Below are 115,343 nucleotides of genomic sequence, written 5' to 3'. Positions count from 1 at the left end.
GTTACTTTGTATTGCAAAGTATATAGGATCGCAAAGTAATGGCAAGCCGAAAGTCGCCCCGGCGGGATTCGATCCGTGCGAACAACTGCCGGTTGCGCAGCACCCATCCCCGCAGATAAGATGCGCGCAAAAGCGTTCCGGGGGCTGGCATGTGGCTTAAGTCGTTAATCGTTGCGTCAGTGTTGCAGGTGAGTGTCGTCGCGGCGAACGCGGCGGGACCGTTCGGCTCCATCAATGTCGGCAACTGGATCGGCGGCGCCTTCAGCAATGACGAGACGGGAGCGTTCTCGCATTGTGCGGCCACTGCGCCTTACGCCAACGGGGTGAGTCTCGTCGTCGCGCAGAATGCGGCCGGCTCCTGGCTGCTGAGCCTCGCCAGTCCTGGCTTTCGCTTCAACAAGGGCGATACCGCACCCGTCGACTTCATCTTCGACGGCCAGGAGCAGGCCAGGTTGTTTGCGACCGCCGGCGCCCCCAACATGGTGACGACCATCCTGCCCCTCAACGTCGCTCGCACCTTCCAGAAGGCAAGCCTGATGGTGGTGACGACCAACGGCAGCAAGCCGCTCCAATTCGTGTTGACGTCGACGGCGCCCATGATCGCGGCACTGGCGAACTGCGTCACGCGGGTGAAGGCAGACGGGCTCGGCAAGGCTGGGGATTTCACCAAGGGTACCGCGAAGCCGGCGGCCACGGCGGACAAGCCGGCGTCGCCGTCGGCCGGCAAGTCCGCCAAGTCAAAGAGCGGCACCGGCTTCGTGGTCAGCGCCAATGGACACATCGTCACGAACAACCATGTGATCGACGGCTGCAGCGACCTCAAGGGCAATCTCACGGGCGAAGCCGCAATGGTGTTGCGCGTCGTATCGAGCGATGCAAACAACGATCTCGCCCTTTTGCAGGCGCCGTCGACAGTGACGTTCAAGGAGTTTGCCCGGATCCGCGACCGCTCGATCCGCTCCGGCGATTCCGTCGTCGCGATCGGCTTTCCCTACCACGGGCTACTGAGCTCGGACTTCACCGTGACCACCGGCATCGTGAGCTCGCTCAGTGGCATGCGCAACGATTCGCGTTTCCTTCAGATCAGTGCGCCCGTGCAGCCCGGCAACAGCGGAGGCCCGCTGTTCGACACCACCGGGCAGATCGTGGGCGTGGTCACGGGAAAGCTCGACAATCTGCGGATCGCGGTCGCGACCGGCAACATCCCCGAAAACATCAACTTCGCCATCAAGACCGGCGCGTTGCGCGACTTCCTCGACAACTCCGTGGTGCCCTATCAGACCGCCGAGCCGAAGGGCGAACTCAAGACCACCGACATCGCCGGCAACGCCCGGCCTTATACGATGCTGATCTCGTGCAACGCGACGGAGCAGGCCGACGCGAAGCGGTGAGGCCTGTCCGCGCCTTGCCTCGGATGTCGTCCTGGCGAAAGCCAGGACCCATTACCCCAAGAAGTAGTTGGGCGAAAGATTGGTCGTTCGGTACGACTACCGAGCGCCATCGATAGATTCCGCGCTATGGGTCCTGGCTTTCGCCAGGACGACATCGAGGAACGGACCGCTCCCCTCACCCGTGGCAGCACGCCGCCTTCGCTGCCTGGGGCTCGTACTGGTCGCGGAGGCGAACCCAGTCCATCGGATAGGGCAGACCTTCCTCGTGACGGCCGAGCGGGGTGAGATCGAGATATTGATAGGCGGCGTTCATCATGTCGAGGCCGCGGGCGAAGCAGGAATAGGTGTGGAATATCTCGCCGGCCTCGTTGCGGTAGAACACGCTGATGCCGGGCAGCTCGGGGCCATAGATCGGCGTAGTGCCAAAATTGTACATCGGCTTGCCGGTCGCGATCTCGTCCGGCGAGAACGTCACGCCGTAATCGCGGTTGAAATCGTTGTCGCCTGAGGAGACCCAGTCGAAGGTCCAGCCCATCCGGTTCTTGAAGGCCTCGAGCTTTGCGACAGGTGCCAGCGAGACCGCGGCCATGGACGTGTCGCGCGCGGCCAGATGCGGCACCATGCGCTCGAACCCGTCGGCCCAGAACGAGCAGCTCTTGCAGGCCGCATCCCAGTCGGGCGCGAACATCACGTGCTGGACGACGAGCTGCGGACGCCCCTTGAAGAGATCGGAGAGCGTGACCTTGCCGTTCGGCCCCGCGAAGACGTAGGTCTTGTCCACCTTCACCCAGGGAAGCTGGCGGCGCTCGTCGGCAAGCCGTTCGCGGGCCTGCGTCAACTCTTTCTCATGGGCCAGAAGGGTCTTGCGCGCCGCAATCCACTGCTCGCGCGAGACGATCTGATGTTGCTGCATGGCATTCTCCTTTGGAGTTCAGGCAACGAAGGCATCGAGCTTGTCGAAGAACGAGGTCCAGCCGCGCTGATGGTTGTCGCGTGCGGTTTCGTCGGCGAACTGGGCGTGATGGAACACCATCAGGGTGCCTGTACTGTCCGGCTTGAACGAGATCGTGACCAGCGATTCGCGCTCCGGCGTCGAGTGCCAGGCCCAGGTGAAGACCAGAAGCTCGTTCGGCACGACCTCGCGATAGATGCCGCCGGCCTCGAAATATTCACCGTCGTCGCGGACGAAGCTGATGCGGTAGCTGCCGCCGGTGCGGACGTCGAGCTCGGCTTGCAGGGTCGCCGGCTTCATGTTCGGCGGCCCGAACCACTGCGCTAGCTGCTCGGCTTGCGTCCAGGCGGCGAAGACTTTTTCCGGCCGCGCGCGAAGCCGGCGCGTGAGCGTGAGGCTTGGACGTTCCGCTGGTCGTTCGGCGGCGTTGACGGCTGTGTTGGCCATGTCTCTTCCTCCACGAAGGCGGCAAGACGATCGAACTTGTCGGACCAGAACTGGGCATAGCGATTGAGCCAGTTCATCGCCTGCTCCATCGGCTGCGCGGTGAGCCGGCAGGAGACCGTGCGTCCGGTCTTCTCGCGCACGATCAGGCCTGCATCCGTGAGCACGTCGAGATGCTTCATGATCGCCGGAAGCGAGACCGGAAACGGCGCAGCCAGCTCGCTCACCGACAAGGCCTCCCGCTCGCCGAGGCGCGCGAGCAATGCCCGCCGCGTCGGGTCGGACAGCGCAGCAAAGGTCCGGTCCAGTGCCTCGTCCTTATACTTAACCATGTGGTTTAGTATAAGCGCGCACGAAAATGCGTCAAGCCGGAACCTGCCCGCGCGGGTCCGCACGACTGCGTGATTGGCCAGCGCTCGTGCGAAACGCGATCAGTACGGCGCGACGGGCCGCGTGCGCCGGGGCGGGCGAGGCGGCGGCACCTGCTGCTGGCCGTAGGCAAATCGGGGATTGCGGTCGCAATACAGCAAGCGGCCGGAGACGCTGGCCTGGCACTGCTCATAGGTGCTGTAGGCGCATTCGCCGGGATAATCATATTCACCGCCCTGGGCGCACCAGGGATAATCGCGTGCCGCCGCCGGCGTGATGGTGACGAAGCCGGCAAGGACCGTCGCGCACAGCGTCAGCAATGCCAATTGCGTCTTGCGCATGATCCCAACTCCTTTGCTCACGGCGCGAGATACGCGCCATCTATCATCAGGTTTCGCCGCAGCGTTTTATTCCGGATCAACGACACAACGCACGCAAGAAAAAAGCCCTGCCGAACGGCAGGGCTCCCTTCCCAGTCATCACAAGACCGCTACTCGACCTTCAGGCCGGCGAACTCGACCACCTTCTTCCACTTCTCGGTCTCGGCCTTGATCTCCTCGCCGAACGCCTCGGGCGTCTGCACCCGCGGTTCGCCGCCGAGCTCGACCAAGCGCTTGGTCATGTCGGGCTCCTTCATCAGCGTGTTGATCTCGCTGTTGAGCTTGGCGATGATCTCCTTCGGCGTGTTCTTCGGCGCGCCTATGCCGAACAGCGCGCTGGCCTCATAGCCCTTGACGGTGTCGGCGATCGGCTGCACGTCGGGCAATTGCGGCGACCGTTCCGTGGTGGTGACGCCGATCGCGCGCAGCGAGCCGGAGCGGATGTGCTGGATGATCGAGGGCATGTTGTCGAAAATCACCTGCACCTGGCCGCCGAGCATGTCGGTGATCGCGGGCGCCGCGCCGCGATAGGGCACGTGCTGCATCTTGCAGCCGGTCATCGCCATGAACATCTCGCCGGAGAGGTGCACCGAGGTGCCGTTGCCGGACGAGGCCATGTTCACCTTGCCGGGATTGGCCTTCACATATTCGATGAACTCGGCGACGTTCTTGGCCGGCACGTCCTTGTTGACGGTCATCACGTTCGGCACGCGCTGGAACGAGGCGATCGGCGCGATGTCGCGCACGAAGTTGAACTTGAGGTTGCTGTACAGCGAGGCGTTGATGTAGTTGGCCGGATTGACCATTTGCAGCGTGTAGCCGTCGGGCTCGGCGTTGATGACCGATTCGGTGGCGATGTTGTTGCCGGCGCCCGGCTTGTTCTCGATCACGAATTGCTGGCCGAGCTTTTCCGACAGCCGCTGTCCGATCAACCGGGCCAGGATGTCGGTGGCACCGCCCGGCGGATAGCCGACCACCCATTTCACCGGGCGGGCCGGATAATCGGCGGCAAGCGCCTTCGACAGCGGGGTGGCTGCAAGCGGACTGGCGGCGAGCAGGCCCAGCGCGGTACGGCGAGTGATCATCTCAAGGGTTCTCCCAGTGTTGTTCTTGAAGGGCCGTTGTTCTTGAAAGCCGGATAGCTTGAAAGTGGCGTCGGCGCGGTTGTAACAAAGCTTGCTGCGGGCGGAAAGTGCGCGGGGCGCATCACGACGAAAGGATAAGGCATGCCGGTCAAGGTCGAAGCCCTGGATCATCTCGTGATCAACGTCGCCGATGTCGCGGTGACCGCCGAGTGGTACCGCAAGGTTCTCGGCATGGAAGTCAAGATGTTCGACCCCGGCGGCGGCAAAGCGCCGCGGACTTCCCTTCAATTCGGTAACCAGAAGATCAACGTCCGTCCCCGCGATGCCGACAAGGTCGAGTGGTTCACCGCCGACCACCAGACCGCCGGCAGCGACGATCTGTGCTTCCTCACCTCCTCCGCTCCGGACGAGGTGGTGGCGCATTTGAAGGCACATGGCGTCGCGATCGAGGAAGGCCCGGGCCCCAGGCAGGGCGCCCGCGGCACGCTGCGCTCGGTCTATTGCCGGGATCCCGATGGCAGCCTGATCGAGATCTCGTCGTACGAAAGCTAGACTCGTCATTCCGGGGCGGTGCGCAGCACCGAACTATGGTGCGCAGTTGCGCACCTGAGAATCTCGAGATTCCGGGTCTGGTCCTTCGGACCATCCCGGAATGACGAAGGAGAGAACGAACAGCAACGCGCGAAAGCTTCGACGCGCACGGCTTCTTTCTTACCGGCGACCGCGTCGAGCGATTGGAAAACGGCTTCATCAAGTTCGGCGACCGCGCCAAGGACATGCTGAAGGTCGGCGGCGAGAACGTCGCGGCCTCCGAGATCGAGCAGGTCATCGCGCTCGTCCCCGGCGTGCACGAGGCCGCGGTGGTGGCGAAGAAACACCCGATGCTGGACGAGGTGCCGGTCGTCTTCATCATCCCGCATGGCGGCGTCGCGGGTGCTCCGCCCGACCTGCACGACACGGTGATGGCCGCCTGCCGCAACGGCCTCGCCGACTTCAAGCTGCCGCGCGAGATCAGGCTGGTCGACGACATGCCGCGCTCGACGCTGGAGAAGGTGGCGAAGGCGGAGCTGAGGAAGATGGTGGGGTAGCGGCGTCGCCAAACGGCAAACTGCCGTAGGGTGGGCAAAGGCGCGCCAGCGCCGTGCCCACGTTCTTGGAAGTGGTGGGCACGCTTCGCTTTGCCCACCCTACGGCAGCGGAGAACGCCGCGTCAAAACGACCCCAGCGCCACCGGGCGGAACGCCTGGAGCAGCTGCTGGTCGAGCTTGCCGCCCATGCCTTCCATCATGGTGAAGGCGCGGGAGTGGGTGAAGGGCATGCGGTAGGCGCGTTTCTCCACCAGGGCGGCGTAGATGTCGACGATCGTCGTCAGGCGCACGATGTCGCTGATCTGATTCGACGACAGGCCGTTCGGATAGCCCGAGCCGTCGAGGAATTCGTGGTGATGCAGCACGACGTCCAGCATCTCCGGCGGGAAGCCGCCTTGGGCCGCGAGCGCGTCATAGCCGCGGCGCGGATGCTGACGGACCTCGGCCATCTCCTCGTCGGTGAGCTTGCCCGGCTTGTCGAGCAGCACGGACGGAACGAAGGCCTTGCCGACGTCGTGCAGCAGCGCGGCACGGGTCAGGCGGCGCTGGTCGTCCTCGCGCATGCCGAGATGCTGCGCGAAGGCGACCGCAAAGCCGGTGACGAACAGGCAGTGGCGATAGCTGCCGACGTGATGGCAGCCGACCGTGGTGAGCCATTCGCGCAGCGAGGAGTGCTTGATCGCCTTCAGGATCTTGCTCTCGGCGGCGATGACGTCGTCGAAGGTCAGCGGCACGCCGAGCGGCAGCTTCTCGAACATTTTTGCGAGCACCGCATGCGCCGCCTCGACGCCGCGGTTGAGGGTCTTGCCGCGATCGGTCGCGTCATAGGTGGCCGTGTCGGGAAACGCGGCGCGGATGCGCTGCAGGATCGCATCGGGCTGCAGCGGGCGCGAGATCGTGTCGGTGGCGCCGAGCGCCCAGGCCTGCATGGTGCCGTGATGCAAGGCGTCCGCAAGCACGAACAATCGCGGCATCGAGCGATAGGCATCGCCGCGCAGCTTGTTGCGCACCCGCTGCACGCTCTCGGGCGAGCGCAAATTGATGTCGACCACGAGGCCGGAGAGATCGCGCGAGGGCTGCTCGGGGATGTCCTGCGTGGTCACCGTCGAAACCTCGCCGACCGCCTTCAGGATGCTGGCGAGCTCGGTGCTCTCGTCGCTCCGGTCGGAGGCGAGCAGAAGCCGGCGTTTGGCGGTGGTTTTGGCTGGCGCGTTCATGGCTTCCCCAAAGGCACGGGTCGGGATTTGGCGTCAGCCTAAGCCGGATCAGGTTCTCTGGCCCTTAAGAGGCGTGCTCAATGGAACCCTTCGGAATTGCGTGCAATTTTACGGAATTCGGGTTCCGGGAGCGGAACAACAAAACAGCGAAAACAACCCCATGCACAGTAGAACGACCATTGAAAATGCTGGGGTTTTTCGAGCGCCGGAGGGAAGGCTCCTGAGACACATCGGGTTCATGCACAAGGGCATGTCGCGCGATCGAAATCATCCCGGCTAGACTGAACGAGAAACAAGAAGGGGCGGGAAACCATGCCTGTGATCGATCGGGACGGCGTCGGGATCTACTATGAGGTTCACGGCGATGGGCCGCCGCTGCTGCTCACCCACGGCTACTCCTCGACCTCGGCGATGTGGCATGGGCAGATCGATGCGCTTGCGAGGGATCACAAGCTGATCTTGTGGGACATGCGCGGCCACGGCCGGTCCGATTATCCTGACGATCCCAAGGCCTACAGCGAAGCGCTCACCGTCGGCGACATGGCGGCGATCCTCGACGCCGTCGGCACGGAGCGCGCCATCATCGGCGGCCTCTCGCTCGGCGGCTACATGTCGCTCGCCTTCTATCGCGCTTATCCGGAACGTGCTCGCGCGCTCTTGATCATCGACACCGGTCCCGGCTTCAAGAAGGACGATGCGCGCGAGGCCTGGAACGCGCGGGCACTGGCGACCGCCGACCGGCTCGACCGCGAAGGCCTCGACGTGCTGAAGCAGGCGACGCGCGAACGCGCCACCGCCAACCATCGCAACGCCAAGGGACTCGCTCTGGCCGCGCGCGGCATGCTGACCCAGCGCGATGCGCGCGTGATGGAGCTATTGCCCGACATCAAGGTGCCGTCGCTCATCGTGGTCGGCGCCGACGACACGCCGTTCCTCGCCGCGTCCGACTACATGGCGGCCAAGATCCCAGGCGCACAAAAGGTCGTGATCCCCGCCGCCGGACACGCCGTCAACATCGACCAGCCCCAGGCTTTTGTTGACGCGGTCGCGCCTTTCCTGAAGAACTTGCCGGGATAGGCCGAACAGGGACGTAAGCAATGAAGCGAGCGATGTTGGCGGCGAGCGCCGTGTTGCTGTCGATGTCTGCGCAGGCCGAGCCGTTCGGCACCGTGCCGCCGCGCCGGCCTTTCGTCACCACCTTGTCGAACAACACGCCGCTCGCCTTCGGCATGGATGCCGAACAGACCGCGCGCGCCCTGGGGCAGCCGTTGCAATATGTGCGCGGGCGACCCGGCAACGAGATCTATCTCGCGCTTCGCAACATCGGCGGCAGCGGGCTGATCCCCTACCGCCACCGCCTGTTCCTGCAATTCCGTCACGGACGGCTGGCGGGATGGAAAGAGGACTACGGCGAGAACTGGATGTGGGAGTGAGGGCGGAGCACAACTGCCTCCCCTCATCCTGAGGAGCTTGCGCAGCAAGCGTCTCGAACCATGAAGGCCCCGCTGCCGCATCTCGGCCTTTCATCCTTCGAGACGCGCGCGAAGAGCGCGCTCCTCAGGATGAGGGGAGCGAGCTGAATTTCGGATCGACAACCAAGAAGGACAACCCGCGTGGGACAGGACATCAAACTGACGGCTTCCGACAATTTCCAGCTCGGCGCCTATCGCGCCGATCCCGCCGGCACGCCGAAGGGCGCGATCGTGGTGATCCAGGAGATTTTTGGCGTCAACCATCACATCCGCTCGGTCTGCGACCGCCTCGCCAAGGAAGGCTATGTCGCGATCGCGCCGTCGATCTTCGACCGCACCACGCCGAACTTCCAATCCGGCTATACGCCGGATGAGATCGCGGAGGCGCGCAAGTTCGTCGCCAATCCGGATTGGGCCGCGATGCTGCGCGACACGCAAGCGGCGATCGATACGGTGAAGAGCATCGGCCCGGTCGGCATCGTCGGCTTCTGTCTCGGCGGCAGCATCGCCTTCGTCGCGGCGACGCGATTGACCGGCCTGAAGGCCGCGGTCGGCTATTACGGCGGCGCGGTCGTGCGCTTCGCCGATGAGACGCCGAAGGTTCCGACGCAGCTGCATTTCGGCGAGAAGGATGCCGGCATCCCGTTGACCGATGTCGAGACGATCAAGACCAAGCGCCCGGACGTCGAGGTCTTCATCTATCCCGGCGCGCAGCACGGCTTCCATTGCGACGAGCGCGCCAGCTACGACAAGACCAGCGCCGATATTGCCTGGCCGCGCAGCATGGAATTCTTCGCGAAGCATTTGAAATAGCAACCGCTGTCATTCCGGGATGCGCCGCGAAGCGATGCAGACCCGGAATCCATACTCCCGATCGTGGTTATGGATTCTCAGGTGCGCAATTGCGCACCATAGCTCGCGCTACGCGCGCCCCGGAATGACCAGAGGAGGGAGCAGGAATCGGGTGGCTGCAGCCTGACACTCGGCGATAGAGCTGGCCGATCAAGCCAACTCACGCCGGGAGATCGCCATGCAGCAGGCCGATACGAACCTCGTCATCCGCAATCCGTTCGGAACCATGGACGTGCCTGCGCCCGGTGATTCCGAGGTGATGGACTATGCCGCTTCCGCCACGCTTACCGGCGATGCCGCCGACGTCAACGCGGCGCAATGGGCGTCCATTGCCGCATCATCCGATCCCCTCGAAGGCATCTGGGCGAGCCGCTGGAACGGCGGTGCCGATCCGACCATCGCGGGTGATACGCCGGAGAAGTGGAAAGAGGGGCGCGCCGAAGTGCGGATTGCGGGCGAGCGCATCTATCTGCGCTTCGACTGGGACCATGGCCGCCGGCACGGGCTGATCGATGCGGCGCGCGACGACACCGGCCGGCTGGTCGGCAAGTACATCAACCTGACCAATCCGGCGATCACACGGCCATGGGTCGGGCGCGTGGTCGATGTCACGCGGATCGACGGATGTTTTCCGAACGGGCGGCTGGATTTCAGGCGGTGAGCGCGCGTTTCTCTGCCTCGTCATTCCGGGACGCGCCGACAGGCGCGGACCCGGAATCTCGAGATTCCGGGTTCGATGCTGGCGCATCGCCCCGGAATGACGGCGAGTTTCAGAACCAGCGCTCGCCGACGAACACGGTGTCGCCCGGTGCCAAGGGGGTGCCGAGCGGCACCACGGCGCGCATGGCGCCGCCGTTCTCGCTGTGCGTCACGGTGACCACGTCGCGCTTGGCGCGCGGCGAGAAGCCGCCGGCGATGGCGACGGCGCTCTCGACCGTCATGTTCGGCACATAAGGATATTGGCCGGGCGCGGAGACTTCGCCGAGAATGAAGAACGGGCGATAGGTGTCGATCTCGACGGCGACCGAGGGTTCGCGGATGTAGCCGTTGCGCAGGCGCGCGGCGATCTCGCCGGCTAGCCCTGCCGTGGTGCGGCCGCGCGCGGGCACCGCGCCGATCAGCGGCATGGTGATGGAGCCGCCGGCATCGATGGCGTAGCTGTTGGTGAGACCTTCCTGGCCGTAGACCACGACGCGGAGCTTGTCGCCGGCATCGAGATGGTAGGAGGCATCGTAGCGCCCCGGCGCCGCCATCGGCGCGGCGTAGCCGACCGGCATGGGCGCAGGCGCGGAGGCAAAGGAATTGCGCAGTGCGCCGATGGCGCCGCCACCGTCGGCGACGACCGGCTGCGGCGCGCCGTAGGGCTGGCCATACGCCATCGAATCGAGATCGGGACGGGGCTGCACCATCGCGACGGGGCCGGCGGTCTGCATGCAGCCGCCGAGGGCGAGCGCGGCGGACGCTGCCAGGGCCACTGCCGAGATCGACCATCGAAACGCGCGTGCAACCGGCACCGGACCTGTCCCTCGAAACGAGATGGCTCCAGTGATGCACCGGTTATGGTTAATAAAGCGTTGAGCCGGGGTTGTGGCGCTGCGCTATCGCGTTGTCATTCCGGGGCGATGCGCAGCATCGAACTAAGGCGCGCAATTGCGCGCCTTAGAATCTCGAGGTTCTCAGGTGCGCAACTGCGCACCATAGTTCGCCTCTTCGAGGCGCCCCGGAACGACGAGTTGACGGACTACGCGCCCACACCGACGCCGATCGGGCATGACACGCCGGTGCCCCCTAAGCCGCAATAGCCGGCGGGATTCTTCGCCAGATATTGCTGATGATAGTCCTCGGCGAAATAGAATTCGCCGGCCGGCGCGATCTCGGTGGTGATGGCACCGAGACCTTTTGCGGCAAGCGCCTTCTGATACTGCGCCTTGGACTCGTCGGCCGCTTTCTTCTGCGCTTCCGAGTAAGTGTAGATCGCGCTTCGGTACTGCGTGCCGACGTCGTTGCCCTGACGCATGCCCTGCGTCGGGTTGTGGCTCTCCCAGAACGCCTTCAACAGGCGCTCGTAGGAGATCCTGTTCGGATCGAACACGACCAGCACCACTTCGGTGTGGGCGGTGCGGCCCGAGCAGACTTCTTCATAGGTCGGGTTCGGCGTGTGGCCGCCGGCATAGCCGACTGCGGTGGTGTAGATGCCGTCACCGAGCTCCCAGAACTTGCGCTCGGCGCCCCAGAAGCAGCCGAGGCCGAACACCGCCTGCTCGAGGCCGGCGGGATAAGGCGGCTGCAATTTGCTGCCGTTGACGAAATGAGTGGTCGCGGTCGGGATGGCTTGCGCACGACCGGGCAGCGCCTCAGCTGCGCTCGGCAATGCGGTGGTCTTGCGCATGAACAGCATGATCGGATCTCCGAAACGAGCTGGCCGTCGCTTGAGCCAGATGCTCAGGCGGCGTGCTCGCGATCAGGTGGGAATATAGGTGTTTACGCACGAAGGGGCAGCCCTGTTACGCCGCGCCCCATGAGGTGCCTAGTCCCGGGTATAGCCGATCAGCGGCTTGCGCGGCCGGAACAAGATCATCAGCAGGATGCCCAGAATGCCGAGGACGGCAAAAACCGGCTGGTCCAGCACGAGGCGGACCACCGAGGTCCAGAGCCAGGGCGCCTTGTCCTCGACCCAGGTCCGGAATGCCGTCTGGCTGGCCTGGTTGATGTCGTTCCAGAATTGGCCGAACCGGGTGAACCGCAGGGTCTGGTCGGCGACCCAGCGGGCGCCGTCATAGACCATGAAGATGAACCCGCCCGCGAGCAGCAACAGCCCAATCAGTCGGAAAAAGCCGCGGATCATGCCTCACCCTATACGGTCGTCCGATCGGACGAGCCCTGGAAACGCCGATGAAATGCCGCCAGCCAATAGCCGGGGAACGGCAGAAATTCAACCTCTTCAGGGCGTTACGGCCCCTGTCTGGCCCGCCTGAGGCCTGTTTTCCAGCCCGGAAAGCGTTGACGGTGCCGCAGACCCTCTCTATAAGGGCGCCAACTGGCGGCGGGCGCAATCCTGCCGCCGCTGTTCTTTGAGCAGTTGCAGGCTCTTTAGGCCTCATGTTCCGGGAACGGCCAGCAACCGAACACCCTAAATCCGAGCGTCGATTCCGCGGTCAAGCAAGCCGGCGCTACCCGACCAAGACGCGACCGGTACCCGCAAAGGATATTGAGACCATGGCCAATACCACTTCCGCCAAGAAAGCGACGCGCAAGATCGCCCGCCGCACCGCCGTCAACAAGTCACGCCGCACCCAGATGCGCGGTGCCGTGCGCACTGTCGAGGAAGCCATCGCGACCGGCGACCGTGCCGCCGCCGTGAAGGCGCTGGCGACTGCCGAGCCCGCCCTGATGCGCGCCGCTCAGCGCAACATCATTCACAAGAACAACGCCAGCCGCAAAGTCTCGCGCCTCACCGCGCAGATCGCCAAGCTCGCCAAGTAAACTTGCAAGCAAGCTCGCAAGCAAACTTGCGACATCATCTGATCGGTTGATCCGATCAGCACGACAAGAGCCCGGCATCGCGCCGGGCTTTTTTGTTGCCTGTCATATTCACACAAGCAGTCACGCGCCTCGCAATCTCCACGTGGAAGATTTGCGTCGTCCGCATTATGATGCGTTCCGCAAGCTCTACCTGCGGATGTTTGTGCAACAGCAGAAACTTTCACTGCGTTGCAAAAAACCCCTGCGGCGCGGGGCTAAGATGAATTCGCGCGCGGAAAAGTTCTGCACACCGTAGATTCACCGGAACGCTGCCACAGGTGGAGTTACCCTCTGAAACGAGACTCAAAAAACGATGTCTCGCTAATCACTTATCGACATAGCTGCGACAAGCATTTGGAAAATTCGCCCGCACGTCGCGCGCGTGACGCTTTTGTAAAAATTTTTTGGCGTTGGCGGAGAATTGTCACATGACACGCCGCATTTTCGAATCTGTGCACGAATCCAAAAACTTGCTTCACAGCCTGTGCACAAGTCGCGCGCGGCGTTAACCGAGGTCAAGTTTTTTGATGCCTCAAGTGTGAATCAATTTCGTTGCGAGTCTTTCCGCTTAGTGTATTCCTTAAGTCGTTCGCGGCGCCCACGATCTTGAGACCAGCGCGGTATCGGAAACGGGGCGAGCGTGCAAATCGGCGGCGGTGTGCACGTTGGCGACGCTTCAACAAGCGATTGTCGGTTCAAAACCCATAGCAATGTGGGAACGGTAGGTCTTTGTCTGAATGTCTCCAAGCGGGATCTCAAGCATCTCGCTCGCGCCAAGCGTAGATGAGAGACATCTTGGAGCTACCACGACAGTCGCGATGGCGAAGCCGAACGGACGACTAGTGCAGACGGGCAGGGCATCCGCGACAGGAGTACGGCGCGGTTGTCTTTTACGCAGGACCTTGCCGTGAGCGATCACGGCAGGACGGGGAGGGTATCATGTCCTACGGATTCAACGCGGTATTGACTCAAGTTCCATCGTTCGACGATGCCGTTTCCGATCCGTCCTGCGTTCAGCCTCCAACGTGCACGGGCGCGTCGAGTACGCGCTGACCTCGCGACCCCTCCATCAAAGACATCGCTGATCTGACCTGCGGCGCTTCGTGCCGAACGGTGGAGCCTTGCCTGACGATGGACTCGCTCGAGGTCGCGCCATTTGCGGGGATTTCGGCAGGAACCCTGCATGGCGCTCACAAATTCAATCTGAGCTCTCAAGAGAAGTTTTTGACGATGAACACATCGGAACAGGATCGCTGGTCACGCGTGAAGGGTCGGCTGCGCTCGAGCGTTGGCGAAGATGTTTATACGAGCTGGTTTGCACGCATGGATCTCGAAGGCGTGCAGGAGGAGAGCGTGCGGCTCTCGGTGCCGACCCGCTTCCTGAAGAGCTGGATCCAGGCCCATTATGCCGAGCGCGTGCTGTCGTGCTGGCAGGCCGAGATGCCGGAAGTACATCGCATCGACCTCACAGTCCGTTCCGCCGTGCGCCCGGTGGCGCCGCCGAAGGAGGCGCCCGCGCCGGTCGAGGCGCGCCGCGCCCCCGCGCCGGAGCTGCGCTCGACCGCGACCGCGCCGGTTTCGGCCAATCATGATGCGCTCGGCGGCTCGCCGCTCGATCCGCGCCTGACCTTTGCGAGCTTCGTCGTCGGCCGCTCCAACACGCTGGCCCATGCGGCTGCGCGCCAGGTCGCCGAGGGACGCCGCGGCGACCCCGTGATGTTCAACCCGCTCTACATCCATGCCGGCGTCGGCCTCGGCAAGACGCATCTCTTGCAAGCCGTGACCTGGGCCGGCAATTCCGGCAACGAGCGCAAGGTGCTGTATCTCACGGCCGAGAAATTCATGTACGGCTTCGTCGCTGCGCTGAAGACGCAGACGGCGCTGGCCTTCAAGGAAGCGCTGCGCGGCATCGACGTGCTGGTGATCGACGACTTGCAATTCCTGCAGGGCAAGTCGACCCAGGCCGAGTTCTGTCACACGCTGAACGCGCTGATCGATGCCGGCCGCCAGGTCGTGATCGCGGCCGACCGTCCGCCGTCCGACCTCGAGAGTCTCGATGACCGCGTCCGCTCGCGGCTTGCCGGCGGCCTCGTGGTCGAGATGGGCTCGCTCGGCGAGGAGCTGCGGCACGGCATTCTCAAGTCGCGCGTCGCCGCCGCCCGCGCCCATCATGCGACCTTCGATGTGCCGGAGGAGGTGCTGCATTATCTCGCGCGCACCATCACCCATAACGGCCGCGACCTCGAAGGCGCGATCAACCGGCTGCTGGCCCACTCCAAGCTCAACAACCAGCCGGTGACGCTGGAGATGGCCGAGCGCGAGGTGCGCGACCTGGTCCGGCCGCAGGAGCCGAAGCGGATCAAGATCGAGGACATCCAGCGCGTGGTGGCACGGCAGTATAATGTCAGCCGCTCCGACCTGCTCTCCTCGCGCCGCACCGCCAACGTGGTCCGCCCGCGCCAGGTGGCGATGTACCTCGCCAAGACGCTAACCCTGCGCTCGCTGCCCGAGATCGGCCGCCGCTTCGGCGGACGCGATCACACCACGGTGCTGCACGCCGTGCGCAAGATCGAGGCACTGGTCTCCAAGGACACCGCGCTGTCGGAGGAAGTGGAGTCGCTGAAGCGCCAGCTTCAGGAATAAAGGCCTAGGCGCCCTCCTGCCATTCTGCCGCCGCTCCGGCCTCGCCTGGGCGGCGGCCTTCGTCTTGGGCTGTTAATCGTGGGGGAACTGCCCCCGATCCCTTGAATCCGGGGGCCATCCGAGCCACCTTGCGCGACCCTGACGGCTTTGGTCATATCGGCTGGATGACCCCGGCCTGCCGGGGGTCTTCGGTGCCGCGGCGCTTTTCGGCTGCCCGGCTTTTCCAACGCTGAGTTTTCCTTGGGGATCGGGCGAGTAGTGCAATGAAGGTTACGGTCGAACGCGCGCAACTCCTGAAGTCACTGGGCCATGTCCACCGCGTGGTCGAGCGCCGCAACACGATCCCGATCCTCGGCAACGTGCTGGTCCGCGCCGAGAACGCCAAATTGTCGCTGAAGGCAACCGACCTCGACCTCGAGGTGACGGAAACGCTGGCGGCGGAAACCGCTACCGCCGGTTCCACCACCGTGCCGGCGCACATGTTCTACGACATCGTGCGCAAGCTGCCCGACGGCTCGCAGATCGTGCTGGAAGCCGACGGCGACCGCGCCGTGCTGGCGATCCGCGCCGGCCGTTCGCGCTTCACGCTGCAGACGCTGCCGGAAAATGATTTCCCGGATCTGGCCGCCGGCGACATGTCGCACTCGTTCTCGCTCGCCGCCAAGGACGTCAAGCGGCTGATCGACCGCACCCAGTTCGCGATCTCGACCGAGGAGACGCGCTACTATCTCAACGGCATCTATCTGCATGCCGCCGGCACCGCGAAGGCCGCCACCTTGCGCGGCGTTGCCACCGACGGCCACCGTCTCGCCCAGCTCGACCTGGTGCAGCCCAAGGGCGCCGAGGGCATGCCGGGCGTGATCGTGCCGCGCAAGACGGTCGGCGAGGTGCAGCGCCTGATCGAGGACACCGACGCCGAGATGACGATCGAGCTGTCGCAGGCCAAGATCCGCTTCACCATCGGCAACGTCGTGCTGACCTCGAAGCTGATCGACGGCACCTTCCCCGATTATGGCCGCGTCATTCCGCAAGGCAACGACAAGGAGCTCGTCGTCGACAAGAAGGATTTTGAGAACGCGGTCGATCGCGTCTCCACCATCTCCAGCGAACGCGGCCGCGCCGTAAAACTGTCGCTGTCGGCGGGCAAGCTGGTGCTGTCGGTGACCAACCCGGATTCCGGCAGCGCGACCGAAGAGCTCGAGGTCGAATACGCCTCCGACGCCCTCGATATCGGCTTCAACTCCCGCTACCTCCTCGACATCGCCGCCCAGATCGAAGGCGACGTCGCAACGCTCAGGCTCGCCGACCCCGGCTCGCCCACCCTGGTGCAAGACCGCGACGACAAGAGCGCACTGTACGTGCTGATGCCGATGCGGGTGTGAGGGAGGTGCTCCCTCGGCCATCCATCGGACGTGTAGGGTGGGCAAAGTTTGCGCCGTAGCTCGTAGAGCGAAGGCGAAAGCGTGCCCACCATACAGCGGCACGGATCAAAGCAAGACGTGGGCACGGCGCGCGCAGAGCGCGCCTTTGCCCACCCTACGGCATGCCCCCGCAAAGGGAGAGCGCGCGCCCATGACGAGCTAAAATGACCCCCTCCCGCATTCATCGCCTGACGCTGACGCATTTTCGCAATTACCGGGCGGCGGGGCTCGAGACGGCGGCTGACATGGTGGCGCTGGTCGGGCCGAATGGGGCGGGCAAGACCAATTGCATCGAGGCGATCTCGTTCCTGTCGCCGGGCCGGGGCCTGCGGCGCGCCACGCTGGAAGACATCGCCGACAACCAGGGCGACGGCTCCTGGGCGGTGTCGGCGCAGGTCGAGGGCGCGCTGGGCCTCGCCACGCTCGGCACCGGCATCGATGCGCCGCGCGCAGACAGCGCGGTCAGCCGGCGCTGCCGCATCGACCGCGAGCCCGTGAATTCGGCAGCCAGCTTCGGCGACCACATCCGCATGGTGTGGCTGACGCCGGCCATGGACGGGCTGTTCATGGGCGCGGCCTCCGAGCGGCGGCGCTTCTTCGACCGCCTGGTGCTCGCCATCGACAACGAGCATTCCAGCCGCATCAACGCGCTCGAGCGTTCCCTGCGCTCGCGCAACCGCCTGCTCGAGACGCGCAATTACGACGACCATTGGTGTGACGCGATCGAGCGCGAGACCGCCGAGCTTGCCGTCGCGGTCGCCGCCACGCGCGGCCAGACCGCGGCGCGGCTGACCGGCATGTTGAACGCACGCGCACAGCAATCCGCATTTCCATCCGCGCAGATCGCGCTCGACGGTTGGATGGAGAACGCGCTGCTCCAGGAGACCGCGACCTCGGTCGAGGACCGCTACCGCCAGATCCTGCGCGACAACCGTCCGCGCGATGCCATCGCCGGCCGCACCACCGACGGCCCGCATCTCACCGATCTCCAGGTCGTCTATGCGCCGAAGAGCATGCCCGCGCGCGACGCATCCACGGGCGAGCAGAAGGCGCTGTTGATCGGCCTCGTGCTGGCGCACGCCACGCTGGTCGCCGAGATGACCGGCATCGTGCCGCTGCTGCTGCTCGACGAGGTCGTCGCCCATCTCGATCCGAACCGCCGCGCGGCGCTGTTCGACGAGCTGCGCAAGCTCGGCGCGCAGGTCTGGCTGACCGGCGCGGACCCCGCCGCCTTCGCCGAGATTGGCGCAGGCGGCGAGGTGTTTGACGTCGAGAGCGGACGCGTATCGGCCCGGCGCTAGACTATTTTGTTTACGCATGATCTTTCCGGAAAACCGCTTCGCACTTTTCCGGATCATGCTTTAGCGCATTGAACCCGCCCGGTTCCGTCAGCGACTAGCTCTGCGAGGCCGCGCCGACGGTGTCGCAGCCGTTGCAATCGCGCAATGACATCACGCGCGATATCTCTGGAGAGAAAGATGCGGACGGTAAGGACCGGGGCGCAAGCCCCGGCACGATGGCGGGCGTTTGCGTGCGGCCTCGCCTTGCTCGCAAGCTGCCTGCTCGCGGCAACCGCCGGCGCCTGGGCGCCGCATCTGTCGGCACTGTTCTCGGCCGAGCTCACGCCGGATCCCGAGGCCAAGCTGCCCGCGCCGACCCGTTACAGCTACAGGGGCACCCACACCACCGTGGTGAGCGGCATCGAAGCCCCGCTCCGCACCAGGCTGGAAGCTACCGTACCAGCCGCGCTCGGCGACGTGCTCGCCTTCTACCGCGCCGAACTCGGCAAGCTCGGCTGGCAGGAGCAGCACGATGACGCCGTGATCGCCGCCGATCACGTCCAGCTCGCCTTCGCCTCCCCGCTGGGACCGGCGCTGCTGGAGCTCCGCCGCAAGGACAATAGTACCGCGGTCGAGCTCGTGCAGAAAAATTCGGACACGGCGACCAGGGCGAACGTCATGCCCGAACCCGGCCAGGCCAAGGTGGTGTTCAGCAATATCGGCGAGACGGAAGCCGCGCTCACGATCGACGAGCGGACCATCACGCGCGCCCGCGGCACCAACGCCGTCGCGCTGGATCTGCCGCCCGGCAAATACCCCTACGAAGTGAACGTGCCGGGCCATCCGGCCCATACCAACACCCTCGTCATCGCAGCCGGCGATACCTGGGAGCTCACGGTGGGGCGCGACGGCGACGCGTGGTCACCGCTTCATCTGTATTGAACCTGCCCGGTTCCTGCCGCGACTTCTGGTCTGAGGCCGCGCCGACGGTGTCGCAGCCTGCAATTGCGCGAGGGATAGACCCGCGCGAAATCCAGGAGTTTGGCGATGTCGATGATCAAGCGCGGGACGCAGGTCCCGGCACGCTGGCGGCTGCTGGCATGTGGCCTGTTCCTGATGGCGAGCTGCTCGGTCGCGGCCGCCGCCGATGCTGGTATCGTCGACGTTCACACTCTGCCGCGGCTCGAGGGCGCTGTCGAAGACACTTCGCGGCCGGACACTTATCGCGTGATCTACACCGTGCCAACCCCTGTTGCAGCTACGACGGTCGCGACCAGAAAACTGCTGAGCGCCGACGGATGGGTGCCCTATGTGCTGCCGCTGGAGGAAAAGAGCACCACGCTGAAATTCAAGAAGGGACGGCAGGGTCTTTCTGTTCGTTTCACGCAGGCGCTCGGGCGTCCCGACCAGTCCGCCGTCTACTACACACCGGACCGGATCTATTCGAACGTGCCTTTTCCGGACGGCGCGACCGATCTCGTATTCGACGAGACCCGCCCCTATCTCGGCTGCGTCGCGCCCGGGGCGCTCGATGCGACCTCGGACTTCTTCACGAAAGAGATGGCGGCGATCGGCTGGCGCAAGCTGACGCCGGAAACAGCTGCACGCTGGCCGAACGCCGATCTCGGCGAGGCGGTCCCGAACGGCGTGCGCGCCTTCTACGATCATCCCGAAGGCGACACGACGCAGTTCTACAAGCAGAAGCCGGTGATGCTGACGCTGACGCGCCGCGACGACGGCAGGACCGATGTCGAGATCCGGGTGGCGCCGTTCGCACTGCCTGACGAGCTTCAGGCCGACGATGACGTTGCCGGCCTGCCGCGCCCCAAGCCGACCAAATCGGCGAAGAGCCTGGGAAGCGCAAGCTCGAACCGCCGCGAGATGACGGTGGCGGTCCTGGCCGAGCCGGCGCCCGTGCTCGTGTTCTATCATCGCGAGCTCGCCGCGCGCGGCTGGCAGGAGGACGGCAAGGCTGCCGCCGCTCCGGGCGATGACGTCGCGATCAGGATCTCCTCGGCCGAGGAAACGGGCCTGCTGCGGATCGGCCGCAAATACGACCTGACCATGGTGACGATGACGACGCAGGTGAAGGACTCCGCGCTCGCCGCCCGCGCCAAGGCGAAGAAGGAAGCCGACGAGAAATTCTTCAGCGATGCCGCCGCAGCCGCACAGCAGGTGATCGCGGCCGACGAAGCGCGGCGCAAGGTGCAGGCGGCCGCGCTGTCCGATGCGCCGCTCAATGCACTCGCCGACAGCAAGACGCCGGTGCCGCTGCCCGAGAACGCCGAAGGCGTGAAGTTCGAGGGCGGCGACGGCCGGCTGGAATTCTCCTCGGCGTCGAGCGTGAAGGCGCTCACCGCGTTCTACCGTGCGGCGTTGAAGCCTGCAGGCTGGAAGGAGCAGCCTTCCGTCATCAACCAGCCAAGCATGGCGGTGATGGAGTTCTCGAAAGGCGGCAAGTCGATCTCGATGACCGTGATGCAGATGGGTCCGAAGGTGAATGTGCGCGCCGACGGCTCCGGCCTCATGGTGGCCGCCGCCAAGCCCGCAGCCGCCCCGGAGGTGCAAGCCAAGTCCTCCGAGCCGCTCAAGCCCGATCCCGAATCCCAGCTTCCCGTGCCGACGCAGCGGTCGTCGACCTCGCTCGCCACCACCAAGCTGCCGGGCACGGAGACGCCGTTCCGCCGCGAGTTGGAAGCGAGCATCCCGGCCCCGCTCGGCGACGTGCTGGCGTTCTACCGCACCGAGCTTGGAAAGCTCGGCTGGCAGGAAAAGACCGACGGCGCGACCGTGTCCGCGGAGCGCGCGCAGATCGACTTCACCTCGCCGCAGGGACCAGCGGTGCTCAAGCTCGGCCGCGCCAAAGGCGAGACCACCGTCAATCTGGCGCAGAAGAATCCGGATGCCGCGACCAAGGCGGACATCATGCCCAAGCCGGGCCAGGCAAGGCTGATGATCGGCAATATGGGCGACAAGGAAGCATCGCTCACGATCAACAAGCAGACGATCAAGATCGCGGCCGGCGCCGGCGGCCCGCAATCGCCGAAAGGTCCGATGCTCGATCTGGCGCCCGGCAAGTATCAGTATGCGCTGCGCGTACCGGGGCGTCCTGCCCGGACCGAGACCCTCACGGTCGCCGCCGGCGACGCCTGGGGTCTCATGGTGGGCCCAAGCGGCGACGTGCTGCCGCTGCAGATGTATTGATCCCGCCGCCTGTGCCTGTAACGGCCAGGGTGAACCTGTCGGGTTCGCGGGGCGACTAGTCGTCGAGAGGCGGCGGCGACCCGTGTCGCAGCCGCTGCATCGCGCGAAGATCACGACGCGCGACATCCCTGGAGAGTGGGCATGACGACGGCAAGGCGCGGGACGAGGGTCCCGGCACGGTGGCGGCTGCTCGTGTGCGGCCTCTTCCTTCTCGCAAGCTGCTCGCAGGAACCGCTGACGGCAGATCCCGACGTCGAGATGCCGGCACCGAAGCAAAGCAGCTTCAGCCAATTCCGCACCACGCGGGCGCATGGCGCCGAGGCCCCGCTCCGGCTTGAGATCGAAGCGCGCGTGCCCGCGGAGCTCAGCGAGGTGCTCGCCTTCTACCGCAGAGAGCTCGGAAAGCGCGGCTGGCAGGAGACGCCGGATGACGCGGTGATCGCCGCCGATCGCGTGCAACTCGCCTTCGCCTCCCCAAAGGGCCCGGCCACCCTGAAGCTTGGCCGCGCCAAGGACGAGACCACGGTCAGCCTGGCACAGCGGAATCCGGAGGCCGCGGCCAAGGCCAATATCCTGCCGATATCAGGACAAGCGCGGCTGATCTTCGGCTATCTAAGGCCAGACGTGGCTTCGCTTGTGATCAACGATCAAACCATTGAGATCGCTGGCGGCGAAAATCATCCACAAATGCTGGATCTGCCGCCCGGCACGTATTCCTACCAGCTGCGCGCGTGGGGCCTTCTGCTGCGCGCCGATACCGTCACCCTGGCCGCAGGCGAGGCCTGGAGCCTCAGCGACGATGAGAAGCCGTCCCAGATCTACTGAACCCGTGGCCTGCTCCCGGAGGCGCCAGGGCGTCTCGGAACAGGCCCCTGCGCCCCCCGCAAAATCCACGCCTTTGAGGGCCAAAAACAGGGTCTCGAATCGGGCTTTTCGCGAGCCTCGGAATCGGCCTTCGAACGCCTTGAAAACCGGCCCAAAAACTCTATCTGCTCAAAGGGTTGCCGGAAGATACTTTGCGCTAGGCGCAAGCGGTCTTTCATGGCACAAATAGCCTGCAAATCAGCGCCTTTTGCGCCGCTGATTCGGGCGACATTTCGAAGGCCTCTCATGACAGAACCTGCTCGGCAGCCCGCTGCCGAAAACGAGCCCTCCAATCCGAGCGAATACGGTGCGGAATCGATCCGCGTGCTCAAGGGTCTCGATGCCGTCCGCAAGCGCCCCGGCATGTATATCGGCGACACCGACGACGGCTCGGGCCTGCACCACATGGTGTACGAGGTCGTCGACAACGCGATCGACGAAGCGCTCGCGGGCCACGCCTCGCGCGTCGACGTGATCCTCAATGCCGACAATTCCGTCACCGTGCGCGACGACGGCCGCGGCATTCCCGTCGACATCCACAAGGGCGAAGGCATCTCGGCGGCCGAGGTCATCATGACCCAGCTCCATGCCGGCGGAAAATTCGACCAGAACTCCTACAAGGTTTCCGGCGGCCTGCACGGCGTCGGCGTCTCCGTCGTCAACGCGCTGTCGAGCAAGCTCGGCTTGCGCATCTGGCGCGACGGCAAGGAGCACTACATCGAATTCGCCCATGGCGATGCCGTCGCACCGCTGAAGGTGGTCGGCGATGCGCCGGGCAGGCGCGGCACCGAGGTGACGTTCCTCGCCTCGACCGAGACGTTCAAGAACATCGAGTATGATTTCGCGACGCTCGAGCACCGCCTGCGCGAGCTCGCCTTCCTCAATTCCGGCGTCAACATCGCCCTCTCCGACATGCGCCACGCGGTCGAGAAGCGCGAGGAGATGCACTATTCCGGCGGCGTCGAGGAATTCGTCAAATATCTCGACCGCAACAAGAAGGCGCTGGTGCCGACGCCGATCATGGTGCGCTCGGAAGCCAACGGCATCGGCGTCGAAGCCGCTTTGTGGTGGAACGACAGCTACCACGAGAACGTGCTGTGCTTCACCAACAACATCCCGCAGCGTGACGGCGGCACCCACCTCGCCGGTTTCCGCGGCGCGCTGACGCGCCAGGTCAACGGCTATGCCGAGGCCAACGCAAAGAAGGAAAAGATCGCGCTGACCGGCGACGACTGCCGCGAAGGCCTGACGGCCGTGCTGTCGGTGAAGGTGCCCGATCCAAAATTCTCGTCGCAGACCAAGGACAAGCTGGTGTCCTCGGAAGTGCGCCCCGTGGTCGAGAACGTGCTCAACGAGGCGCTCCAGGCCTGGTTCGAGGAGCACCCGTCTGAGGCCAAGATGATCGTCGGCAAGGTGATCCAGGCCGCAGCCGCCCGCGAGGCTGCGCGAAAGGCGCGCGAGCTGACGCGCAAGAGCCCGCTCTCGGTCTCCTCGCTGCCCGGCAAGCTCGCCGACTGCCAGGAGAAAGATCCGGCCAAGTCCGAGCTCTTCATCGTCGAGGGCGACTCGGCAGGCGGCAGCGCCAAGCAGGGTCGCAACCGCGAATTCCAGGCGGTGCTGCCGCTGCGCGGCAAGATCCTCAACGTGGAGCGCGTCCGCCCCGACAAGATGCTGTCGTCGGAGCAGATCGGCACGCTGATCACCGCACTCGGCACCGGCATCAGCGACGACTTCTCGGTCGAGAAGCTGCGCTATCACAAGATCATCGTGATGACGGACGCCGACGTCGATGGCGCCCACATCCGCACGCTGCTGCTCACCTTCTTCTACCGGCAGATGCGCGACATCATCGATGGCGGCTATCTCTATATCGCCCAGCCGCCGCTCTATAAGGTCTCACGCGGCAAGTCCGAGCAGTATCTGAAGGACGAGCGGGCGCTCGAGGACTATCTGATCGACGCCGGTCTCGATGATTGCGTGTACATCCCCGGTACCGGCGGCGACCGTTCCGGCCGCGACCTGCGCGCGCTGGTCGACGATGCCCGCGTGGTCCGCAGCATCCTGCGCAATCTGCACAGCCGCTACAACCGCAAGGTCGTCGAGCAGGCCGCCATCACCGGCGTGCTCAACAAGTCGATCTACGGCAATCCCGAGAATGCGGCCGCGGCCGCGCAATACATCGCGAGCCGGCTGGACAACCAGGCCGAGGAGGTCGAGCGCGGCTGGGTCGGGCAATTCGTCGAGGGCCAGGGTTTCGTGTTCGAGCGCACCGTGCGCGGCGTCAAGGAATCGGCTGTCATCGACGACGCGCTGCTCGGCTCCGCCGAGGCCCGCAAGCTCGACGAATACACGACCAAGCTCCAGGACGTCTATGCGCGCTCCGGCAAGCTGCGGCGGAAGGACAGCGAGCACGTGGTCCACGGCCCGTCCGACCTGTTCGAGGCGGTCACCGATTCGGGGCGCAAGGGCATCACGCTGCAGCGCTACAAAGGTCTCGGCGAGATGAACCCGGAGCAGCTGTGGGAGACCACGCTCGACACCGAGGTGCGCTCGCTGCTGCAGGTGAAGGTCAAGGAGGTTGACGAGGCCGACGACATCTTCACCAAGCTGATGGGCGACGTGGTCGAGCCCCGCCGCGATTTCATTCAGGAACATTCGCTGAGCGCGACGATCGATATCTGAGGCCGGTGGCTTGATCGGTGCCAACCACGGACGCAGATCACCTCTCCCGTAGGGAGAGGTCGGATCGCATCGTCAGATGCGATCCGGGTGAGGGGTTTTGGTCTCACCGAATGCTGCGGCCCCTCACCCGGATTGCTGCGCAATCCGACCTCTCCCCTGCGGGGAGAGGTGACCGAATTCCCTGAACCTCACCACCCGCCATCACGACGAAGTAGCGTAGGCCCACCTGCCGCGTTGCCGATGCGTATTTCACTCAGCACGCTGGCCGAGAGCGCCGGAGCCAAGGTGAGAGCCGGCGCGATGGACCTGAAGGCAGATCATGGAAGAGGTCCGAGCGACATGTTGCCGATTTTAGCTGAGCAACGCCAAATGTACGTGCAGCAGGTCTTCGAAATGGCCGAACTCTTCGGCTTCGAAACCCGCAACAAGTATCGCATTCGCGATGAAAATGGCCGCGATCTGCTCTATGCGGCCGAACAGCAAAAGGGAATTCTCGGCTTCCTCGGGCGCCAGGCATTTGGGCATTGGCGCTCCTTCGAGGTTCATTTTTTCGACGGCGCCCGACAGCCGGTCATGCGCGGCATTCATCCCTTCCGCTGGTTCTTTCAGTGCCTGGAGCTGCGTTCGCGCGACGGCCGTCTCATAGGAACCATCGAGCGTCAGTTTTCGATTTTCACCAAGATCTTCCATGTGCAGGATGCGCAGGGAAAAGTGGTGCTCGAAGTCACTTCGCCATTCTGGAAAGTATGGACCTTTCCGTTCATGCGCGGAGGGCGGGAGCACGCGCGCGTTGCGAAGAAATGGTCCGGAATCGGCGATGAACTGTTCACCGACCGCGATAATTTTCTGGTGGAGTATCTGGAACGCGGCCTGACAGAAGACGAGCGCGCGCTGGTTCTTGCCGCTGCGATCTACATCGATCTCATGTATTTCGAGGTCAAAGGCGAGGGCGGCGCCATCAATTTGTTCCGCAATTGAGGCGCCTCGCGGCAACATCAAACGTACCGCCGCGGCACCTGAACCTCGCCACCCGCCATTGCGACGAAGTGGCATGACCCGCAAGGCCAATTCTGGCCGGGAAGCGTCGCGCCATGACCGCCTCTGCAACGACCAGTTCCGCCGCGCCCTCCCGCCGGCTCGGTATCATCGGCAGCATCGTCGGCGTGCTGGCGCTCATCGCGGCGGTTTTGCCACGCTGGGTCGTGCCGATCGTGTTCCCCCCGCCGCCGGCGGACCAGGTCATCGTCGACACCGGCCATCGCATCAAGGACCGCGTGATCGCGAAGGTAAAGGGCGTGGAGTACCAGGCGCCCAAGGTCGAGAAATCAGCCGGACGAAGCTGGAGCGAAACGGCATCAGTCACCGCGATCTCGCTCGGCCTGCTCGCCATCCTGCTCTCGGTGCTCTCGCTGATCTTCCGGGAGGAGCGGCTTCTTGCCGCCGTCGCCGCCACGCTCGGCACCGGCGCCATCGCGATCGAAATCTCCTTCGTCATGATCGGCGCGCTGATCCTGATCGCGATCCTTTATGTCGTGGGGAATATCGTCGGACTGTTCTGAAACACCCGCCGAGGGCGACCGACGGGCCCCGAACCACGGCCAGCGCAATTGCTACCGCGCTCAAATCTCTGTAGTTTCCGCCCGAAACAGCCCGCCCCACCCCACCAGACAGCGAGAATCCATTTGGCGCCCATCCAGTACATCGTCGAGGGCGGTCACCGGCTCTCGGGCTCGATCGAGCCGTCCGGCAACAAGAATTCGGCACTGCCGATCATCGCCGCCGCCCTGCTCACCGAGCATCCGGTGACGCTCGAGAACGTGCCGCGGATCCGCGACACCGAGACGCTGGTCGAGCTGATCCGCTCCGTCGGCGCCTCGGCCGAGTGGACCGCCCGCAACACGCTTCATATCCACGCCAAGAGCATCCGCGCCGCCGACCTCGATCCCGAGCTGTGCGTCCGCATCCGGGCCTCGATCCTGCTCGCCGGTCCCCTGCTCGCCCGCTGCGGCGAAGTGATGCTGCCGCCGCCCGGCGGCGACGTCATCGGCCGGCGCCGGCTCGATACCCATGTGCTGGCGCTCGAACAGCTCGGCGCCAAGGTCACCGCGACCGACCGGCTCGAATTCCGCGCGCCCAAGCTCGCGGGCGCCGACGTGTTCCTGGACGAGCCGAGCGTGACCGCGACCGAGAACGCGCTGGTCGCGGCCGTCGCCGCCGACGGCGTCACATATTTGCGCAACGCCGCGTCCGAGCCGCATGTGCAGGATCTCGCCAACTTCCTGGTCGCGCTCGGCGCGAGGATCGAGGGCATCGGCACCAACACCATGGTCATCCATGGTTCGGCGACGCTGGGGGAAGCGACCTACCGGATCCAGCCCGACCACATCGAGGTCGGCTCGCTGATCGGCCTTGCCGCCGTGACGCGCTCGCAGCTTCGCATCGTGCGATCAGGCGTCGAGCATCTGCGCTCGATCCGCATGGGCTTCGAGCGGCTCGGCATCGTCTGCCGGGTCGAGGGCGACGACCTCATCGTGCCCTCCAATCAAACATTGAAGATCCAGGACGATTTCGGCGGCCATGTGCCGAAGCTGGAGGACCAGCCCTGGCCGGCCTTCCCGGCCGATCTGATGTCGATCGCGATCGTCACCGCCACGCAATGCGAGGGCGTGATCCTGATGTTCGAGAAGATGTTCGAATCCAGGATGTTCTTCGTCGACAAGCTGATCGCGATGGGCGCAAGAATTGTTCTCTGCGATCCTCATCGCGCCATCATCGCCGGTCCCAGCCGCCTGCGCGGCGCGCCGATGACCTCGCCCGACATCCGCGCCGGCATGGCGATGCTGCTCGCGGCCGTCTGCGCCGAGGGCACCTCGACCATCAACAATGCCGACCAGATCGAGCGCGGCTATGAGCGCATCGAGGAACGGCTGAACGCGCTTGGGGCGAAGATCAAGCGCGTGCCGGAAAGGAAGAGCTGAGGTTCTTTCTTCCTTCTCCCTCTTGCGGGAGAAGGTGGCGCAATGCGCACAATATCGTAGGGTGGGCAAAGCGAAGCGTGCCCACGCTTCTGTTGCAATATTGGAGAGGTCGTGGGCACGGCGCAATGCGCCTTTGCCCACCCTACGGGTCCGACTTCGCCGAGACAGACTCCCACAAGGGAGAGGGTGGAAAAGCACGCAGCCTCGCACATCAATCTCGTGCCCCGGATGCAGCGCAGCGCTTCTTCAGCGGTGCGCTGCTGAGCCGGGGCCCATGCGATTGCGAGCTACGCCTGCGGCTTCTGGTCCCGGCTCGCGCTTCGCGCGTCCGGGACACGTGAGCCATGTTTTCGACGTGTGGCTGTGCTAATGAGCCGCCATGCTCGACACCGTCCAACATCATGCGCAGCCGCAAGCCGGCGTGCCGCAAAATCATCTCGCGCAAGAGTTCGTCGAGACGCTGCGGCTGGCCGTGCCGATGATGCTGACGCAGCTCGGGCAGATCGCGATGATCACGACCGATCTCGCGATGATCGGTCACCTCGGCGAGAGCGCGGTGGCCGCGGCGGCGCTGGCGCATACGGTCTATTTCGTCAGCTTCACCTTCGGGCTCGGCCTGATGTCCGCGGTGTCGCCGCTGGCCGCACAGGCGTTCGGCGCCGGCGATGTCAGGCGCATCCGCCGCTCGCTGCGCGTCGGCCTGTGGGCCGCGCTGCTGATCTCGCTGCCGATGATGGCCTCGCCGCTCTATGGTGAGCAGATCCTGCTCGCGCTCGGTCAGGTGTCGCAATCGGCTGCGCTGGCGCAGCGCTATTTGAACGGTCTCGCCTGGGGCATCGCGCCGGCGCTCGGCTTCATCGCGCTGCGCAGCATGATGAGCGCGGTGAACCGGCCGCAGGCGCCGCTGTGGATCACGGTGGCGGCGATCCCGGTCAATGCCGTGCTGGTCTATGCGCTGATCCACGGCCTGTTCGGCCTGCCGGAGCTCGGCCTGTTCGGCGCGGGGCTTGCGACCACGCTGGTCAATCTCGGTACCTTCTTCGCCGCGCTTGCCATCGCAGGGCTGCGCAAACCGTTCGCAGACTATCGTCCCCTCGCCCATCTCTGGCGGATCGACTGGCCGTTGATGCGCCAGCTCGTCGCGGTCGGCGCGCCGATCTCGTTTTCCCTGCTGCTCGAATATGGATTGTTCTCCTCGGCCGCGCTGCTGATGGGGCTGATCTCGACCGCGGCGCTCGCCGCGCACCAGATCGCGCTCCAGGTCACCGCCGTGCTGTTCATGGTCCCGCTCGGCATCGGCATGGCGGCAACGGTGCGGGTTGGCCATGCATTCGGCCGCGACGACATGGTCGCGGTGAGGCGCGCAGGGCTCGTCGCAGCGGTGCTCGGGGTCGCGTTCGTCTCAGCCCTGACCGTCGCGATCATTCTCGGCCGCTACGAGCTCGGACGGCTGTTCTTCGGCCGCAGCGAGGCCAGCGCGGCAACGGTCGAGCTGACGGCAACGCTGCTGCTGGTCGGCGCAAGCTTCTTCATCGCCGACGGCCTCCAGACCATCATGGGCGGCGCGCTGCGCGGCATCAATGACACCAGGATGACGCTGGTGTTCGCGGCGATCGGTTATTGGTGCGTCGCCTTTCCCATCGCCTGGGTGCTTGCCTTCCACGCGGAACTGGGCGCGGTCGGCGTCTGGATCGGGTTCTCGATCGGCTCGTTCGTCTATGCCGGGCTCTTGATCTTGCGCTTCCGGATGCTGGCGCGCAAACTGGCGGGATGATCGGGACGGTCCGCGAAGTCACCCCCAATGTCGACGCCGGCGCGGTGCTGGCAGGCGCGCAATTCATCGATGCGTTTCGCGTGGAGATCGGTGCGGCGAGGGTCGATGCGCGCGAGGCCTGCGTGCGGATGGTGCTGCACGGGCCGCGCTGGATCGATGTGCTGCTGCGGCTGCGCAACATTCTGGTGACGCCGTTCGGGCTGAAGACGTCAGGCGAAGGCGCGCCGGCGCCGCACGGCCTGATCGGGCTGTTTCCGGTGGTGAGCGAGACGCCGGAGCGGCTGGTCGCCGGCTTCAACGATTCTCATCTCGACTTCCGCCTCGTCATCGAGGTGGAGGGCGATGCTGCGAGCCGCCAGGTGACCTCGACCACGCTGGTGCGGACGCACAATCTGCTCGGCCGCAGCTATCTCGCGCTGATCATGCCCTTCCACAAGCTCGTGGTCCGCAGCATGATGGGATGCATCGCGGAGCCGGCCCGATGACGCTGTCCGTCGACCTCTTCTACCTACCGCAGTCCCTTCAGCTATCTGGCACTGCCCAAGACGCTGAAGCTGGTCGCGGAGTATGACCTCGCGGTCAATTTGCGGCCGGTCTACCCGATCGCGGTCCGCATGCCCGGATTCTTCAAGAAGGCCAGCCCGAACTTCATTCGCTACGTGGTGCTCGACAGCACGCGCGTGGCGGAGCATGAGGGCATTCCGTTCCGCTTTCCCCGGCCCAATCCAATCGTGCAGGACCTGACGACGCTCGAGGTCGCAGCCGAGCAGCCCTACATCCACCGCCTGACTCGCCTCGGCGCCATGGCGCAGCTCGAGGGCCGCTCGCTCGAATTTACATATGCGATCGCGCGCGTGCTGTGGGACGGTTCGGTCTCGGAGTGGAACGAGGGCAACCATCTCGCGCGCGCGGCCGAGCAAGCCGGTTTCGATCTTGCCGCGATGGATGCAGCGATCACGGCCGATCCGGATCGCTACGAGCAGGTGATCGCGGAGAACGAGAAGGACCACGCCGCATCAGGCCATTGGGGCGTTCCGACCTTCGTGTTCGAGAACGAGCCGTTCTTCGGCCAGGACCGCATCGACCTCTTGGTCTGGCGCATGCAGGGCAAGGGGCTGACGAAGCGATAGGGCGTGTATTCCCTCAAAGGCGATGCGGTCGTCCGTCAACTTCGCACCGGCTGCCCCACCCCGAGCAAGTTGCCTTCGCTGTCGCGAAACCACGCCCCCCGCTCTCCAACACCCTTGCTGGGGTAATTTCCCGCAATCTCGGCAATCCCCTCGACTGTTTTCAGGCCGGGCAGATCGTACTCCTCGAACTCGACTCCCCGCGCGCGCAGTTCGCGCACGGTTGCCTCGATATCCTCGACTTCCCATCCCATCTGTGTGTGCGTGCGGGATTGCATTCCGGCCGAGATGAATATCGCAAACTCGCCCCCCGCGCAGACATAGCGGAGTCCGCCCACACGCTCTTCTGTCGGCTCGAGCCCGAGCTTCTCGGAGTAGAATGCCCGAGCGCGGTCGAGGTCTTTTGCCGGAAGCCGGGTTGCCACCTTCGCGTTCCCTAACATGTTCTCTCCTTTCTTCGTCTTGAGCTCGTTTACCCGTTCTACGGGGCTTTGCAGTCGGCAGCCGACGCGTCCACGCCCAAGTTCACTCCGCCACACGCACGGATTTGTCTGCCGCTGCCTCCGACCATTCGCCGACGACGCGGTCGAGGTCGCAGAGATTCTGGTGCATCTGCTCCAAGGAGAAGCCGAGCGCGAAGAAGCGCTCGGCGGTGTCGCCGGGATGACCGCGGAGCAGGCCGTCCTGGCGCACGGCGGCGACCGCCTCGGCATAATGCTGGAGCGCGACGTGCACGGGATGGATCGGCGGCGCGCCGGCGCCTTCGCGCAAGGCCGCGGCGGCCGAGCGCAGGAAACGCGCGATCACGGTCGAGACTTCCGTCAGAGGCGCCGCAAGCCGCATCTGCACCTCGACCGGCAGCGGCACCACGGTGGCGCGGCCGATCATCACGACGTCATGGCGCAGCCGCAGGACGGTACGCAGCAGCGGGCCGGTGTCGGGGCCGCTCGACAGCCGCGCGGCGCGCTCGCGCTCGGCCTCGGCACCGGTGGCACTGAGGCCGACCATCGCGGTGCCGATGCCGTCCTGAATAAGGTGCAGCGCGTCGTTGTCGCGGCCGCGCGTGAGGCCCGCGAGCAGTTCGGTGAAGGCGTCCGCAATCAGCTCGAGCAGCTTCGCCGCGCTGGCGCGGATCTGCCGCACCGCGCGCGAGGGCAGCACCAGGAATGAGACCAAGAGGCCCGTGATGGCGCCGACACCGACCTCGCTGACGCGGTCGATCGCCGAGGTCATGGGATCGGAATGATGCATGGTCGGAACCAGCAGCACGATCACGGCCGTGACCGTGGCGGCGCTCAGGCTCGGATTGATCGCGGCGATGAAGGCGAGCGGGGCAACCGAGAGCACGAGCAGGCCGAGCAGGCCCGCCTCGCTGGAATACGGAATCAGGATCGCGATGGCGCCGCCATAGATCGCGCCGCCGATGGTGCCGAGCATGTAGTCGCGCGTCGCCTTCAGCGAGCGGCCGACGCTCATCTGGGTCACGATCAGCGAGGTCAGCACCGCCCAGAGCGGCAACAACAGATGCAGCGCGGTGGCGATCGCATAGGCCGCGGTGGCGGCCACCGTGACCCGGATCGCGAGCCCCAGTTGCGTGCGCCGCGACCGGATCCGCTCGAACACCTTCCCTGCGAATGCCATGCTCGACTATCCCGGTCCGATCCTCATGAAGCCAGCCAAAAGCATAGCTGATGCCCGCGGCCGCAAGGCCGCTTGAAAGGCCAAATCAGCCCGCCTAACTTGCCCGCCAAAACGAGGAAACACGATGGCCCACGAAACCGCAACGCTCGCCGCCTATGTCTTCAATCTGAAATACCAGGATATTCCGGCGGAGGTGCTGGAGCGCGCCAAAGTGCTGACGCTGGACTTCCTCGGCAGCGCGATCCGGGCACGGCGCGAGGCGGAATCGACCCCGTCGATGCTGAAAATGCTGGAGGCGCTGGCGCTCGACACCAGAGGCGAGTCCACCGTGTTCGGCGATTCCAAGACCTGGACGCCGGCGGTCGCCGCTCTCCTCAACGGCGCGCTCGGCCATTCCCTCGACTTCGACGACACCCATGCCGATTCCTCGCTGCATCCAAGCGCGCCGGTGGTTCCCGCCGCCTTCGCCGTCGGCGAGATGGTCGGCGCATCCGGGCGCGACGTGCTGACCGCGATCGTTGCGGGCTATGAAGTCTGCTGCCGGCTCGGCAATGCGCTCGATCCGACCTCGCATTATGCGCGCGGCTTCCACCCGACCGCGACCGCCGGCACCTATGGCGCGGCGGCGGCGACCGGCAAGCTGTTCGGCCTCAGCGAGCAGCAGCTGATCGCCGCGTTCGGCGTCTCCGGCAGCCAGGCCGCAGGCTCGCTGCAATTTTTGGTCAATGGCGCCTGGAACAAGCGCTACCAGGTCGGCGCCGCCGCGATGAACGGCGTGATCGCCGCGACGCTGGCGCGCAACGATTTCGTCGGCGCGACCGAATCGGTCGAGGGCAAGCATGGCCTGCTCGCCGGCTACACCGACGATGCGCATCCCGACAAGGCGGTGGCCGAGCTCGGCAAGACCTACGAGACCATGAAGATCGGCGTAAAGCCCTATCCGAGCTGCCGCTACACCCATGCCGCGATCGACGCGCTGATCGCGATGCGGCGCGAGCACAATCTGACGCCCGACCAGGTCAAGCGCGTCGAGATCGGCCTGCACCGCAACGGCATCACGCTCACCGGCGATGCCGCGACCAAGCGCCACCCGCGCTCGATCGTCGGCGGCCAGTTCTCGATGTTCTTCACCGGCGCGCTCGCGCTCGACCAGGGCTCGTTCGGCTGGGACGATTACAACCGCCTTGGGGACGCCGCCATCGACGCGCTCGCCGACAAGTTCGACGTGGTGCAGGACGATCGCCTCGAGATCGGCCGCACCCATCCCTTTGGCGCGCGCGTGAGCATCACCACGGACGACGGCGTGCATGAGCGGCTCTATGCCGATCCCTCGGGTGAGCCGACGTCCTTCCCGGATACGCAGGCGATGCAGCAGAAGTTCTTGACGCTGGCGCGCCCGGTGCTGAACGCGCGGGCGGAGAAGTTTGCCGATGCGATCATGACGCTGGAGCGGTTCGACCGCGTGGCCAAGGCGACGGAATTGGGGAGGTAGGAGGCGCCTCTTCGCCTCTCCCCGCTTGCGGGGAGAGGCCGGAATCCGAGCGCAGCTTGGATTCCGGGTGAGGGGGACTCTCCACGAATCCAACTCTCACCTCCCTCGCGGAGACTCCCCCTCACCCCAACCCTCTCCCCGCAAGCGGGGCGAGGGAGAAGAGACGGCGCGCGTCGCCGCCACCACATCGCGTACGAGATCGAACACGCCGTCGGCTTGTGGTGGCCAGTTTGGCGAGCGGCCCATCCTTACGATCACGAGGCGCTCCGACGGGATCACGATGGTGTACTGCCCGATCGTGCCCTTGGCGAAGAAGGCATCGCGCGGCCAGCCGTGCTCCACGCGAAACTTTGCGCCAAAGCTGTCGCCCTGGTTGGTCCAGAAGCCGGCGCCGATGCCGACCCACGCGTTCGGCGTGGGCATGGCTGTGTAGTTCACCCAGCCCTCCGGCAAGATGCGCCTGCCGCCGGCGACGCCGTCATTGAGATAGAGCTGGCCGAAGCGCGCCCAGTCGCGTGCGGAGGCGAGCATCTCGCTCGACCCTTCGATCGTGCCGGAACCATCGAGCTGCAGCGTGACATGGCGCATGCCGAGCGGGGCGAACAATTCCCGGCGCGCGAAACGCAGCGCGTCCGCGGGACTGCCGCCAGCCGCATTGCGGATCAGGTGCGAGAGGATGAGGCTATTGCCGTCGTGATAGTTCCACGCGGTGCCGGGCGCGGTCTCGAGCGGGATCGTCTCGGCATAGGCGGCCATGTCCTTCTCCGCGAACTTCATCCGGTTGACCGGCTCGAAGGCGGAGCCGAGCGAGGCTTCCAGCGAGCTGCCGAGCGCAAGGCCCGCGGTGTGACGTAAGAGCTGATCGACGGTGATGACATGGCGCGGATCATCGGAATCGTTCCAGGCCGCGACCGGTGCGGGGCCGTCGAGCTTCAGCCTGCCCTGGCGCACGAGGATTCCGGTGAGAGCCGAGGTCACCGATTTCGTCATGGAGAAGCCGAGCAGCGGCGTCTCGGGTCCGATGCCGTCGGCGTAGCGCTCGGCGATGACGCGGCCGGCCTTCATCACGACGATGGCGCGGGTGCGGCGGCAAGGCGGCTGCACGGGTTCGGTGAAGGCACGGTCGAGCGCGGCGGCAAGCTCCGGGCTTTGCGGCGCCACGATCGCGGGCGCGGCGATCTCGGGCAACAACGCCGGCTGCCTCTCGTCCGCCGGCGGCTCGACGGCGGCAATGCCAGCGCCGTGCTCGAGCGTGCAGCCGAGGCCCTCGCGATAGACCGCATGGCTGCGGCCGATGCCGAACAGCGTCACCGTGACGTCCTTGCGTGTGCGATCGATCTGATAGTCCATCGCCCAGGTGATCAGGCTGGTCCCGGGCATGGCGTCGATGGTCTCGGCGAAGTTGCGCCCGGGATCGAGACCGGAGACGAATGTCTCCGAGCAGAGGATGTCGGCGACGAAGCCGGTCGCGACCTTCGGGACGTCGCGGGCCCGGGCGGCGCCGAGCGCGAGGCCGGCCACGGCGATGGTGGCGGTGAGGAGCACGATCTTGTGGCGGCGGGTCACGGCTTTTTCTCCGGCTCGGGGATGCGGGCCGGGAGGAAGCGGGATGCGGACGGTGGATGCTCGCCGGATTTGAAAAATGGGCTGGCTGGAATTGGGCGCGGGCTGGCCGATTTTGGAATAAGCCTGTCATTTCAAAGTAATATGAAAATGCCGCCCGACGGCGGTGAGCTCCCTCGCCCCGCTTGCGGGGAGAGTGTTGGGGTGAGGGGGAGTCTCTCCGGGGACGGAGAGAGTTAGACTCGCGGAGAGTCCCCCTCACCCGGAATTTGCTCTCGCAAATTCCGGCCTCTCCCCGCAAGCGGGGAGAGGCGAAGAAGGCCTGTCACGCCGCACTGGTATTGAGCCGCCGGTACTCGGTCGGCGTCACACCCGTGACCGCCTTGAAGGCGCGGTTGAAGGGGCCGAGCGACTGGAAGCCGGCGTCCATGGCGATGGTGATGACGGGGACCTCGGCCTGGGCGGGATCGGCGAGCGCGGCCTTGGCCTCCTCGATCCGGTGGTTGTTCAGGAACACATTGAAATTGCGGTAGCCGAGCCGCTGGTTGATGAGCCGGCGCAACCGGTATTCGGGAATTTTCAGCCGGCCCGCCAGGACGCCGATGGTGATGTTCTCCTGGCGATAGATCCGCTCGTCCGCCATCAGGCGCATCAGGGCATCGATGAGTTTCTGGTCGGCGGCGTCCTCGACCGCAGGCTGGATCGGCGCCATCGCCGGTGCCGGCTCCGCGGCGGCCGGAAACAGATCGGCGCCGTCAACGCGCATCATCGCACAGGCAATGGCCGCAACGATGCAGGCGAGCACGCCGCTATTGACCGTATTGGCGACCTCTCCCGCGCTGCCGGCAACGAGGATCTGGAGCACCGCATTCAACCCGCCATAGAGCGCAGCGGCGCAGACGATGAAGACGCGGACACGGCGGCGGCGTTCGACCAGATCGGCCGACCACGAATTGATCGTCTGCGCCACCGCGAGCGCGATGAAGCCGAGCACGATCAGGTTCACCACAGTCACCGAGAACCGCGCGTTTCCGCCGGGCGCGATCCAGAGACATCCGACGAAGCTGAACGCAGTCACCGCGGCCCAGATCAATCCGTGCCACCAGCGCAGGCGAAACCCGTCGTCGAACAGCGCGCGCGTGAACAGCCAGAACACCACGATATTGCCGGTCGAGAGCGCAATCAGCGGCGCGTGCCAGCCGGCAACCAGCGAAGAGACGCCGATGGAATAGCTCGCGGCGTGCGCCGCTGAGCCGAGCGCGAAGGCCGCACCGAGTCGGGCCGCCAGCACGTTGCGGAAATCGGCGACAAGCGATGCCGCCAACACCAGCAGCAGCGCCACGGACGCGGCGCGGAAGGCAAGCTCGGTTGCGGCAAGTGTCATCGGGCGATGCGATCGGGCGCGGTTGAAGTCCGCCGAACATCGTTCGTTGCGTCGCTTTTTTCAAGGACCATCCGCACCCACAAACTGTCATCGCCCGGCTTGACCGGGCGATCCAGTACTCCGAAACGGTTGTGATGGAATCGATGCGCCGCGGCGTACTGGATGCCCCGGTCAAGCCGGGGCATGACAGTGGAGTATGTGGCCCGGCTTTGTCGCGACGACGCTGCAAATTCCTGCTACCATCACGCGCAAGAAAGCCAAAAAGGAGCCTACCCATGAGCTGGATGCCCGACAACGATCCCGTGCTCGGCGATCCCAAATCCTGCGATGCGCTCGATCTCGTCATCGTGCCGCGCACGCGCGACCTCGGCGACGGCTTTGCCGTGCGCCGCGCGCTGCCCCATGGCAAGCGGCAGATGGTCGGGCCCTTCATCTTCTTCGATCATTTCGGCCCGGTGCAGTTCGTCTCCGGCAAGGGCATGGACGTGCGGCCGCATCCGCATATCGGCCTTGCCACCGTCACCTATCTGTTCGACGGCGCGATCATGCATCGCGACAGCGAGGGCAACGTCCAGGAGATCGCGCCCGGCGCGATGAACCTGATGACCGCCGGGCGCGGGATCGCGCATTCCGAGCGCACGCCGGATGCGCAGCGCGCCTCGGGCCAGAAGATGCTGGGACTGCAAAGCTGGATCGCGCTGCCGGCCGGATCCGAAGAGATCGCGCCGTCGTTTCAGCATTACGCCGCAGGCGACCTGCCGATGATCTCCGAGCGCGATTTCACCGCGCGGGTGATCGCGGGCTCGTCCTTCGGCATCACCTCGCCCGTGTCGATGGTGTCGCCCTGGTTCTACACCGAGGTCACGGCCGCGGAAGGCGCGAGCTTGCCGCTCGACCCCGACCATGAGGAGCGCGCGATCTACATCGTCGACGGCGAGGTCGAGATCGCGAACGAGCGCTATGAGGGGCCGCGGCTGCTGATCTTCCGCCCCGGCGACCGCATCACGGTGAAGGCCGTGAGGCCCACGCGGATGATGTTTCTCGGCGGCGATGCATTGGAAGGGCCGCGCCACATCTGGTGGAATTTCGTCTCCTCCAGCAAGGAGCGGATCGAGCAGGCCAAGCAGGACTGGAAAACCGGCCGCTTCGCTGCGGTTCCGCAGGAACATGAGTTCATTCCGCTGCCGGAATAGGCTAATCCGGTGTCCGGCCGTGCCATCAGGGACGGCCGGATGTCCTGCCTGAAAGATCTGCCGATGACCGCCATGCTCTCCAGCGACCTGCCCCTGACTAAGATCGGGCGCGGCAAGGTGCGCGATATCTACGCCGTCGACGACGACCGCCTGCTGCTGCTCACCACCGACCGCATCAGCGCCTTCGACGTCGTGATGGGCGAGACCATCCCGATGAAGGGCGCGGTGCTCACGCAGATCAGCGCGTTCTGGTTCGGCAAGCTCGAGGGCGTGGTGCCGCATCACATGATCAGCGCCGATACCGACGAGATCATCGCGGCCGTGCCGGCCTTGAAGCCGCATCGCGCCGAGATCCTCGGCCGCGCCATGCTGTGCAAGCGCACCACCGTCTTTCCGATCGAATGCGTGATCCGCGGCTATCTCTCGGGTTCGGCCTGGAAGGAATATGCTGGCTCCGGCACGCTCGCGGGCGAGAAGCTGAAATCGGGCCTCGTCGAAAGCGAGAAGCTGGAGCCGGCGATCTTCAGCCCGGCGACCAAGGCCGAGACCGGGCACGACGAGAACATCACCATTGCGAAGATGCGGGAAGTGGTCGGCGACGAGGTCGCCTACACGCTCGAGAGCATGACGCGCGCGATCTACACCCTCGGCGAGGAGCTGGCGCGCGAGCAGGGCATCATCATCGCCGACACCAAGTTCGAGTTCGGCCGCGACAAGAACGGCCGCATCATCCTGATCGACGAGGTGATGACGCCGGATTCTTCGCGCTTCTGGGCGGTCGATGCCTACAAGCCCGGCCAGCCGCAGGCGAGCTTCGACAAGCAGCCGCTGCGCGACTATCTCGACATCGAGCGCCGCGCCGGCCGCTGGAACGGCGACGCCCCGCCGCCGCCGCTGCCGGCGAGCGTAGTGGAGGCGACGAGCAAGAGGTATCTGGAAGCGTATCGGCGGGTTACGGGGACGGAGTTGAAGATTTAAGCCCCGCGCTACTGTCGTCCCGGCCTAGTGCGCAATTGCGCACTAGGCCGGGACGACAGCGAGCATGAGGCTGCACGGTCGATCTTTCACACGTCGTCCTGGACAAGCGTAGCGAAGCGGAGCGCTGATCCAGGACCCATTACCCCAGGGAGCAATTTGACGAAGATTTACGATTACGAGTCTTCGCCAAACTGCTCCCTGGGGTAATGGGTCCTGGCTTTCGCCAGGACGACGCTGGAGGGGGTTCGGTTTTTCCCTCAACCATATGATTGAGCGTTCACACGCCGTGAGCGGCAGTCCCCGCAAAAACTGTCGGATATTTCATAGTTCCAAGAATCCTGTTGCGCTAAGCCTGCAGTCGTCTACGTCTCAGACGGAGTTTCCCAAGGAGCGAGCGCCAGCGCGTGACCGATCCAGCGATTACCTTCAGTCCGGCTCCGCGGTTCAATCCGGCGCTCAAGCGTGCGCTGAATGACATATTGGGCGGCAGCGCCGCCAGCGTGCTGACCGTTACGTTCGGGCTCTCCTACGCACTGCTGATCTTCGCAGGTCCCCTGTCGCCCTATCTGTCCTACGCGATCACGGCGACCTTCATCAGCTCCGCGGTGCTTGCCGCCATCGTCGCGCTCGGCAGCTCCCTGCCCTTCGCGGTCGCCGCCCCCGACAGCTCGACCGCGGCGGTGACGGGAATCCTGGCAGCCTCGCTGGTTGAACGGATCGAAGCGACCAACCCGTTGATGCCGCTGCTGACGCCGGTCCTGATCACGCTTGGCCTGTCGACGGTGCTGACCGGGATTGCGCTGTGTGGACTGGGCCTGACGCGGATGGGCCGCGCCATCCGCTACGTGCCCTACCCCGTGGTCGGCGGCTTCCTCGGCGCCACCGGGCTCCTGATCGTCATGGGTGCGATCCGGGTCATCACCGATCACCCCCTGCAGTTTGCGACGCTGCTGCGCTTCACCAACGGCACCACGCTGCTGGAGCTCGGTGCCGCCTGCGCCATGGCGCTGGTGCTGTATCTGACCTGGCATCGTTCACGCAGCCCGTTCGGGCTGCCGATCATCCTGGTCGGCGGCGTGCTCACGGCGCATCTGGCGTTCTGGATCACAGGCGTCTCGCTCAGTGAGGCCCGCACTCTGGGCTGGACATTCCAGCCGCCGCCGCAGGCGGCCTTCATGGTGCCCTGGCACACTGACGGCCTCGTCCACTATCCCTGGTTCGCCGTGCCGGACCTGCTCGGCAATCTCGTCGCCGTGATTTTCGTCACCGCATCGAGCACGCTGTTCAACACCACCGGCATCGAGGTCGCCGTTCATCGCGAAGCCAATCTGGAGCGCGAGCTGAACGTCACCGGCACCGCCAACATGCTGACCGGCGTGCTCGGCGGCTATGCCGGCTGCATCTCGGTCAGCCGCTCGATCCTGAACTTCAGCAGCGGCGGCCGCGGCCGCCTGTCCGGCCTCACGGTCGCGGCGATGTCGCTGCTGATGCTCGTGGTCGCGCCGCAGTTGCTCGGCTTCATCCCGAAATTCGTGCTCGGCGGCCTCTTGCTCTATCTCGGCGCCGACCAGCTGCACAAATGGATCATCGAATCGCGCAAGCGGCTGTCGAAGCTCGAATATCTCTCGCTGATCGCCATCATCGCGATCATCGTGGTCTGGGGCTTCGTGCCGGGCATCCTGATCGGCGTGATCATCGGCTGCGCCACGTTCGCTTTCAGCGCGGCACGGGTGGAGTCGATCAAGTACAGTTTCGACGGCTCGGAATATCGCTCCTCGCTCGACCGCTCGCGCGACGACCAGGAAGTGCTGCTGGCCTATGGCGGCAAGATCCAGGGCCTCAACCTGCAGAGCTATCTGTTCTTCGGCTCCGCCAACCGGCTTTACCAGCACGTCAAGAGGCTGCTGCAGGAGCGCCCCGAATGCCGCTATCTGCTGTTCGACTTCAAGCTCGTCACCGGGGTGGATTCGTCGGCCGCCTACAGCTTTGCCCAGATCAAGCGCAGCGCACGCGACCTTGGCGTCGAGCTGATCCTGGTGCATCTGTCGGCGGCGGCCGAGAAGGTGCTGCGCTCCAGCGATTTCATCGGCGAGGGCGTCACCATCATCCCCGAGCTCGATCACGCGCTGGAATGGTGCGAGAACGAGATCATCTCGCAGCATCAGGGCCTGGCGCAGGAAGAAGCCAGCCTCCGCGACTGGTTCACGCGCATCCTCGACAGCGAGGACGACGCCGACGAGCTGATCCGCCGCTGCCAGCGCATCGAGGTCGAGGCTGGCGAGCTCATCGTGCAGGCCGGCGATGCCGCCGATTCCATGCATTTCATTCTCGACGGCCGCGTCGGCATCATGGTCCCCGCCGAAGACGACCGCACCACGCGCGTGCGCAGCCTCGGCCGCTACACCACGATCGGCGAGATGGGCCTGGTGTCGAACAGCCCGCGCAGCGCGACGATCCAGGCCGAGGTCGACAGCGTGCTCTACGTGCTCAACACCCACCAGTTCGACGCGATCAGGACCGAGGACCCCGCGCTCAGCCACAAGCTGCTGACCTATTTCGTGTCGGTCATGGCCGAGCGGCTGACGTTCGCGAACCGGACGATTGCGGTGCTGCGACGGTGACACCAATGCATGCCACAAACTCCGATGTCGTCCTGGCGAAAGCCAGGACGACCAAACTCACACCCCCGCCATCATCACGTATTTGATCTCGACATATTCTTCCATGCCGTGACGCGAGCCTTCGCGGCCGAGGCCGCTTTCCTTGACGCCGCCGAAGGGTGCGACTTCGGTGGTGATCAGGCCGGTGTTGACGCCGACCATGCCCGACTCCAGCGCTTCGGCGACGCGCCAGACGCGCCCGAGATCGCGGGAGTAGAAGTAGGAGGCGAGACCAAACGGCGAGGCGTTGCACATCGCGATGACGTCGGCCTCATCCTTGAAGCGAATCACAGGCGCGAGCGGGCCGAAGGTTTCTTCCTGCGACACCAGCGAGTCCGGCTTGACGTCGGCGAGCACCGTCGGCTCGAAGAAGGAGCGGCCGAGCTCGCTGCGCTTGCCGCCGGTGACGACCTTGGCGCCGCGCTTCACCGCGTCGGCGATATGGCGTTCGACCTTGTCGACGGCTTTCATGTTGATCAGCGGCCCTTGCGTGACGCCGCTCTCGGTGCCGTCGCCGATCTTCATGGCCCCGACCTTCGCCGACAGCTTCTTCACGAACTCGTCGTAGATCTTGTCCTGGGCGTAGAGGCGGTTGGCGCAGACGCAGGTCTGGCCCATGTTGCGATACTTCGAGACGATCGCGCCTTCGACCGCGGCGTCGATGTCGGCGTCGTCGAACACGATGAACGGCGCGTTGCCGCCGAGCTCGAGGCCGAGCCGCTTCACGCCGACCGAAGCCTGCTGATAGAGGATCTTGCCGACCGCGGTCGAGCCGGTGAAGCCGACGAAGCGCACCGCGGGATGCTCGCACAGCACCTTGCCGATCGGCGGCGCGTCACCGGTGATGATGTTGAGCACGCCCTTGGGGATGCCGGCCTTCTCGGCGAGCACGGCCAGCGCCAGAGCCGACAGCGGCGTCTCGTTGGCGGGCTTGAGCACCACGGTGCAGCCGGCCGCCAGCGCCGGCGAGACTTTTCGCGTGATCATCGAGTTCGGGAAATTCCACGGCGTGATCGCGCCGCAGACGCCGATCGGCTGCTTGATCGCGAGCAGCCGCGCATCGGGCCGCTGGCTCGGGATGGTCTCGCCATAGACGCGGCGGGCCTCTTCCGCGAAGAACTCGATATAGGCGGCGCCGATATCGACCTCGCCGAGTGCCTCGGAGAGCGGCTTGCCCTGCTCGGAGGTGAGGATCAGCGCGAGGTCCTCGCGGTTGGCGGTAATCAGCTCGAACCATTTGCGCAAAATGTTGGAGCGCTGCTTGGCGGTGTGCTTGGCCCAGGCCGGGAAGGCACGCGCGGCGGCTTCGACCGCTTTGGTGGTCTCGTCCGCGCCAAGCTGCGGGACCTTTGCCAGCTCGACGCCGGTGGCGGGATTATTGACGGCAAAGACCGGCGTGCCGACCCAGGCACCGTCGATGTAGCAGGCCTCCTTCAGCAGCGAAGGGTCCTTCAACCGGTCGCGCAGTGTGGCGGTGGCTTGCGTGGCGCGGGCGGCGGTCGGGGTCATGGCGTTCTCCCTGAGGGCGATCGGATTGGCCCGGAATATAGGGACAGGCGGCGCGCAATGCACCGCCCCGCAACGCACATCTGATGGGAGTTAAACTCGGAGCGGCGAGTTTCTCACCTCTCCCCAACGGGCAGAGGTCGATTTGCACAGCAAATCGGGTGAGGGGGCGCAGGTCCCACGAGAGAGTGTAACCCCTCACCCGCGCCTGCGGCGCGACCTCTCCCTACGGGAGAGGTTGTCATCTCGTGCGGAGCAGCAGGTTACGCCGCGCCGCTCATATAGGTCTCGCGCCGCCCGATCATGCGCTCGGCGGCCGCCTTGGCGTCGGCCTTGGAGGAGGTCGCGCACGTCCGGTATTCGAGATCGGGAACGTCGGAGGTGTCGCGGCGGCCGAACCAGGATTTCGAGCCGACCGGCAGCAGCGCCAGCGCCTGCGCCAGATTGTCGACCGCGCCGAAGGAATAGAGTGCGCCGGTGCCGGCGACACGGACTTCGTAAATGCCGGGCGAGATCGGCGCCTCGAGGTTGTCGCCCCGTCCGGGACGGGGATAGCGCTTCCATTCGCTCCAGGTCGAAATCATCTGAGGTCCCCCGCGGCCGGGTGCCGGCCGCCAAATTTGCATCAAGTCTTAACGTCGGCGTCGATTGGCCGGGTGCTGAACGTCGCAACGCACAAAATGCTTCAAGTGCTTCCAAACACGCGAAACATATCGCCGGGCCCCATCCATGGTCACGGCTCGTTGCGGTCATCCACCGCAGATTGTGACGGAGTGTTGCAGTTCAGCCGCCTTGTCGTCCTGCGTAGGGCACGGGCCGTCAAGTCACGACATCGCGACCGCCGCGACGGCGGAGGCGCTTGCCGCGCGCGAGCCGCGGGAGGACAATCGATTACTTCCAACAATAATCAAACCGGAGGAAACGCGCATGCAGAGCCAAGCCCAGATCGACGAGATTCTGCGCAAGACCAGCGATGCCAAGGAGATTCCCGGCGTCGTCGCGATCGCCGCGAGCGGTAACGACGTGCTGTATCAGGGCGCGTTCGGCAAGCGCGACCTCTCCAAGCCCGACGCGATGACGCTGGACAGTGTGTTCTGGATCGCCTCGATGACGAAGGCGGTGACATCGGCAGGCGCGATGCAGCTGGTCGAACAGGGCAAGCTATCGCTGGATGCACCGATCGGCGACGTGCTGCCCGATCTCGCCAAGCCGCAGGTGCTCGAAGGTTTTGACGCCAAGGGCGAGCCGAAGCTGCGGCCGGCGAAGGGCGCGATCACGCTGCGTCACCTCATGACCCATACCGCCGGCTTCTGCTACAATATGTGGAACGGCGATAACGCGACCTATCTGGAGAAGACCGGCACGCCGCCGATCACGACCTGCCAGAACGCGGCGCTGAAGACGCCGATCGCGTCCGATCCCGGCACGCGCTGGGAGTATGGCACCAATATCGATTTCGTCGGCAAGGCCGTGGAGGCCGTCAGCGGCAAGCGGCTCGATGCCTACCTGCGCGACAATCTGTTTGCCCCGCTCGGCATGAGCGACACGGCGTTCAAGATCACCGACAGCATGCGCAAGCGGCTGGTCGGCATGCATGCGCGCGGCGAGAACGGCCAGCTCGCGGCAATCCCGTTCGAGCTCGAACAGGAGCCGGAATTCCACATGGGTGGCGGCGGGCTCTATTCGACCGCGGGCGACTACATCAAGTTCACCCAGATGATCTTGAACAAGGGCCGCGGCAACGGCAATCAGGTGCTGAAGGCCGACACGGTCGCGACGATGGGGCAGAACCACATCGGCGATCTCAACGTCACCAAGATGACCTCGGTGGCGCCGATGTACACCAACGACGTCGACCTCTATCCGGACCAGGTGAAGAAGTGGGGCCTCAGCTTCCTCATCAACACCGCCAAGACGCCTGAGGGCCGCAGCGCGAACAGCCTCGCCTGGGCGGGCCTCGCCAACACCTATTACTGGATCGATCCCTCGCGCGACGTCACCGGCGTGATCCTGATGCAGGTGTTGCCGTTTGCCGATGCGAAATGCCTGGAGGCATTCGCAGGCTTCGAGCGCGGGGTCTATGCCGGGCTCGATGCGGGGAGCGGGCAGAAGGCGGCGTGAGGGGCTGAGGGCTCTCACGAGGCGACGACTGGATCGCCCGGTCAAGGCCGGGCGATGACAGCGGAGAGTGAGGTCCGTAGCCCGGATGGAGCGAAGCGCAATCCGGGACCGACCTACCGCGGGGACAGAACCCGGATTTCGCTACGCTCCATCCGGGCTACACGCTCCTCGCAATGACGGGGAGAGAGACGAGCCTTACGTCGTCAGCCCGCGCTGGCCGGCCAGCTCCTTCAGCGACACCAGCGGCCGCGCGCCGATGTGCTGGATCACTTCGGCGGCGGCGAGCGCGCCGAGTTCGCCGCACTGCTTGTACGCAAGATTGCGCGCGAGACCATAGAGGAAGCCGGCGGCGAAGAGGTCGCCGGCGCCGGTGGTGTCGACGACCTTGTCGACCGGGAAGGCGGGCGCGGCGACGGCGTCTTCCGACGACACCACCATGCAGCCCTTCTCGCTGCGGGTGACGACGCCGAGATTGACGTCGTTGCGCAGCTGCTTCAGCGCGGTGTCGAAATCCGAGGTCGTGTAGAGCGAATGCAGCTCGGACTCGTTGGCGAAGACGATGTCGACGGTGCCGTTGCGCATCAGCGAGAGAAACTCGTCGCGATAGCGATCGACGCAGAACGAATCCGACAGCGTCAGCGCCACCTTGCGCCTGGCATCATGGGCGATCTTGGCCGCCTTGACGAAGGCGTCCTTGGCGTTCTTGGGGTCCCAGAGATAGCCTTCGAGATAAACGATCCCGGCGGACGCGATCTCGGCCGGGTCGATATCGGCGGGCGACAAATCCTGCGCGGCGCCGAGATAGGTGTTCATGGTGCGCTCGCCGTCATCGGTGACGAGAATGTAGGAGCAGCCGGTGGCGGGACCGTCCTTGGCGGCGGGCGTGTTGAAGGCAACGCCGGCAGCGCGGATGTCGTGGACGTAGAGCTTGCCGATCTGGTCGTCCTTGACCTTGCCGACATAGGCGGCACGCGCCCCCAGGCTGCCGATGCCGACGATGGTGTTGGCGGCAGATCCCCCCGAGACTTCGGTCGCCGGGCCCATGTCCTGATAAATGGCGGCGGCGCGCGCCTCGTCGATCAGGGACATGCTGCCCTTGGTCATGCCGTGCTTGGCCAAAAAGGCTTCGTCGGTCCTGACCAGCACGTCGAACAGCGCGTTGCCGATCCCGAGAACGTCATATTTCACGTCAGCCATTCACCTTGATCCTGTTTGGCGGATTGCGATCCCAGCGGAAATCCGCTTCCTGTCGGCCTGAAATCTGGCCCGCGGCCTATCACGACCGGGCCTGCCCGGGCAAGCAACGGTATTATAACGTCCGATGATCCGCTCCTTCCTGACAGTTTCGACGGGAACACTGGCCTCGCGCCTGCTGGGCTTTGCGCGCGATTCCATGATTGCCGCACTGCTCGGCACCGGCGCGGTGGCGGATGCGTTTCTGGCGGCGTTCCAGCTCGTCAACGTGGTGCGCCGGCTGCTCAGCGAGGGGGCACTGAATGCGGCGCTGATCCCGGCCTGGCTGCGCGTCCGTGACCGTGATGGCGAGGAGGCTGCTTCCGCATTCGCGGGACGCGTGCTCGCGACGGTGAGCGCGGCCCTGATCGCCATCTCGGCCGTGATCGCGCTGGTGATGCCGCTGATCATCACGATCATCGCGCCCGGATTTCTCGGCAGCAGCACGCTCGATCTCGCCGTCGCGAACGCGCGGCTGATGCTGCCCTATCTCGCCTTCGCCGGGCCAGTCACGGTGCTGATGGGACTGCTCAACGCGCAGGGGCGCTTTGCACTCACCGCCTTCTCGCCGCTGCTGTTCAATATCGCGCTGATCGCCGCGATTGCGTTGCTGCTCGTCTGGCATGCCGACGCGACCTTCGCGGCGTGGCTGCTGGCGGCGACCGTCGGCATCGCCGGCCTGCTGCAATTGTTGATGCTGCTGTCGCAGCGGAGCGGACGCCTCGCGGCACCGTTACGCGTCAGCTTCGACAAGGAGATGCGCGGCTTCTTCGCCAAGGCCGTTCCCGGCATGATCGCAAGCTCGGGGCCGCAATGGCTGATGGTGGCCGGCGCGATCATCGCTTCCGCCACGCCCTCGGCGGTGTCCTGGCTCTATTTCGCCAACCGCCTGATCGAGCTGCCGCTCGGCATTGTCGGCGTCGCCATGGGCACGGTGCTCGTGCCGGAGCTGACGCGGGCCGTGACCAGCGGCGACCGCGAGGCGGTGGCGCATGCGGAATCGCGCGCGCTGGAGCTTGCGGCCGGGCTTGCGCTGCCGGCGACGCTCGGCCTGGTCGTGCTGGCCGAGCCGATCGTGCGGCTGTTGTTCGAGCATGGCGCGTTTGGCGCGGACGACAGCACGGCAACAGCACATGCGCTGATGTGGCTGGCGCTGGGCCTGCCGGCCCACGTGCTGATCAAGGCACTGTCGCCGGCCTTCTTCGCCCGCAGCGACACGATGACGCCGCTCATGGCCACGGCCAAAGGTCTTGTGGTTGCGGTCGCGCTCGCGGTTCTGCTCGGCCATGTCTTCGGTGCAAGCGGGATCGCTGCGAGCATCGCGGCTGGGGCCTGGAGCAGCGCGCTCTCGCTGCTGCGGAAGGGCACGAGCGAGTTTGGCTTCTCGGTGGACGATGCCGCGCGAAAACGGCTGCCGCGGATCGTGCTCGCCGCGGCCGCCATGGGCGCCCTGCTCTGGCTGACCGTGGGTCTCGTGCCTGTCGAGGCGCACGGCTTCATTCGGTTCATCGTGCTGGGCGCGCAGATCGCGGCCGGGATCGCCGTCTACGGCCTGCTGCTGCAAATCCTCGGCGCCGCCTCCTGGCGCGAGGCGGCTGCGGCCTTGAAACGGCCCGCCTAGCGGGTGGGACAAGCGAATTACCCTTGACGGAGCAGCGCCGCTGTTGGAAACGACGCCGGCTACCCCTTAGGAAAGCTTGCCATGCCATTCGTTGAACGGGTCTTTTCGGGCGTCCAGCCGACGGGCAATCTGCACCTCGGCAATTACCTCGGCGCGATCGTCAACTTCGTGAAGATGCAGGAAACCCACAACTGCATCTATTGCGTCGTCGACATGCACGCGATCACGCAGGGCGTCGACGTCTGGGGCGGGCCGGTTGAGCTCGCGCGCAACACCCGCGAAGTGACCGCGGCGTTCATCGCCAGCGGCATCGATCCGAAGAAGCACATCGTGTTCAACCAGAGCCAGGTCTCCGGCCATGCCGAGCTCGCCTGGATCTTCAACTGCGTCGCGCGCATGGGCTGGCTCGGCCGCATGACCCAGTTCAAGGAGAAGGCCGGCAAGGACCGCGAGAACGCGTCCGTGGGTCTGTTCGACTATCCCGTGCTGATGGCCGCCGACATCCTGCTCTATCGCGCGACCCACGTTCCGGTCGGCGAGGACCAGAAGCAGCATCTCGAGCTCTCGCGCGACATCGCGCAGAAGTTCAACAACGATTTCGGCGACTCGATCCGCAACCACGGCACCAATGACGGCCTGTTCTTCCCGCTGCCGGAACCGCTGATCACGGGACCGGCGACGCGCGTGATGAGCTTGCGTGACGGCACCAAGAAGATGTCGAAGTCGGATGCCTCCGACAATTCGCGCATCAACCTCACCGACGATGCCGACACCATCGCGCAGAAGATCCGCAAGGCGAAGACCGATCCGGAGCCGCTGCCGTCAGAGGAAAAGGGCCTGGAAGCCCGCCCCGAGGCCGACAATCTCGTCGGCATCTTCGCCGCTCTCTCCGGCCGCTCCAAGGCCGACGTGCTCCGCGAGTTCGGCGGCGGCCAGTTCTCCAGCTTCAAGAACGCGCTGGCGGAGCTGTGCGTGACAAAACTCGCGCCGATCGCCGGCGAGATGAAGCGCCTCGTCGCCGACCCCGGCCATATCGACACCATCCTGAACGACGGTTCCGACCGGGCCCGCGCCATCGCCGACGAGACCATGAAGCTCTCGAAGGACATCGTCGGCTTCATCCGCCGGCGCTGAGGCGCGCTTCGCAAGTCCGGCCGGCGCCACGGCGCCGGCCGCTTCGCCTCTCCCAAACATTGCGGGAGTGTGGCAGCATGCGACCCGTGCACATGCCGGGACATGCATGACCAGCAAGCGACTTTGCTTCGAGCCGGGTCACAAGCCCAAATGCCTCGTCGTCGTCGACGACAGCGCCGAATGGGATCGCGCGGTCTATTACGCCAGCCGCTGGGCGATCCGTGCCGGCGGCGGCGTCGTGATGCTGCGCATCATCGAGCCCGAGGAGCAGACGCAGGAATGGCTCGGGGTCGCCGACATCATGCGCGCCGAGGCGCAGGAGGCGGCGGAGGCCGCGCTCGACCGCGCCGCCGGGAGAGCCAACGGCATCGCCGCGATCACGCCGGAACGGGTGATCCGCGAAGGCGCCGCGATGGAACAGCTGCTCGCGGTCATCGACGAGGACCCTGATATCGCCATGCTGGTGCTCGCCGCCAATCCCGGTGCTGAAGGTCCAGGGCCCCTGGTAGCGCTGCTCGCGCATGCGCTGGGCACGTTCCCGGTGCCGGTGACGATCATCTCGGGCGCCCTGAGCGACCAAAGCGTGGATTCGCTGTCGTAGCTCGTTCTTCACCTCTCCCCGCCTGCGGGGAGAGGGAGAAGGAAGCACTTAACCCGCTGATATAACTACGAAACGCCCTGCCGCCCCCTTGACCGTGCGTTCCCCGTCGCCATCTGCTAGGTGATAGAGCACGCGCCGGCCTTGAACCGGCGACGTCTGGAGAGAACCATGTTCATTCAAACCGAAGCCACCCCCAATCCTGCCACGCTGAAGTTCATTCCCGGCCGCGTCGTGGTCGACGGCAGCCCGATGGAATTTGCGAGCCGCGAATCGGCGGCGCGGTCGCCGCTGGCCGAAAAGCTGTTCGACGTGCCCGGCGTCACCGGCGTGTTCTACGGATCGGACTTCATCACCGTGACCAAGGCGAGCGGTGAATGGCAGCAGCTCAAGCCTGCGATTCTCGGCGCCATCATGGAGCACTACATGTCCGGCGCGCCGCTGGTCGCCGGCGGCGAAGCGCAAAGCGATGCCGATCTCGACGACGAGGACGAGTTCTTCGACGAGGCCGATGCCGAGACCGTCGACATGATCAAGGACCTGATCGAGACCCGCGTGCGGCCGGCGGTCGCCAATGACGGCGGCGACATCACTTTCCGCGGCTTCAAGGACGGCATCGTCTATCTCAACATGAAGGGCGCCTGCTCCGGCTGCCCGTCATCGACCGCGACGCTCCAGCACGGTATCCAGAACCTGCTCAAGCACTTCGTGCCCGACGTGGTCGAAGTCCGGCCGATGTGATCGATCAGCGAATGGCGAGTAGCGAATGGCGAATGGCATTCCGATCGGCTAGACTATTCGCTATTCGCCACTCGCCATTCGCTCTTTCATGCTGATCCTTGCCATCGATACCGCGCTCGAGGCCTGCGCGGCGGCCGTGCTCGACACCGACGCCGGCGAGCTCCTTGCGCAGGAGCAACTTCTCATGAAGCGCGGTCACGCCGAGGCCTTGATGCCGATGATCGCGCGGGTAATGCAATCAGCCAATCTCGGCTTCACATCGCTCGACCGCATCGCCGTCACCGTCGGTCCCGGCAGCTTCACCGGCCTGCGCGTCGGCATTTCGGCGGCGCGCGGCCTTGCGCTTGCGGCGAAACGGCCGGCGGTCGGGCTGACGACGCTGTCGGCCTATGCCGCCACAATCGTCGGCCAGAGCAAATCGGCGCCGGTGATCTCTGCAATCGATGCGCGGCACGATCACGTCTATTTCCAGATCGTCGCCGGTGACGGCAGCCTCCTGGTGCGGCCGGGCATCGCGCCCATCGACGAAGCCATCGCGGCCTCGCAATTCGGCGCGCCGCATCTGGTCGGCAATGCCGCGAACATCCTCGCCGATCGCTGGCCGAAGGATCTGCCGCAGCCGGTCGCGGTCGATGCGCAGCTCGCGCCCGACATCGGCTGGGTCGCATGGCTTGGCGCGGCGGCCGATCCCGACACGAATCCGGCGCGGCCGTTTTATCTGAAGGCGCCCGACGCAAAACCGGCAATAACTCCGCCGCTCGCACAAGCCGCAAGCTCATGATGAGATGGCTGTCGGAATGGTGGCGCGGCGGCACGGCCGCCGTCGAGCCGGTTTCCCTGCGCGACGCCGCACGGCTGGCGCAGCTTCACGGCGCTTCCTTTGCGCATGGCTGGGGCGAAAGCGAGTTCGAGAGCATGATCAGCGAGCGCAACACGCTCGTGCATCGGTTGCGCCTCGGCCGCAAGATCATCGGCTTTGCCGTCTCGCGGATCGGCGCGGACGAGGCGGAGATCCTCTCGGTCGCGGTCGACCAGGCCCATCGCGGCCGCGGCCTGTCCCGCACGCTGCTGATGACCCATCTCGGCCATCTCGCGGGGCGCGGCGTGCGCACGATATTTCTCGAAGTTGAGGAAAATAACGAGCCGGCGCGGCGGCTCTACGACCGGGCCGGATTCATGGTGGTCGGACGCCGCGAACGCTACTATAAGCAGCCGAATGGGGAACAATTGAACGCCCTTCTGATGCGACGTGACTTATCGTAACATCGATGGCAGAAAGCGCCCCGTCAGGCAGACAAATCATGACCGCACTGAAACCTTCTTCCGCATCCAAGGCGTCCGGCATCGAGGCGCGCTGTGCCGCCACCGGCATGCGCATGACCGAGCAGCGCCGCGTCATCGCCCGCGTGCTCGCGGAGGCGGTCGATCATCCCGACGTCGAGGAATTGTACCGGCGCTGCGTTGCCGTCGACGACAAGATCTCGATCTCGACCGTGTATCGCACCGTCAAGCTGTTCGAGGATGCCGGTATCATCGAACGTCATGATTTTCGCGAGGGCCGCGCGCGCTATGAGACGATGCGCGACAGCCACCACGATCACCTCATCAATCTGCGCGACGGCAAGGTGATCGAGTTCACCTCCGAAGAGATCGAGAAGTTGCAGGCGGAGATCGCCCGCAAGCTGGGCTACAAGCTGGTCGATCACCGGCTCGAGCTCTATTGCGTCCCGCTCGACGACGACAAGCCGACGTCTTAAGTGGCATGATCTCCGCGCAAACGCTTTCCGCGTTTGTCGCGCGGGAAAACCGCTCCACACTTTTCCGGATCATGCCTTAGTGCCGATAGATCTCATCATCTTCGATTGCGACGGCGTGCTCGTGGACAGCGAGGTGATCTCCTGTCGCGCGCATGCGGATGTGCTGACACGGCACGGGTACCCGATCACGTCGGCGCAGGTGTCCGAGCGCTTCCTTGGCCGCTCGACAAAGCAGGCCAATCTCGAGATCGAGACCGAACTCGGCCGCACGCTGCCCGAGGCCTATCACGGCGATCTGCAAGACGAGCTGTTTCGCGCATTCGAAGCCGACCTGGAAGCGATCCGCGGCATCCACGACGTGCTCGACGTCGTGACGCAACGCGTCTGCGTCGCTTCGAGCGGTTCGCATTCACGCATGCGGGTGAGTCTCGGAAGCACGGGGCTCTATGAACGCCTCGCGCCGAATATCTTCTCGTCCTCGCAGGTCAAGAACGGCAAGCCGGCGCCGGACCTGTTCCTGTTCGCCGCGCGCGAAATGGGCGTTCCGCCCGAACGCTGTGTCGTGATCGAGGACAGCCTGGCCGGCATCGCCGGGGCGCGGGCAGCCGGCATGACCGTGTTCGGCTTCTACGGCGGCAGCCATTGCGGGGCCGGCCATGCCGAAAGCCTGCGGCAGGCCGGTGCGGACCTGACTTTTGCCGACATGCATCAGCTCCCGGAGCTGGTCCGGCGGGTCGAGGCGGACGCGCTGGCTGGCTGATTCCATCCCCTCGCAGTCATTCCGGGGCACACGCAGCGCGCGTGAACCCGGAATCTGGAGGAATTAGCCCGAGATTCCGGGTTCGCGCTGGCGCGCGCCCCGGAATGACGGCCGAAAATGCCCCCATTCGCTGGATTTTCGCCCCTCCAGCCTATATCTGAGGGCCGTCCTCCACCGCCATTTTCGGGTTCCATGACGCCGCCGCGCAAGCTGCACATCAAATCATATGGCTGCCAGATGAACGTCTACGATGCCCAGCGCATGGTGGACACGTTGGCTCCGGAAGGATTCGTGGAGACGGCGAGCGCCGAGGAGGCCGACCTCGTCATCCTCAACACCTGCCATATCCGCGAGAAGGCCTCCGAGAAGGTCTATTCCGAGCTCGGGCGGCTGCGCGTCGCCAAGGACGAGGCCGCGCGCGGCGGCCGCGCGATGCAGATCGCGGTCGCGGGCTGCGTGGCTCAGGCCGAGGGCGAGGAGATCGTACGCCGGGCGCCTGTCGTCGACGTCGTGGTGGGACCGCAGAGCTATCATCATCTGCCGGAGCTCTTGAAGCGCGCCGGCCACCAAGGCCGCGCGATCGAGACCGAATTTCCGGCCGAGGACAAGTTCGGCTTCCTGGCCCAGCCAAAGCCCGCTGCGATCCGCGCGCGCGGCATTTCCGCCTTCGTCACGGTGCAGGAAGGCTGCGACAAGTTCTGCACCTTCTGCGTTGTGCCCTATACCCGCGGCGCCGAGGTCTCCCGCCCGGTGGCGAAGATCGTCGACGACGTGAAGCGGCTTGCCGACAACGGCGTGCGCGAGCTCACGCTGATCGGGCAGAACGTCAACGCCTATCACGGCGAGGGGCCGGACGGAAAAACCTGGCCGCTCGGCCGGTTGCTCGAGCATCTGGCGGCGATTCCGGGGATCGCGCGGCTGCGCTATTCGACCAGCCACCCCCGCGACGTCGATGACAGCCTGATTGCGGCCCATCGCGATCTCGATGCCCTGATGCCGTTCGTGCACCTGCCGGTGCAGTCGGGCTCGGACCGGATTCTCGCCGCCATGAACCGGAAACATACCGCCGATGATTACCGGCGTGTCATCGACCGTTTTCGTACCGCGCGCCAAGACATTGCTTTTTCATCAGATTTTATCGTCGGCTTCCCCGGCGAAAGCGAGCAAGATTTTCTCGCCACCCTCGCGCTTGTCACGCAAATCGGCTACGCTGCGGCTTATTCGTTCAAATACTCCGCCCGGCCGGGAACGCCGGCCGCGGACATGCAGGAGACGGTGTCCCCCGCCGAGATGGACCAGCGATTGGAGCGGCTCCAGGAACTGATCGACAGCCAGCAATCGGCCTTCAACAAGGCTGCGATTGGCTCAACGGTCGACGTGCTGTTCGAGCGTCCGGCGCGCAAGGACGGCCAGATCGTCGGCCGCACCGCTTTTCTCCAGCCGGCGCATGTGATGGCCTCGCCCGACATCATCGGACAAATCCTGCCGGTGCGGATCGACAGCCTCGAGCGCTACAGCTTTCTCGGCGAGCTCGCCACCGCGCGCGAGCCCGCTTCATCGCAAGCCACTGGAGCCTGAACCCTTGCCAAAAAGTGCATCGGATTCGTCTTCTATCGCTCCCAGCCGCAAATTTGACCGCGACATGCAAGTTCCGCCCGAGACCCAGGTCGTCATCGACCTCGACGATAACCGCGCCGCTTCCGCGCTGGTCGGCCCTTACGGTCAGAATCTCGCGCAGATCGAGCGGCGGCTCGGCGTCGTCGTCGACTCCAAGGGCAACCACATCACTATCGGCGGCACCCGCGACGGCTGCGACGCCGCGCGCCGCGTGGTGGAGATGCTCTACGCGCAAGCCGTGAAAGGGCAGGATCTCGACCAGGGCGAGGTCGAAGGCGCGATCCGCGCCGTGATCGCGCAGGGCTCGCTGTTCGAGTTCGACGCCAAGTCGGCCAAATCCACCTTCGACAGCATCAATTTGCGCAAGCGCCCGGTGCGCGCGCGCACCGCCGCGCAGGACTCCTACATCCGCGCGCTGAAGCGCCACGAGCTGGTGTTCGGCATAGGTCCCGCCGGCACCGGCAAGACCTGGCTCGCGGTCGCGCATGCCGCGCAGCTGTTCGAGCGCAAGGAGGTCGACAAGATCATCCTGTCGCGCCCGGCGGTCGAAGCCGGCGAGCGCCTCGGCTTCCTGCCCGGCGATCTCCGCGAGAAGGTCGATCCTTATCTCCGCCCGATCTACGACGCGCTCTACGACCTCATGGACGCGCGCATCGTCGAGCGCGCGCTGCAGACCGGCGAGATCGAGATCGCGCCGCTCGCCTTCATGCGCGGCCGCACCCTCACCAACGCCGCCATCATCCTGGACGAGGCGCAGAACACCACGTCGATGCAGATGAAGATGTTCCTGACGCGCTTGGGCGAGAACAGCCGCATGATCGTGACGGGAGATCCCTCGCAGATCGACCTGCCGAACGGCCAGACCTCGGGTCTTGCCGAGGCAACGCGCCTCCTGAGCGGCGTCGAAGGCATTGCCCAAGTTCATTTCAAAGCCGAGGACGTGATCCGCCACGAGCTCGTGGCGCGGATCGTCGCCGCCTATGAAGGTTCGCCGCAGCGGCCGGCCGCCGATAAATCCTGACGGGACAACAGCCGGACCAAGAGGGCGCAGACACGGCGCTCTTCGTTCCGAACAAAGACAATGTCACATCCGAACCTTCCCATGACTGAGGTCCTCGTCGTCGCCGATTGCTGGCAGCGCGAGCCCGATTCCGAAGCCGTGATCCAGCGCGCGGTCGCTGCCGCCGCCGAGAGCGTCGACGAAGACGTTGCCGACGCGGAAGTGGCCGTGATGCTGACCGATGATGCCGGCATCCGCACCCTCAACAGCAACTGGCGCGGCATCGACAAGCCGACAAACGTGCTGTCGTTTCCCGCGCTCCAGCCGGAAGGCGAATGGAAAGAAGGTGATGCGCCGCGCATGCTCGGCGACATCGCGATCGCCTACGAGACCATGCGGCGCGAGGCGGACGAGGAGCACAAGCCGTTCGACCATCATTTGAGCCACCTCGCCGTGCACGGCTTCCTGCACCTGATCGGCTACGACCACGAGAACGACGACGACGCCGAGGAGATGGAAGCGCTGGAAACGCAGATCCTCGCTCACCTCGGCATCCCCGATCCCTATGCCGACCGCCCGGGGACGCACTGAGATGCCGGATTCCGAGCCTACCCACGACAATCCGCGCAACACGGCCAATCTGCCGGCCGTGGTGACGCCAGGCGAGGTGCTGCGCCCGACCGCGGAAAGCTGGCTGCTGCGCGCCATCCGCACGCTGTTCGGCTGGAAGGCGGGATCGGTGCGCGACGATCTCCAGGTCGTGCTCGACGCCACGACGCCCGACGACACCGGCTTCTCCGCCGTCGAGCGCACCATGCTGCGCAACATCCTCGGCCTGCACGAGCGCCGCATCGCCGACGTCATGGTGCATCGCGCCGACATCATCGCGGTGAAGCGCGACATCCCGCTCGGCGAATTGATGGACCGCTTCGAGAGCGCCGGCCATTCCCGCCTCGTCGTCTACAACGAGACGCTCGACGATCCCGTCGGCATCGTCCACATCCGCGACCTGCTCGCCTTCATGACCGCGCGGGCGCGCGTGTCGGAGGCTACCAAGACCAAGCGCAAGAAGCCGCTGCCGGCCGGCCTCGATTTGCGCGCGGTCGATCTCGCGATGCCGCTCGAGGACGCGCGCATCATCCGCAAGCTGCTCTACGTGCCGCCGTCGATGCGGGCAATCGATCTGCTGGCGCAGATGCAGGCGACCCGCATCCACCTCGCGCTGGTCGTCGACGAATATGGCGGCAGCGACGGACTGGTCTCGATCGAGGACATCGTCGAGCAGATCGTCGGCGAGATCGACGACGAGCACGACAGCGACGAGCCGCCTTCGATCGTGCGCCTGCCGGACAACGCCTTCATCGCCGACGCCCGCGCCAGCCTCGACGACGTCCGCACCGTGATCGGCGCGGACTTCGTCACCGGCGAGGCCGGCGAGGAGGTCGAGACGCTCGGCGGCTATCTCGTCAGCTTCGTCGGACGACTGCCGGTGCGCGGCGAGGTGATCTCGGGTCCGGGCAACTACGAGGTCGAGGTGCTCGATGCCGATCCGCGCCGCGTCAAGCGGCTGCGCATCTCGACGCGGAAGGAACGTCCGGCGCCGCGCACCCAGCGCGAGAGCCGGCGCCGCGAAGCCACGCCGGAGAGCAGCCCGCCGCCGGCCAGTGACACGCCGACCCCGCCGCCAAGCGACGGGACCGGCCCGCAGTGAGCGCGTTGCAGCGACTTCGTCAGATCGCGCTTGCCGTCATCCTCACCTGGGGATGGAAGCGCGCCGTCATCGCCATGGCAGCCGGCGCGTTGTCGGTGCTGGCGCTGGCGCCGTTCAACCTCTTCCCGGTGCTGTTCATCACCTTCCCGGTGCTGGTCTGGCTGATCGACGGTAGCGGCGGACGCTATGGCGGCGTCCCCGCCGCGGCGCTGACCGGCTACTGGTTTGGGCTCGGCTATTTCGTTCCCGGCCTCTACTGGATCGGCTACGCCTTCTTCGTCGAGGCCGACATCTTCGCCTGGCTGACGCCGTTCGCCGTGCTCGGCCTGCCGGCCTATCTCTCCATCTTCACGGCGATCGGATTTGCGCTGGCGCGCCTGCTGTGGACCAAGAACGCCACGCGCGTGCTGGCGCTCGCAGCAAGCCTCACCATCGCCGAATGGCTGCGCGGTCATGCGCTGACCGGCTTTCCCTGGAACGCGTTCGGCTATGCGCTGTCCGAGCCGCTGCCGCTGGCGCAGACCGCCTCGCTGATCGGCCTGTGGGGCATGACCTTCCTGACGGTTGCGATCTTTGCGAGCCCCGCGACGCTGATCGACCGCACGCCCGATCGCAGCATAGCGTGGCGCGCACCGGCCGCAGCGATCGCGCTTCTGATTGTCATGAGCATCTTCGGCGCGATCCGCCTGTCGCTGCATCCGACCACGATGGTGTCAGGCGCCAAGCTGCGCCTGATGCAACCGAACCTGCAGCAGGACGCGAAGTTCAACTACGCCGCCAAGGCGGAGGTGATGAAGAAATACCTCGCGCTGTCGGACCGCGCCTCCGGACCGCAATCGACCGGCGTGCGCGATGCCACCATCCTGATCTGGCCGGAATCCGCCTTCCCGTTTTTCCTGACGCGCGAAGCCGACGCGATGGCGCAAATCGCCGAGCTCTTGCCGAAGGGCACGGTGCTGATCACGGGTTCAGTGCGCGCGCCCGACCTGCCGCGGGGAACGCCGATCACTCGCGCCTACAATTCGATCTACGTGATCGATCACGACGGCAGCGTGCTCGCGGTCTACGACAAGCTGCACCTCGTGCCGTTCGGCGAGTTTCTTCCCTACCAGGAGTTGATGGAGAAGCTCGGTTTCGAGCAGCTGACGCGTGTGCGCGGCGGCTTCATCGCCGGCAGCGTGCGGCATGCGCTGCCGATCGCCGGCGCACCATCGGCGCTGCCTCTGATCTGCTACGAAGCCATCTTTCCCGGTGAGGTGGCAGGACGCAACGAACGTCCGGGCTGGATCGTGAACCTCACCAATGACGGCTGGTTCGGCATCTCGACTGGCCCCTATCAGCATCTGGAGCAGGCGCGAATGCGCGCGATCGAGCTCGGATTGCCGCTGGTCCGCTCCGCCAATACCGGCATCTCCGCGGTGATCGATCCGGTCGGACGAACCGTCGCCAGCCTCGGCCTCGGCATCGAAGGCATTTTGGATGCAAACCTGCCCGCCGCACTGCCGCCGACCGTCTACGCGCAGCTGGGCGATGTGCCCGCAGCCATGCTCGTCGCGCTCGGCGTGATACTCGCGGTCCGCCGGCGTGTTGCCAAACGGCACCCCTGATCGCGCCGCAGCGAGCGAGGCGGCCGGAATCCTTTGACAACCGTAGTCCCACGGTTGACAGATTGCAGGCGGGTTCCTCATTCTGCACCCGCTGCGAAAGACAGTGGGCATTGCTAAATTTCTCCGCAATGTTTCCCAATAACAGGGTTTGATTTTTACGCTGCTGGCACCTGAGGCATTCCGGTCGATTGCGCTGAGGGTGGTGTTTGGAGGCTGAGGAAATGTCGAAAGCGCCCAACCCTGTTGACAAATATGTCGGCAGCCGCGTGCGTATGCGTCGCATCATGTTGGGCATGAGCCAGGAAAAGCTCGGTGAAGCTTTGGGCCTGACGTTCCAGCAGATCCAGAAATATGAGAAGGGCACGAACCGGGTCGGCGCGAGCCGAATCCAGCAGATTGCCGAGATTCTCCAGGTGCCGGTGTCGTTCCTGTTCGAGGGCGGCCCGAGCGGCGTGCCGGGTCCGGATGGCTTCAGCGAAGGCGCCTCGCCCTCTTATGTGTCCGACTTCCTCGCGACCTCCGAAGGTCTCGCCTTGACCAAGGCGTTCACCCGAATCACCGATTCGAAGATGCGCCGCTCGATCGTCGATCTCGTCGAGCAGATCGCGGCCCGCGAAGGCCCCGACAAGCGCTGACGCGCACCAGCTCAATCCGATTTGAGGCTGCGCCAAATCTGGCCTATGTCGTCATTTGCGGCCGCGCGTCGACGCGTGCCCTCCCGGATGATGCGATTCAAAGGCATAGATGCGTCCATGACGAACTCCAACTGGTTCGATACCCAAACTATTCTCGACGGCATCCGGCGCTGGGTGGAGATCGAGACGCCGACGGAGGCGCCTGAACAGGTCAACCGGCTGGTGTCGCTGGTCGCCGATCACTATCGCGATCTGCCCGTCACGCTGGAGCGCGTCGACGGCGTCGACGGCTGCGGCGATCATCTCTTGGCACGCTCGACCTGGGGGCAGGAGCAGCCGGGCATCCTGGTGCTGAGTCATCTCGACACCGTGCACCCTCTGGGCTTCATCGAGCGCCTGCCGTTCAAGGTCGAGGGCGACAGCGCGTTCGGTCCCGGCATCTACGACATGAAGGGCGGCGCCTACATCGCCCATCACGCCTTTGCCGCGCTCTGCGCCGACGGCAAGCGTCCGCCGCTCGGCATCACTCACATGTTCACCTCCGACGAGGAGATCGGCAGCCCCACCTCGCGCGCGCTGATCGAGCAGGAAGGACGCAAGGCCAAATACGTGCTGGTGACGGAGCCGGCGCGCGACGGCGGCAAGATCGTCACCGGACGCAAGGGCGTCGGACGCTTCGAGGTGTTCATCAAGGGTGTGCCGGCGCATGCCGGCTCGCGGCCCGAAGACGGCCGCAGCGCCATCCGCGAGCTCGCCAACATCATCCACGCGCTGGAGGGAATGAACGACCTGACGCGCGGCGTCACCGTCAATGTCGGCGTGGTGCGCGGCGGCACGCGCCCCAACGTGACACCGGAAGAAGCCTATGCCGAAATCGACCTGCGCGTTCCGAGCTTCACCGACGCGGACGAATTCGTCGGCAAGATCCTCGGATTGAAATCGAAGACGGACGGCGTCACGGTCACAGTCACGGGCGAGCTCAACCGTCCTCCTTACGAGAAGGGCAATGCAGGCGCCTCGCTCTACGAGCACGCCAGGACGCTCGCCTCGGAGATCGGCTTCGAGCTGATCGACACCTATACCGGCGGCGGCTCGGACGGCAATTTCACCGCTCCCTACACCGGCACGCTCGACGGGCTCGGCGTCGACGGCAAGGGCGCGCACACCCATTATGAGCAGCTCTATGTCTCGTCGCTCGAACCGCGAGCGCGGCTGCTCTATCGGCTGTATCAGACGCTGCGATGAGCGAGCGCAAGTCGGACCCCGATCGCGACGACAGCGAGCGCGCCTTCTTCGGGCGCCGCAAGGGCCACAAGCTCAGGCAGCACCAGGCCGAGCTGATCGATCATCTGCTGCCGCATCTTGCGCTCGACATCGCGGGCGCAGCGCCGGCGGATGCGCGCGAGATCTTCGATCCCGCAGCGGATGATGTGCGGCTCGAGATCGGCTTCGGCGGCGGCGAGCATCTCGCGGCCGAGGCGCAGAATTTCGCCACGACCGGCTTCATCGGCTGCGAGCCCTATGTCAACGGCATGGCGAAAATCCTCGCGCAGATCGAAGCGGCGAACATCGCCAACATCCGCCTGTTCGCCGGCGACGCCGCCGAGCTGCTGGCCTGGCTGCCGAAGGCCTCGCTGTCGCGCATCGACCTGATCCATCCGGATCCCTGGCCGAAGCGGCGGCACTGGAAGCGGCGCTTCGTCCAGGACAGGACGATCGCCGCAATGGCGCGCGTGCTGAAACCGAATGGTGAATTCCGCTTCGTCTGCGATATCGACGATTACTGCGCCTGGACGCTGTCGCATCTTGCGCGCTCGCCGGACTTCGTCTGGCTTGCAGAACGTGCCGACGATTTCCGGCAACCGTGGGCCGGCTACACCATGACGCGCTACGGCCGCAAGGCGGCGCGCGAAGGCCGCAAGGCGGCTTACTTGCGGTTCAGGCGGCTGTAGTTGTCATTCCGGGGCGATGCGCAGCATCGAACCCGGAATCTCGAGGTTCTCAGGTGCGCAATTGCGCACCATAGTTCACGCTTCGCGTGCCCCGGAACGACAGAAATATTTCAGATCGTCTGCCGGTTGCGCCAGAAATTCACGACGCGCTCGGCCGTCGTCGGCATCAGTCGCGTGAAGTTCACGCGCGCGGCTTCGATGTCGGCATCGGCAGGCGTGCGATTGGGGCCGTACCAGAGCAGGATCAGCGCGCGCACCGTGGGCCAGCCGAGATTGAGCACGCGGCCGAGGATCAGGATCGGATCGTAACGGTCGCCACCGATCAAGCGGTCGAGAATCGAGATGCGGATGCCGGCCATCGCCGAGAGCGAGGCGATCGATTCCTCGTATTTGTGCGCCTTGGCGAAACCGAGCAGCGCGCTCTCGCCGAGATGGCCCTCGCGATGCAAGGTGAGCACCGTGCGCTGGGCCGCGGAGAAATCGCGTCGCGGCCCCGGCGGGAGCGCGGCCTCCTCGATTGCCGCCATCGCACGCTTGATCTCGACCTGGCGCACGGGATTGACCACGCTGGAGAGGCGGCGGCGGATGACGTCGAGCGTGCCGTTGAGAAGCTCCTTCAGGTGTTCGCCGGAGAGATCGCTGCGCTGGCCGATCTTGAGCGTCAGCACGCCGTCCTGCGCGGCGCGCTTGATCAGCTCGGAATAGCTGCCTGGCGAGAACACCGCGCCGGCATTGCCCGCGGCGCGTCGCACGACATCCCGGTCGCCGCGCTCGACCAGCACGTCGGTGACGACGACCGGCAGGACGGGGCGTTCCGTCATCGCCAACAAATGACCCTGTCCTTTCAGCCGCGCGATCTCGACCAGCGCGGCGGTGGCGAGTACGGGTGAGCGGCGCAGCACGGGACCCGCCACCATGATCTCGTTTTCGCGCGCGAACTGGTTCACCAGATGCGGCGGCGCATTGTCCAGGCGCGAGAAGCGTTCGGCGAGATCGACCCGCGAGGTGAGCTCGGCATGCGGGACGAGATCGATCAGGAGATCGTCGAAGAGGTCGATGAGCTCGGGGCCGAGCCTCGTGGGATCCTGGAAGAACAGCTCGGCGATGGCACGCGCAATCTCGCCGCGACGGCGAGGGTCGCCGCGTTTGACGATAGCGTCCAGTCCGGGGATGAGCGACGTGGCAACGGTCATGAAAACGCAAACTCGTACAGGGCACGCCGCGGGTGCGCCCTTGGTCCAAGCCGCCCCACAATCAGGGAATTTAGGCCCCGGAAATGAAGGAAGCGTTGCGCGGGAGACCGCGAATCGGGCGCAAAAAGCCTCGCTTCGCCTGCGATGGGCCTTGTCCGGGAGGGCGGAAAGGGCTATATCAGCGCCAATTCATCTTCTCATACGATCCGCGTAGTGAGAGTGGGCCCGAAAGGACCCGCTCTTTTTTATTACCTGAACGCGGGTTGGTGGAAGATCCGGCCCGACGCGCTGTCGGGAGAGTTCCGAAGCGGGCTTTGAAGTCTTAACCAAGCCTTAACCCAAGCGTTAACCAACGAGCGTCTTGACCGCTGATATGACCGAACCGAACACTGGTTCCACCGATGCCGAATTGCTGGCCGAGCCGCGGCTCGTGGTCGAGCCTGGCGTGGCGGCACGGGTGTCCGCTGTCGCGGCTCCCGTGCTCGAGGGCATGGGTTACCGCCTGGTCCGGATCCGCATCTCCGGGGAAGCCGGCTGCACCGTGCAGATCATGGCCGAGCGGCCGGACGGTTCGATGCAGCTCGAGGATTGCGAGGCAATCTCGCGGGCGCTCTCGCCCGTGCTTGACGTCGCCGACCCCATCGACCGCGCCTACCGGCTGGAGATCTCCTCGCCGGGCATCGACCGCCCCCTGGTGCGGCGCTCCGACTTCGAGCGTTATTCCGGGCATCTGGTGAAGGTCGAGATGGCGGTCGCGCATGAGGGGCGGAAGCGCTTTCGCGGCACGCTCGGTGCCGTCGAAGGCGACCGCGTCCATCTGCATCGCGACGACGTCAAGGCTGGCGACGATGCCGACGTTCTCCTGACGATGGAGGATATCGGCGAGGCCCGGCTGGTGCTGACCGACGAGCTGATCGCCGAATCCATGCGCCGCGGCAAGGCCGAAGAGCGTCAGATGCGCAGGGATCTCGGCCTCGCGCCGCCGCAGGCGCCACACGCGAAAATCAGCGAAAAAACCACGAAAAACACCAAGCCGAAAAAGAAGCCGGCCCCGACCAATACGAAGAAACATCGCCTGGCCGCCGAACGTGCGCGGCGCGGCGAGATCGAGCCTGAAGGAGACTAGCCATGGCAGTCAGCGCCAATCGACTCGAATTGCTCCAGATCGCGGACGCCGTCGCGCGCGAGAAATCGATCGACCGCGGCATCGTCATCGCGGCGATGGAGGACGCCATCGCCAAGGCCGCACGGGCCCGTTACGGCAGCGAAACTGACGTTCACGCCGAGATCGACCCGAAGAAGGGCGAGCTGCGGCTGTCGCGCCACATGCTGGTCGTCGACAAGGTCGAGAACCACTCCAACCAGATCTCGCTGGTGGATGCGCAGCGCGCCAATCCCGGCGCCCAGGTCGGCGACACCATCGCCGACACCCTGCCGCCGCTGGAATATGGCCGTATCGCCGCGCAGTCGGCCAAGCAGGTCATCGTGCAGAAGGTGCGCGAGGCCGAGCGCGACCGGCAGTACCAGGAATTCAAGGACCGCATCGGCGACATCGTCAACGGCGTCGTCAAGCGCGTCGAATATGGCAGCGTGATCGTCGATCTCGGGCGCGGTGAAGCCATCATCCGCCGCGACGAGATGCTGCCGCGCGAAGTGTTCCGCAACGGCGACCGCGTCCGCGCCTATATCTTCGACGTCCGCCGTGAAACCCGCGGCCCGCAGATCTTCCTGTCCCGCACCCATCCGCAGTTCATGGCAAAACTGTTCGCGCAGGAAGTGCCGGAGATCTATGACGGCATCGTCGAGATCAAGGCGGTGGCCCGCGATCCCGGCTCGCGCGCGAAAATCGGCGTGATTTCCCGGGATTCCTCGGTCGATCCGGTCGGCGCCTGCGTCGGTATGCGCGGCTCGCGCGTGCAGGCCGTGGTGAACGAATTGCAGGGCGAAAAGATCGACATCATTCCGTGGTCGCCCGACATCGCGACCTTCGTGGTGAACGCGCTGGCGCCGGCCGAAGTCTCCAAGGTCGTCATCGACGAAGACCGCGAGCGCATCGAGGTCGTGGTGCCCGACACCAACAACCAGCTCTCGCTGGCGATCGGCCGCCGCGGCCAGAACGTGCGTCTGGCCTCGCAGCTCACCGGCTGGGACATCGACATCCTGACCGAGCAGGAGGAATCGGAGCGCCGCCAGGCCGACTTCGAGAATTCCACCCGCGTCTTCATGGAATCGCTCAACGTCGACGAGGTGGTCGGCCAGCTGCTGGCGTCCGAAGGCTTCACCTCGGTCGAGGAACTCGCCATGGTCGACCTCAAGGAGCTCGCCGGCATCGAGGGTTTTGACGAGGAGACCGCGCAGGAGCTCCAGAACCGCGCCCGCGAATATCTCGAGCAGCAGGAAGCCGAGCTCGAGGCCCGCCGCAAGGAGCTTGGCGTCGAGGATTCCCTCAAGGATGTGCCCGGCGTCACCTCGAAGATGCTGGTGAAGTTCGGCGAGAACGACATCAAGACGGTCGACGACCTCGCCGGCTGCGCCACCGACGATCTGGTCGGCTGGACCGAGCGCAAGGAAGGCGGCGAGCAGACCAAATTTGCGGGCGCGCTCGACGGTATCGACATCTCCCGTGACGATGCCGAGGCGATGATTATGCAGGCTCGCGTCAAGGCCGGCTGGATCACCGAGGCCGATCTCGCCAAGCCCACTGAGGAGGCTGAGGCGACCGAAGATCAGACCGCTTAAGGGCGACGGAGGATGTCGCCCGGATGCTCGCCAGCACTGACAGCGAACTCGACCATGGGCCGCGGACCGAAAGGTCCGCGACCATGCGGATGTGCGCGGTCAGCCGGCAGGTCCGGCCGATCGACGAGCTGATCCGCTTCGTCGTCTCGCCGCAAGGCGACATAGTTCCCGATCTCAAGCGCAAGCTGCCCGGACGCGGCATGTGGGTCACCGCCTCGCGCGAGGTGGTTGCGGAAGCCGTGCGGCGTCACCAATTTAGCAAGGCCTTCAAGCGCGAGCTGCGCGTTCCCCAGACGCTTCCCGCCGATATCGAGGCGCTCCTCGTCAGGAGCGTGACGGAAGCCCTTGGAATCGCCGCCAAGGCGGGCCAGGTCGTGGCCGGCTTCGGTAAGGTCGAGAGCGCCCTGCGGGAAGGCACGGCCGCGGTCCTGATCCACGCCAGTGACGGGGCTGCGGACGGAATCCGCAAATTGGACATGCTGGCGCGTCAAAATGCCGGAAATCGCGGCGCCAAGCCGCAGATTCCCGTCGTCACCGCGCTGAAATCGTTAGAATTGGATTTGGCACTGACCCGGTCAAATGTGATACATGCTGCGCTGCTCGCGGGCCCGGCGAGCAGGTCATTCCTGTCACGTAGCCAGATGCTGGTCCGATACCGGATGGCGGACGATGACAAGACTGCCGAAAAGCACGGCCAGGATTTCTGAGAGACAACGACGAACCGATCTGACGGTGCGGCAACGCACAACACTGATAAATCAGGATTAGGACTGCTGAATGGTTGATACCAAGACCCCTGGCGACAAGAAGCTGAGCGTTCCGAGCAAGACGCTATCGCTCAAGCCGCGCGTCGAAACGGGTACCGTGCGCCAGAGCTTCAGCCATGGCCGCAGCAAGCAGGTCGTGGTCGAGAAGCGCGGCAAGCGCCGGATCGACGGAACCCCTGAGCCGCAGGCTGCCGAGGTTGCGAAGCCCGCACCGGCCGCCCCCGCGCCTGCCCCGGCCCGTCCGGCTCCGCCGCGCAATGCCGGTTCCGGCGTGGTGCTGCGCACGCTGACCGAGGACGAACGTTCCGCCCGCGCCAGCGCGCTGGCCGATGCCAAGGTGCGCGAAGTCGAAGAGCGCCGCCAGGCCGAGGAAGAGGCCCAGCGCCGCGCTGTTCGCGAGGCCGCCGAGCGCGCCGAGCGCGAAGCCGCCGAATCCCGCCGCAAGGCCGAGGAAGAGCGTCATCGTCACGAGGACGAAGCCAAGCGGAAGGCCGAGACCGAGGCCAAGAAGCGTTTCGGCGAAGGCGAGCAGCCGCAATCCGCTCCGCGTCCCGCCGCAGCGGCCTCGGCCGCTCCCGCGCCGCGTCCCAGCGCGCCCGCAGCGCGTCCCGGCGCCCCCGCGACGGCACGTCCGGGAGCAACGACCGCGCGCCCCGGAACGACCACGCAACGGCCGGCCGGCGGTGGCCCGCTGGGCCGTACTCCGGCAGTCGCAGCCGGACCGGACGAGGACGATGGTCCGCGCCAGATCCGTCGCGGTCCCGGCGGCGCTGCGCGTCCCGCGGCAGCCCCCAAGACCACCCACAAGCCCGGCCCGCAGAAGGAGCGCGGCCGCCTGACCGTCGTCACCGCGCTCAATGCCGACGAAGTGCGCGAGCGCTCGATTGCCTCGTTCCGCCGCCGTACCCAGCGCCTGAAGGGCCATGCCTCGAACGAGCCGAAGGAAAAGCTCATTCGCGAGGTGGTCATTCCGGAAGCGATCACCATCCAGGAGCTCGCCAACCGCATGGCCGAGCGCGCGGTCGACGTCATCCGCATGCTGATGAAGCAGGGCGCGATGCACAAGATCACCGACGTGATCGATGCCGATACCGCGCAGCTGATCGCCGAAGAGCTCGGTCACACCGTCAAGCGCGTTGCCGCCTCCGACGTTGAAGAAGGCCTGTTCGACCAGGTCGACGATTCCACCGACACCGAGACCCGTTCGCCCGTCGTGACCGTGATGGGCCACGTCGACCACGGCAAGACCTCGCTGCTCGACGCGCTCCGTCATGCCAACGTGGTCTCCGGCGAAGCCGGCGGCATCACCCAGCATATCGGCGCCTATCAGGTGACCTCGCCCGAAACCGGCAAGAAGATCACCTTCATCGACACGCCCGGCCACGCAGCGTTCACCGCGATGCGCGCCCGGGGCGCCAAGGTCACCGACATCGTCGTGCTGGTGGTCGCGGCCGATGACGGCGTGATGCCGCAGACGGTCGAAGCCATCAATCACGCCAAGGCGGCAGGCGTGCCGATCATTGTTGCCATCAACAAGATCGACAAGCCCGATGCCAAGCCCGAGCGCGTGCGCACCGAGCTGCTCCAGCACGAGGTGCAGGTGGAATCCTTCGGCGGCGAAGTCGTCGACGTCGAAGTGTCCGCCAAGAACAAGACCAATCTCGACAAGCTGCTCGAGATGATCGCGCTGCAGGCCGAAATCCTCGACCTGAAGACCAATTCGGAGCGTCCGGCCGAAGGCACCGTGATCGAAGCCAAGCTCGATCGCGGCCGTGGTCCGGTCGCGACCGTGCTGGTCCAGCGCGGCACGCTCCGTGTCGGCGACATCATCGTCGCCGGCGCCGAGATGGGCCGTGTCCGCGCGCTGATCTCGGATCAGGGCGAGACGGTGCAGGAGGCCGGTCCCTCGGTGCCGGTCGAGGTGCTCGGCTTCAACGGTCCGCCGGAAGCCGGCGATCGTCTCGCGGTCGTCGAGAACGAAGCCCGCGCCCGCCAGGTCACCAGCTACCGCGCGCACCAGAAGCGCGAGAATGCGGCGGCCTCGATCTCCGGCATGCGCGGCTCGCTCGAGCAGATGATGTCGCAGTTGAAGACGGCGGGCCGCAAGGAATTCCCGCTGATCGTCAAGGCCGACGTGCAGGGCTCGCTGGAAGCCATCCTCGGCTCGCTGGAGAAGCTCGGTACCGACGAAGTCGCCGCCCGCATCCTGCATGCCGGCGTCGGCGGCATCTCGGAATCCGACGTGACGCTCGCGGAAGGTTTTAACGCCGCGATCATCGGCTTCAGCGTTCGCGCCAACAAGGAAGCTGCTGCGGCCGCCAAGCGCAACGGCATCGAGATCCGCTACTACAACATCATCTACGACCTCGTGGACGACGTGAAGAAGGCGATGAGCGGCCTGCTCGCGCCGACCTTGCGCGAAACCATGCTGGGCAATGCCGAGATCCTGGAGATCTTCAACATCTCCAAGGTCGGCAAGGTCGCCGGCTGCCGCGTCACCGACGGCACTGTGGAACGCGGCGCCAATGTGCGCTTGATCCGCGACAACGTCGTCGTGCACGAAGGCAAGCTGTCGACGCTGAAGCGCTTCAAGGACGAGGTGAAGGAAGTCCAGTCCGGTCAGGAATGCGGCATGGCCTTCGAGAACTATCACGACATGCGTGCGGGTGACGTGATCGAGTGTTATCGCGTGGAGACGATCCAGCGCTCCCTGTAAGTCCAAATCTTACCGAAGCGCCCGGATCTTTTTGAGCTGAAATTGCGGGAGTGCGATGGCCGGATTCATTCCGGCCATCCACGCCTCATTCGTTTCAACAGGACAAATGACAATGCTCGTGTCCCAAACGCGGGCACGACGAGGTGATTTTCGACCATGCCGCGCCATCATCAGAAAAAGAGTTCCGCGCCCGGCGGCTCGCAGCGTCAGTTGCGCGTCGGCGAGCAGGTTCGCCATGCGATGGCCGAGATTCTGGCGCAAGGCAACGTGCATGATGCGGATCTTGAAGGCCACATCATCACCGTGCCGGAGGTACGGATGTCGCCCGACCTTAAGCTCGCAACAATCTACGTGATGCCGCTCGGTGGCCGCGACACCGAGATCGTCATCGCTGCGCTCGAGCGCAACAAGAAATTCCTGCGCGGCGAGGTCGCGCGGCGCGTTAACCTGAAATTTGCACCTGACATTCGCTTCCGCGTCGACGAACGATTCGACGAAGCGGAACGGATCGAGAAGCTTTTGCGAACACCTGCGGTGCAAAAGGACTTGGAACAGGATCCGGATTCGGATCGGGAAGAAGAGCAATGACGATGGACCCGGCTCACGGCACGATCGACGGCAACGACGCCGATCAGCGCGATGTGCAGACAAATAATTTTACGGAGATGGGCGGCGATTCTCAGCCGCATCAGGAGCCGCGCCGCGTCAACAACGATCCGCGCGCCAAGCAGCAGAAGGGCAACCAGGTTCGGCGCGATCGCCGCGACGTCCATGGCTGGGTCGTGCTCGACAAGCCTATCGGGATGACCTCGACGCAGGCGGTTGCGGTGCTCAAGCGCCTGTTCAACGCCAAGCGCGCGGGACATGCCGGCACGCTCGACCCGCTCGCCTCCGGCGGCCTGCCGATTGCGCTCGGGGAGGCCACCAAAACGGTTCCCTTTGTGATGGACGGGCGCAAGCGCTACCAGTTTACCGTGTGCTGGGGCGAGGAGCGCGACACCGACGATATCGAGGGACGGGTGACCGCGACCTCCGACCAGCGCCCGACCCGGGACGCCATCCTGGCCCTGCTGCCCCGCTTCACCGGGGTGATCGAGCAGATCCCGCCGCGCTACTCGGCGATCAAGGTCCAGGGCGAGCGCGCCTATGACCTCGCCCGCGACGGCGAGGTCGTGGAGCTGGCCCCCCGCCCGGTCGAGATTCACCATTTAACCCTTGTCGATCAACCAGATAACGACCGGGCAGTGTTCGAGGCCGAGTGCGGCAAGGGCACCTATGTCCGCGCGCTCGCCCGCGATATGGGCCGAATTCTCGGCACTTACGGCCATATCTGCGCGCTCCGGCGGACCCTGGTCGGCCCATTTGGCGAAAACGACATGATTCCGCTGGATCAGTTGGAGGCTTTGTGCGATAGAGCCGCGTCCGGCGAGGGCAGCCTCGCCGACGCGCTTTTGCCCGTTGAGACCGCGCTGGACGACATCCCGGCACTGGCCGTCACTCGGGCTGATGCGGCAAGGCTCCATCGGGGCCAAGCCGTTTTGTTGCGCGGACGGGATGCGCCCACTTGTAGCGGCACAGTCTATGTCACGGTGGCAGGCCGTCTTTTGGCGCTTGCCGAAGTTGGCAATGGCGAAATCATCCCCAAGCGTGTGTTCAACCTGACCGGCCTGACTGCCAGCCCCGGTCGCAACGAGAGAAATTGACGATGTCGATTGCCGCAGAACGCAAAGCGGAAGTCATCAAGACGAATGCCACCAAGGCCGGCGACACCGGCTCGCCCGAGGTTCAGGTCGCGATCCTGTCGGAACGCATCAACAACCTCACCAACCATTTCAAGACCCACGTGAAGGACAACCATTCGCGTCGCGGCCTCTTGAAGCTGGTCTCGACCCGCCGCTCGCTCCTCGACTACCTCAAGAAGAAGGACGAGGCGCGCTACAAGGCGCTGCTCGAGAAGCACAACATTCGTCGCTAACAGTTCCTGCGCGCGCCACCGGCGCGCGTTTTTGCGCGTGGTTTCGAACGAAAGCGCTTATTTGAAGGTTTTTGATCGAGGCTGCGTGCGCGTCGGATGCGGGCCGTTGACGGCCAACATCCGGGGCATGACCGGCGAAAACCGCGGTTCGGTGTTCGCGTTCGTGCCGACTGACAGCCCAGCAGCAATCCGGCGGCTGGGCACAACGGGCAAGGCGCCCGTATGACCCGAAAGGATGGACGCCATCCGACATCCAAAAACCATGGCAGGATCGCAGGACGCTGATCATCCGCTCCGATCAGCGTCCCGCAATCTTGCGCATGGTTTTTGTTTTTCGAAGCGTCCCTTCTTTCGAGAACCCATGAAAGAAGACCTCTATGTTCACTAAGCATTCAGTCGAGATCGACTGGGGCGGACGCCCCCTCAAGCTCGAAACCGGCAAGATCGCCCGTCAGGCCGACGGCGCCGTCATCGCCACCTATGGCGAGACCGTGGTGCTCGCCACCGTCGTCGCTGCGAAGGCGCCGCGCGAAGGCGTCGACTTCCTGCCGCTGACCGTCGACTACCAGGAGAAGACCTACGCTGCGGGCCGCATTCCCGGCGGCTATTTCAAGCGCGAGGGCCGTCCGACCGAGAAGGAGACGCTGGTCTCCCGCCTGATCGACCGTCCGATCCGTCCGCTGTTCGTCGACGGCTGGCGCAACGAGACCCAGGTGATCGCCACCGTGCTGTCGCACGACATGGAGAACGATCCTGACATCGTCGCGCTGGTGGCATCGTCGGCTGCGCTGACCCTGTCGGGCGCGCCGTTCAAGGGCCCGATCGGCGCTGCGCGCGTCGGCTTCGCCAATGACGAGTTCATCCTCAACCCGACGCTCGACGAGATGGTCGACACCCAGCTCGATCTGGTCGTCGCCGGCACCGCCGACGCCGTGCTGATGGTGGAATCGGAAGCCAAGGAGCTGAACGAAGACATCATGCTCGGCGCCGTGATGTTCGGTCACCGCCACTTCCAGCCGGTGATCAACGCGATCATCGAGCTCGCCGAGAAGGCCGCCAAGGAGCCGCGCGAAGTCACCGTGATCGACAACGAGGCGCTCGAGAAGGAAATGCTCGGCCTCGTCGAGCAGGAGTTGCGCGCCGCCTACGCCATTCCGGTCAAGCAGGATCGCTACGCCGCGGTCGGCAAGGTCAAGGAAAAGGTGATCGCCCACTATTTCCCCGAAGGGCAGGAGCCGAAATACGACAAGCTCCGCGTCGCCGCCGTGTTCAAGGAGCTGGAAGCCAAGATCGTTCGCTGGAACATCCTGGACACCGGCAAGCGCATCGACGGGCGTGACGTCAAGACCGTGCGCAACATCGTCGCCGAAGTCGGCGTGCTGCCCCGCGCCCACGGCTCGGCGCTGTTCACCCGCGGCGAGACCCAGGCGATGGTCGTGACCACGCTCGGCACCGGCGAGGACGAGCAGTACATCGACGCGCTGTCGGGGACGTACAAGGAAACGTTCCTGCTGCACTACAACTTCCCGCCCTTCTCGGTCGGCGAGACCGGCCGCCTCGGCGGCACCAAGCGCCGCGAGATCGGCCACGGCAAGCTGGCCTGGCGCGCGATCCACCCGGTGCTGCCGCCGCACCACGAGTTCCCCTACACGGTGCGCGTGGTCTCGGAGATCACCGAATCCAACGGCTCCTCGTCGATGGCTTCGGTCTGCGGCGCCTCGCTCGCGCTGATGGACGCCGGCGTGCCGATGAAGCGGCCGACCGCGGGCATCGCGATGGGCCTGATCCTCGAAGACAAGCGCTACGCGGTGCTCTCGGACATCCTCGGTGACGAGGATCATCTCGGCGACATGGACTTCAAGGTCGCCGGCACCGAGCAGGGCATCACCTCGCTGCAGATGGACATCAAGATCGAGGGCATCACCGAGGAGATCATGAAGGTCGCCCTCGGCCAGGCCAAGGAAGGCCGCATCCACATCCTCGGCGAGATGGCCAAGGCGCTCACCAACGCCCGCGCCGAGCTCGGCGAATACGCGCCGCGCATCGAGACCTTCAAGATCCCGACCGACAAGATCCGCGAAGTGATCGGCACCGGCGGCAAGGTGATCCGCGAGATCGTCGAGAAGACCGGCGCCAAGGTCAACATCGAGGACGACGGCACCGTGAAGGTCGCCTCCTCTGACGGTGAGGCGATGAAGGCCGCGATCAAGTGGATCAAGTCGATCGCGTCCGAGCCGGAAGTCGGCCAGATCTATGACGGCACCGTCGTCAAGGTGATGGAGTTCGGCGCCTTCGTGAACTTCTTCGGCTCCAAGGACGGCCTCGTCCACATCAGCCAGCTCGCTTCGGCGCGCGTGCAGAAGACTTCCGACGTCGTCAAGGAAGGCGACAAGGTCAAGGTCAAGCTGCTCGGCTTCGACGACCGCGGCAAGACCCGCCTGTCGATGAAGGTGGTCGACCAGACCACCGGCGAAGACCTCGAGGCCAAGGACAAGCCCGCCGAGGGCGAGAAGGCTCCGCGCGAAGCGGCCGGCGAGTAAGCCTCGCGACACTGCCAGAAACACGAAAGGGCGGCCGAAAGGCCGCCCTTTTTGTTTGTCTTGCTTGGGGGATGTGCGCCCCCTCTCCCGCGGGAGAGGGGGCAGCAACTCACGCCGCGATGTCGTAGCGGTCGAGGTTCATCACCTTGGTCCAGGCCTTGGCGAAGTCCTTGACGAACTTTTCCTTGGAGTCCGAGGTCGCATAGACCTCGGCGAAGGCGCGGAGCTGCGAGTGTGCGCCGAAGATGAGATCGGCGCGGGTGCCGGTCCACTTCACCGCATTGGTCTTGCGGTCGCGAGCCTCGTAGGTGCCGTCAGCCGCCGGCGTCCACTGCGCGCTCATGTCGAGCAGGTTGACGAAGAAGTCGTTGCTGAGCGTTCCCGCCTTGGCGGTGAGGACGCCGTGCTTCGAACCGTTCGCATTGGCGCCGAGCACACGCAGGCCGCCGACCAGGACGGTCAGTTCAGGCCCGGTGAGCTTGAGCAGCTGCGCGCGATCGACGAGGGCTTCTTCCTGCTGCAGGAACTGCTGCCGCTTGCCGATGTAGTTGCGGAAGCCATCGGCCCGGGGCTCGAGCGGCGCGAAGGACTCCGCGTCGGTCTGCTCCTGTGAAGCATCCATGCGGCCCGGCGTGAAGCCGACCTTCACGTCGACGCCGGCATCCTTGGCGGCCTTCTCGACCGCGGCGGTGCCGCCGAGCACGATCAGGTCCGCAAGCGAGACCTTCTTCGCGCCTGACGACGCGTTGAAGTCCTTCTGGATCGCTTCGAGCTTGCCGAGCACCTTGCCGAGCTGGGCCGGCTGGTTCACCTCCCAGTCCTTCTGCGGAGCAAGGCGGATGCGCGCGCCGTTGGCGCCGCCGCGCTTGTCCGAACCGCGGAACGTCGAGGCCGACGCCCAGGCGGTCGAGACCAGCTCGGACACCGACAGACCCGACGCCAGGATCTTGGTCTTCAGCGCAGCGATGTCCTGATCGCTGACCAGCTCGTGGTCCACGGCCGGAATCCGATCCTGCCAGATCAGCGCTTCCTTCGGCACGAGCGGGCCGAGATAACGCTGGATCGGGCCCATGTCGCGATGGGTGAGCTTGAACCAGGCGCGGGCGAAGGCGTCCGCGAACTGGGCCGGGTTCTCCAGGAAGCGGCGCGAGATCTTCTCATAGGCCGGATCCATGCGCAGCGACAGGTCCGTCGTCAACATGGTCGGCCGATGCTTCTTCGACTTGTCGAAGGCATCGGGAATGATCGCGTCGGCACCCTTGGCCGTCCACTGGTTCGCGCCGCCCGGGCTCTTCGTCAGCTCCCACTCGTACTTGAACAGGTTCTCGAAGAAGTTGTTGCTCCACTTCGTCGGCGTCGTCGTCCACGTCACCTCGAGACCGCTGGTGATGGAATCACCCGCGAGGCCCGAAGCGTGCTTGCTCTTCCAGCCGAGGCCCTGATCTTCCAGCGCACCCGCTTCCGGTTCCGGCCCGACCAGCGAGGGATCACCCGCGCCATGGGTCTTGCCGAAGGTGTGGCCGCCGGCGATCAGCGCGACGGTCTCTTCGTCATTCATCGCCATGCGGGCGAACGTCTCGCGGATGTCCTTGGCCGCAGCGATCGGATCCGGCTTGCCGTTCGGGCCTTCCGGATTGACGTAGATGAGGCCCATCTGCACGGCGCCGAGCGGTTCGGCGAGCTGGCGTTCGCCGCTGTAGCGCTCATCGCCGAGCCAGGTGCCTTCCGGACCCCAATAGAGCTCTTCCGGCTCCCAGACGTCGGCGCGGCCACCGGCGAAACCGAAGGTCTTGAAGCCCATCGATTCCAGCGCGACGTTGCCGGCGAGCACCATCAAATCGGCCCAGGAGAGCTTGCGGCCGTATTTCTGCTTGATCGGCCAGAGCAGACGGCGCGCCTTGTCGAGGTTGGCGTTGTCGGGCCAGCTGTTGAGCGGCGCAAAGCGCTGCTGACCGGCCCCGGCGCCGCCGCGCCCGTCGGTGATGCGGTAGGTGCCCGCGCTGTGCCAGGCCATGCGGATCATCAGGCCGCCATAGTGACCGAAGTCAGCCGGCCACCATTCCTGCGAATCCGTCATCAGGGCGGTCAGGTCCTTGATGACCGCGTTCAGGTCGAGCGTCTTGAATTCCTTGGCGTAATCGAACTCCTTGCCCATCGGGTCGGACAGGTCGGAATTCTTGTGCAGCATCTCGATGCTGAGCTGGGTTGGCCACCAGTCGCGGTTCACGCGCGTGGGTTTTCCGCCCGAAAACGGGCACTTCGAAGTGTCGTCCATGATTACCTCCTCTGGTGGCGTCCGACGGCGCCCTTTGACCAGGTAGAACCACTCTAAGCGCCGCCTCCTATCAGGTGAAGTTGACTTTAATGATCGCTGCGATAGGATTTTCTTATGATAAATCTGACGCTGCGCCAGCTCCGGTATTTCGACGCGCTGGCGCGCCACGGCCATTTCGGCCGCGCGGCTGAATCCTGCTCGATCTCGCAACCGGCCCTGTCGATGCAGATCAAGGAGCTGGAGGAGACGCTCGGCGGCCTGCTGCTGGAGCGCAGCGCGCGGCAGGTCGCGCTGACCCGGTTCGGCGAGGAACTCGCCCAGCGCGTCCGTGACATCCTGCGCTCGGTCGACGAGCTCGGCGATTTCGCCCGGGCCTCACAGGACCGCTTCGCCGGCCGCCTGCGCATCGGCATGATCCCGACCATCGCGCCGTATCTGCTGCCCAAGATCACCAAGAATCTCACCCGCATGCATCCCGAGCTCGACATCCGCGTGCGCGAGACGATGACGCCCCGTCTGATCCAGGAACTGGTGGAGGGACGGCTGGACACCGCCATCGTCGCGCTGCCGGTGTCGGAGCCCTCGCTCACCGAGGTCGCCCTGTTCGAGGAGAAATTCCTGCTGGTGCGGCCGGGCGCGGACGAGGGGACGCCGGCGCCCTCGCGCGAGATGATGCGGGAGATGCGGCTGCTGCTGCTCGAGGAGGGACACTGCTTCCGAGATCAGGCGCTGTCGTTCTGCAACATGCAGTCGGCGCCGCCGCGCGAGATGCTGGACGCGAATTCGCTGTCGACGCTGGTGCAGATGGTCAGCGCCGGCATCGGCGTCACCTTGATCCCGGAGATGGCGGTGCCGGTGGAGACGCGGTCGGCCTCGGTCTCTCTGACGCGCTTTCGCGACCCGCAGCCCTCGCGCACCATCGGCATGGTCTGGCGCAAGACCAGCCCGCTGGCGCGGCAGCTGCTGCAGATTTCCGAGGTGGTGTGCCTCTCGGCCGGCAAGGTACGCGCACGGCAATCCGTGCGCAGCCAAAGGGGTTGAGTTCCAATGGCGCATCCCGTCATCCGTCCCGCCCGCGCGGATGAATATGACGAGATCGCCCGCATCTGGATGGAGAGCTGGGTCTCGACCGGGCTTGCCGAGGCCAGCAATTTCCTGCTCGCGAACCTCAGGGCACGCGTCCGGCGCGAGAGCGAGGATGGCTGGAGCCTGTTCGTCGCCGACGACAACGGCACCATCGCCGCCATGCTGGCGCTGCATCTGCCAAAGCTCTATCTGGACCAGCTCTTCGTCGCGCCCGCCTATCAGGGCCAGTCGCTCGGCCGGCGCTTGCTCGCCTTCACGCGCACGCAAATGCCTGACGAGATTTACTTGCGCTGCGTACGCGAGAACGAAAAAGCCTGGCGCTGGTACGAGCGCGAGGGCTTTGTGTTCGAGAAGGAAGAGGTCGCGACGGCAACCGGCTTCATGATGAAGTGCTATCGGTGGAAGCGGCAGTCCGCCGGATAGTCGGTGATCCCCGGATGCAGCTTGCGGTTGTCACGATCCCAACCTAGTGTGGCGTGACCGATGACCTCCCGCCTCTGATCTCCCGGAATCCATGGTTCGAATTGCTGTCGCGCTGATCGCCCTGCTGTCCCTTTTGACTTCGGCAGCCTCCCAAACCCCTCCCGCAACCGCCACGCCTCCGGCCTCAACCGCGACACCGGCGAAACCGGTTTCCAAGAAAGCGGCACCGAAGGCCAAACCGGTTGCAAAGCAGCCGGTCGCGGTCGAGAGCGGCCCGTGCCGGCTTGGCGTAATCTCGGTGATCGGAGACCGCTACGCCGTGCAGAAATTTGGCCTCACGATTTTCGAGAATGAGGTGAGCGACGTCCCGATCGACTGGGGCCTCGATGATCTCGTCTTCGCGCGGGTGCGCGCGGCGACAAACAACGACCCCACGGTGCGCAGGATCGCCTATCCCAAGGGCGTCTTCGAACCCATCTATAATCCGAAAACGATCCTCATCCGGGATCCCGGAGAGCGTCTGCCGGTGATCGTGCGGAGCTTTACCGCGAATGCCGGTTGCGAGCGCTATCTTGTCGCGACGACTTTCAAGGCGGAGTTGCCGAATACGCATATGACGCTGAACGGAATCGGAACCTACAATCAGGGCCTCGGCGGTCTCCTCCGGCATTCGCATCTTTTCGCCAACGTTGCGATCACACTGATCGACGGCCGAAGCTACGAGGAGATCAAGCGCCCCTTTGTGAATTTCGGCGCAAACTTCGCTGCGAGCATGCGACTGACCGAAGACCCGCTCACCAAGCTCGACAACTCGCTGTTCCCTGACCCACCCGCGGCAGCTTCAGCCAGCACCGCGCTGCGCGAGAGGACGCGGGCACTCGTCGCAGACAGGCTTGACCGGGGCTTGCCCGGCTATCTCAAAGAAGACTGAGCCGAAGTCAGGACTATCTGTATCGTCGCGCATTGCGGATTCAATGCAGAGGCGTCATGAATCCGCCCAGGCTCACTTCGCGCCGATGAAAGGTCAACGCCATGATCAAGCTCTATTGGTCGCCCCGTTCGCGCTCGTTCACGACGCTCTGGCTGATGGAGGAGAGCGGGCTGCCCTATGAGCGCGTGCTGACCGACATCGCGACCGGCGCGCAGAAGACGCCGGACTATCTGAAGATCAATCCGATGGGCAAGGTGCCGGCGCTCAGCGACGGCGACGCCGCGCTCGGCGAAGCCGCCGCGATCTGCGCCTACATCGCCGACCGCTATCCCGAGACGAAGCTCGCGCCCGCCGTGTCCGATCCGCGCCGCGCACGCTATCTGCAATGGTTGTTCTTCTCGCCCAGCTGCATCGAGCCTGCCATCATCCAGATCTTCACCAAGATCGAGATCCCGACCTCGACCGCGGCCTGGGGCAGCGCGACGCAAGTGTTCGACGTGCTGGAAGCCGCGCTCGCCAAGGGGCCGTGGATTCTCGGCGACGAGTTTTCGGCCGCCGACATCACGATCGGCTCCGGCCTGAATTTTGCGGTGCGCCTGTTCAAGATGGTGCCGTCGCGGCCGGCCTTCGATGCCTATCTCGCGCGCTGCATGGCGCGACCGGCGTTCCAGCGGGCGGAGAAGATCGCGGCCGGCTGAGATCTCAGAGTCTGATCTTGAGGACGGCGAGCCCGGACTGCTGGAGCAGTCCGGAGGACGTCGCCGAGAGGCCATAGCGGAGGCCGAGATCGAAGCGATTGTTTTCGGCCGCGACGAGCCCAAGCGCGGTCGAGTAGATCCATGGCGACAGCGCAAGACCGGAGGTCGCGAATGTATCGCCGCCGCCGGCGAACCCGGACTTGATCTGAAGTCCCTGGTTCAGCGCGTTGTAGCCGACACCGACCTCACCGGTGAGATGGACCTGCTTCGCGATCCTGTAGGCGCTCTTCACTCCTGCCGTCAGCGTCAGCTCGCGATAGGTTTGCGAATCCACGTTGAGGCTGAAGCCGCCTGCGCCACCTTCCTGGTAGGCGGGCGAGCGAACCTGTCCATAGTCCAGCCGCAGCGACGGCGCGATCGCAAATCCCGGCTCGATCGGGATCAGCTTGCGGACACCGAAGCCCGCATGGCCGCTGTAGGAGCGATAGCCGGCCGCAGCCGTGCTGTTGATGAAGCTCAGCGAGCGGCTCTCGCCATTGTCATTGAGCGCGCCGTCGATCTGGCCGTCGACCTGGACGCCATGGCCGAGCGCATAGGCGCCGTAGAGTCCTGCCTGATAGGAATCGATGGCGAGCCGGTTCGGGACGGCGTCGTCGCTGCCGGTGATGGCTTGATGCGAATAGGCGAACACGCCGCCGAGCATCGCGCGCGGGGAGATCGTCGCGTCCGCACCCACGGCAATGCCGCCGCCGGAGGCGTTATAGCCGGGGACACTGTCGACACTACCCTGCCGGACACTGCCGCCGAGCGGCTTCATCCAGATGTTGCGCTCGGCTGTGACGCCCGCATTCAACCCGAGCACATCGTCCAGTCGTCCCGTCATCGCTTGCTGGAACACGCGCTGCGTAGAATAGGTCGCCTGCGATGCCGCGCCGGTGAGGACCGGCAAGGTCTGGTTGACGGCGTTGACGAGACCGGGACCGCCGAGATTGTCGAGCGCGGTGAAGCCTTGCGCCATGCTGCCGCTCCAGCCGAGCGAGGTCGCAGACAGGCGATAGAGCATGTCGGCCGCGCCCAGGCCCGCGCGGCTGTTCTGCGCCTGAAGCGCTTCGGCGTAGGGACGTACCAGGGAGAGATAGGCAACACCGCCGGTCGGATTGCCCGAGAGATCGTAGGTGCTGACCAGCATCTGCGCGCCCGATGCATCGCCGCTGGCTGCGCCATAAAGACTGCTGAGAGTGCCCTTCGAGAGCGTGTTGAAGAGCACGTTACCCTCCGGCGTCACCGAGCCCAGCAGGGTGAAGTTCGCGGCGCTGCTTCCCGCGGGCGCGATGCCGGCGCCCCAGAAATAGCCGTTCTGGTAATTGGTGATGACGAAGCGGCCGGGCGCGGACGTCCCGAACAGCGTCGAGCTGACGATCCGCCAAGGCGTACCTGATGTCCACGCCCATTGCGGGACGGAGTTGGCGGGGACGGCCTGCGAGGCCGGCGGCGTGAACGTCGCGGGGTCATAGGGCAGCATATAGGCCCAGTGCGTCACGAGCAGGGTGTCGCCCGTGATCATCTGCATTTCCATCGCGGTCACGCCGTTGATGGTTCGCATATGGCCGAGACCGACGGTCACCGCGCCGCCTGATGTCGGTGTGAACAGCATCGTGATCTGGCCCGCGGTCGTGACGAAGCCCTGGATGGTCGAGCTATCCGTCAGGAGCGCCGACCCGAGCTTGAGCTGCGCGACGCTCGTGCCCGTGAAGGAGCCGTTGGTCGCGGTCGCGAGCGACCACAGCGTCTGGTCGCCGATCGGATTCGGGTTGGAAAAGCCGGTCTTCGGCGCGGCGTAGGCCAGCAGCTGCGCCGTCGGCACGTACCAGTTCGTGTTGGAGAGGGTCGAATCCCAGATCGCCGACTGCGCCAGAGCACGCGAGTTGCCGCAAAGCAGCACGGCGCCCATGGCGGACGCCAGCGCGCCTGTGCGCCAGATCGCATGCACTCTCGGCAAGATCGTTCCTCCCGAACCGCGGGACGCGCCATTCACGCGGCGCCACCGGGGGGAGGAAACACTATTCTATTGCGGGGTCTGCCCCATGATCGTGGGGGTGCCAGGAAAGGTCGCTCTTGTAGCCCGGGTGGAGCGCAGCGCAATCCAGGACAGGCTCATCCGCTGATACGATCGCCCCGGATTGCGCTACGCTCCATCCGGGCTACGAAGCTATTCCGGCGTCTTCAAATCATCCGGCCTCGGCATCAGGACGATGTTGTAGCCGGAATCGACATAGTGGATCTCGCCGGTCACGCCACCCGAGAGGTCCGACAGCAGATACAGCGCCGAGCCGCCGAGCTCGTCGAGCGTGACGCCGCGGCGGAGCGGCGCATGCTTCTGCATGTACGCGAACATCGCGCGCGCCTCACCGATGCCCGAGCCCGCGAGCGTGCGGATGGGCCCCGCGGAGATCGCATTGACGCGGATGCCGCGCGGTCCGAAATCGGAGGCGAGGTAGCGCACCGAGGCTTCCAGCGCCGCCTTGGCGACGCCCATCACGTTGTAGTTCGGCATCGCGCGTTCCGAGGCGCCGAAGGTCAGCGTGATCATGCTGCCGCCGTCCGTCATCAGCTCGGCGGCGCGTTTTGCCACTTCCGTGAACGAGAAGCAGGAGATCACCATGGTGCGCGAAAAGTTCTCGCGGCTGGTGTCGGCGTAGCGGCCCTTCAGCTCGTTCTTGTCGGCAAAGCCGATGGCGTGGATGACGAAATCGAGCTTGCCCCATTTCTCACGCAGCACAGCGAAGGTCGCATCGACGCTGGCGATGTCCTCGACGTCGCAAGGCAGCACCAGATCGACACCAAGCGATTCAGCCAGCGGCTTGACGCGCTTGCCCAGGGCCTCGCCCTGGAAGGTGAAGGCGAGCTCGGCGCCGTGGGCATGCAGCGTCTTCGCCATGCCCCAGGCGATCGAATGATCATTGGCGATGCCCATGATCAGACCGCGCTTGCCTTTCATCAGTTCCTGCATCATGGCTCCCACAACTCCAATGTCATCGCCCGCGCAGGCGGGCGATCCAGTATTCCAGAGGCGATCGTGTTAGATCGAGAGGCCGCGGCGTACTGGATGCCCCGCCCCCGTGCGCAATTGCGCACTAGGCGGGGCATGACCAAGCCAAACAATCACGCATCCAGCCGGCTGAACACCAGCGTGGCGTTGGTGCCGCCGAAGCCGAACGAGTTCGACAGCACGGTGCCGACCTTCACGTTGTCGATGCGCTTGCGCACGATCGGCATGTCGGCGAACACGGGGTCGAGCTCCTGGATGTGCGCACTCTCGCAGATGAAACCGTTGTTCATCATCAGCAGCGAGTAGATCGCCTCCTGCACGCCGGTGGCGCCCAGCGAATGGCCGGTCAGCGCCTTGGTCGCCGAGATCGGCGGACACTTCTCGCCGACGCCGAACACCCTGCGGATCGCCTCGATCTCCGGCGGATCGCCGGCCGGCGTCGAGGTCGCGTGCGGATTGATGTAGTCGACCTTGGTCTTCACCGTCGACATCGCCATGCGCATGCAGCGCTCGGCGCCTTCGCCCGACGGCGCGACCATGTCGTGGCCGTCCGACGTCGCGCCATAGCCGACGATCTCGCCATAGATGCGCGCGCCGCGCGCCTTGGCATGCTCGAGCTCTTCCAGCACCAGCACGCCGGCGCCGCCGGCGATGACGAAGCCGTCGCGATTGACGTCGTAGGGGCGCGAAGCGGTGGCGGGCGTGTCGTTGTATTTCGAGGACATTGCGCCCATGGCGTCGAACAGCACCGACAGCGACCAGTCCAGCTCCTCGCAGCCGCCGGCGAAGATGACGTCCTGCTTGCCGATCTGGATCGTCTCATAGGCATTGCCGACGCAGTGGTTCGACGTCGCGCAGGCCGAGGAGATCGAATAGTTCACGCCCTTGATCTTGAACCAGGTCGCGAGCGTCGCGGAGGCTGTCGACGACATCGCCTTCGGCACCGCAAACGGTCCGACGCGCTTCGGCCCCTTGGTGCGGGTGATGTCGGCGGATTCGACGATGGTGCGGGCGGACGGCCCGCCGGAGCCCATAATGATGCCGGTGCGGATGTTGGAGACTTCGTCAGGCGACAGACCGGAATCCTGGATCGCCTGCTCCATCGCGACGTGATTCCACGCCGCGCCCTGACCGAGGAAACGCATGGCGCGGCGATCGACCACCGTCGAAGGATCGAGCGTCGGCTCACCTTGCACCTGCGAACGAAAGCCGAGCTCGGCATATTTCTCAGCCCGCGAAATGCCCGACTTCGCCTCGTGAAGGCTCGCAAGCACTTCCTGGGTGTTGTTTCCGATGGACGAAACGATGCCCATTCCGGTGACCACAACCCGCCTCATGACAGCCTCGCCTAAATCGTTGTCTTTCTTGGTGATGCGCCTCAGCCCAGGCTCGTGCCCTGCTTGAACAGGCCGACCTTCAGATCCTTGGCGCGATAGATAATCTGGTCATCGACCGAAAGCCACCCGTCGGCGATACCGAGCACCAGCTTTGAGCGCATCACGCGCTTCATGTCGACGTTGTACACAACCTTGCGGGCCTCGGGCAGCACCTGGCCGCTGAACTTCAACTCGTTCAGGCCGAGCGCACGGCCGCGACCTTCGCCGCCGATCCAGCCCAGATAAAAGCCGACCATTTGCCACAGCGCATCGAGGCCGAGGCAGCCGGGCATGACGGGATCGTTCTTGAAGTGGCAGCCGAAGAACCAGAGGTCCGACTTCACGTCGAGCTCGGCGCGCACCAAGCCCTTGCCGAACTCGCCGCCCTTGTCGTTGATTTCCGTGATGCGGTCGAACATCAGCATCGGCGGCAGCGGCAGCTGGGCATTGCCCGGGCCGAACATCTCGCCGCGCGCGCATGCCAGCAAGTCCTCGTATTCGTAACCGTTGCGCCTGTTCAGCATGCACGAGCCTCTGTTCAAATTCCGATTGAGCGGCGTTCTTTGGCGAAAATGGGCCCCGTCTCGGTCGGAGAACAACGCCAATTGCCGTCGTCAGGCGCAGCTCCCGCAAGCCCCGGATGGACTGCGGACCGGGCCTCCATGCCCGGTTGCGCCAAAATCGGCTAAGCGGAACCGCGGGCTCTCTAACACAGGCCATTTCAGTGGCAAAGCGCTCTCATGAAGGTAAAATGACGGGCTCCTCGCCCGGTTCCAGAGCTGATTAGAACCTCTCTAGTTGCGAGAAACTTGCATCTGCATCTTTCTATTCTTATATTGCAGGGAGATATTGTTCACGCGTGCCCGAAATCTGGAAATGAGCGAGAATACCGCGCCCCATCACGACGATGACGTCCATACCGCAGCCCTTCTGTCCGGCCGCCAGCCGGCCCTGACCGGCTGCCCCTGGCACGACGTCAACGAAATGCTCCAGTCCGCCGGGCTCCGTCCGACGCGCCAGCGCATGGCGCTGGGCTGGCTCCTGTTCGGCAAGGGCGCACGCCACCTCACGGCTGAAATGCTGTACGAGGAAGCCACGCTGGCCAAGGTCCCGGTGTCGCTGGCGACCGTCTACAACACACTGAACCAGCTCACCGATGCCGGCCTGCTCCGCCAGGTCAGCGTCGACGGCACCAAGACCTATTTCGACACCAACGTCACCACCCATCACCACTACTACCTCGAGAACAGCCATGAGCTGGTCGACATCGAGGATCCGCATCTGGCGCTGTCCAAGATGCCGGAGGTGCCCGAGGGTTATGAGATCTCTCGCATCGACATGGTCGTGCGCCTGCGCAAGAAGCGCTGAGATCGGTCTTAAGCTGCTAAATTCGTCGACATGGCCGGGCTCGTTCCGGCCATTGTCATTTGCACCGTCATTCCGGGATGGTCTGAAGGACCAGACCCGGAATGACCCTACGGGTCAATTCACCTGCTCGTCGGAATACACGCCCCAGAGGCGTTCCTGCTGGATCCAGCCGTCAAAGCCGTTGCCGGTGACGCGGCACCAGTTTGCAGTGCACTTCTTCACCTGCGTGACCACACCGGCCTGGAGCCTGGCCGCGACCGCGCTGTCGGGGTCGGCCCGGTCGTAGATCGGCGCGAGGTCGTCCTTGTGCTTCATGGTGACGACCGCAGTGCGGCGGCCCGACAGCAGCGAGTGATAGACCCAGCCCTCGGCGCCCTCGGAATCGCGCACCCGGCGCCAGTTCTCGAACTCGGCGGTGATTTCGACCGGCAGGCCGGCGCGGGTATAGACCCAGGCCACGTCATTGTCCTTGGTCGGACCGGCGCGGACGTTGACGTGATCCGACTTGAGACTGACATAGCGCGGCACGGGTAAGCCGCTGGCGGTCTGCGGCGTGTTGTCCTTCGCCGAATGCGATGGGCCGACCGAGGCGCTCAACCAGGTACAAACGAGCGCCATCACCGAACAAAAACGCCCCAACGCCATCAACCCGTCTCCTGTCGAGGACCCGGCCGCGCCGAACCCTCACCCCAAACTCCGAAAACCCTGCCCTGCCGGTCCCTGACCCGCCCCACGCGGGTGTTCCGCCAAGCCTTGGCCCGTGGTTCTTGTCTTGGCCCGGCCTTCTGCTAGAGAGGACGAGCACTTGAACGACCAGTTTGTCCCGATTTTCCGGCTGGAAATCTCGGGAGAGCTTAGAGGAAGCGCCGGGGACGACACGGCAAGGGCAGTGTCGAACAACCGGGTTAATGAGACCTCAACGGCCGGCCTTTGGCGACAGAGGCGGCCTGCGGCGCCTCATGAGAGCAGGACATGTCGGTGAAGAAAAAGCCCCTCGTCGTGGTGACGCGCAAGCTGCCGGATTCGATCGAGACGCGGATGCGCGAGCTGTTCGACGCGCGGATCAATCTCGACGACACGCCGATGTCGCCTGAGCAGATCGCGGAAGCTGCGCGCACCGCCGACGTGCTGGTTCCGACCGTCACCGACCACATCACCGCCGATGTCGTGAACCAGCCCGACTGCAAGCTGCGTCTGATCGCCAATTTCGGCAACGGCGTCGACAATATCGATGTCGAGGCCGCGCATGCCCGCGGCATCACCGTCACCAACACGCCAAAGGTCCTGACCGAAGATACTGCCGACATGACCATGGCGCTGATCCTCGCCGTGCCGCGCCGGATGATCGAAGGGGCCTCGATCCTGACCGAAGGAAAGCCCTGGCCGGGCTGGTCGCCGACCTGGATGCTCGGCCACCGCATCGGGGGAAAACGTCTCGGCATCGTCGGCATGGGCCGCATCGGCCAGGCGGTGGCGCGGCGCGCCCGCGCCTTCGGCCTGCAGATCCACTATCACAACCGCCGTCCCGTCGCCCCTGTTATCGCCGAGGAACTTGGCGCGACCTATTGGGAAAGCCTCGACCAGATGCTGGCGCGGATGGACATCATCTCGGTGAACTGTCCGCACACGCCGGCGACCTATCACCTGCTCTCGGCGCGGCGGCTGAAGCTGATCCGCAAGGACGCCTATATCGTCAACACCGCGCGCGGCGAGGTGACCGACGAGGACACGCTGATCAAGCTGATCGAGGGCGGCGAGATCGGCGGCGCCGGGCTCGACGTCTACGAGCACGAGCCCGCAGTGAACCCGAAGCTGGTGCGGCTCGCCAAGGCGGGCAAGGTCACGCTGCTGCCGCATATGGGCTCGGCCACGATCGAAGGCCGCGTCGAGATGGGCGAGAAGGTGATCATCAACATCCGCACCTTCCTCGACGCCCACAAGCCGCCGGATCGCGTGCTGCCGAGCATGCTCTGAAGTTTATTGTTTGAGCATGATCTTGTCGGAAAACCGCTGCACACTTTTCCGGATCATGCTCTGTGCCCTTCGCGCCTGCGCCAGTCGGCGACGAAATCGATGAAGGCGCGTAGCGCAGGCGGCACCTGACGCCGGCTCGGATAATACAGGAACGGGCCGGGAAACGGCTCGCACCAATCTTCCATCAAGCTGACCAGCGCCCCGGATCTCACGGCATCGCCGACATAACCGTCGAGCGTCGCCCAGATGCCGGCGCCGTCAAGCGCCGCGCGCATCGCAAGGTTCATATTGGTCGAGATCAGCTTTGCGGGCGGGTCGACCTTCACGACCTGGCCGGCCTTCTCGAACTCCAGATCATGCATGACGCCGCTCGAGTAGCGGGCGCGAATGCAATCGTGCTCGAGCAGATCTTTCGGATGAAGCGGCCTGCCGCGGCGCGCGATGTAATCGGGCGAAGCCACGACGACGTAACTCTGCGGACCGCTCAGCGGGATCGCCACCATGTCCTGCGCGAGATGCTCGCCATAGCGCACGCCGGCGTCGTAGCCCCCACTCACGATGTCGACGAAACCGCTTTCGGAGACGATGTCGAGATCGACCTGCGGATGCAGGCCAAGGAACGGGCCGACCATCGGCGCCAGCACGAGATCGACCGCCGGCGGCGGCGCGTTGATGCGCAGGCGGCCCGAGGCGATCTCGCGCAGGCCCCGGACCTGCTCCAGGGCATCGCCGACATCGCGCAGCGCCGGGGCAACGCGCGACAGCAGCAGCTCGCCCGCCTCGGTCAACGCGACGCTGCGGGTGGTGCGGTTCATCAGGCGGACGCCGAGGCGCTCCTCCAGGTCGCGTAGCCGCTGGCTCAGGCTCGATACGGACACGCGCATCTCGACCGCCGCGCGCCGGAAATTGCGGGTGCGGGCGACTGCCACGAAGGCATCGAGATCGCGCAGGTCAGGGTCGGCCATTGTTCGCCAATGTGAACAAGCCATTCTGGATTGTCCAGCTTATCGGGGTAATCGACCAAGCGCATATCTGGCCTCGTCACGCGGCGCCGTCAGCCGCCTTTTTGGGAGAGCCAACATGGAACAGCGCAAACTCGGTTCAACCGGCCCCGCCGTCTCAGCCCTCGGGCTCGGCTGTATGGGCATGTCCGAGGTCTACGGCCCCGCCGATCGCGGCGAAGCCATCGCCACGGTGCATGCGGCACTCGACGCCGGCATCACGCTGCTCGACACCGGCGACTTCTATGCCATGGGCCACAACGAGATGCTGGTCCGCGAGGCGCTGAAGGACGTACCGCGCGAAAACGTGCAGCTCAGCGTCAAGTACGGCGCGCTGCGCGGCCCCGCCGGCGAATTCGCCGGAATGGACACGAGGCCGGCCGCGACCAAGAACTTCCTCGCCTATTCGCTGCAGCGTCTCGGCACCGACTACATCGACGTCTACCGCCCGGCGCGGCTCGATCCCAACGTTCCCATCGAGGAGACCATCGGCGGCCTCGCCGATCTCGTGAGGGCCGGCTACGTCAGGCATATCGGCCTGTCCGAGGTCGGCTCCGACACCATTCGCCGCGCGCATGCGGTGCATCCGATCGCCGATCTCCAGATCGAATATTCGCTGATCGAGCGTGGCATCGAGCGCGACATCCTGAAGACCTGCCGCGAGCTCGGCATCGCCATCACCGCCTATGGCGTGCTGGCGCGCGGCCTGATCAGCGGCCATTGGTCGAAGGAGTCAGGCAAGGCCGGCCGCGACTACCGGCTGATGACGCCGCGCTTCCAGGGCGCGAACCTCGACGCCAATCTTGCGCTGGTGGAGCAGCTGCGCGCCATCGCCAGCGAGATCGGTGCCACGCCGGCACAGGTTGCGATCGCGTGGGTGGCGGCACAGGGCAAGGAGATCGTGCCGCTGATCGGCGCGCGCACGCGCAATCGCCTCGGCGAGGCACTCGGCGCGACCAAGGTGACGCTGACGCAGGCGCATCTCGCGGCGCTGGCAAAAGCCTTCCCGCCGAATGTCGCCGCCGGCACGCGTTACGCGGCCGAGCAGATGGCGCATCTCGACAGCGAGAAGCCGGCCATGACGTAACGGCGCCAATCAGGTGCGATGGGCGCTGAGATCGGTGATCACAGGCCCGTCGCCATTGAGCGGATTGGCGGGATCGCGGGCATAGCGCAGCGTCTCGAAGCGCATCGCGCGCGCATCGATCATCAGGAGGCGGCCGACCAGGCCGTCGCCGAAGCCGACGATCTCGCGGATCGCCTCCAGCGCCATCATCGAACCGAGCACGCCGGCGAGCGCCCCCATGACGCCGGCCTCGGCGCAGGCCGGCACGGTGCCCGGCGGCGGCGCCTCCGGGAACAGGCAGCGATAGGTCGGGTTGAATTCGCCGGCTTCGTTCTTCTCATGCGCGCGGATGGTGGTGAGCGAGCCGTCGAAGGTGCCGAGCGCCGCCGTGATCAGCGGCCGTTGCGCGAAGAAGCAGGCATCCGAGACGAGATAACGCGTCGAGAAATTGTCGGAGCCGTCGAGCACCAGATCGTAGTCGCCGATCAGGCTCAGCGCGTTGTCGGCGTTGAGCCAGGTGGCGTGGCCGACGAAGCGGACATGCGGATTGAGCGCCGCGATGCGCTCGGCCGCACTCTCGACCTTGTGCCGACCGATGTCGGGCGTCGTGTGGATCACCTGGCGCTGCAGGTTGGACAGCGACACCACGTCGTCATCGACCACGCCGAGCGTGCCGACGCCGGCGGCGGCCAGATACATCAGAGCGGGCGCGCCGAGGCCGCCAGCACCAACTACCAGCACGGAGGCACGCTTCAGCGCGGCCTGGCCGGGACCACCGACATCGCGCAGCACGATATGGCGGGCATAGCGTTCGAGTTCGTCCGGGCTCAGCATCGTCGTACGTTCCTCTCAACCCTCATGGTGAGGAGCGCGGAACGCGCGTCTCGAACCATGAAGGCCCCGATATCGCCTGTGGCCATCCTTCGAGACGCGGCCTTCAGGCCGCTCCTCAGGATGAGGACCTCAGTTCGTGGTCTCTAAGCCACCTGAACCGCCGCAACATTGTTCGCGACCAACGAGATGTGCTTCAATGGCATTGCATTCAATGGGCTGGCTGGATTTGTCATGAGATCGATGCTTGCGGCAACACTGATGTTGGCTTCTGCCACAGGCGCGAACGCCCAGATGACGGCGCCGCAGGTCCCCGGCACCAAGCCGAAACCGGTCCAGACCGTCCCAGTCCGCCCCCCGGCAGCCCAGACGGCGTCGGAAACCGCCGATGCCATGGCGCAGGCCGAGCGGCTGTCGCTGCAGTCCGACCTCGCCTGGGTCGGCCAATATAACGGCGCCATCACCGGCGACGTCAGCGAGCGCATGGTCAACGCCATCAAGGAATACCAGAAGGCCAAGGGCGGCAAGCCCACCGGCGTGCTCAATCCGCAGGAGCGCGCCGCACTCGCCGAGACGGCGCGTCGGAAGCAGGACAGCGTCGGCTGGAAGATCGTGATGGAGCCGACCAGCGGTGCGCGTCTCGGCATTCCCTCGAAGCTGGTGCCGCAACAGGCGAGCGACGCCAACGGCTCGAAATGGATCTCGCCGACCGGAACCGTGCAGGTGCTGCTCAGCCGCCGCAAGGAGGCGAACCCGACCACCGCGAAGCTCGCCGAAGCCGAGAAGAAGGAGCCTGCGGGGCGCAAGGTCGACTACACCGTGGTGAAGCCCGACTTCTTCGTGCTGTCGGGACTTCAGGGCCTGAAGAAATTCTACGTGCGCGGCACCTTCAGGGGCGACGAGGTCCGCATCATGACGATCCTGTACGACCAGGCGATGGAGAATACGGTCGAGCCGGTCGTGATCGCGATGTCGAGCGCATTCAACGCGTTCCCGTCCACCCCGATGGCCGGACCGCCGCCGCGCAAGAATGTCGAATACGGCACCGGCCTCGTCGTCAGCGACGATGGCGCGATTCTGGCCGACCGCCTCGTCACCGACAGCTGCCTTGCGATCACCATCGCAGGCTTCGGCAGCGCCGACCGCCTCGCCGAGGACAAGGAGCACGATCTCGCGCTGCTGCACATCTACGGCGCGCGGGGCCTGAAGCCGCTCAGCCTCGCCGGCGGAGCGGGGAAGACCAATGTCGATGTCATCGGCATCGCCGATCCGCAGAGCCAGGGCGGCGCGGCCGGCGTATCGAGCGCCAAGGGAACGCTGGCGCCGGTCACATCAAGCGATTCCGCGCTGTCGCCGCCACCGGCGGTTGGCTTCTCTGGCGGTCCCGCGGTCGATGGCGACGGCAAGTTCGCCGGTGTCGCGCTGCTGAAGCCGGCAATGGTCGCGGGCCCCGCGACAGCGGTGCCGGCGTCACAGGCGGTGATGGTCTCGGCGGAAACGGCGCGCGATTTCCTGAAAGCGAATGGTGTCAGCGCGAACGGCAACTCGACGGACGCAAAAGCCGCCGTCGTGCGCGTGATCTGCGTGCGGAAGTAGCGATCAGCTCAACCGGAACCTCACTCCGGCCTTCGCAAGCCCACCCGAAATCCCGACCGGCGTGCCGTCCGCGCGCCAGCAGGCAGCGCCGGTCATGGTGCCGTCGTCGTGGAACGCGATCGCATTCATGCCGCCGGCGACGGTCGCGACGGGCTGCACCTTGTGGCCGAGCGCTGCGAGCTTCACCCGCACGCTCTCCGGCACCTTCTGCTCGACCTCGAGCGCGTTGCCCTCGGTCCAGACCCTGGGCGCCTCGACCGCTTCCTGCAGGCTCATGCCGTGGTCGATCAGATTGACCAGCGCCTGCATCGCGCTCGGGAAGATGCGCTTTCCGCCGGGCAGCCCCAGCGCATAGCGCAGCTTGCCGTCACGCAGCGCCATCATCGGCGACATCGAAGTCGTCACCCGCTTGCCCGGCGCCAGCGACAGCGCATGGCCGGGGCGCGGATCGAACAGGTTCATGTAATTGTTGGCGATGGCGCCGAGACCCGGGATCATGATCTTGGCGCCGAACAGATTGTTGATGGTCTGCGTGGTCGCCACCACATTGCCGAAGCTATCCGCCGCCGTCATATGCGTGGTGTGCGCGCCTTCGAGCTGGGACACGCCGGCGCCCCAGGCCTGCGCCCGCGCCGGATCGATGGCGCGGCGGCGCTCCTCGGCGTAGGCCTTCGAGGTCAGCTGCTCCACGGGCACGCCGACATAGTCAGGATCGCCGCTGGCGGCGGCGCGATCGGCGAAGGCGATCTTCAGGACCTCGGCAAGATAGTGGATGGTCTCCGATGTCCCGAAGCCGAGGGCCTCGATGTCGTAGCCTTCGAGAATGTTCAGCATCTGCGCGATGTGCACGCCGGACGCGGCCGGCGGCGGCGGCCCCAAAATGGTCCAGCCGCGATAGTCGGCGCGGATCGGCTGCCGCTCGACGGTCTTGTAGCTGGTGAGATCGTTGCGGCGGATGAAGCCGCCGGCCTTCTCCATGTAATCCACGAGGATGTCACCGAGCGGCCCTTCATAGAGCGCCTTCTCGTCGTGGTCGGCGATATAGCGCAGCGTCTCGGCATATTCCGATTGCACCACGCGCTCGCCGACCTTCAGCGGCTCGCCGTCAGGCAGAAAGATCGCCGCGATCGGCTGGTCCTTGCGCATCTCGGCGGCGCACTCGCTGATGCATTCATGCAAGTAGGGCGTCGTCGCATAGCCGCGCGCGGCATGCTTGATCGCGGGCTGCATCACGTCGGCAAGGCTCATGGTGCCGAACCTTTGCTGCGTCTCGCACCAGGCCTTCAGCGAGCCCGGCACCGCGACGGCCTTCGGGCCGTTGAGGTTCTCGTTGCCGACGGTGTCGAACACGTCATGCGCCGAGCCCGGCCTGGAGGTGTAGGTGGTGTCGCGCACCGCCGATGGCACCGTGCTCTGGCCGTCGATGAAGCGATGGCTGCCGTCGGCAAGCCGGATATGCGCCATGCCGCCGCCGATGATGCCGACCATCATCGGCTCGACCACGGTCAGCGTGAACAGGGTTGCGATCGCGGCATCGATGGCGTTGCCGCCGGCGGCCAGCATCTCGGCGCCGGCGCTGGAGGCGAGCGGATGGTTGCTGACCACCATGCCGCGGCTCGAGACCGCCGGCATTTTCTGGCAGTCAAAGGTGGTTGCCGTCCGGTCGCGCCAGTTGCCGCTCATCTCGCCTGCACCTTTCTATTTACGGTGGCGAGCACATCATACGTACCACTACGGGTCCAGTATTGGTACGGATTAGCTGGCATTCCCGATTCCGCCATCATCGTTACCGTTGATTCGGACCTCCGCGATCCCTTTGGATCGGGCCGGCACGTCCTGAGCGAGAAGAGCTCAGCATCCAGAAGCGATGCACGTTCGCGTGGCGTATCCCTGACCCAGCACTCCAAAGGATTGATCTTCAAAATGCACACGATCGTACTGGCCACCCAAAAGGGCGGCAGTGGCAAGAGCACGCTCGCCATCGGCCTCGCCCTGGCAGCCAAGCAGGCCGGCTTCACCGTCCGCCTGATCGAGACCGACCCGCAGGGCACCCTCTCCAACTGGCAGCGCCGCCGCACCACTGACGATCTCGTGGTCGAGCCGATCTATCACGCCGCCGACATCGCGCCGCGCCTGAAGATGCTCGCCGACAGCGGCCTCCAGCTCGCGATCGTCGACACCGCGGCCGGCCTTTCCGCCGCCACCACCGCAGCGATCCGCCATTCCGATCTCTGCCTGATCCCGGCCCGCCCGAGCGTCGCCGACATCGAGGCGACCGTCTCGACGCTGAGCGTCGCGCGCGCCTGGAAGCGGCCCTACAGCTTCGTGCTGAACCAGACGCCGATCCGCGGCCAGCGCATCGACAATGCCGCGGGCGCGCTCGCCGAGGAAGCCGCGCTCGACCTTGCTGACGTGCTCGCGCGTCCCCTGATCGTGATGCGAAACGACCACCAGGACTCGCTCGCGAGCGGCCTCGCAGTGAGCGAATTCGCGCCGAACGGCAAATCGGCTGACGAGATCCGCGGCCTCTGGCGCTGGATCGAGACCCGGCTCGAGCTCGAAGCCACGACCAATGTCCTGATCGACCAAGTCATCTCGGCTACGAACGGCATGCTGCATGGCGCCACCGAGCTTGCTGTAGACGAGACCACGACCCTGGCGTCCTGAGCGGGGCAATCGCTCCGACGCCAGCCGGCCCTTCTCCATCCGGAAGGGCCCCAGCGACGAAGCAATCCGGCCCCCAGCCCGGCCGGATTGCTTCGCGCGCCTTGTAGCCCGGATGGAGCGAAGCGAAATCCGGGAAAGTTTCTCCACGGCGAGACTGGACCCGGATTGCGCTGCGCTTCATCCGGGCTACGGCGCTACGTCACTTCTGACATTTCGGGCACCAGAAGGTCGAGCGGCCGTTCTGGGTGAAGCGTTTCACGATACCGCCGCAGCGCGGCGTCGTGCATGTCTCACCTTCGCGGTCGTAGACCTTGAAGGAGTGCTGGAAATAACCGAGCTCGCCCGAGGTCTGGCGGTGATCGCGCAGTGACGAGCCGCCGGCCTTGATCGCATCGTTCAGCACGGAGTGGATCGCACTGACCAGTCTCTTCGCATGGTCCGTCGGCTCGCCCTTCTTGGTGGACAGTGTCGCGGCAATCCGGCGCGGTGACAGATGCGAGCGGTGCAGCGCCTCGCAGACATAGATGTTGCCGAGGCCCGCGACCACGCGCTGGTCGAGCAGCGCGGCCTTCAGGCTCGTGGTCTTGCCTTCACAGGAGTGCGCCAGCATCGCGGCGTCGAACTCGTTGCCGAGCGGCTCGGGTCCGAGCCCGCGCAACAGCGGCTCGTCCTCGAGCGCGTTGCGCGCGATCACTTTCATGTAACCGAAGCGGCGCGGATCGTTGAAGACGATGTCGGCGCCGGAGGACATCCGAAACAACACATGGTCATGCGCTGAATCCTTAGCCTTCGGATAGTGAAACTCGCCGGGCACCGTGCCGTTGTCCGGCTTGATGACGCGGAACGAGCCCGACATGCCCAGATGCATCAGCAGCACGTCACCGGAGGCGAGATCGGCCATGAGATATTTTGCACGGCGGCCAAGCCCCGTGACGACCTGCCCCTGGAGCCGGGCCACGAAATCCGGCTGGAAAGGGAAGCGCAGGTCCGGCCGGCGGGCCTCCGCATTGAGGATTTTCGCACCCTCCATGACGGGCTGAAGGCCGCGGCGGACGGTCTCGACTTCGGGCAATTCAGGCATGGTCAGGCATTCACCTTATGAGGGCGGTGTGATAGCGCCATTGCGGCGGGCGCGCTATGGTCCGCCTCGTGGAGTAGAGTAATGGATCGGCCGGGCGAAACCACGCATTTTGGCTTCAAAGACGTTCCCCTGGGGGACAAGCAGACGCTGGTGAACGATGTGTTTCACAGCGTGGCGTCGCGCTATGACCTGATGAATGACCTGATGTCCGGTGGCCTGCACCGGGTCTGGAAGGACATCATGATCAACGCGCTGGACCCGCCACGGAGCGACCGGCCGTTCGCCCTGCTCGACGTCGCCGGCGGCACCGGCGACATCTCGTTCCGCGCCGCCAAGGCGGCCGGCCCCGGCTTCCACGCCACGGTCTGCGACATCAATTCCGGCATGCTCGCGGTGGGGCGCGAGCGCGCCGCCAAGCGCCATCTCGAAACCCAGGTCGATTTCGTCGAAGGCAATGCCGAGGCGCTCGCCTTCGCCGACCGCAGCTTCGACGCATATACGATCGCTTTCGGCATTCGCAACGTGCCGCGGATCGACCTGGCGCTGCGCGAGGCCTATCGCGTGCTGAGGCCCGGCAGCCGCTTCCTGTGCCTGGAGTTCTCCACCGTCGAGATGCCCGGCCTCGACAAGCTTTATGACCTGTTCTCGTTCAACGTGATTCCGCCGCTCGGCCGTATGGTCACGGGCGACGCCGAATCCTACCAATATCTCGTCGAATCGATCCGCAAGTTTCCGAAGCCTGCCGCCTTCGCCGACATGATCCGCGAGGCCGGCTTTTCCCGCGTGAGCTGGCAGACACTTTCCGGCGGCATCGTCGCACTGCATTCGGGCTGGCGTTTGTGATCTCTGCTTTCACCCACATTGTGCGCCTCATCCGCGCCGCGTTCGTGTTTGCGCGCGAGGGCGTGTTCGGCTCCGTCGATCCAAGCCTGGTGCCGCCGCCTGGACAACTCGCGCTGAAGCTTGCGCGCATCGTGGAGCGCCGCGGCACCAGGCATGGTCCGCGGATATCGCGCGCGCTGACGCGGATGGGCCCGGCCTATCTCAAGCTCGGCCAATTCCTGGCAACGCGCCCCGACGTGGTCGGCGTCGTCATGGCGCGCGACCTCGAAAGCCTCCAGGACCGCCTGCCGCCGTTTTCGCAAGCCGAGGCGGAAGCCGCGATCACCACCTCGCTGGAACGGCCGCTGAAGGACGTGTTCGCGAGCGTCGGCCCGCCGGTCGCGGCCGCCTCGATCGCGCAGGTGCATCGCGGCGAGGTGCTGCGCGACGGTATTCGCAGGCCGGTCGCGATCAAGGTGCTGAGGCCGAACGTCGCCGCGCGCTTCCGCCGCGACCTCTCCGATTTCTTCTTCGTCGCGCACAAGGCCGAAGCCTATTCGTCCGAGGCGCGCCGGCTGCGCCTGATCGAGGTCATCAACACCATGTCGCGCTCGGTCGCGATGGAGATGGACCTGCGGCTCGAAGCGGCCGCGCTGTCCGAGATGGCGGAGAACACGCAGGGCGATCCCGATTTCCGCGTGCCGACCGTCGACTGGGACCGCACCACGCACAACGTGCTGACGATGGAGTGGATCGACGGCATCGCGCTGAACGATCACAAGCGCCTTGCAGAGGCGCAGGTCGATTTGCCCGATCTCGGCCGCAAGGTGATCCAGAGCTTCCTGCGGCACGCCTTGCGCGACGGCTACTTCCACGCCGACATGCATCCCGGCAATTTGTTCCTCGATGAGGCCGGCCGCCTCGTCGCGGTCGATTTCGGCATCATGGGCCGGCTCGGGATGAAGGAGCGGCGCTTCCTCGCCGAAATCCTGCTCGGCTTCATCACCCGCGATTATCGCCGCGTCGCAGAAGTGCATTTCGAGGCGGGCTATGTGCCCGCGCACCACTCGGTCGAGAATTTCGCGCAAGCCATCCGCGCCATCGGCGAGCCCATTCACAACCGCACCGCCGAGGAGATCTCGATGGCGCGGCTCTTGACGCTGCTGCTCGAGGTCACCGGCCTGTTCGACATGACGACGCGGCCCGAGCTGATCCTGCTGCAGAAGACCATGGTCGTGGTCGAGGGCGTGGCGCGCGGCTTCGATCCCAGGCTCGACATCTGGAAGGTCGCCGACCCCGTGGTGCGCGAATGGATCGAGCGCAATCTCGGACCGATCGGCCGCATCGAGGGTGCGCTCGCGGGGACCGGGGACATTGCGCGCGTGCTGATGCGCCTGCCGGAGATCGCGGAGCGCTCGGTGAAGGTCCTCGAGCAGCTCGAGACCATGACCCGGGAGGGGTTAAAACTGTCGCCGGAGAGCATCGCGGCCATGGGCCGCAGCGAAGGCCGCAAGAACCGCGGGCGCACCGTGGCGCTCTGGATCATCGCCGCGACCTTCATCGGGATCCTGATCGCCGTCCGGAATCTTTGATTGCACTGCAATCACGCGGATGATAGCATCGCTATCATTCCGTGCTGGAGGGCGTCATGGCAAGCCTGACCATCCGCAAGCTCGACGACGCCGTCAAAACCTATTTGCGGCTGCGCTCGGCCAAGAACCGCAGGTCGGTCGAGGAAGAGGTCCGGGTCATCCTGCGGGAGCTGATCGAGGGCCGGGAGGAGCCGCTGACGCCGTTTGCGGTGCCGCCGGTGCCATCCTCCACTCCGGCGCCCCAACGCACGGGCGCGCTTCCCGAGGCCAGCGTCACCCTGATCATCGGCGGCGGGATCGCGGCCTACAAGTCGCTCGACCTGATCCGAAGGCTGAAGGAACGCCGCATCGAGGTCCGCTGCGTGCTGACCAAGGCCGCGCAGCAATTCGTCACGCCGCTCGCGGTCAGCGCGCTGTCGCACGAGCGCGTCTATACCGACCTGTTCGATCCCCAGAGCGAGTTCGACGCCGGTCATATCCGTCTCGCGCGCGACTGCGACCTGATCGTGGTGGCGCCGGCGACCGCCGATCTGTTGGCGAAGATGGCGAACGGCCATGCCGACGATCTCGCCAGTGCGATCCTGCTCGCCACAAACCGAAAAGTCCTGCTGGCACCGGCGATGAATCCGCTGATGTGGAACAACGCGGCGACGCGGCGCAACGTCGCGCAGCTCCAGCGCGACGGCGTGGTGCTGATCGGGCCGAATTCCGGTGAGATGGCGGAGGCGGGCGAAGCCGGTGTCGGCCGCATGTCCGAGGCGATCGAGATCGCCAATGCAGCGGAACGACTGCTGCGGCCGCCGGTGCCGAAGCCGCTCGCCGGCAAGCGCGTGCTGATCACCGCAGGTCCGACGCACGAGCCGATCGACCCGGTGCGCTACATCGCCAACCGCTCCTCCGGCAAGCAGGGCTTTGCCATTGCCGCCGCCGCACAGGCCGCAGGCGCCGAAGTGATTCTGGTGAGCGGCCCGGTCGATCTCGACGACCCCGCCGGCGTCACCGTCAAGCACGTTGAGTCTGCACGGCAGATGCTGGAGCAGGTCCAGGCGGCGCTGCCCGCCGACATCGCAATCTTCGCCGCCGCGGTCGCCGATTGGCGCGTCGCCAACGAGGGCGAGCAGAAGCTGAAGAAGACGGCGGCCGGCATGCCGCCGCTGCAGCTGGTCGAGAACCCCGACATCCTCGCCACGATCTCGAAGCTCGCCGACAAGCGCCCGCCGCTGGTGGTCGGCTTTGCCGCCGAGACCGAGCATCTCATCGACAACGCCAAAAGCAAGCTCGCGCGCAAGGGCTGCGACTGGATCGTCGCCAACGACGTCTCGCCCGCGACCGGCGTGATGGGCGGCGACCGCAACACTGTCCATCTGATAAGCCGCAAGGGCGGAGAGATTGCAGTTGATTCCTGGCCCGTGATGACCAAGGAACAGGTCGCCATCGAACTGGTCGCCCACATCGCCAGAAGCGTGACCGACAAATCCCTGGAGCCGGCATCTTGAGCACGAAAGTCACGGTCGAACTGCAACGCCTCGCCCATGCCGAAGGCCTGCCGCTGCCGGCCTATCAGACCGCGGAGGCCGCCGGCCTCGACCTGATGGCCGCGGTGCCGGAGGCCGAGCCGATGACGCTCGCCCCTGGCCAGTATGCGTTGGTGCCGACGGGGCTCGCGATCGCCCTGCCGCCCGGGCACGAGGCGCAGGTGCGGCCGCGTTCGGGTCTCGCCGCCAAGCACGGCGTCACCGTGCTGAACTCGCCGGGAACCATCGACGCCGACTACCGCGGCGAGATCAAGGTGATCCTGATCAACCACGGCGCAGCGCCGTTCGTGATCAAGCGTGGCGAGCGCATCGCGCAGATGGTGATCGCGCCCGTGGAGCAGGCCGCGCTGGTTCCCGTGGCGACCTTGTCCGCGACCGATCGCGGCGCCGGCGGCTTCGGCTCGACGGGACGCTAACGCACGGCAATCCCAGCCGAATCACCCGAAGAATTACGTGCATCGGGAACCGCGCGGCCTGCATTTTTTTGGGGCCGCGTTTGCGTTCACGATCTGGACTCTTACCGGTGGAGTCGCGGTGGGGGTATTGTCTTTTGATTCGCGTGCGGCGGGGGTCGCCGCGCGTAAATCCGTGCGGTCTTGGGGCAACTATGTCAGGCGTGATCGTGTCGATGCGTCGGACGCTGTTGTCGTGCACATCGTTGGCGCGCAACAGCTTGTTGGGAGGCGCTTTCGCAGCGCTGCTGCCGGCTGCGCCGGCTGAGGCCGCCGACCTCGTCGACACGCTCTCCATATTGCTGGACTTCAACCGGCAGGAACTCGCGGTGCTCGCCACCGCGCTGGCCCTGCTCGGCTTTTCGGTCATGGCCGCGATCCTGCTGATGCGGACGCGGGTGCGCACGGCGACGAACGAGGCGCGGCTGCGCGCGCGGATCGGGGAGCTGCAACTCCAGTCCGATCGCTTCGGCGCGCTGCTGTTCGCCGAGCCGCAGATCCTGATCTCCTGGCCGGCCGGCGAAAATCGCGCGCAGATCTCCGGCGACATCTCGATGGTGCTGCCGCGCGATTCCTCGCCGCAGCGCGTGCTGGCATTCGGAACCTGGCTGCCGCCGGAACCCGCACTGCAGATGGACCACGCCGTCGACGCGCTGCGCGACCGCGGTGACGGGTTCCAGCTGACGCTGACCACCGCAAATGGCCACACGCTGGAAGCCATCGGCCGCGCCATCGGCGGTCAGGCCATTGTCCGGATTCGCGAACTCTCCGGACTGCGGCGCGATCTGGCCGAGACCCATCTGCGTTACAAGGCGCTCTCCGACGAGACCGAGATGCTGCGCGGCTTCGCCGCCGCCGCGCCGTGGCCGATCTGGGCCAAGGGCGAGAACGGCGCGCTCACCTACGCCAATCCGGCCTATGTCCGCGCGACCGAGGCCACCAGCATCAGCGATGCGCAGGAGCGCAAGCTCGAGCTGCTCGACAGCGCCGACCGCACCGCGATGGAGCGCGGACTGAAGGACGCGCCCAATTTCACCTCGCGACTGCCGATCGTGACGGGCGGCGAGCGGCGCATGTACGACGTCCGCGCCGTCAATGTCGGCAGCGGCAGCGTCGGCGTCGCCATCGATGCCAGCGAGGCGGATGCGCTGAGCTCGGCCTTGGTGCGGATGGCGGAGGCGCATCGTCGCACGCTCGACCAGCTCTCCTCCGGCGTCGCCGTGTTCGACGGCCATCGCCGCCTCGCCTTCTACAACGATTCCTACCGCCGGCTGTGGGACCTCGACCGCACCTTCCTCGACGCCAACCCCGATGATTCCAGCGTGCTCGACCAGCTCCGCGCCGCACGCAAGCTGCCGGAGCAGCCGGATTTCCGCGCCTGGAAAGCCAAGCTGCACGAGGCCTATCGCGCGGTCGAGACCGCCAAGGACACCTGGTATCTACCCGACGGCCGCGCGCTCTCCGTCGTCACTACGCCGAACCCGGAAGGCGGCGTCACCTATCTGTTCGACGACGTCACCGAGAGCCTGGAGCTCGCCCGCCGCTTCGACGGCATGATCCGGGTCCAGCGCGAGACGCTGGACAGTCTCGCCGAGGGCGTCGCGGTGTTCGGCAGCAACGGCAAGGCGCAGCTGTTCAACCCGGCCTTCGTGCGGATGTGGAAGCTGTCGAGCGACGCCATGCGCGACGAGCCGCACATCCAGACCGTCGAAGGCTGGTGCCATCAGCTGTTCGACGACCCGCAAGTCTGGCGCCAGATCCGCGAGGCCATCACCTCGATCGAGAACCGCGCCGACGTGCCGCTGAAGCTGGAGCGCAAGGACGGCAGCGTGCTCGACGGCATGATCCGCCCGCTGCATGACGGCGCGACCATGCTGACGTTCCAGGACATCACCGACACCGAGAATGTCGAGCGCGCGCTGCGCGAGCGCAACGAGGCGCTGGAAGCCGCCGACCAGATGAAAGTGGATTTCGTCCACCACGTCTCCTACGAGCTGCGCTCGCCGCTGACCACCATCATCGGCTTCGCGCATTTCCTCAGCGATCCCTCGACCGGGCCGCTGACGCCGAAGCAGGCCGAATATCTCGACTACGTCACCAAATCGACCAACGCGCTCTTGGCGCTCACCAACAACATCCTCGATCTCGCCACCATCGATGCCGGCGCGATGAAGCTGGAACTGGGGCCCGTCGATGTCAGCAAGACCATCGAGCTCGCCGCCGAGGGCATCCAGGACCGCCTCGCCACCGACCGCATCCGCCTCAAGGTCGAGATCGCGCCCGATGTCGGCAGCTTCGTAGGCGACGAGAAGCGCGTGGTGCAGGTGCTCTATAACCTCCTCGCCAACGCCGTCGGGTTTTCTCCACAGGATTCCACCGTCGGCATCAGCGCACGCCGCACCGATCGCAGTGTGGTCTTCACCGTGACAGATTCCGGGCCTGGAATACCTGCCGACATGAAGGACAAGGTGTTCAACTGGTTCGAAAGCCGCTCGCAGGGCTCGCGTCATCGCGGCGCCGGGCTCGGCCTGTCGCTGGTGCGCTCCTTCGTCGAGCTGCATGGCGGCAAGGTGCGGGTGGATTCGATCGTCGGCCGGGGCACGGTCGTGATCTGCGACTTCCCGACCGACCAGGCGGCGCATCGCGACGCCGCCGAATGACAGCGCCCACCACATTCTCCGTCGCGCTTCACAACGAGACGGCCACCGCGCAACTGATGGCCGATCTCGCCCTGCTGGTCGGACCGGGCGATGTCATCACCCTCACCGGCGATCTCGGTGCCGGCAAGACCGCGGCCGCGCGCGCGCTGATCCGCTACCTCGCCGGCGACGAAGAGCTGGAAGTGCCGAGCCCGACCTTCACCCTGGTGCAGGGCTACGAGCTGCCGCCCTTCGCGGTGATGCATGCTGACCTCTACCGCGTCGAGGACGAGAGCGAGCTCGAGGAGATCGGGTTGTCGCCGCTGCCGGACGGCACACTGGTTCTGATCGAATGGCCGGAGCGCGCGCCGTCGGCCATGCCCGCGGATCGCATCGACATCGCACTGACGCATCGGCCGGCGCTGGGCTCGAACGCACGCGCCGTCGAGATCACCGGTCATGGCAAGGGCGCTGCGCAGGTCGCGCGGCTTAAGGCGCTGCGCGAATTCCTCGACGCGTCCGGCTACATCGACGCGACGCGACGGCGCATGAACGGCGATGCCTCGACCCGCTCTTATGCGCGGCTGCTGCGCGGCGACGAGATCGTCATCCTCATGAACTTCCCGCAGCGGCCCGATGGGGCTGCCCTCTACAACGGAAAATCCTACAGCGCCGCGGTGCATCTTGCCGAGAACGTGAGGCCGTTCGTCGCCATCGACGAGGGCCTGCGCGCGCAAGGAATCTCCGCGCCTGCGATCCATCATTTCGATCTCGACCACGGCTTCCTGATCTCGGAGGATTTCGGCAGCGAAGGCGTGATCGAGGGCGATCCGCCGCGCCCGATCGCCGAGCGCTACGAGGCCGCGACCGACGTGCTGGCGATGCTGCATGGCAAGGCGCTGCCGGAGATGCTGCCGCTGGACGGGCAGACCTACGAGATCCCCGTCTTCGACGTCGAGGCGATGCTGATCGAGATCGGATTGATGCCGGAATGGTATCTGCCCGATCGCGACGCGCCGTTGAGCGATGAGAAGAGCGCGGAATTTTTTTCGATGTGGCGCGAGCTGCTGAAGAAGCCGCTGGCCACGCCGAGGACCTGGATCATCCGCGACTATCACTCGCCCAATCTGATCTGGCTCGCTGGCCGCTCCGGCATCCAACGTGTCGGCGTGATCGACTTCCAGGACACCGTGCTTGGGCCGCACTCCTATGACGTGGTGTCACTGCTCCAGGACGCCCGCATCGACGTGCCTGAGACCATCGAGCTGACGCTGCTGTCGCGCTACATCAAGGCGCGGCGGGCGGATGATGCGAGCTTCGATGCGGCCGGCTTCGCCGAGCTCTACGCGATCATGTCGGCGCAGCGGAACACGCGGCTGCTCGGCACTTTCGCCCGGCTCAACCGCCGCGACGGCAAGCCGCATTATCTGCGCCACCAGCCGCGGATCTGGACCTACCTCCAGCGCTCGCTGGCGCATCCCGCGCTCAGCCATCTGCGCGACTGGTATCTCGCCAACGTGCCGCCGCCCCAAAGCCCGCCACAAGCCTGATTCGGGCCGATTTACCGGCTGTTAGCCAAGACGTTGCTATTCTGGCGGCGAGGCAGCCGGATAAATACGGGGCTGGAGCGGGGCAGATGGCGGTAAAGACGGATCAGCGCGGCAACAGCCGGGTTGTTTTCGAACGCGGGATACCGGCCCAGATGATGGGAATCGACGGCACCTGGCGGCGCGACTGCACCATGGAGGACGTCTCCGCGAGCGGCGCCAAGCTGACCATCGACGGTTCGGTCGAAGGCCTGCATCTGAAGGAATTCTTTCTGCTGCTGTCGTCCACCGGCTTGGCATACCGGCGCTGCGAACTGGCCTGGGTCAATGGTGACCAGATCGGCGTCAATTTCCTCAAGGTCGGCGACAGGAAGAAAAAGGCGCGTTCCACCGCCGTTGGGGCGTAACGGCAACACCCGTCGTACAACCGTCACGGCGGGTGGTTAAGGCGGGTTCAGACGCGGTGCGGCTGATGAAGTCCCGTGCTAGAATTTGCTGCAAACGCGAAACCAGTGGGTCCGAGACAGAAGAGTTCTGAGAAGGCAAAGGATGTCCGTCAAGCCGACCAAAGCCATGGTGCTCGCCGCAGGGTTCGGCCTGCGCATGCGTCCGTTGACGGATAAGATGCCGAAGCCGATGGTGCCGGTGGCAGGCCAGCCGCTGCTCGACCACGTGCTCGACAAGCTCGGCCACGCCGGCGTAAGCGAGGCGGTGGTCAACGTGCACTATCTGCCGGACCAGATCATCGACCACGTCGCATCGCGTCAGCTTCCGCGCGTGACCATTTCGGACGAGCGCGACCAAGTGCTCGGCACCGGCGGCGGCGTGGTCAAGGCGCTGCCGCTGCTCGGCGATGCGCCGTTCTTCCACGTCAATTCCGACACGCTGTGGATCGACGGCGTGCGCTCCAATTTGACGCGCCTTGCCGAAAACTTCGACCCTGAACGCATGGACATCCTGCTGCTGATGGCGCCGACAGCGACCAGCATCGGCTATAGCGGCCGCGGCGATTACGGCATGCTGCCCGACGGCGCCTTGCGCAAGCGCAAGGAGAAAGAGGTTGTCCCGTTCGTCTATGCCGGCGCTGCGATCATGTCGCCGACGATCTTTGCCGATGCGCCGCAGGGCGAGTTCTCGCTGACCAAGATGTTCGACCGTGCCAACGAGCAGGAGCGGCTGTTCGGCCTGCGGCTCGACGGCGTCTGGATGCATGTCGGCACGCCCGATGCGGTGCACGCCGCGGAAGAGGCGTTTCTGGAGAGTGTGGCGTAAGCCTCCCCGTCATTCCGGGGCGCGCGCAAGCGCGAACCCGGAATCTCGAGATTCCGGGTTCGATGCTTCGCATCGCCCCGGAATGACAGTGGGAGAGCGGGGAAAGACCTCACCCGCACCCATGACCATTCGAGCCCGCCTGCCTATATTGCCCTGATTCCCGAATCAGGCAGCCCATGCGCGTTTTCAGCGTTCCCATCTCAGTTCCGTTCCTGCGCACGGTCGTCACGGCCCTGCTCGACGGCCGGCTGGTCGAGGGATTCGAGGCGCGTAAGGAACCGGCGCGGCTCGCCGACGCCACGCTGTATCTGCCGACAAGGCGCGCGATGCGCGTCGTCCGCGAGATCTTACTCGACGAGATGAAGGCGGACGCGGTGGTGCTGCCGCGCATCGTCGCTCTCGGCGACATCGACGAGGACGAGCTCGCCTTCGCCGACGAAGGCGAACAGTTTTCGAGCGCAACGCCACTCGACATTCCGCCACGGCTGGGCGAGCTGGAGCGACGGCTGACGCTGGCGCAGCTCGTCGCGGCCTGGGCCAAGGGCCCGGTGCTGGCGCCGCTGGTGGTCGGCGGTCCCGCCTCGACGCTGGCGCTGGCCGGCGACCTCGCACGTCTCATTGACGACATGGTCACGCGCGGCGTCGACTGGAGCGCGCTCGACGGCCTCGTGCCTGACAACCTCGATCGCTACTGGCAACACTCGCTCGAATTCTTGCGCATCGCGCGTATTGCCTGGCCCAATCATCTCGCGGAGATCAACCGGATCGAGCCCGCCGCGCGGCGCGATCTCCTGATTGCAGCGGAAGCGAGGCGCCTGACCGCGCATCCGAACGGGCCGGTGATCGCAGCAGGCTCGACCGGCTCGATGCCCGCCACCGCAAGATTCCTGCATGCGGTCGCCGCGTTGCCGCATGGCGCGGTCGTGCTGCCGGGTCTCGACACCGATCTCGACGACGATGCCTGGCGTACCATCGGCGGCGTGCGCGATGCGCTCGGCAAGTTCGCCGAGCATCCGGCCTCGAACCATCCGCAATATGCCATGCATACGCTGCTGCAGCGCTTTGGCATCAAGCGCAGCGATGTCGAGATCCTCCAGCCGCCGGCGGAAGGCGGTCGCGATCTGCTTGCATCGGAATCGATGCGGCCCTCTGCCAAGACCGAAGTCTGGCACGACCGGCTGAAGCAGCCTGATGTCGCCGCGAAGATCGCGGGCGGCATGACAAATCTCGCGGTCGTCGAGGCCCCCAACCCCGAGATGGAAGCGCTTGCGATCGCAATCGCCATGCGCGAGGCGCGGCATCTCGACAAATCGGCGGCGCTGGTGACGCCGGACCGCGCCCTGGCGCGGCGGGTGATGGCCGCGCTGACGCGATGGGATCTCGCGTTCGACGATTCCGGCGGCGACGTCTTGATAGAAACCTCCGCCGGCGTTTTCGCGCGGCTCGCGGCAGAGGCCGCGACCAAGGGATTGGAGCCGCCGACGCTGCTGGCGATGCTGAAGCATCCGCTGTGCCGGCTCGGCCGCGCGCCTGGCGCGTGGAAGGCAGCAATTGAGGGCCTCGAGCTTGCAGTGCTGCGCGGCACGCGCCCGCCTGCGGGCACCGCGGGACTCTTGCGCGAATTCAACCGTTTTCGCGACGAGCTGGCGAAGCTGTGGCGCAGCGAGGTCTCCGCGCTCCACAAAGCCGAGCCCCGCGCCCGTCTCAAGGCCGAGGATCTCGATCGCATCCAGACGCTGGTCGACGCCCTGCAAAAAGCGTTGGCGCCGATCGAGAGCCTGCCGCCATCAAAACCATATGACTTCGCCGAGCTCGCGCACCGGCACCGCGAGATCATGATTGAGCTGTCGCGCGACGAGCAGGGCATCCCGCTAGCCTTCGAGGAGCGCGAAGGCCTCGCGCTCGCCGGCGCCTTCGATGATCTCCTGCGCGGCGGCACGACCAGCGGCTTGATGGTGCCGCTGCCCGACTATCCCGACGTGTTCCAGACCGCGTTCGGCGACCGTGCGGTGCGGCGGCGCGACAGGCCGGGCGCGCGTCTGCAAATCTACGGTCCGCTGGAATCGCGCCTGATGCAGGCCGACCGCGTCATCATCGGCGGCCTGATCGAGGGCGTCTGGCCGCCGGCCCCGCGCATCGATCCCTGGCTGAGCCGGCCGATGCGGCACGAGCTCGGGCTCGACCTGCCGGAGCGGCGTATCGGCCTGTCCGCCCATGACTTCGCGCAACTGCTCGGTGGCGACGAAGTGATCCTCACCCATTCCGCCAAGGCCGGCGGCGCGCCGGCGGTGGCTTCGCGCTTCCTGCATCGGCTGGAGGCGGTCGCGGGCGACGAGCTCTGGAAGGGTGCCATCCGCGCCGGCGAAAAATACGTGCAGTTCGCAGGCGCGCTGGACCAGCCAGACGAGGTCAGGCCGATCAAGCAGCCGGAGCCGCGGCCGCCGCGCGCGACGCGGCCGACAAGCATGTCCGTCACCGCGATCGAGGACTGGCTGCGCGATCCCTACACGATCTACGCAAAGTATATCCTGAAGCTCGCTGCGCTCGACCCCGTCGACATGCCGCTGTCGGCCGCAGACCGCGGCTCGGCGATTCACGATGCGATCGGCGAATTCACGGAAGTCTATGCGACGCGTCTGCCCGCCGATCCCGCCCGCGTGCTGCGCGCGATCGGCGAGAAGCATTTCGCGCCGCTGATGGAGCGGCCCGAGGCCCGGGCGCTGTGGTGGCCGCGCTTCCAGCGCATCGCGCGCTGGTTCGGCGAATGGGAGCAGGTGCGCCGCGACGTGGTCGAGGCGATCACGGCGGAAACCCATGGCGAGATCTCGATCACGCTCGACAACAACCGCAGCTTCCGTCTCTCCGCTCGCGCCGACCGCATCGAGCGGCGCCAGGGCGGCTCCTATGCCATCCTCGACTACAAGACCGGCCAGCCGCCGACCGGCAAGCAGGTCCGCATGGGCCTATCGCCGCAGCTGACGCTGGAGGCCGCGATCCTGCGCGAGGGCGGTTTCCCGGATATCGACGCCGGCGCCTCCGTGAGCCAGCTCGTCTATGTGCGCCTGAGCGGCAACAATCCGCCGGGCGAGGAGCGCATCCTCGAGCTCAAGTACAAGCAGGGCGACGAACCACAGCCGCCGGATACGGCGGCCGCCGAAGCGCGCGCCAAGCTCGAGGCGCTGATCCGCGCCTTCGAGGACGAGAATCAACCCTACACCTCGCTGAACCTGCCGATGTGGACGAACCGCTACGGCGCCTATGACGACCTCGCCCGGATCAAGGAATGGTCCGCAGCCGGCGGCCTGGGGATCGAGGAATGGTGAAGCTGCCGCGTCCCATCCCGGATGAAGTGCGCGCGCGGCAGGCGCGTGCGTCCGATCCGACCGCGTCGGCCTTCGTCTCGGCCAATGCCGGCTCGGGCAAGACGCATGTGCTGGTGCAGCGCGTGATCCGCCTGCTGCTGTCGGGCGTGCCGCCGGAAAAGATCCTCTGCATCACCTTCACCAAGGCCGCTGCCGCCAACATGGCGGAGCGCGTGTTCACCACGCTCGGGCACTGGGTGACGCTCGACGATGATGCGCTCAAGAAGGCAATTGTCGCGGTTGGCATTCCGCACCCCAACGCAAAGCTGTGCCGCGAGGCGCGAAAACTGTTCGCCTGCGCGCTGGAGACGCCGGGCGGGCTGAAGGTGCAGACCATCCACGCGCTGTGCACGCGTCTGCTTCAACAGTTTCCATTCGAGGCCAATGTGCCGGCGCGTTTTTCCGTCATCGACGAGCGCGACCAGACCGACATGATGGAGCGCGCCAATCTGAAAGTGCTGCTGGAAGCCGCGCGTGACCCTGAGAGCGTCACCGGCCGTGCGCTGCTGACGGCGATGGCAAGCGCCGCCGACGTCACCTTCAAGGAGGTCGTGCGCGAGGCCTGTCTGAGCCGCGATCATTTCATGGCCTGGACCGACGAGGCCGGTAACGCGGAAGCGGCCGCGGCACAGATGGCTGCGGTGCTCGGCGTTGACGCTGCCGACCGCATCGAGGACGTCGAGACGGACATTCTGGATGGTCCATTCCTGCCGCGCTCGCGGTGGGACGACATCGCCTTTGCGCTGGAGGACGGCAGCAAGTCCGACAACGACCAAGCTGGCCGGCTGCGCGAGGCCAAGGTGTTTTCCGGCAGCGCGCAGGTCGACGCCTATCTCTGCGTCTTTCTCACCGACGAAAAACTGCCGCGCAAGGCGGTGCTGACCAAGAAATTTTGCGACAACAACCCGTCCGTCGCGCGTCTGTTCGAAGCCGAGGTGCAGCGCCTCGGCGGATTGATCGAGAAGCGCCGCGCGGTGACCATGCGCGACCGCACCGCGGCTTTGCTGCACATCGCGACGGCCGCCGCCGCCAACTACCGTCGCGAGAAGCAGGAGCGCGGCCTGCTCGACTACGACGACCTGATCGACAAGACGCTGGCGATGTTGAATCGTATCTCCTCGGGCTGGGTGCACTACAAGCTCGATCGTGGCGTCGATCACGTCCTGATCGACGAGGCGCAGGATACGAGCCCCCGGCAATGGGACATCGTCGCGCACATCATCTCGGAGTTCACCGCCGGCGAAGGCGCGCGGGAGGGGCTGAACCGCACCATCTTCGCGGTCGGCGACGAGAAGCAGTCGATCTTCTCGTTCCAGGGCGCAGCTCCGCACGAGTTCGACGCACGCCGGCGCGAGCTGCACCGCAGGTTCACTGCAGCCGGGCTGAAATTCGATCCGGTCGCCTTCACCTATTCGTTCCGCTCGGGCGCCGCGATCCTGCACTCGGTCGATCACGTCTTCCGCGAGCCCCAGATCTACAAGAGCATCCATTCGGTCGAGATCGGTCATCCCCTGCACAACGCACTCGCCGACGCGGGCCCCAGCGTGATCGAGCTGTGGGATCTGGCTGAGGCCGACGACAGGCAGGAGATCGAGGGCTGGCGCGCGCCGTTCGACGGCGTCGCCGTCACCAGCCCCGAGGTCAAGCTTGCCCGGCGCATCCAGGCCGAGATCAAGCGGCTGGTCGAGAGCGGCACGCTGACGGGCCACGAGGGCGAGCGCCGCCCTCTGCGCTATGGCGACATGCTGATCCTGGTGCGCCGGCGCGGCAACGCGTTCGACGCCGTGATCCAGGCGCTGAAGCACGCCGGCATTCCCGTCGCCGGTGCCGACCGGCTCAAGCTCACCGAGCATATCGGTATCATCGATCTGATGAACCTTGCGGATGCGCTGCTGCTGCCGCAGGACGATCTCGCCCTTGCGGTGGCGCTGAAGAGCCCGCTGTTCGGACTCGATGACGACGATCTGTTCCAGCTCGCCTGGGATCGCAAGGGATCGCTGCGCCGTGCACTCGGCGAGCATGCGGCTACAAGCGAGAAATTCGCGACCGTGCTGCGGCGTCTTGAAGCCTGCGAAATTCGTGCGCGCGAGGAGACGCCGTTCGCCTTCTACGCCTGGCTGCTTGGCGGTGACGGCGGCCGTGCCCGCATCCTGCGCCGGCTCGGCCACGAAGCCAATGACGCGCTCGACGAATTCCTCGAACTCGCGCTGAACTATGAGCGCAAGGCGCCAGCCTCGCTGCAGGGCTTCATGGCCTGGCTGCGCTCGGCCGACACCGAGGTGAAGCGCGACATGGAGATCTCGCGCGACGAGGTGCGGGTCATGACGGTGCACGGCGCCAAGGGCCTGGAAGCGTCCGTCGTGTTCATGGTCGACACCACGTCGTCGCCCGCGGACTCGCAGCGGCTGCGACTGATCCAGGTGCCGCGCGGCAATGGCGGCGAGGTCGTGGTCTGGGCCGGCCGCAAGGCGGACGATCCCAAGCCGGTCGTCGAGGCGCGCAAGGCCATGATCGAGGAGACCGAGGACGAGTATCGCCGCCTGCTCTATGTCGCGATGACCCGCGCGGCCGACCGGCTGATCGTCGGCGGCTGCATGCCAGGCAACATGAGGACGGTGCGCAAGCTGAGCTGGTACGATCTCATCGACACCGGGCTCGCCGGCTCGGACCTCGACAAGCAGACGATCGAGACGCCGCTCGGCAAGGTCACGCGATTCGCCCGGCCGGAGGATGTTGCGGCGCTGGGCACGCCGGCGACGTCAGTGCACCAGACCATCGCGCTGCCGGACTGGCTGCGGACACCGGCACCGCGCGAGACCATCGACGACGATGCCGTGCGCCCGTCCGGCCAGTCCGCCGAGGAGGACCGCAGCGTGCGGACAGGCGAATCGGTGCAGTCGAGGGCGCTGGCGCTGCAACGCGGCACGCTGGTGCACCGCCTGCTGCAATCCCTGCCCGACATCGCCCTTGAGCGCCGGCGCGAGGCGGCGCTCGGCTTCATGACGCGCAACGCCGCGGACTGGCCGGAGGCCGACCGCATTGCACTGGCCGACAGGGTGCTCGCTCTGATCACCGAGCCGCGTTTTGCCCCGGTCTTTGCCGCCGGCAGCCGGGCGGAGGTCGCCATTGCCGGCCGGCTGGAGCGGCCGGGCCGACCGCCGGCGCTGGTGTCGGGGCAGATCGACCGGCTGGTCGTGCGGTCGGACGAGGTTTTGATCGTCGATTTCAAGACCAACCAGGCGGCTCCCAGGAGCGCCGCCGAGGCGCCCGCGGCCTATGTCCGGCAGCTTGCGCTTTACCGGGCGGTGCTGGCGCGGCTTTATCCCCAAAAGCCCATCCGCGCGGTCCTGCTCTGGACCGAGACCCTTGAATATATGGAGATTTCAGCCCCCGCGCTGGACGCGGCGCTGGCATCCCTTCATCTCGGTGTGAGCGTCCTTGACCCGGCAAGGAGCCGTTCATAGGTTCACCCCATGATCCCGGGCGCGATTCCCAGTCGCGCCGATTCTCTTTCAACCGAGTGAGGTACTCCAATGGCCGTTAGCAAGGTTTCCGACGCCGATTTCGAAGCCGAAGTGCTCAAGGCGAACGGCCCCGTGGTCGTCGATTTCTGGGCCGAGTGGTGCGGCCCCTGCCGCATGATCGCACCCGCTCTCGACGAGATCGCCGGCGCGATGGGCGACAAGGTCAAGATCGTGAAGCTCAACGTCGACGAGAGCCCGAAGACCGCGTCGAAGTACGGCGTGATGTCGATCCCGACCCTGATGATCTTCAAGGGCGGCGAGATGGCCTCCCGCCAGGTCGGCGCGGCGCCGAAGGCGAAGCTGCAGCAGTGGATCACGTCGGCGGTCTGATCCGCGTCGCCACTTGCGATAGTTTTTTTGAGAACGGCCGGCAAAGTGCCGGCCGTTTTATTTTTTGTCGGCGGCAATCATGCCGATCTCGTTTCGGCGAGTTTGGCGAGACTGGCCAGAACATCGGGAAAGTCCGACGCGACGGCCGGACCGATTTCGGCAGCTTGCGGGCCTTTGGCGTCGACGGCATAGACGATGCGCGTGCGCGCCGATCCGAGCGGCTCGATGCGATGGTCGACCTTGATGACGAGGTCGCCGACCCGCGTCTCGTCGACGAAGCACACGTTCTCGCGGACCTCGATCAGTTGCGAGCGTAGCGTCTCCTCGCCGGGGGGCTTCATCGTGAACCAGGTGCCGGCCGCAAACGGCCCATCGATATCGATCTGCTCGATGCCTGCGTTCCAGGTTTTCCAGCCGGGGACATCGCGAAAGATGCTCCAGATCGTCTCGGCGGTTGCAGACGTCTCGATCGCATATTCGTCTCGCCAGGCCTGTCCGTCGTCCATTGCGCGCTCCCTCTTCGATATCTACGCTTATAACAAGCGCACTTATCACGAAGTCAAACCCCAGTCCGGATGGAGCAAAGCGGCGCTACTTGATCCAGCCCGTCGCCAGCGCATTCGCCAGCTCCGGCTGATCGTTGCGGCGTGCCAGCGCGGCCATCGCCTCATGATCGTAGGCTACGTGACGAAACGTCACCTGCCACCCGCCAACTGTTGGCTCAAGAATCGCATAGCGCGCATCTGGCGTGCCGGCTTCGACGACGTGCGGGAACGGATGCTTGTCGCGATAGCCGGGACTACCGACGCTGCCGGGATTGACGATCAGCCGGCCATCACGCAGCTGCACGGCGCGGGCGAGATGGGTGTGAGCACAGAGGATCAGCGATTGGGTGATGCCTTGCGCGAAATGCTCGATGCGATCGAGCGGCGATAGCGCGACCGTGCCGTCGGGGTGCACGGTATCGAGCCAATAGATCTCGTCATTCTTTGGCGTCGCATGGCAGAGAAAGACCTGGTCGCGGAACACGCGCGTCATCGGCTGCGCGCGCAGCCAGTCGAGTTGCGCGCTATTGAGCTGCGCGTGCGCGGGACGGTCCCAGGAGCCCATCTTTTCCGGGGGCCGGTCGAGCAGATAGCGGTCGTGATTGCCGAGCACATGCACGGCATCGAGCTGCATCAGGATCTCGACGGTGCGGCGCGCATCGAGCGGGCCGCTCAGCATGTCGCCGAGATTGACGATGTCGGCAATGCCGTGGGCGCGGATATCGGCGAGCACCGCCTCCAGCGCGAGGTAATTTCCGTGGACGTCGGCGATCGCGGCAAAACGCATTGGGATTCCCGTAGCCCGGATGGAGCGAAGCGTAATCCGGGGCCTTCATCGCTTGTGGCACGATTCCCGGATTGCGCTTCGCTCCATCCGGGCTACACAACCCCTATGCAGGAGGCGTGCCGTTGAGCCCGAGCACGTGGCCGGCAAGATAGAGCGAGCCGGTGATCAGGATGCGCGGCGGCACCTCGTAAGCCAGCTTCGACAAGGCGCGCAGCGCGGCCTCGATCCCCGGCGCGATCTCGACACGCATGCCGAGGCTGCGCGCGGCGTCGGCGAGACGGTCGACCGGCATCGCGTTCTCGGTGTCGGGGATCGGCATCGCGATGATGTGGCGGGTGAGGCCGGCGAAATTGGCGAGAAAGCCTTGCGCATCCTTGTTGGCCATCATGCCGGCGATGACAACCAGCGGCCGCGACACCCGCTCCTCGAGATCGCCGAGCGCGGCCGCCGCGACGCGCCCGCCCTCCGCATTGTGGCCGCCGTCGAGCCAGATCTCCGAGCCCTGTGGTCCCCACGAGAGCAGCTTGCCCGCGGTGATGCGCTGCATCCGCGCCGGCCATTCGGCACTGACGATGCCGGCCTCGAAGGCGGCCTGGTTGATCTTGAAGGTCGGAATCGCACGCAGCGTCGCGATCGCAAGACCGGCATTATCGAACTGGTGGCGGCCGAACAGGCGCGGCGCGGCGAGATCCATCAGGCCGCGGTCGTCGGAATAGACCAACCGCCCGTGCTCGACATTGACGTGCCAGCTTTCGTTCGCAGCGAACAGCGGCGCACGCATGCGCTTCGCCTGCGCCTCGATCACGGCCATCGCCTCCGGCAACTGCTCGGCCGAGATCACGGGCACACCGCGCTTGATGATCGCCGCCTTCTCGCCGGCGATCGACGTCAGGGTGGGCCCAAGGAAATCCATGTGGTCCATGCTGACCGGCGTGATGACGCAGGCCGCAGGCGTGTCGACCACATTGGTCGAATCGAGCCGGCCGCCGAGCCCGACTTCCAGCAGCACGGCATCGGCCGGGTTCTGCGCGAACAGATGAAACGCCGCCGCGGTCTTCAGCTCGAACACGGTCGCGGGCTCGCCCGCATTGACGCGCTCGACCTCCTCCAGTGCGGCGCGCAGCTCGTCGTCACCGACGAGAACGCCGCCACCGACGCGGCCAAGCCTGAAGCATTCGTTGATGCGGACGAGATAGGGCGAGGTGTAGGTGTGGACGCGCAGGCCGGCAGCCTCCAGCGTCGCGCGCAGATAGGCGACCGTCGAGCCCTTGCCGTTGGTGCCGGCGACGTGGATCACCGGCGGCAGCTTGCGTTCAGGGTGGTCCAGCCGCTCGAGCAGGCGGTGCATCCGCTCGAGCCCGAGATCGATGCGCTTCTGATGCAGGGCCGACAGCCGCCCGATCACGTCGTCGAGCGGTGTCTTTGCACTGTCAGAGGAGGCGTTCACGCGTGCGGCGCGGCCGGCGCCGTCTCGGCGGCCGATACGATCTGCGCGGGGCTCGTCACCGGCTGCGCCGGCTTCGATGCGCCTTCCTGCGCCGGCGCCTTGGTCAGCAGGCGGCAGAGCCGCGCCAGGGTCGGGCGCAGATCGTGGCGATGCACGACCATGTCGACCATGCCGTGCTCTTTCAGGTACTCGGCGCGCTGGAAACCCTCAGGCAGCTTCTCGCGGATGGTCTGCTCGATCACGCGCGCGCCGGCAAAGCCGATCAGCGCGCCGGGCTCGGCGATCTGCACGTCGCCCAGCATCGCGTAAGAGGCGGTGACGCCGCCGGTGGTCGGGTTGGTCAGCACGACGATGTAGGGCAGCTTTGCCTCGCGCAGCATCTGCACCGCGACGGTGGTGCGCGGCATCTGCATCAGCGACAGAATGCCTTCCTGCATGCGCGCGCCGCCCGAGGCCGCGAACACGATGAAGGGCGACTTCTTCTCGAC

General features: G+C 65.5%; 98 protein-coding genes and 3 pseudogenes (1 of these 101 cut by a window edge). 70 read left to right on the top strand and 31 right to left on the bottom strand.

Annotated elements, in window-relative coordinates; genetic code table 11:
• Window positions 1–149 precede the first annotated feature (149 nt).
• Window positions 150–1,391 carry a S1C family serine protease gene (locus JQ592_RS14340; RefSeq protein WP_211403484.1) on the top strand — a complete coding sequence of 414 codons (1,242 nt, stop codon included), beginning with the start codon at window positions 150–152 and terminating at the stop codon, window positions 1,389–1,391.
• A gap of 175 nt (window positions 1,392–1,566) precedes the next feature.
• On the opposite strand, the gene JQ592_RS14335 is transcribed toward JQ592_RS14340, so the two are convergent.
• The 5 genes and pseudogenes from JQ592_RS14335 to JQ592_RS14315 all read right to left on the bottom strand — a co-directional run bounded on the left by JQ592_RS14335 (window position 1,567) and on the right by JQ592_RS14315 (window position 4,621).
• A complete protein-coding gene (locus JQ592_RS14335) occupies window positions 1,567–2,304 on the bottom strand; it encodes a DUF899 domain-containing protein (RefSeq protein WP_211403483.1) in 738 nt (245 codons plus the stop codon).
• A gap of 18 nt (window positions 2,305–2,322) precedes the next feature.
• Window positions 2,323–2,655: pseudogene (locus tag JQ592_RS14330) on the bottom strand (SRPBCC family protein); the annotation flags it as partial.
• A gap of 11 nt (window positions 2,656–2,666) precedes the next feature.
• Window positions 2,667–3,119, bottom strand: a complete 453-nt coding sequence (locus JQ592_RS14325; protein ID WP_211403481.1) for an ArsR/SmtB family transcription factor — start codon at window positions 3,117–3,119, stop codon at window positions 2,667–2,669.
• A 99-nt stretch (window positions 3,120–3,218) separates the two neighbouring features.
• Entirely contained in the window at window positions 3,219–3,497 is a 279-nt protein-coding gene (locus JQ592_RS14320; RefSeq protein WP_211403480.1) for a DUF3551 domain-containing protein, read from the bottom strand.
• Between the two features lie 149 nt (window positions 3,498–3,646).
• On the bottom strand, window positions 3,647–4,621 hold the full coding sequence (locus tag JQ592_RS14315; protein WP_211403479.1) for a Bug family tripartite tricarboxylate transporter substrate binding protein: 975 nt from the start codon (window positions 4,619–4,621) through the stop codon (window positions 3,647–3,649).
• Between the two features lie 141 nt (window positions 4,622–4,762).
• On the opposite strand from JQ592_RS14315, the gene JQ592_RS14310 reads away from it, so the two are divergent.
• Window positions 4,763–5,173 (top strand): VOC family protein, encoded by a 411-nt coding sequence (locus JQ592_RS14310; RefSeq protein WP_211403478.1) that lies wholly within the window; start codon window positions 4,763–4,765, stop codon window positions 5,171–5,173.
• Between the two features lie 122 nt (window positions 5,174–5,295).
• Window positions 5,296–5,709, top strand: a pseudogene (locus JQ592_RS14305) (AMP-binding enzyme); the annotation flags it as partial.
• A 122-nt stretch (window positions 5,710–5,831) separates the two neighbouring features.
• Here the strand turns inward: JQ592_RS14305 and JQ592_RS14300 are convergent.
• Window positions 5,832–6,926: an HD-GYP domain-containing protein gene (locus JQ592_RS14300; RefSeq protein ID WP_211403477.1), complete on the bottom strand. Its 1,095-nt coding sequence runs from the start codon at window positions 6,924–6,926 to the stop codon at window positions 5,832–5,834.
• Between the two features lie 312 nt (window positions 6,927–7,238).
• Between JQ592_RS14300 and JQ592_RS14295 the strand changes: the two genes are divergently transcribed.
• The 4 genes from JQ592_RS14295 to JQ592_RS14280 all read left to right on the top strand — a co-directional run bounded on the left by JQ592_RS14295 (window position 7,239) and on the right by JQ592_RS14280 (window position 9,911).
• Window positions 7,239–8,003 (top strand): alpha/beta fold hydrolase, encoded by a 765-nt coding sequence (locus tag JQ592_RS14295; RefSeq protein WP_211403476.1) that lies wholly within the window; start codon window positions 7,239–7,241, stop codon window positions 8,001–8,003.
• Window positions 8,004–8,023: 20 nt separating this feature from the next.
• Window positions 8,024–8,359: a hypothetical protein gene (locus tag JQ592_RS14290; RefSeq protein ID WP_211403475.1), complete on the top strand. Its 336-nt coding sequence runs from the start codon at window positions 8,024–8,026 to the stop codon at window positions 8,357–8,359.
• A gap of 180 nt (window positions 8,360–8,539) precedes the next feature.
• Window positions 8,540–9,211, top strand: a complete 672-nt coding sequence (locus JQ592_RS14285; RefSeq protein ID WP_211403474.1) for a dienelactone hydrolase family protein — start codon at window positions 8,540–8,542, stop codon at window positions 9,209–9,211.
• Between the two features lie 217 nt (window positions 9,212–9,428).
• Window positions 9,429–9,911, top strand: coding sequence for a hypothetical protein (locus JQ592_RS14280; RefSeq protein ID WP_211403473.1), 483 nt, complete (start codon window positions 9,429–9,431; stop codon window positions 9,909–9,911).
• Window positions 9,912–10,020: 109 nt separating this feature from the next.
• Here the strand turns inward: JQ592_RS14280 and JQ592_RS14275 are convergent, their stop codons facing one another.
• The 3 genes from JQ592_RS14275 to JQ592_RS14265 all read right to left on the bottom strand — a co-directional run bounded on the left by JQ592_RS14275 (window position 10,021) and on the right by JQ592_RS14265 (window position 12,095).
• Window positions 10,021–10,764, bottom strand: coding sequence for a polysaccharide biosynthesis/export family protein (locus JQ592_RS14275; protein WP_211403472.1), 744 nt, complete (start codon window positions 10,762–10,764; stop codon window positions 10,021–10,023).
• A 227-nt stretch (window positions 10,765–10,991) separates the two neighbouring features.
• On the bottom strand, window positions 10,992–11,648 hold the full coding sequence (gene msrA / locus JQ592_RS14270) for a peptide-methionine (S)-S-oxide reductase MsrA (protein WP_211403471.1): 657 nt from the start codon (window positions 11,646–11,648) through the stop codon (window positions 10,992–10,994).
• Window positions 11,649–11,777: 129 nt separating this feature from the next.
• The gene (locus JQ592_RS14265; RefSeq protein WP_211403470.1) at window positions 11,778–12,095 is read right to left on the bottom strand and encodes a hypothetical protein; all 318 of its coding nucleotides are present in this window, start codon (window positions 12,093–12,095) and stop codon (window positions 11,778–11,780) included.
• A gap of 371 nt (window positions 12,096–12,466) precedes the next feature.
• Here JQ592_RS14265 and rpsT point away from each other — a divergent pair, with 371 nt between their 5' ends.
• From rpsT to JQ592_RS14195, 14 genes and pseudogenes are all read left to right on the top strand, one after another.
• On the top strand, window positions 12,467–12,733 hold the full coding sequence (gene rpsT / locus JQ592_RS14260) for a 30S ribosomal protein S20 (protein ID WP_080133734.1): 267 nt from the start codon (window positions 12,467–12,469) through the stop codon (window positions 12,731–12,733).
• 1,269 nt (window positions 12,734–14,002) lie between these two features.
• Window positions 14,003–15,415: a chromosomal replication initiator protein DnaA gene (gene dnaA / locus JQ592_RS14255; RefSeq protein WP_211403469.1), complete on the top strand. Its 1,413-nt coding sequence runs from the start codon at window positions 14,003–14,005 to the stop codon at window positions 15,413–15,415.
• Window positions 15,416–15,678: 263 nt separating this feature from the next.
• Window positions 15,679–16,797 carry a DNA polymerase III subunit beta gene (gene dnaN / locus JQ592_RS14250; protein ID WP_018644236.1) on the top strand — a complete coding sequence of 373 codons (1,119 nt, stop codon included), beginning with the start codon at window positions 15,679–15,681 and terminating at the stop codon, window positions 16,795–16,797.
• Window positions 16,798–17,000: 203 nt separating this feature from the next.
• Window positions 17,001–18,137 carry a DNA replication/repair protein RecF gene (recF, locus tag JQ592_RS14245; protein ID WP_211403468.1) on the top strand — a complete coding sequence of 379 codons (1,137 nt, stop codon included), beginning with the start codon at window positions 17,001–17,003 and terminating at the stop codon, window positions 18,135–18,137.
• A 177-nt stretch (window positions 18,138–18,314) separates the two neighbouring features.
• Window positions 18,315–19,058, top strand: a complete 744-nt coding sequence (locus JQ592_RS14240) for a hypothetical protein (protein ID WP_211403467.1) — start codon at window positions 18,315–18,317, stop codon at window positions 19,056–19,058.
• A gap of 105 nt (window positions 19,059–19,163) precedes the next feature.
• Window positions 19,164–21,320 carry a hypothetical protein gene (locus JQ592_RS14235; RefSeq protein ID WP_211403466.1) on the top strand — a complete coding sequence of 719 codons (2,157 nt, stop codon included), beginning with the start codon at window positions 19,164–19,166 and terminating at the stop codon, window positions 21,318–21,320.
• Between the two features lie 141 nt (window positions 21,321–21,461).
• Complete coding sequence (locus tag JQ592_RS14230; RefSeq protein ID WP_211403465.1) at window positions 21,462–22,145, top strand: hypothetical protein; 684 nt, start codon at window positions 21,462–21,464, stop codon at window positions 22,143–22,145.
• Between the two features lie 285 nt (window positions 22,146–22,430).
• The gene (gene gyrB / locus JQ592_RS14225) at window positions 22,431–24,866 is read left to right on the top strand and encodes a DNA topoisomerase (ATP-hydrolyzing) subunit B (protein WP_211403464.1); all 2,436 of its coding nucleotides are present in this window, start codon (window positions 22,431–22,433) and stop codon (window positions 24,864–24,866) included.
• A 240-nt stretch (window positions 24,867–25,106) separates the two neighbouring features.
• A complete protein-coding gene (locus JQ592_RS14220; protein WP_211403463.1) occupies window positions 25,107–25,844 on the top strand; it encodes a phospholipid scramblase-related protein in 738 nt (245 codons plus the stop codon).
• A gap of 113 nt (window positions 25,845–25,957) precedes the next feature.
• The gene (locus JQ592_RS14215) at window positions 25,958–26,425 is read left to right on the top strand and encodes a hypothetical protein (protein WP_211403462.1); all 468 of its coding nucleotides are present in this window, start codon (window positions 25,958–25,960) and stop codon (window positions 26,423–26,425) included.
• A 123-nt stretch (window positions 26,426–26,548) separates the two neighbouring features.
• Window positions 26,549–27,844, top strand: a complete 1,296-nt coding sequence (gene murA / locus JQ592_RS14210) for a UDP-N-acetylglucosamine 1-carboxyvinyltransferase (RefSeq protein WP_211403461.1) — start codon at window positions 26,549–26,551, stop codon at window positions 27,842–27,844.
• A gap of 379 nt (window positions 27,845–28,223) precedes the next feature.
• Entirely contained in the window at window positions 28,224–29,618 is a 1,395-nt protein-coding gene (locus JQ592_RS14205) for an MATE family efflux transporter (RefSeq protein WP_211403460.1), read from the top strand.
• Window positions 29,615–30,103, top strand: a complete 489-nt coding sequence (locus tag JQ592_RS14200) for a DUF2867 domain-containing protein (RefSeq protein ID WP_211403459.1) — start codon at window positions 29,615–29,617, stop codon at window positions 30,101–30,103. The genes JQ592_RS14205 and JQ592_RS14200 overlap by 4 nt, the downstream gene beginning before the upstream one ends.
• Window positions 30,100–30,748, top strand: a pseudogene (locus JQ592_RS14195) (2-hydroxychromene-2-carboxylate isomerase). Before JQ592_RS14200 ends, JQ592_RS14195 begins: the two are co-directional and overlap by 4 nt.
• Before the next feature lie 35 nt (window positions 30,749–30,783).
• Here JQ592_RS14195 and JQ592_RS14190 read toward each other — a convergent pair.
• Window positions 30,784–31,188: a VOC family protein gene (locus tag JQ592_RS14190; RefSeq protein WP_211403458.1), complete on the bottom strand. Its 405-nt coding sequence runs from the start codon at window positions 31,186–31,188 to the stop codon at window positions 30,784–30,786.
• 82 nt (window positions 31,189–31,270) lie between these two features.
• Complete coding sequence (locus JQ592_RS14185) at window positions 31,271–32,386, bottom strand: FUSC family protein (protein WP_211403457.1); 1,116 nt, start codon at window positions 32,384–32,386, stop codon at window positions 31,271–31,273.
• A gap of 124 nt (window positions 32,387–32,510) precedes the next feature.
• Between JQ592_RS14185 and JQ592_RS14180 the strand changes: the two genes are divergently transcribed.
• Entirely contained in the window at window positions 32,511–33,878 is a 1,368-nt protein-coding gene (locus JQ592_RS14180) for an MmgE/PrpD family protein (protein WP_211403456.1), read from the top strand.
• Window positions 33,879–33,974: 96 nt separating this feature from the next.
• Here JQ592_RS14180 and JQ592_RS14175 read toward each other — a convergent pair whose 3' ends face one another.
• Together JQ592_RS14175 and JQ592_RS14170 are read right to left on the bottom strand one after the other, a co-directional pair.
• Complete coding sequence (locus JQ592_RS14175; protein ID WP_211403455.1) at window positions 33,975–35,444, bottom strand: serine hydrolase domain-containing protein; 1,470 nt, start codon at window positions 35,442–35,444, stop codon at window positions 33,975–33,977.
• A gap of 322 nt (window positions 35,445–35,766) precedes the next feature.
• Window positions 35,767–36,825, bottom strand: coding sequence for a helix-turn-helix domain-containing protein (locus tag JQ592_RS14170; RefSeq protein ID WP_211403454.1), 1,059 nt, complete (start codon window positions 36,823–36,825; stop codon window positions 35,767–35,769).
• Window positions 36,826–37,100: 275 nt separating this feature from the next.
• Between JQ592_RS14170 and JQ592_RS14165 the strand changes: the two genes are divergently transcribed.
• From JQ592_RS14165 to JQ592_RS14155, 3 genes are all read left to right on the top strand, one after another.
• Window positions 37,101–38,018, top strand: a complete 918-nt coding sequence (locus tag JQ592_RS14165; protein WP_211403453.1) for a pirin family protein — start codon at window positions 37,101–37,103, stop codon at window positions 38,016–38,018.
• 63 nt (window positions 38,019–38,081) lie between these two features.
• Window positions 38,082–38,996 (top strand): phosphoribosylaminoimidazolesuccinocarboxamide synthase, encoded by a 915-nt coding sequence (locus JQ592_RS14160; protein ID WP_211403624.1) that lies wholly within the window; start codon window positions 38,082–38,084, stop codon window positions 38,994–38,996.
• A 404-nt stretch (window positions 38,997–39,400) separates the two neighbouring features.
• Complete coding sequence (locus tag JQ592_RS14155) at window positions 39,401–41,617, top strand: SLC26A/SulP transporter family protein (RefSeq protein WP_211403452.1); 2,217 nt, start codon at window positions 39,401–39,403, stop codon at window positions 41,615–41,617.
• Between the two features lie 57 nt (window positions 41,618–41,674).
• Here the strand turns inward: JQ592_RS14155 and JQ592_RS14150 are convergent, their stop codons facing one another.
• Both JQ592_RS14150 and JQ592_RS14145 read right to left on the bottom strand, forming a co-directional pair.
• Complete coding sequence (locus JQ592_RS14150; protein WP_211403451.1) at window positions 41,675–43,165, bottom strand: NAD-dependent succinate-semialdehyde dehydrogenase; 1,491 nt, start codon at window positions 43,163–43,165, stop codon at window positions 41,675–41,677.
• A gap of 260 nt (window positions 43,166–43,425) precedes the next feature.
• Window positions 43,426–43,746, bottom strand: coding sequence for a hypothetical protein (locus JQ592_RS14145; RefSeq protein WP_157337101.1), 321 nt, complete (start codon window positions 43,744–43,746; stop codon window positions 43,426–43,428).
• Between the two features lie 343 nt (window positions 43,747–44,089).
• Here JQ592_RS14145 and JQ592_RS14140 point away from each other — a divergent pair, with 343 nt between their 5' ends.
• Complete coding sequence (locus JQ592_RS14140; protein WP_211403450.1) at window positions 44,090–45,283, top strand: serine hydrolase domain-containing protein; 1,194 nt, start codon at window positions 44,090–44,092, stop codon at window positions 45,281–45,283.
• 195 nt (window positions 45,284–45,478) lie between these two features.
• Here JQ592_RS14140 and JQ592_RS14135 read toward each other — a convergent pair whose 3' ends face one another.
• Window positions 45,479–46,480 carry an adenosine kinase gene (locus JQ592_RS14135; RefSeq protein WP_211403449.1) on the bottom strand — a complete coding sequence of 334 codons (1,002 nt, stop codon included), beginning with the start codon at window positions 46,478–46,480 and terminating at the stop codon, window positions 45,479–45,481.
• A 124-nt stretch (window positions 46,481–46,604) separates the two neighbouring features.
• Between JQ592_RS14135 and murJ the strand changes: the two genes are divergently transcribed.
• The 16 genes from murJ (at window position 46,605) to trmB (ending at window position 61,649) form a co-directional block, all read left to right on the top strand.
• Window positions 46,605–48,137: a murein biosynthesis integral membrane protein MurJ gene (gene murJ / locus JQ592_RS14130; RefSeq protein ID WP_211403448.1), complete on the top strand. Its 1,533-nt coding sequence runs from the start codon at window positions 46,605–46,607 to the stop codon at window positions 48,135–48,137.
• An 81-nt stretch (window positions 48,138–48,218) separates the two neighbouring features.
• Complete coding sequence (gene trpS / locus JQ592_RS14125) at window positions 48,219–49,271, top strand: tryptophan--tRNA ligase (RefSeq protein WP_211403447.1); 1,053 nt, start codon at window positions 48,219–48,221, stop codon at window positions 49,269–49,271.
• 106 nt (window positions 49,272–49,377) lie between these two features.
• Window positions 49,378–49,872, top strand: coding sequence for a universal stress protein (locus JQ592_RS14120; RefSeq protein ID WP_211403446.1), 495 nt, complete (start codon window positions 49,378–49,380; stop codon window positions 49,870–49,872).
• A 168-nt stretch (window positions 49,873–50,040) separates the two neighbouring features.
• Complete coding sequence (locus JQ592_RS14115; protein WP_211403445.1) at window positions 50,041–50,610, top strand: NifU family protein; 570 nt, start codon at window positions 50,041–50,043, stop codon at window positions 50,608–50,610.
• 88 nt (window positions 50,611–50,698) lie between these two features.
• Complete coding sequence (gene tsaB / locus JQ592_RS14110) at window positions 50,699–51,391, top strand: tRNA (adenosine(37)-N6)-threonylcarbamoyltransferase complex dimerization subunit type 1 TsaB (RefSeq protein WP_211403444.1); 693 nt, start codon at window positions 50,699–50,701, stop codon at window positions 51,389–51,391.
• The gene (gene rimI / locus JQ592_RS14105; RefSeq protein ID WP_211403443.1) at window positions 51,388–51,873 is read left to right on the top strand and encodes a ribosomal protein S18-alanine N-acetyltransferase; all 486 of its coding nucleotides are present in this window, start codon (window positions 51,388–51,390) and stop codon (window positions 51,871–51,873) included. Before tsaB ends, rimI begins: the two co-directional genes overlap by 4 nt.
• A 38-nt stretch (window positions 51,874–51,911) precedes the next feature.
• Complete coding sequence (locus tag JQ592_RS14100) at window positions 51,912–52,367, top strand: Fur family transcriptional regulator (protein ID WP_011083619.1); 456 nt, start codon at window positions 51,912–51,914, stop codon at window positions 52,365–52,367.
• A gap of 79 nt (window positions 52,368–52,446) precedes the next feature.
• The gene (locus tag JQ592_RS14095) at window positions 52,447–53,127 is read left to right on the top strand and encodes an HAD family hydrolase (protein ID WP_211403442.1); all 681 of its coding nucleotides are present in this window, start codon (window positions 52,447–52,449) and stop codon (window positions 53,125–53,127) included.
• Window positions 53,128–53,319: 192 nt separating this feature from the next.
• Entirely contained in the window at window positions 53,320–54,705 is a 1,386-nt protein-coding gene (gene miaB, locus JQ592_RS14090; protein WP_211403441.1) for a tRNA (N6-isopentenyl adenosine(37)-C2)-methylthiotransferase MiaB, read from the top strand.
• 64 nt (window positions 54,706–54,769) lie between these two features.
• Window positions 54,770–55,765, top strand: a complete 996-nt coding sequence (locus tag JQ592_RS14085; RefSeq protein ID WP_211403440.1) for a PhoH family protein — start codon at window positions 54,770–54,772, stop codon at window positions 55,763–55,765.
• Window positions 55,766–55,846: 81 nt separating this feature from the next.
• Window positions 55,847–56,335, top strand: a complete 489-nt coding sequence (gene ybeY / locus JQ592_RS14080) for an rRNA maturation RNase YbeY (RefSeq protein WP_433996418.1) — start codon at window positions 55,847–55,849, stop codon at window positions 56,333–56,335.
• 1 nt (window position 56,336) lies between these two features.
• The gene (locus JQ592_RS14075; protein WP_246820407.1) at window positions 56,337–57,455 is read left to right on the top strand and encodes a hemolysin family protein; all 1,119 of its coding nucleotides are present in this window, start codon (window positions 56,337–56,339) and stop codon (window positions 57,453–57,455) included.
• Window positions 57,452–59,062, top strand: a complete 1,611-nt coding sequence (lnt, locus tag JQ592_RS14070) for an apolipoprotein N-acyltransferase (protein WP_211403437.1) — start codon at window positions 57,452–57,454, stop codon at window positions 59,060–59,062. The genes JQ592_RS14075 and lnt overlap by 4 nt, the downstream gene beginning before the upstream one ends.
• A gap of 221 nt (window positions 59,063–59,283) precedes the next feature.
• Complete coding sequence (locus JQ592_RS14065) at window positions 59,284–59,697, top strand: helix-turn-helix domain-containing protein (RefSeq protein ID WP_018319423.1); 414 nt, start codon at window positions 59,284–59,286, stop codon at window positions 59,695–59,697.
• A gap of 87 nt (window positions 59,698–59,784) precedes the next feature.
• Complete coding sequence (locus tag JQ592_RS14060; RefSeq protein WP_211403436.1) at window positions 59,785–60,942, top strand: M20 family metallopeptidase; 1,158 nt, start codon at window positions 59,785–59,787, stop codon at window positions 60,940–60,942.
• Window positions 60,939–61,649 (top strand): tRNA (guanosine(46)-N7)-methyltransferase TrmB, encoded by a 711-nt coding sequence (trmB, locus tag JQ592_RS14055; RefSeq protein WP_211403435.1) that lies wholly within the window; start codon window positions 60,939–60,941, stop codon window positions 61,647–61,649. Before JQ592_RS14060 ends, trmB begins: the two co-directional genes overlap by 4 nt.
• A gap of 110 nt (window positions 61,650–61,759) precedes the next feature.
• On the opposite strand, the gene JQ592_RS14050 is transcribed toward trmB, so the two are convergent.
• Window positions 61,760–62,842, bottom strand: a complete 1,083-nt coding sequence (locus JQ592_RS14050; protein ID WP_211403434.1) for a DUF2336 domain-containing protein — start codon at window positions 62,840–62,842, stop codon at window positions 61,760–61,762.
• A gap of 373 nt (window positions 62,843–63,215) precedes the next feature.
• Between JQ592_RS14050 and rimP the strand changes: the two genes are divergently transcribed.
• The 8 genes from rimP (at window position 63,216) to pnp (ending at window position 73,579) form a co-directional block, all read left to right on the top strand.
• Window positions 63,216–63,968, top strand: coding sequence for a ribosome maturation factor RimP (gene rimP / locus JQ592_RS14045; RefSeq protein ID WP_211403433.1), 753 nt, complete (start codon window positions 63,216–63,218; stop codon window positions 63,966–63,968).
• A gap of 2 nt (window positions 63,969–63,970) precedes the next feature.
• Window positions 63,971–65,581 carry a transcription termination factor NusA gene (nusA, locus tag JQ592_RS14040; RefSeq protein ID WP_211403432.1) on the top strand — a complete coding sequence of 537 codons (1,611 nt, stop codon included), beginning with the start codon at window positions 63,971–63,973 and terminating at the stop codon, window positions 65,579–65,581.
• A 23-nt stretch (window positions 65,582–65,604) separates the two neighbouring features.
• The gene (locus JQ592_RS14035) at window positions 65,605–66,288 is read left to right on the top strand and encodes an RNA-binding protein (RefSeq protein WP_211403431.1); all 684 of its coding nucleotides are present in this window, start codon (window positions 65,605–65,607) and stop codon (window positions 66,286–66,288) included.
• Window positions 66,289–66,358: 70 nt separating this feature from the next.
• Complete coding sequence (gene infB / locus JQ592_RS14030) at window positions 66,359–69,064, top strand: translation initiation factor IF-2 (RefSeq protein ID WP_211403430.1); 2,706 nt, start codon at window positions 66,359–66,361, stop codon at window positions 69,062–69,064.
• A 156-nt stretch (window positions 69,065–69,220) separates the two neighbouring features.
• Window positions 69,221–69,652 carry a 30S ribosome-binding factor RbfA gene (rbfA, locus tag JQ592_RS14025; protein ID WP_211403429.1) on the top strand — a complete coding sequence of 144 codons (432 nt, stop codon included), beginning with the start codon at window positions 69,221–69,223 and terminating at the stop codon, window positions 69,650–69,652.
• Complete coding sequence (truB, locus tag JQ592_RS14020; RefSeq protein WP_211403428.1) at window positions 69,649–70,767, top strand: tRNA pseudouridine(55) synthase TruB; 1,119 nt, start codon at window positions 69,649–69,651, stop codon at window positions 70,765–70,767. The genes rbfA and truB overlap by 4 nt, the downstream gene beginning before the upstream one ends.
• A 2-nt stretch (window positions 70,768–70,769) precedes the next feature.
• Window positions 70,770–71,039 carry a 30S ribosomal protein S15 gene (gene rpsO / locus JQ592_RS14015; protein WP_008540131.1) on the top strand — a complete coding sequence of 90 codons (270 nt, stop codon included), beginning with the start codon at window positions 70,770–70,772 and terminating at the stop codon, window positions 71,037–71,039.
• A gap of 377 nt (window positions 71,040–71,416) precedes the next feature.
• On the top strand, window positions 71,417–73,579 hold the full coding sequence (pnp, locus tag JQ592_RS14010) for a polyribonucleotide nucleotidyltransferase (protein WP_211403427.1): 2,163 nt from the start codon (window positions 71,417–71,419) through the stop codon (window positions 73,577–73,579).
• Between the two features lie 109 nt (window positions 73,580–73,688).
• On the opposite strand, the gene katG is transcribed toward pnp, so the two are convergent.
• Entirely contained in the window at window positions 73,689–75,854 is a 2,166-nt protein-coding gene (gene katG / locus JQ592_RS14005; protein WP_211403426.1) for a catalase/peroxidase HPI, read from the bottom strand.
• Window positions 75,855–75,968: 114 nt separating this feature from the next.
• Between katG and JQ592_RS14000 the strand changes: the two genes are divergently transcribed.
• From JQ592_RS14000 to JQ592_RS13985, 4 genes are all read left to right on the top strand, one after another.
• A complete protein-coding gene (locus JQ592_RS14000) occupies window positions 75,969–76,895 on the top strand; it encodes a hydrogen peroxide-inducible genes activator (RefSeq protein ID WP_211403425.1) in 927 nt (308 codons plus the stop codon).
• A 6-nt stretch (window positions 76,896–76,901) separates the two neighbouring features.
• A complete protein-coding gene (locus tag JQ592_RS13995) occupies window positions 76,902–77,363 on the top strand; it encodes a GNAT family N-acetyltransferase (RefSeq protein ID WP_211403424.1) in 462 nt (153 codons plus the stop codon).
• 91 nt (window positions 77,364–77,454) lie between these two features.
• Window positions 77,455–78,294 carry a hypothetical protein gene (locus JQ592_RS13990; RefSeq protein ID WP_211403423.1) on the top strand — a complete coding sequence of 280 codons (840 nt, stop codon included), beginning with the start codon at window positions 77,455–77,457 and terminating at the stop codon, window positions 78,292–78,294.
• 101 nt (window positions 78,295–78,395) lie between these two features.
• Window positions 78,396–78,992 (top strand): glutathione S-transferase family protein, encoded by a 597-nt coding sequence (locus tag JQ592_RS13985; RefSeq protein WP_211403422.1) that lies wholly within the window; start codon window positions 78,396–78,398, stop codon window positions 78,990–78,992.
• A 4-nt stretch (window positions 78,993–78,996) separates the two neighbouring features.
• Here the strand turns inward: JQ592_RS13985 and JQ592_RS13980 are convergent, their stop codons facing one another.
• From JQ592_RS13980 to fabA, 4 genes are all read right to left on the bottom strand, one after another.
• Window positions 78,997–80,982: an autotransporter outer membrane beta-barrel domain-containing protein gene (locus tag JQ592_RS13980; RefSeq protein WP_349630463.1), complete on the bottom strand. Its 1,986-nt coding sequence runs from the start codon at window positions 80,980–80,982 to the stop codon at window positions 78,997–78,999.
• A gap of 219 nt (window positions 80,983–81,201) precedes the next feature.
• Entirely contained in the window at window positions 81,202–82,002 is an 801-nt protein-coding gene (fabI, locus tag JQ592_RS13975; protein ID WP_211403622.1) for an enoyl-ACP reductase FabI, read from the bottom strand.
• 152 nt (window positions 82,003–82,154) lie between these two features.
• Window positions 82,155–83,378, bottom strand: a complete 1,224-nt coding sequence (fabB, locus tag JQ592_RS13970; protein WP_211403421.1) for a beta-ketoacyl-ACP synthase I — start codon at window positions 83,376–83,378, stop codon at window positions 82,155–82,157.
• A gap of 41 nt (window positions 83,379–83,419) precedes the next feature.
• Window positions 83,420–83,941 carry a bifunctional 3-hydroxydecanoyl-ACP dehydratase/trans-2-decenoyl-ACP isomerase gene (gene fabA / locus JQ592_RS13965; RefSeq protein WP_211403420.1) on the bottom strand — a complete coding sequence of 174 codons (522 nt, stop codon included), beginning with the start codon at window positions 83,939–83,941 and terminating at the stop codon, window positions 83,420–83,422.
• A gap of 352 nt (window positions 83,942–84,293) precedes the next feature.
• Here fabA and irrA point away from each other — a divergent pair, with 352 nt between their 5' ends.
• Window positions 84,294–84,785, top strand: coding sequence for an iron response transcriptional regulator IrrA (irrA, locus tag JQ592_RS13960; protein ID WP_211403419.1), 492 nt, complete (start codon window positions 84,294–84,296; stop codon window positions 84,783–84,785).
• A 114-nt stretch (window positions 84,786–84,899) separates the two neighbouring features.
• Here the strand turns inward: irrA and JQ592_RS13955 are convergent, their stop codons facing one another.
• On the bottom strand, window positions 84,900–85,430 hold the full coding sequence (locus JQ592_RS13955; protein ID WP_018644176.1) for an SH3 domain-containing protein: 531 nt from the start codon (window positions 85,428–85,430) through the stop codon (window positions 84,900–84,902).
• 327 nt (window positions 85,431–85,757) lie between these two features.
• Between JQ592_RS13955 and JQ592_RS13950 the strand changes: the two genes are divergently transcribed.
• Window positions 85,758–86,759 carry a 2-hydroxyacid dehydrogenase gene (locus JQ592_RS13950; protein WP_183248372.1) on the top strand — a complete coding sequence of 334 codons (1,002 nt, stop codon included), beginning with the start codon at window positions 85,758–85,760 and terminating at the stop codon, window positions 86,757–86,759.
• Between the two features lie 53 nt (window positions 86,760–86,812).
• On the opposite strand, the gene JQ592_RS13945 is transcribed toward JQ592_RS13950, so the two are convergent.
• Window positions 86,813–87,724 carry a LysR family transcriptional regulator gene (locus JQ592_RS13945; protein WP_211403418.1) on the bottom strand — a complete coding sequence of 304 codons (912 nt, stop codon included), beginning with the start codon at window positions 87,722–87,724 and terminating at the stop codon, window positions 86,813–86,815.
• Between the two features lie 115 nt (window positions 87,725–87,839).
• Here JQ592_RS13945 and JQ592_RS13940 point away from each other — a divergent pair, with 115 nt between their 5' ends.
• Complete coding sequence (locus JQ592_RS13940; RefSeq protein WP_211403417.1) at window positions 87,840–88,847, top strand: aldo/keto reductase; 1,008 nt, start codon at window positions 87,840–87,842, stop codon at window positions 88,845–88,847.
• A 9-nt stretch (window positions 88,848–88,856) separates the two neighbouring features.
• Here JQ592_RS13940 and JQ592_RS13935 read toward each other — a convergent pair whose 3' ends face one another.
• Entirely contained in the window at window positions 88,857–89,660 is an 804-nt protein-coding gene (locus JQ592_RS13935) for a HesA/MoeB/ThiF family protein (RefSeq protein WP_211403416.1), read from the bottom strand.
• Window positions 89,661–89,891: 231 nt separating this feature from the next.
• Between JQ592_RS13935 and JQ592_RS13930 the strand changes: the two genes are divergently transcribed.
• Complete coding sequence (locus JQ592_RS13930) at window positions 89,892–91,253, top strand: serine protease (protein ID WP_211403415.1); 1,362 nt, start codon at window positions 89,892–89,894, stop codon at window positions 91,251–91,253.
• A gap of 3 nt (window positions 91,254–91,256) precedes the next feature.
• On the opposite strand, the gene ggt is transcribed toward JQ592_RS13930, so the two are convergent.
• Window positions 91,257–92,936: a gamma-glutamyltransferase gene (ggt, locus tag JQ592_RS13925; RefSeq protein WP_211403414.1), complete on the bottom strand. Its 1,680-nt coding sequence runs from the start codon at window positions 92,934–92,936 to the stop codon at window positions 91,257–91,259.
• 240 nt (window positions 92,937–93,176) lie between these two features.
• Between ggt and JQ592_RS13920 the strand changes: the two genes are divergently transcribed.
• A complete protein-coding gene (locus JQ592_RS13920; RefSeq protein WP_211403413.1) occupies window positions 93,177–93,920 on the top strand; it encodes a ParA family protein in 744 nt (247 codons plus the stop codon).
• A 199-nt stretch (window positions 93,921–94,119) separates the two neighbouring features.
• Here JQ592_RS13920 and mutM read toward each other — a convergent pair whose 3' ends face one another.
• Complete coding sequence (gene mutM / locus JQ592_RS13915) at window positions 94,120–95,001, bottom strand: bifunctional DNA-formamidopyrimidine glycosylase/DNA-(apurinic or apyrimidinic site) lyase (protein WP_211403412.1); 882 nt, start codon at window positions 94,999–95,001, stop codon at window positions 94,120–94,122.
• Window positions 95,002–95,082: 81 nt separating this feature from the next.
• Between mutM and ubiE the strand changes: the two genes are divergently transcribed.
• The 11 genes from ubiE (at window position 95,083) to trxA (ending at window position 112,076) form a co-directional block, all read left to right on the top strand.
• Window positions 95,083–95,844, top strand: coding sequence for a bifunctional demethylmenaquinone methyltransferase/2-methoxy-6-polyprenyl-1,4-benzoquinol methylase UbiE (gene ubiE, locus JQ592_RS13910; protein WP_211403411.1), 762 nt, complete (start codon window positions 95,083–95,085; stop codon window positions 95,842–95,844).
• Window positions 95,841–97,415 carry a 2-polyprenylphenol 6-hydroxylase gene (gene ubiB, locus JQ592_RS13905; RefSeq protein WP_211403410.1) on the top strand — a complete coding sequence of 525 codons (1,575 nt, stop codon included), beginning with the start codon at window positions 95,841–95,843 and terminating at the stop codon, window positions 97,413–97,415. Before ubiE ends, ubiB begins: the two co-directional genes overlap by 4 nt.
• Before the next feature lie 56 nt (window positions 97,416–97,471).
• Complete coding sequence (gene coaBC, locus JQ592_RS13900) at window positions 97,472–98,911, top strand: bifunctional phosphopantothenoylcysteine decarboxylase/phosphopantothenate--cysteine ligase CoaBC (RefSeq protein ID WP_211403409.1); 1,440 nt, start codon at window positions 97,472–97,474, stop codon at window positions 98,909–98,911.
• A complete protein-coding gene (dut, locus tag JQ592_RS13895) occupies window positions 98,908–99,366 on the top strand; it encodes a dUTP diphosphatase (RefSeq protein ID WP_211403408.1) in 459 nt (152 codons plus the stop codon). The genes coaBC and dut overlap by 4 nt, the downstream gene beginning before the upstream one ends.
• Window positions 99,367–99,557: 191 nt before the next feature.
• A complete protein-coding gene (locus JQ592_RS13890) occupies window positions 99,558–102,062 on the top strand; it encodes a sensor histidine kinase (protein ID WP_211403407.1) in 2,505 nt (834 codons plus the stop codon).
• Window positions 102,059–103,591 (top strand): tRNA (adenosine(37)-N6)-threonylcarbamoyltransferase complex ATPase subunit type 1 TsaE, encoded by a 1,533-nt coding sequence (tsaE, locus tag JQ592_RS13885; RefSeq protein ID WP_211403406.1) that lies wholly within the window; start codon window positions 102,059–102,061, stop codon window positions 103,589–103,591. Before JQ592_RS13890 ends, tsaE begins: the two co-directional genes overlap by 4 nt.
• 86 nt (window positions 103,592–103,677) lie before the next feature.
• Window positions 103,678–103,995 carry a PilZ domain-containing protein gene (locus tag JQ592_RS13880; protein ID WP_211403405.1) on the top strand — a complete coding sequence of 106 codons (318 nt, stop codon included), beginning with the start codon at window positions 103,678–103,680 and terminating at the stop codon, window positions 103,993–103,995.
• Between the two features lie 142 nt (window positions 103,996–104,137).
• Entirely contained in the window at window positions 104,138–104,860 is a 723-nt protein-coding gene (locus tag JQ592_RS13875) for a nucleotidyltransferase family protein (RefSeq protein ID WP_211403404.1), read from the top strand.
• Window positions 104,861–105,036: 176 nt separating this feature from the next.
• Window positions 105,037–108,183 (top strand): double-strand break repair protein AddB, encoded by a 3,147-nt coding sequence (gene addB / locus JQ592_RS13870; RefSeq protein WP_211403403.1) that lies wholly within the window; start codon window positions 105,037–105,039, stop codon window positions 108,181–108,183.
• Window positions 108,177–111,686, top strand: a complete 3,510-nt coding sequence (addA, locus tag JQ592_RS13865; RefSeq protein ID WP_211403402.1) for a double-strand break repair helicase AddA — start codon at window positions 108,177–108,179, stop codon at window positions 111,684–111,686. Before addB ends, addA begins: the two co-directional genes overlap by 7 nt.
• 69 nt (window positions 111,687–111,755) lie before the next feature.
• Window positions 111,756–112,076 (top strand): thioredoxin, encoded by a 321-nt coding sequence (gene trxA / locus JQ592_RS13860; RefSeq protein ID WP_008540017.1) that lies wholly within the window; start codon window positions 111,756–111,758, stop codon window positions 112,074–112,076.
• 77 nt (window positions 112,077–112,153) lie between these two features.
• Here trxA and JQ592_RS13855 read toward each other — a convergent pair whose 3' ends face one another.
• The 4 genes from JQ592_RS13855 to accD form a co-directional block, all read right to left on the bottom strand.
• Window positions 112,154–112,582 (bottom strand): SRPBCC family protein, encoded by a 429-nt coding sequence (locus JQ592_RS13855; RefSeq protein WP_211403401.1) that lies wholly within the window; start codon window positions 112,580–112,582, stop codon window positions 112,154–112,156.
• An 85-nt stretch (window positions 112,583–112,667) separates the two neighbouring features.
• A complete protein-coding gene (locus tag JQ592_RS13850) occupies window positions 112,668–113,408 on the bottom strand; it encodes a metallophosphoesterase family protein (protein WP_211403400.1) in 741 nt (246 codons plus the stop codon).
• Window positions 113,409–113,511: 103 nt separating this feature from the next.
• On the bottom strand, window positions 113,512–114,855 hold the full coding sequence (locus tag JQ592_RS13845; protein ID WP_211403399.1) for a bifunctional folylpolyglutamate synthase/dihydrofolate synthase: 1,344 nt from the start codon (window positions 114,853–114,855) through the stop codon (window positions 113,512–113,514).
• Window positions 114,852–115,343, bottom strand: partial view of an acetyl-CoA carboxylase, carboxyltransferase subunit beta gene (gene accD, locus JQ592_RS13840; RefSeq protein WP_211403398.1) — the 3' portion only. Its footprint extends 450 nt past the window's final position; 492 of the gene's 942 nt are visible here — the last part of the coding sequence; the start codon falls outside the window, past its right edge — the gene reads right to left on this strand; its stop codon occupies window positions 114,852–114,854. The genes JQ592_RS13845 and accD overlap by 4 nt, the downstream gene beginning before the upstream one ends.

This window comes from Bradyrhizobium iriomotense, assembly GCF_018129405.1.
In the GTDB taxonomy this organism is placed as follows: domain Bacteria; phylum Pseudomonadota; class Alphaproteobacteria; order Rhizobiales; family Xanthobacteraceae; genus Bradyrhizobium; species Bradyrhizobium iriomotense_B.
This window is presented reverse-complemented; position numbering and strand designations above follow the sequence as displayed.

Excerpts from the sequence above, each read along its gene's own strand:
- JQ592_RS14065 (WP_018319423.1), top strand. The coding sequence starts at position 59,284 with ATGTCGAAAGCGCCCAACCCTGTTGACAAATATGTCGGCAGCCGCGTG.
- JQ592_RS13920 (WP_211403413.1), top strand. The coding sequence starts at position 93,177 with ATGCACACGATCGTACTGGCCACCCAAAAGGGCGGCAGTGGCAAGAGC.
- JQ592_RS14185 (WP_211403457.1), bottom strand. The coding sequence starts at position 32,386 with ATGGCATTCGCAGGGAAGGTGTTCGAGCGGATCCGGTCGCGGCGCACG.
- JQ592_RS14170 (WP_211403454.1), bottom strand. The coding sequence starts at position 36,825 with ATGACACTTGCCGCAACCGAGCTTGCCTTCCGCGCCGCGTCCGTGGCG.
- JQ592_RS14240 (WP_211403467.1), top strand. The coding sequence starts at position 18,315 with ATGCGGACGGTAAGGACCGGGGCGCAAGCCCCGGCACGATGGCGGGCG.
- JQ592_RS14085 (WP_211403440.1), top strand. The coding sequence starts at position 54,770 with ATGCAAGTTCCGCCCGAGACCCAGGTCGTCATCGACCTCGACGATAAC.
- JQ592_RS14135 (WP_211403449.1), bottom strand. The coding sequence starts at position 46,480 with ATGGCTGACGTGAAATATGACGTTCTCGGGATCGGCAACGCGCTGTTC.
- addB (WP_211403403.1), top strand. The coding sequence starts at position 105,037 with ATGCGCGTTTTCAGCGTTCCCATCTCAGTTCCGTTCCTGCGCACGGTC.
- JQ592_RS14075 (WP_246820407.1), top strand. The coding sequence starts at position 56,337 with ATGCCGGATTCCGAGCCTACCCACGACAATCCGCGCAACACGGCCAAT.
- JQ592_RS13955 (WP_018644176.1), bottom strand. The coding sequence starts at position 85,430 with ATGGCGTTGGGGCGTTTTTGTTCGGTGATGGCGCTCGTTTGTACCTGG.
- fabB (WP_211403421.1), bottom strand. The coding sequence starts at position 83,378 with ATGAGGCGGGTTGTGGTCACCGGAATGGGCATCGTTTCGTCCATCGGA.
- tsaE (WP_211403406.1), top strand. The coding sequence starts at position 102,059 with ATGACAGCGCCCACCACATTCTCCGTCGCGCTTCACAACGAGACGGCC.
- JQ592_RS13875 (WP_211403404.1), top strand. The coding sequence starts at position 104,138 with ATGTCCGTCAAGCCGACCAAAGCCATGGTGCTCGCCGCAGGGTTCGGC.
- JQ592_RS14140 (WP_211403450.1), top strand. The coding sequence starts at position 44,090 with ATGCAGAGCCAAGCCCAGATCGACGAGATTCTGCGCAAGACCAGCGAT.
- JQ592_RS14165 (WP_211403453.1), top strand. The coding sequence starts at position 37,101 with ATGAGCTGGATGCCCGACAACGATCCCGTGCTCGGCGATCCCAAATCC.
- recF (WP_211403468.1), top strand. The coding sequence starts at position 17,001 with ATGACCCCCTCCCGCATTCATCGCCTGACGCTGACGCATTTTCGCAAT.
- JQ592_RS14000 (WP_211403425.1), top strand. The coding sequence starts at position 75,969 with ATGATAAATCTGACGCTGCGCCAGCTCCGGTATTTCGACGCGCTGGCG.
- coaBC (WP_211403409.1), top strand. The coding sequence starts at position 97,472 with ATGGCAAGCCTGACCATCCGCAAGCTCGACGACGCCGTCAAAACCTAT.
- JQ592_RS14300 (WP_211403477.1), bottom strand. The coding sequence starts at position 6,926 with ATGAACGCGCCAGCCAAAACCACCGCCAAACGCCGGCTTCTGCTCGCC.
- trpS (WP_211403447.1), top strand. The coding sequence starts at position 48,219 with ATGCCATTCGTTGAACGGGTCTTTTCGGGCGTCCAGCCGACGGGCAAT.
- JQ592_RS14220 (WP_211403463.1), top strand. The coding sequence starts at position 25,107 with ATGCGTATTTCACTCAGCACGCTGGCCGAGAGCGCCGGAGCCAAGGTG.
- JQ592_RS14325 (WP_211403481.1), bottom strand. The coding sequence starts at position 3,119 with ATGGTTAAGTATAAGGACGAGGCACTGGACCGGACCTTTGCTGCGCTG.
- JQ592_RS14050 (WP_211403434.1), bottom strand. The coding sequence starts at position 62,842 with ATGACCGTTGCCACGTCGCTCATCCCCGGACTGGACGCTATCGTCAAA.
- truB (WP_211403428.1), top strand. The coding sequence starts at position 69,649 with ATGACGATGGACCCGGCTCACGGCACGATCGACGGCAACGACGCCGAT.
- JQ592_RS13935 (WP_211403416.1), bottom strand. The coding sequence starts at position 89,660 with ATGCTGAGCCCGGACGAACTCGAACGCTATGCCCGCCATATCGTGCTG.
- irrA (WP_211403419.1), top strand. The coding sequence starts at position 84,294 with ATGAGCGAGAATACCGCGCCCCATCACGACGATGACGTCCATACCGCA.
- rimP (WP_211403433.1), top strand. The coding sequence starts at position 63,216 with ATGACCGAACCGAACACTGGTTCCACCGATGCCGAATTGCTGGCCGAG.
- mutM (WP_211403412.1), bottom strand. The coding sequence starts at position 95,001 with ATGCCTGAATTGCCCGAAGTCGAGACCGTCCGCCGCGGCCTTCAGCCC.
- ybeY (WP_433996418.1), top strand. The coding sequence starts at position 55,847 with ATGACTGAGGTCCTCGTCGTCGCCGATTGCTGGCAGCGCGAGCCCGAT.
- JQ592_RS14160 (WP_211403624.1), top strand. The coding sequence starts at position 38,082 with ATGACCGCCATGCTCTCCAGCGACCTGCCCCTGACTAAGATCGGGCGC.
- JQ592_RS13990 (WP_211403423.1), top strand. The coding sequence starts at position 77,455 with ATGGTTCGAATTGCTGTCGCGCTGATCGCCCTGCTGTCCCTTTTGACT.
- rpsO (WP_008540131.1), top strand. The coding sequence starts at position 70,770 with ATGTCGATTGCCGCAGAACGCAAAGCGGAAGTCATCAAGACGAATGCC.
- fabI (WP_211403622.1), bottom strand. The coding sequence starts at position 82,002 with ATGCAGGAACTGATGAAAGGCAAGCGCGGTCTGATCATGGGCATCGCC.
- JQ592_RS13945 (WP_211403418.1), bottom strand. The coding sequence starts at position 87,724 with ATGGCCGACCCTGACCTGCGCGATCTCGATGCCTTCGTGGCAGTCGCC.
- JQ592_RS14235 (WP_211403466.1), top strand. The coding sequence starts at position 19,164 with ATGTCGATGATCAAGCGCGGGACGCAGGTCCCGGCACGCTGGCGGCTG.
- JQ592_RS14120 (WP_211403446.1), top strand. The coding sequence starts at position 49,378 with ATGACCAGCAAGCGACTTTGCTTCGAGCCGGGTCACAAGCCCAAATGC.
- JQ592_RS14315 (WP_211403479.1), bottom strand. The coding sequence starts at position 4,621 with ATGATCACTCGCCGTACCGCGCTGGGCCTGCTCGCCGCCAGTCCGCTT.
- nusA (WP_211403432.1), top strand. The coding sequence starts at position 63,971 with ATGGCAGTCAGCGCCAATCGACTCGAATTGCTCCAGATCGCGGACGCC.
- JQ592_RS13890 (WP_211403407.1), top strand. The coding sequence starts at position 99,558 with ATGTCAGGCGTGATCGTGTCGATGCGTCGGACGCTGTTGTCGTGCACA.
- JQ592_RS14295 (WP_211403476.1), top strand. The coding sequence starts at position 7,239 with ATGCCTGTGATCGATCGGGACGGCGTCGGGATCTACTATGAGGTTCAC.
- JQ592_RS14115 (WP_211403445.1), top strand. The coding sequence starts at position 50,041 with ATGTTCATTCAAACCGAAGCCACCCCCAATCCTGCCACGCTGAAGTTC.
- miaB (WP_211403441.1), top strand. The coding sequence starts at position 53,320 with ATGACGCCGCCGCGCAAGCTGCACATCAAATCATATGGCTGCCAGATG.
- JQ592_RS14145 (WP_157337101.1), bottom strand. The coding sequence starts at position 43,746 with ATGATTTCGACCTGGAGCGAATGGAAGCGCTATCCCCGTCCCGGACGG.
- JQ592_RS13880 (WP_211403405.1), top strand. The coding sequence starts at position 103,678 with ATGGCGGTAAAGACGGATCAGCGCGGCAACAGCCGGGTTGTTTTCGAA.
- dnaA (WP_211403469.1), top strand. The coding sequence starts at position 14,003 with ATGAACACATCGGAACAGGATCGCTGGTCACGCGTGAAGGGTCGGCTG.
- ubiE (WP_211403411.1), top strand. The coding sequence starts at position 95,083 with ATGGATCGGCCGGGCGAAACCACGCATTTTGGCTTCAAAGACGTTCCC.
- JQ592_RS14335 (WP_211403483.1), bottom strand. The coding sequence starts at position 2,304 with ATGCAGCAACATCAGATCGTCTCGCGCGAGCAGTGGATTGCGGCGCGC.
- infB (WP_211403430.1), top strand. The coding sequence starts at position 66,359 with ATGGTTGATACCAAGACCCCTGGCGACAAGAAGCTGAGCGTTCCGAGC.
- JQ592_RS14265 (WP_211403470.1), bottom strand. The coding sequence starts at position 12,095 with ATGATCCGCGGCTTTTTCCGACTGATTGGGCTGTTGCTGCTCGCGGGC.
- JQ592_RS13940 (WP_211403417.1), top strand. The coding sequence starts at position 87,840 with ATGGAACAGCGCAAACTCGGTTCAACCGGCCCCGCCGTCTCAGCCCTC.
- JQ592_RS14190 (WP_211403458.1), bottom strand. The coding sequence starts at position 31,188 with ATGTTAGGGAACGCGAAGGTGGCAACCCGGCTTCCGGCAAAAGACCTC.
- murJ (WP_211403448.1), top strand. The coding sequence starts at position 46,605 with ATGATCCGCTCCTTCCTGACAGTTTCGACGGGAACACTGGCCTCGCGC.
- rbfA (WP_211403429.1), top strand. The coding sequence starts at position 69,221 with ATGCCGCGCCATCATCAGAAAAAGAGTTCCGCGCCCGGCGGCTCGCAG.
- JQ592_RS13995 (WP_211403424.1), top strand. The coding sequence starts at position 76,902 with ATGGCGCATCCCGTCATCCGTCCCGCCCGCGCGGATGAATATGACGAG.
- gyrB (WP_211403464.1), top strand. The coding sequence starts at position 22,431 with ATGACAGAACCTGCTCGGCAGCCCGCTGCCGAAAACGAGCCCTCCAAT.
- msrA (WP_211403471.1), bottom strand. The coding sequence starts at position 11,648 with ATGCTGTTCATGCGCAAGACCACCGCATTGCCGAGCGCAGCTGAGGCG.
- JQ592_RS13950 (WP_183248372.1), top strand. The coding sequence starts at position 85,758 with ATGTCGGTGAAGAAAAAGCCCCTCGTCGTGGTGACGCGCAAGCTGCCG.
- rimI (WP_211403443.1), top strand. The coding sequence starts at position 51,388 with ATGATGAGATGGCTGTCGGAATGGTGGCGCGGCGGCACGGCCGCCGTC.
- JQ592_RS14060 (WP_211403436.1), top strand. The coding sequence starts at position 59,785 with ATGATGCGATTCAAAGGCATAGATGCGTCCATGACGAACTCCAACTGG.
- JQ592_RS14280 (WP_211403473.1), top strand. The coding sequence starts at position 9,429 with ATGCAGCAGGCCGATACGAACCTCGTCATCCGCAATCCGTTCGGAACC.
- JQ592_RS13850 (WP_211403400.1), bottom strand. The coding sequence starts at position 113,408 with ATGCGTTTTGCCGCGATCGCCGACGTCCACGGAAATTACCTCGCGCTG.
- JQ592_RS14150 (WP_211403451.1), bottom strand. The coding sequence starts at position 43,165 with ATGACCCCGACCGCCGCCCGCGCCACGCAAGCCACCGCCACACTGCGC.
- JQ592_RS14310 (WP_211403478.1), top strand. The coding sequence starts at position 4,763 with ATGCCGGTCAAGGTCGAAGCCCTGGATCATCTCGTGATCAACGTCGCC.
- JQ592_RS14035 (WP_211403431.1), top strand. The coding sequence starts at position 65,605 with ATGCTCGCCAGCACTGACAGCGAACTCGACCATGGGCCGCGGACCGAA.
- fabA (WP_211403420.1), bottom strand. The coding sequence starts at position 83,941 with ATGCTGAACAGGCGCAACGGTTACGAATACGAGGACTTGCTGGCATGC.
- JQ592_RS13930 (WP_211403415.1), top strand. The coding sequence starts at position 89,892 with ATGAGATCGATGCTTGCGGCAACACTGATGTTGGCTTCTGCCACAGGC.
- trmB (WP_211403435.1), top strand. The coding sequence starts at position 60,939 with ATGAGCGAGCGCAAGTCGGACCCCGATCGCGACGACAGCGAGCGCGCC.
- JQ592_RS14100 (WP_011083619.1), top strand. The coding sequence starts at position 51,912 with ATGACCGCACTGAAACCTTCTTCCGCATCCAAGGCGTCCGGCATCGAG.
- JQ592_RS14180 (WP_211403456.1), top strand. The coding sequence starts at position 32,511 with ATGGCCCACGAAACCGCAACGCTCGCCGCCTATGTCTTCAATCTGAAA.
- addA (WP_211403402.1), top strand. The coding sequence starts at position 108,177 with ATGGTGAAGCTGCCGCGTCCCATCCCGGATGAAGTGCGCGCGCGGCAG.
- tsaB (WP_211403444.1), top strand. The coding sequence starts at position 50,699 with ATGCTGATCCTTGCCATCGATACCGCGCTCGAGGCCTGCGCGGCGGCC.
- JQ592_RS14340 (WP_211403484.1), top strand. The coding sequence starts at position 150 with ATGTGGCTTAAGTCGTTAATCGTTGCGTCAGTGTTGCAGGTGAGTGTC.
- JQ592_RS14320 (WP_211403480.1), bottom strand. The coding sequence starts at position 3,497 with ATGCGCAAGACGCAATTGGCATTGCTGACGCTGTGCGCGACGGTCCTT.
- JQ592_RS14205 (WP_211403460.1), top strand. The coding sequence starts at position 28,224 with ATGCTCGACACCGTCCAACATCATGCGCAGCCGCAAGCCGGCGTGCCG.
- JQ592_RS14200 (WP_211403459.1), top strand. The coding sequence starts at position 29,615 with ATGATCGGGACGGTCCGCGAAGTCACCCCCAATGTCGACGCCGGCGCG.
- JQ592_RS14230 (WP_211403465.1), top strand. The coding sequence starts at position 21,462 with ATGACGACGGCAAGGCGCGGGACGAGGGTCCCGGCACGGTGGCGGCTG.
- ggt (WP_211403414.1), bottom strand. The coding sequence starts at position 92,936 with ATGAGCGGCAACTGGCGCGACCGGACGGCAACCACCTTTGACTGCCAG.
- JQ592_RS13855 (WP_211403401.1), bottom strand. The coding sequence starts at position 112,582 with ATGGACGACGGACAGGCCTGGCGAGACGAATATGCGATCGAGACGTCT.
- dnaN (WP_018644236.1), top strand. The coding sequence starts at position 15,679 with ATGAAGGTTACGGTCGAACGCGCGCAACTCCTGAAGTCACTGGGCCAT.
- trxA (WP_008540017.1), top strand. The coding sequence starts at position 111,756 with ATGGCCGTTAGCAAGGTTTCCGACGCCGATTTCGAAGCCGAAGTGCTC.
- pnp (WP_211403427.1), top strand. The coding sequence starts at position 71,417 with ATGTTCACTAAGCATTCAGTCGAGATCGACTGGGGCGGACGCCCCCTC.
- JQ592_RS14215 (WP_211403462.1), top strand. The coding sequence starts at position 25,958 with ATGACCGCCTCTGCAACGACCAGTTCCGCCGCGCCCTCCCGCCGGCTC.
- JQ592_RS14290 (WP_211403475.1), top strand. The coding sequence starts at position 8,024 with ATGAAGCGAGCGATGTTGGCGGCGAGCGCCGTGTTGCTGTCGATGTCT.
- rpsT (WP_080133734.1), top strand. The coding sequence starts at position 12,467 with ATGGCCAATACCACTTCCGCCAAGAAAGCGACGCGCAAGATCGCCCGC.
- katG (WP_211403426.1), bottom strand. The coding sequence starts at position 75,854 with ATGGACGACACTTCGAAGTGCCCGTTTTCGGGCGGAAAACCCACGCGC.
- JQ592_RS13985 (WP_211403422.1), top strand. The coding sequence starts at position 78,396 with ATGATCAAGCTCTATTGGTCGCCCCGTTCGCGCTCGTTCACGACGCTC.